The organism is Streptomyces sp. NPDC004126 (assembly GCF_050275515.1).
GTDB lineage: Bacteria > Actinomycetota > Actinomycetes > Streptomycetales > Streptomycetaceae > Streptomyces.
Window position 1 is genome coordinate 60,128 of sequence record NZ_JBNNPF010000003.1, and the last position, 114,433, is coordinate 174,560.

92 protein-coding genes and 2 pseudogenes (2 of these 94 cut by a window edge) are annotated in these 114,433 nt (G+C 75.3%); 48 read left to right on the forward strand and 46 right to left on the reverse strand.

Going from position 1 to position 114,433, the window contains the following annotated elements; all coding sequences use genetic code 11:
- From ACQKM2_RS04310 to ACQKM2_RS04325, 4 genes are all read right to left on the reverse strand, one after another.
- A protein-coding gene (locus ACQKM2_RS04310) for a TOMM precursor leader peptide-binding protein (RefSeq protein WP_427706409.1) crosses the window boundary here: on the reverse strand, positions 1-1,673 show its 5' portion. The gene continues 238 nt to the left of window position 1, outside the view; 1,673 of the gene's 1,911 nt are visible here — the first part of the coding sequence; the start codon lies at positions 1,671-1,673; its stop codon lies beyond the left edge, outside the window.
- The gene (locus ACQKM2_RS04315; protein ID WP_427706412.1) at positions 1,663-3,855 is read right to left on the reverse strand and encodes a TOMM precursor leader peptide-binding protein; all 2,193 of its coding nucleotides are present in this window, start codon (positions 3,853-3,855) and stop codon (positions 1,663-1,665) included. Before ACQKM2_RS04315 ends, ACQKM2_RS04310 begins: the two co-directional genes overlap by 11 nt.
- Positions 3,856-3,930: 75 nt before the next feature.
- Positions 3,931-5,673, reverse strand: coding sequence for a BTAD domain-containing putative transcriptional regulator (locus tag ACQKM2_RS04320; protein WP_427706414.1), 1,743 nt, complete (start codon positions 5,671-5,673; stop codon positions 3,931-3,933).
- A 429-nt stretch (positions 5,674-6,102) separates the two neighbouring features.
- On the reverse strand, positions 6,103-6,723 hold the full coding sequence (locus ACQKM2_RS04325; RefSeq protein WP_427706416.1) for an L-threonylcarbamoyladenylate synthase: 621 nt from the start codon (positions 6,721-6,723) through the stop codon (positions 6,103-6,105).
- Between the two features lie 177 nt (positions 6,724-6,900).
- On the opposite strand from ACQKM2_RS04325, the gene ACQKM2_RS04330 reads away from it, so the two are divergent.
- The 3 genes from ACQKM2_RS04330 to ACQKM2_RS04340 are packed head-to-tail and all read left to right on the forward strand — an operon-like array spanning position 6,901 to position 10,841.
- Positions 6,901-8,316, forward strand: coding sequence for an Ig-like domain-containing protein (locus ACQKM2_RS04330; RefSeq protein WP_427706419.1), 1,416 nt, complete (start codon positions 6,901-6,903; stop codon positions 8,314-8,316).
- A gap of 3 nt (positions 8,317-8,319) precedes the next feature.
- Positions 8,320-9,660 carry an MFS transporter gene (locus tag ACQKM2_RS04335; RefSeq protein WP_427706421.1) on the forward strand — a complete coding sequence of 447 codons (1,341 nt, stop codon included), beginning with the start codon at positions 8,320-8,322 and terminating at the stop codon, positions 9,658-9,660.
- Positions 9,657-10,841 carry an anhydro-N-acetylmuramic acid kinase gene (locus ACQKM2_RS04340; protein WP_427706423.1) on the forward strand — a complete coding sequence of 395 codons (1,185 nt, stop codon included), beginning with the start codon at positions 9,657-9,659 and terminating at the stop codon, positions 10,839-10,841. The genes ACQKM2_RS04335 and ACQKM2_RS04340 overlap by 4 nt, the downstream gene beginning before the upstream one ends.
- On the opposite strand, the gene ACQKM2_RS04345 is transcribed toward ACQKM2_RS04340, so the two are convergent.
- Both ACQKM2_RS04345 and ACQKM2_RS04350 read right to left on the reverse strand, forming a co-directional pair.
- Positions 10,759-11,412, reverse strand: coding sequence for a hypothetical protein (locus tag ACQKM2_RS04345; protein WP_427706425.1), 654 nt, complete (start codon positions 11,410-11,412; stop codon positions 10,759-10,761). The genes ACQKM2_RS04340 and ACQKM2_RS04345 overlap by 83 nt on opposite strands.
- A gap of 5 nt (positions 11,413-11,417) precedes the next feature.
- A complete protein-coding gene (locus tag ACQKM2_RS04350; RefSeq protein WP_427706427.1) occupies positions 11,418-12,626 on the reverse strand; it encodes a hypothetical protein in 1,209 nt (402 codons plus the stop codon).
- Between the two features lie 173 nt (positions 12,627-12,799).
- On the opposite strand from ACQKM2_RS04350, the gene ACQKM2_RS04355 reads away from it, so the two are divergent.
- From ACQKM2_RS04355 to ACQKM2_RS04365, 3 genes are all read left to right on the forward strand, one after another.
- Positions 12,800-13,471: a response regulator gene (locus ACQKM2_RS04355; RefSeq protein WP_427706429.1), complete on the forward strand. Its 672-nt coding sequence runs from the start codon at positions 12,800-12,802 to the stop codon at positions 13,469-13,471.
- 113 nt (positions 13,472-13,584) lie between these two features.
- Positions 13,585-15,687 carry a sensor histidine kinase gene (locus tag ACQKM2_RS04360; RefSeq protein ID WP_427706431.1) on the forward strand — a complete coding sequence of 701 codons (2,103 nt, stop codon included), beginning with the start codon at positions 13,585-13,587 and terminating at the stop codon, positions 15,685-15,687.
- Positions 15,688-15,736: 49 nt separating this feature from the next.
- Positions 15,737-15,991 (forward strand): hypothetical protein, encoded by a 255-nt coding sequence (locus ACQKM2_RS04365; protein ID WP_427706433.1) that lies wholly within the window; start codon positions 15,737-15,739, stop codon positions 15,989-15,991.
- 77 nt (positions 15,992-16,068) lie between these two features.
- Here ACQKM2_RS04365 and ACQKM2_RS04370 read toward each other — a convergent pair whose 3' ends face one another.
- A complete protein-coding gene (locus ACQKM2_RS04370; protein WP_427706435.1) occupies positions 16,069-17,979 on the reverse strand; it encodes a hypothetical protein in 1,911 nt (636 codons plus the stop codon).
- A 333-nt stretch (positions 17,980-18,312) separates the two neighbouring features.
- On the opposite strand from ACQKM2_RS04370, the gene ACQKM2_RS04375 reads away from it, so the two are divergent.
- The 7 genes from ACQKM2_RS04375 (at position 18,313) to ACQKM2_RS04405 (ending at position 28,417) form a co-directional block, all read left to right on the forward strand.
- Positions 18,313-19,791, forward strand: a complete 1,479-nt coding sequence (locus ACQKM2_RS04375) for a multicopper oxidase family protein (RefSeq protein ID WP_427706437.1) — start codon at positions 18,313-18,315, stop codon at positions 19,789-19,791.
- Positions 19,792-19,931: 140 nt separating this feature from the next.
- Positions 19,932-23,129: an amidohydrolase family protein gene (locus ACQKM2_RS04380; protein ID WP_427706439.1), complete on the forward strand. Its 3,198-nt coding sequence runs from the start codon at positions 19,932-19,934 to the stop codon at positions 23,127-23,129.
- 73 nt (positions 23,130-23,202) lie between these two features.
- Positions 23,203-24,717, forward strand: a complete 1,515-nt coding sequence (locus ACQKM2_RS04385; protein ID WP_427706441.1) for an alpha/beta hydrolase — start codon at positions 23,203-23,205, stop codon at positions 24,715-24,717.
- A gap of 91 nt (positions 24,718-24,808) precedes the next feature.
- Entirely contained in the window at positions 24,809-25,615 is an 807-nt protein-coding gene (locus ACQKM2_RS04390) for an MBL fold metallo-hydrolase (protein ID WP_427706443.1), read from the forward strand.
- Between the two features lie 23 nt (positions 25,616-25,638).
- Positions 25,639-26,862, forward strand: a complete 1,224-nt coding sequence (locus ACQKM2_RS04395) for a threonine synthase (protein WP_427706445.1) — start codon at positions 25,639-25,641, stop codon at positions 26,860-26,862.
- Positions 26,863-26,942: 80 nt separating this feature from the next.
- On the forward strand, positions 26,943-27,602 hold the full coding sequence (locus ACQKM2_RS04400) for a DUF2278 family protein (RefSeq protein ID WP_427706447.1): 660 nt from the start codon (positions 26,943-26,945) through the stop codon (positions 27,600-27,602).
- Entirely contained in the window at positions 27,602-28,417 is an 816-nt protein-coding gene (locus tag ACQKM2_RS04405) for a class I SAM-dependent methyltransferase (RefSeq protein ID WP_427706449.1), read from the forward strand. Before ACQKM2_RS04400 ends, ACQKM2_RS04405 begins: the two co-directional genes overlap by 1 nt.
- Here the strand turns inward: ACQKM2_RS04405 and ACQKM2_RS04410 are convergent.
- Together ACQKM2_RS04410 and ACQKM2_RS04415 are read right to left on the reverse strand one after the other, a co-directional pair.
- On the reverse strand, positions 28,392-29,453 hold the full coding sequence (locus ACQKM2_RS04410) for an N-acetylmuramoyl-L-alanine amidase (RefSeq protein WP_427706451.1): 1,062 nt from the start codon (positions 29,451-29,453) through the stop codon (positions 28,392-28,394). The genes ACQKM2_RS04405 and ACQKM2_RS04410 overlap by 26 nt on opposite strands.
- 221 nt (positions 29,454-29,674) lie before the next feature.
- Entirely contained in the window at positions 29,675-30,109 is a 435-nt protein-coding gene (locus ACQKM2_RS04415) for a CBS domain-containing protein (protein ID WP_427706453.1), read from the reverse strand.
- Positions 30,110-30,238: 129 nt separating this feature from the next.
- Between ACQKM2_RS04415 and ACQKM2_RS04420 the strand changes: the two genes are divergently transcribed.
- On the forward strand, positions 30,239-30,823 hold the full coding sequence (locus ACQKM2_RS04420) for a TetR/AcrR family transcriptional regulator (protein WP_427706455.1): 585 nt from the start codon (positions 30,239-30,241) through the stop codon (positions 30,821-30,823).
- 102 nt (positions 30,824-30,925) lie between these two features.
- Complete coding sequence (locus ACQKM2_RS04425) at positions 30,926-31,684, forward strand: SDR family NAD(P)-dependent oxidoreductase (protein WP_427706457.1); 759 nt, start codon at positions 30,926-30,928, stop codon at positions 31,682-31,684.
- Here the strand turns inward: ACQKM2_RS04425 and ACQKM2_RS04430 are convergent.
- The 3 genes from ACQKM2_RS04430 to ACQKM2_RS04440 form a co-directional block, all read right to left on the reverse strand.
- The gene (locus tag ACQKM2_RS04430) at positions 31,612-33,231 is read right to left on the reverse strand and encodes an alpha/beta hydrolase (RefSeq protein ID WP_427706459.1); all 1,620 of its coding nucleotides are present in this window, start codon (positions 33,229-33,231) and stop codon (positions 31,612-31,614) included. The two genes, ACQKM2_RS04425 and ACQKM2_RS04430, sit on opposite strands and share 73 nt — an antisense overlap.
- Positions 33,232-33,347: 116 nt before the next feature.
- Positions 33,348-33,908, reverse strand: coding sequence for an FABP family protein (locus ACQKM2_RS04435; protein WP_427706785.1), 561 nt, complete (start codon positions 33,906-33,908; stop codon positions 33,348-33,350).
- Positions 33,909-34,010: 102 nt separating this feature from the next.
- On the reverse strand, positions 34,011-34,682 hold the full coding sequence (locus tag ACQKM2_RS04440) for a hypothetical protein (protein WP_427706461.1): 672 nt from the start codon (positions 34,680-34,682) through the stop codon (positions 34,011-34,013).
- A 193-nt stretch (positions 34,683-34,875) separates the two neighbouring features.
- Between ACQKM2_RS04440 and ACQKM2_RS04445 the strand changes: the two genes are divergently transcribed.
- From ACQKM2_RS04445 to ACQKM2_RS04455, 3 genes are all read left to right on the forward strand, one after another.
- Positions 34,876-35,427, forward strand: a complete 552-nt coding sequence (locus tag ACQKM2_RS04445; RefSeq protein ID WP_427706463.1) for a hypothetical protein — start codon at positions 34,876-34,878, stop codon at positions 35,425-35,427.
- Between the two features lie 83 nt (positions 35,428-35,510).
- Positions 35,511-36,125 (forward strand): TetR/AcrR family transcriptional regulator, encoded by a 615-nt coding sequence (locus ACQKM2_RS04450; protein ID WP_427706465.1) that lies wholly within the window; start codon positions 35,511-35,513, stop codon positions 36,123-36,125.
- Positions 36,126-36,133: 8 nt separating this feature from the next.
- Positions 36,134-37,033, forward strand: coding sequence for an SDR family oxidoreductase (locus ACQKM2_RS04455; protein WP_427706787.1), 900 nt, complete (start codon positions 36,134-36,136; stop codon positions 37,031-37,033).
- 13 nt (positions 37,034-37,046) lie between these two features.
- Here ACQKM2_RS04455 and ACQKM2_RS04460 read toward each other — a convergent pair whose 3' ends face one another.
- Positions 37,047-37,613, reverse strand: a complete 567-nt coding sequence (locus tag ACQKM2_RS04460) for a YbaK/EbsC family protein (RefSeq protein ID WP_427706467.1) — start codon at positions 37,611-37,613, stop codon at positions 37,047-37,049.
- A 103-nt stretch (positions 37,614-37,716) separates the two neighbouring features.
- Here ACQKM2_RS04460 and ACQKM2_RS04465 point away from each other — a divergent pair, with 103 nt between their 5' ends.
- Complete coding sequence (locus ACQKM2_RS04465) at positions 37,717-38,769, forward strand: cation diffusion facilitator family transporter (RefSeq protein WP_427706469.1); 1,053 nt, start codon at positions 37,717-37,719, stop codon at positions 38,767-38,769.
- On the opposite strand, the gene ACQKM2_RS04470 is transcribed toward ACQKM2_RS04465, so the two are convergent.
- Positions 38,766-39,662, reverse strand: coding sequence for an alpha/beta fold hydrolase (locus ACQKM2_RS04470; RefSeq protein ID WP_427706471.1), 897 nt, complete (start codon positions 39,660-39,662; stop codon positions 38,766-38,768). The genes ACQKM2_RS04465 and ACQKM2_RS04470 overlap by 4 nt on opposite strands.
- Positions 39,663-39,775: 113 nt before the next feature.
- Between ACQKM2_RS04470 and ACQKM2_RS04475 the strand changes: the two genes are divergently transcribed.
- Both ACQKM2_RS04475 and ACQKM2_RS04480 read left to right on the forward strand, forming a co-directional pair.
- Positions 39,776-41,134: an L-lactate MFS transporter gene (locus tag ACQKM2_RS04475; RefSeq protein WP_427706473.1), complete on the forward strand. Its 1,359-nt coding sequence runs from the start codon at positions 39,776-39,778 to the stop codon at positions 41,132-41,134.
- Positions 41,131-41,244: an MFS transporter small subunit gene (locus tag ACQKM2_RS04480; protein ID WP_427706475.1), complete on the forward strand. Its 114-nt coding sequence runs from the start codon at positions 41,131-41,133 to the stop codon at positions 41,242-41,244. Before ACQKM2_RS04475 ends, ACQKM2_RS04480 begins: the two co-directional genes overlap by 4 nt.
- 43 nt (positions 41,245-41,287) lie before the next feature.
- Here the strand turns inward: ACQKM2_RS04480 and ACQKM2_RS04485 are convergent, their stop codons facing one another.
- The gene (locus tag ACQKM2_RS04485) at positions 41,288-42,154 is read right to left on the reverse strand and encodes an ArsR family transcriptional regulator (RefSeq protein ID WP_427706477.1); all 867 of its coding nucleotides are present in this window, start codon (positions 42,152-42,154) and stop codon (positions 41,288-41,290) included.
- Positions 42,155-42,236: 82 nt separating this feature from the next.
- On the opposite strand from ACQKM2_RS04485, the gene ACQKM2_RS04490 reads away from it, so the two are divergent.
- Both ACQKM2_RS04490 and ACQKM2_RS04495 read left to right on the forward strand, forming a co-directional pair.
- On the forward strand, positions 42,237-43,502 hold the full coding sequence (locus ACQKM2_RS04490; protein WP_427706479.1) for an MFS transporter: 1,266 nt from the start codon (positions 42,237-42,239) through the stop codon (positions 43,500-43,502).
- A 10-nt stretch (positions 43,503-43,512) separates the two neighbouring features.
- A complete protein-coding gene (locus ACQKM2_RS04495) occupies positions 43,513-44,385 on the forward strand; it encodes a PhzF family phenazine biosynthesis protein (RefSeq protein WP_427706481.1) in 873 nt (290 codons plus the stop codon).
- A 41-nt stretch (positions 44,386-44,426) separates the two neighbouring features.
- Here ACQKM2_RS04495 and ACQKM2_RS04500 read toward each other — a convergent pair whose 3' ends face one another.
- Positions 44,427-44,879: a MarR family winged helix-turn-helix transcriptional regulator gene (locus ACQKM2_RS04500; protein ID WP_427706483.1), complete on the reverse strand. Its 453-nt coding sequence runs from the start codon at positions 44,877-44,879 to the stop codon at positions 44,427-44,429.
- A gap of 89 nt (positions 44,880-44,968) precedes the next feature.
- On the opposite strand from ACQKM2_RS04500, the gene ACQKM2_RS04505 reads away from it, so the two are divergent.
- Positions 44,969-45,823 (forward strand): SDR family NAD(P)-dependent oxidoreductase, encoded by an 855-nt coding sequence (locus ACQKM2_RS04505; protein WP_427706485.1) that lies wholly within the window; start codon positions 44,969-44,971, stop codon positions 45,821-45,823.
- A gap of 18 nt (positions 45,824-45,841) precedes the next feature.
- On the opposite strand, the gene ACQKM2_RS04510 is transcribed toward ACQKM2_RS04505, so the two are convergent.
- Positions 45,842-46,951 carry a mechanosensitive ion channel family protein gene (locus tag ACQKM2_RS04510; RefSeq protein WP_427706487.1) on the reverse strand — a complete coding sequence of 370 codons (1,110 nt, stop codon included), beginning with the start codon at positions 46,949-46,951 and terminating at the stop codon, positions 45,842-45,844.
- 434 nt (positions 46,952-47,385) lie between these two features.
- Between ACQKM2_RS04510 and ACQKM2_RS04515 the strand changes: the two genes are divergently transcribed.
- Positions 47,386-48,306, forward strand: a complete 921-nt coding sequence (locus ACQKM2_RS04515) for a hypothetical protein (RefSeq protein WP_427706489.1) — start codon at positions 47,386-47,388, stop codon at positions 48,304-48,306.
- Positions 48,307-48,390: 84 nt separating this feature from the next.
- Here the strand turns inward: ACQKM2_RS04515 and ACQKM2_RS04520 are convergent, their stop codons facing one another.
- Positions 48,391-49,131: a polysaccharide deacetylase family protein gene (locus ACQKM2_RS04520; RefSeq protein ID WP_427706491.1), complete on the reverse strand. Its 741-nt coding sequence runs from the start codon at positions 49,129-49,131 to the stop codon at positions 48,391-48,393.
- Between the two features lie 292 nt (positions 49,132-49,423).
- Between ACQKM2_RS04520 and ACQKM2_RS04525 the strand changes: the two genes are divergently transcribed.
- From ACQKM2_RS04525 to ACQKM2_RS04535, 3 genes and pseudogenes are all read left to right on the forward strand, one after another.
- Positions 49,424-50,056: an NADPH-dependent FMN reductase gene (locus ACQKM2_RS04525; RefSeq protein ID WP_427706789.1), complete on the forward strand. Its 633-nt coding sequence runs from the start codon at positions 49,424-49,426 to the stop codon at positions 50,054-50,056.
- A 391-nt stretch (positions 50,057-50,447) separates the two neighbouring features.
- Entirely contained in the window at positions 50,448-51,026 is a 579-nt protein-coding gene (locus ACQKM2_RS04530) for an RNA polymerase sigma factor (protein WP_241253482.1), read from the forward strand.
- An 869-nt stretch (positions 51,027-51,895) separates the two neighbouring features.
- A pseudogene (locus ACQKM2_RS04535) lies at positions 51,896-52,663 on the forward strand (IclR family transcriptional regulator); the annotation flags it as partial.
- A gap of 187 nt (positions 52,664-52,850) precedes the next feature.
- On the opposite strand, the gene ACQKM2_RS04540 reads toward ACQKM2_RS04535, so the two are convergent.
- On the reverse strand, positions 52,851-54,269 hold the full coding sequence (locus tag ACQKM2_RS04540; protein ID WP_427706493.1) for an MFS transporter: 1,419 nt from the start codon (positions 54,267-54,269) through the stop codon (positions 52,851-52,853).
- A 141-nt stretch (positions 54,270-54,410) separates the two neighbouring features.
- Here ACQKM2_RS04540 and ACQKM2_RS04545 point away from each other — a divergent pair, with 141 nt between their 5' ends.
- Entirely contained in the window at positions 54,411-55,232 is an 822-nt protein-coding gene (locus tag ACQKM2_RS04545; protein ID WP_427706791.1) for a helix-turn-helix transcriptional regulator, read from the forward strand.
- A 5-nt stretch (positions 55,233-55,237) separates the two neighbouring features.
- On the opposite strand, the gene ACQKM2_RS04550 is transcribed toward ACQKM2_RS04545, so the two are convergent.
- Positions 55,238-56,200 (reverse strand): nucleoside hydrolase, encoded by a 963-nt coding sequence (locus ACQKM2_RS04550; protein ID WP_427706495.1) that lies wholly within the window; start codon positions 56,198-56,200, stop codon positions 55,238-55,240.
- Between the two features lie 258 nt (positions 56,201-56,458).
- Between ACQKM2_RS04550 and ACQKM2_RS04555 the strand changes: the two genes are divergently transcribed.
- The 3 genes from ACQKM2_RS04555 to ACQKM2_RS04565 all read left to right on the forward strand — a co-directional run bounded on the left by ACQKM2_RS04555 (position 56,459) and on the right by ACQKM2_RS04565 (position 59,202).
- Entirely contained in the window at positions 56,459-57,121 is a 663-nt protein-coding gene (locus ACQKM2_RS04555) for a DUF4360 domain-containing protein (RefSeq protein ID WP_427706497.1), read from the forward strand.
- A gap of 183 nt (positions 57,122-57,304) precedes the next feature.
- Positions 57,305-57,475 (forward strand): hypothetical protein, encoded by a 171-nt coding sequence (locus ACQKM2_RS04560; protein WP_427706499.1) that lies wholly within the window; start codon positions 57,305-57,307, stop codon positions 57,473-57,475.
- A gap of 284 nt (positions 57,476-57,759) precedes the next feature.
- Positions 57,760-59,202 carry a nucleobase:cation symporter-2 family protein gene (locus ACQKM2_RS04565; RefSeq protein ID WP_427706501.1) on the forward strand — a complete coding sequence of 481 codons (1,443 nt, stop codon included), beginning with the start codon at positions 57,760-57,762 and terminating at the stop codon, positions 59,200-59,202.
- A 67-nt stretch (positions 59,203-59,269) separates the two neighbouring features.
- On the opposite strand, the gene ACQKM2_RS04570 is transcribed toward ACQKM2_RS04565, so the two are convergent.
- The 4 genes from ACQKM2_RS04570 to ACQKM2_RS04585 all read right to left on the reverse strand — a co-directional run bounded on the left by ACQKM2_RS04570 (position 59,270) and on the right by ACQKM2_RS04585 (position 63,546).
- Complete coding sequence (locus ACQKM2_RS04570) at positions 59,270-59,941, reverse strand: transcriptional regulator (protein WP_427706503.1); 672 nt, start codon at positions 59,939-59,941, stop codon at positions 59,270-59,272.
- Between the two features lie 187 nt (positions 59,942-60,128).
- On the reverse strand, positions 60,129-61,379 hold the full coding sequence (locus ACQKM2_RS04575) for an MFS transporter (RefSeq protein ID WP_427706505.1): 1,251 nt from the start codon (positions 61,377-61,379) through the stop codon (positions 60,129-60,131).
- Positions 61,376-62,131, reverse strand: a complete 756-nt coding sequence (locus tag ACQKM2_RS04580) for a PIG-L deacetylase family protein (RefSeq protein WP_427706507.1) — start codon at positions 62,129-62,131, stop codon at positions 61,376-61,378. Before ACQKM2_RS04580 ends, ACQKM2_RS04575 begins: the two co-directional genes overlap by 4 nt.
- A gap of 11 nt (positions 62,132-62,142) precedes the next feature.
- Complete coding sequence (locus ACQKM2_RS04585; RefSeq protein WP_427706509.1) at positions 62,143-63,546, reverse strand: glycosyltransferase; 1,404 nt, start codon at positions 63,544-63,546, stop codon at positions 62,143-62,145.
- 787 nt (positions 63,547-64,333) lie between these two features.
- Here ACQKM2_RS04585 and ACQKM2_RS04590 point away from each other — a divergent pair.
- From ACQKM2_RS04590 to ACQKM2_RS04600, 3 genes are read left to right on the forward strand one after another with little or no spacing between them, the layout of a single operon-like run.
- Positions 64,334-65,128 carry an ABC transporter substrate-binding protein gene (locus tag ACQKM2_RS04590; protein WP_427706793.1) on the forward strand — a complete coding sequence of 265 codons (795 nt, stop codon included), beginning with the start codon at positions 64,334-64,336 and terminating at the stop codon, positions 65,126-65,128.
- Positions 65,125-65,925 carry an amino acid ABC transporter permease gene (locus ACQKM2_RS04595; protein ID WP_427706511.1) on the forward strand — a complete coding sequence of 267 codons (801 nt, stop codon included), beginning with the start codon at positions 65,125-65,127 and terminating at the stop codon, positions 65,923-65,925. The genes ACQKM2_RS04590 and ACQKM2_RS04595 overlap by 4 nt, the downstream gene beginning before the upstream one ends.
- A gap of 37 nt (positions 65,926-65,962) precedes the next feature.
- On the forward strand, positions 65,963-66,766 hold the full coding sequence (locus tag ACQKM2_RS04600; protein WP_427706795.1) for an amino acid ABC transporter ATP-binding protein: 804 nt from the start codon (positions 65,963-65,965) through the stop codon (positions 66,764-66,766).
- Positions 66,767-66,774: 8 nt separating this feature from the next.
- On the opposite strand, the pseudogene ACQKM2_RS04605 reads toward ACQKM2_RS04600, so the two are convergent.
- The 6 genes and pseudogenes from ACQKM2_RS04605 to ACQKM2_RS04630 all read right to left on the reverse strand — a co-directional run.
- A pseudogene (locus ACQKM2_RS04605) lies at positions 66,775-66,894 on the reverse strand (IS5/IS1182 family transposase); the annotation flags it as partial.
- Positions 66,895-67,137: 243 nt separating this feature from the next.
- Positions 67,138-67,731 carry a hypothetical protein gene (locus tag ACQKM2_RS04610; protein WP_427706513.1) on the reverse strand — a complete coding sequence of 198 codons (594 nt, stop codon included), beginning with the start codon at positions 67,729-67,731 and terminating at the stop codon, positions 67,138-67,140.
- 155 nt (positions 67,732-67,886) lie between these two features.
- Positions 67,887-69,068 (reverse strand): MFS transporter, encoded by a 1,182-nt coding sequence (locus ACQKM2_RS04615; protein WP_427706515.1) that lies wholly within the window; start codon positions 69,066-69,068, stop codon positions 67,887-67,889.
- 157 nt (positions 69,069-69,225) lie between these two features.
- Complete coding sequence (locus ACQKM2_RS04620) at positions 69,226-69,954, reverse strand: response regulator (protein ID WP_427706517.1); 729 nt, start codon at positions 69,952-69,954, stop codon at positions 69,226-69,228.
- A gap of 90 nt (positions 69,955-70,044) precedes the next feature.
- Entirely contained in the window at positions 70,045-71,028 is a 984-nt protein-coding gene (locus ACQKM2_RS04625; RefSeq protein WP_427706519.1) for a CU044_5270 family protein, read from the reverse strand.
- Positions 71,025-71,591 (reverse strand): RNA polymerase sigma factor, encoded by a 567-nt coding sequence (locus tag ACQKM2_RS04630; RefSeq protein ID WP_427706522.1) that lies wholly within the window; start codon positions 71,589-71,591, stop codon positions 71,025-71,027. Before ACQKM2_RS04630 ends, ACQKM2_RS04625 begins: the two co-directional genes overlap by 4 nt.
- Before the next feature lie 340 nt (positions 71,592-71,931).
- On the opposite strand from ACQKM2_RS04630, the gene ACQKM2_RS04635 reads away from it, so the two are divergent.
- Both ACQKM2_RS04635 and ACQKM2_RS04640 read left to right on the forward strand, forming a co-directional pair.
- Positions 71,932-72,642, forward strand: a complete 711-nt coding sequence (locus ACQKM2_RS04635; protein WP_401238606.1) for a tRNA-dependent cyclodipeptide synthase — start codon at positions 71,932-71,934, stop codon at positions 72,640-72,642.
- Positions 72,639-73,820 (forward strand): cytochrome P450, encoded by a 1,182-nt coding sequence (locus ACQKM2_RS04640; protein ID WP_427706524.1) that lies wholly within the window; start codon positions 72,639-72,641, stop codon positions 73,818-73,820. Before ACQKM2_RS04635 ends, ACQKM2_RS04640 begins: the two co-directional genes overlap by 4 nt.
- Positions 73,821-73,863: 43 nt before the next feature.
- Here ACQKM2_RS04640 and ACQKM2_RS04645 read toward each other — a convergent pair whose 3' ends face one another.
- From ACQKM2_RS04645 to ACQKM2_RS04655, 3 genes are all read right to left on the reverse strand, one after another.
- Entirely contained in the window at positions 73,864-74,610 is a 747-nt protein-coding gene (locus ACQKM2_RS04645; protein ID WP_427706526.1) for an MOSC domain-containing protein, read from the reverse strand.
- A 9-nt stretch (positions 74,611-74,619) separates the two neighbouring features.
- Positions 74,620-75,180, reverse strand: coding sequence for a hypothetical protein (locus ACQKM2_RS04650; protein WP_427706528.1), 561 nt, complete (start codon positions 75,178-75,180; stop codon positions 74,620-74,622).
- Positions 75,181-75,311: 131 nt separating this feature from the next.
- Positions 75,312-77,495 (reverse strand): FUSC family protein, encoded by a 2,184-nt coding sequence (locus ACQKM2_RS04655; protein WP_427706530.1) that lies wholly within the window; start codon positions 77,493-77,495, stop codon positions 75,312-75,314.
- Positions 77,496-77,783: 288 nt separating this feature from the next.
- Between ACQKM2_RS04655 and ACQKM2_RS04660 the strand changes: the two genes are divergently transcribed.
- From ACQKM2_RS04660 to ACQKM2_RS04690, 7 genes are all read left to right on the forward strand, one after another.
- On the forward strand, positions 77,784-78,383 hold the full coding sequence (locus ACQKM2_RS04660) for an NADPH-dependent FMN reductase (RefSeq protein WP_427706533.1): 600 nt from the start codon (positions 77,784-77,786) through the stop codon (positions 78,381-78,383).
- Positions 78,383-78,994 carry a serine O-acetyltransferase EpsC gene (gene epsC / locus ACQKM2_RS04665; protein WP_427706535.1) on the forward strand — a complete coding sequence of 204 codons (612 nt, stop codon included), beginning with the start codon at positions 78,383-78,385 and terminating at the stop codon, positions 78,992-78,994. Before ACQKM2_RS04660 ends, epsC begins: the two co-directional genes overlap by 1 nt.
- A 163-nt stretch (positions 78,995-79,157) precedes the next feature.
- Positions 79,158-80,177 (forward strand): PLP-dependent cysteine synthase family protein, encoded by a 1,020-nt coding sequence (locus tag ACQKM2_RS04670; protein WP_427706537.1) that lies wholly within the window; start codon positions 79,158-79,160, stop codon positions 80,175-80,177.
- Between the two features lie 40 nt (positions 80,178-80,217).
- A complete protein-coding gene (locus ACQKM2_RS04675; protein ID WP_427706540.1) occupies positions 80,218-81,537 on the forward strand; it encodes an MFS transporter in 1,320 nt (439 codons plus the stop codon).
- Positions 81,534-82,772, forward strand: a complete 1,239-nt coding sequence (locus tag ACQKM2_RS04680) for an ATP-grasp domain-containing protein (RefSeq protein ID WP_427706542.1) — start codon at positions 81,534-81,536, stop codon at positions 82,770-82,772. The genes ACQKM2_RS04675 and ACQKM2_RS04680 overlap by 4 nt, the downstream gene beginning before the upstream one ends.
- Positions 82,769-84,061, forward strand: coding sequence for an ATP-grasp domain-containing protein (locus ACQKM2_RS04685; protein ID WP_427706544.1), 1,293 nt, complete (start codon positions 82,769-82,771; stop codon positions 84,059-84,061). Before ACQKM2_RS04680 ends, ACQKM2_RS04685 begins: the two co-directional genes overlap by 4 nt.
- Positions 84,058-85,311, forward strand: a complete 1,254-nt coding sequence (locus ACQKM2_RS04690) for an ATP-grasp domain-containing protein (protein ID WP_427706546.1) — start codon at positions 84,058-84,060, stop codon at positions 85,309-85,311. Before ACQKM2_RS04685 ends, ACQKM2_RS04690 begins: the two co-directional genes overlap by 4 nt.
- 636 nt (positions 85,312-85,947) lie before the next feature.
- Here the strand turns inward: ACQKM2_RS04690 and ACQKM2_RS04695 are convergent.
- A complete protein-coding gene (locus ACQKM2_RS04695; protein WP_427706549.1) occupies positions 85,948-86,358 on the reverse strand; it encodes a rodlin in 411 nt (136 codons plus the stop codon).
- Positions 86,359-86,636: 278 nt separating this feature from the next.
- Between ACQKM2_RS04695 and ACQKM2_RS04700 the strand changes: the two genes are divergently transcribed.
- Together ACQKM2_RS04700 and ACQKM2_RS04705 are read left to right on the forward strand one after the other, a co-directional pair.
- Positions 86,637-88,262 (forward strand): hypothetical protein, encoded by a 1,626-nt coding sequence (locus tag ACQKM2_RS04700; RefSeq protein WP_427706551.1) that lies wholly within the window; start codon positions 86,637-86,639, stop codon positions 88,260-88,262.
- Entirely contained in the window at positions 88,250-90,394 is a 2,145-nt protein-coding gene (locus ACQKM2_RS04705; protein WP_427706553.1) for an MMPL family transporter, read from the forward strand. Before ACQKM2_RS04700 ends, ACQKM2_RS04705 begins: the two co-directional genes overlap by 13 nt.
- Here ACQKM2_RS04705 and ACQKM2_RS04710 read toward each other — a convergent pair.
- The 8 genes from ACQKM2_RS04710 to ACQKM2_RS04745 are packed head-to-tail and all read right to left on the reverse strand — an operon-like array spanning position 90,381 to position 108,370.
- Positions 90,381-91,679, reverse strand: a complete 1,299-nt coding sequence (locus ACQKM2_RS04710; RefSeq protein ID WP_427706555.1) for an alkaline phosphatase family protein — start codon at positions 91,677-91,679, stop codon at positions 90,381-90,383. The genes ACQKM2_RS04705 and ACQKM2_RS04710 overlap by 14 nt on opposite strands.
- 41 nt (positions 91,680-91,720) lie before the next feature.
- Positions 91,721-92,623, reverse strand: a complete 903-nt coding sequence (locus ACQKM2_RS04715; RefSeq protein ID WP_427706557.1) for a galactokinase — start codon at positions 92,621-92,623, stop codon at positions 91,721-91,723.
- Positions 92,620-94,497 carry a methyltransferase domain-containing protein gene (locus ACQKM2_RS04720; protein WP_427706559.1) on the reverse strand — a complete coding sequence of 626 codons (1,878 nt, stop codon included), beginning with the start codon at positions 94,495-94,497 and terminating at the stop codon, positions 92,620-92,622. The genes ACQKM2_RS04715 and ACQKM2_RS04720 overlap by 4 nt, the downstream gene beginning before the upstream one ends.
- Positions 94,494-95,669: a glycosyltransferase gene (locus tag ACQKM2_RS04725; protein ID WP_427706561.1), complete on the reverse strand. Its 1,176-nt coding sequence runs from the start codon at positions 95,667-95,669 to the stop codon at positions 94,494-94,496. Before ACQKM2_RS04725 ends, ACQKM2_RS04720 begins: the two co-directional genes overlap by 4 nt.
- Positions 95,666-96,520, reverse strand: coding sequence for an alpha/beta fold hydrolase (locus ACQKM2_RS04730; RefSeq protein ID WP_427706563.1), 855 nt, complete (start codon positions 96,518-96,520; stop codon positions 95,666-95,668). Before ACQKM2_RS04730 ends, ACQKM2_RS04725 begins: the two co-directional genes overlap by 4 nt.
- Positions 96,521-96,527: 7 nt before the next feature.
- On the reverse strand, positions 96,528-96,857 hold the full coding sequence (locus ACQKM2_RS04735) for an acyl carrier protein (protein WP_427706565.1): 330 nt from the start codon (positions 96,855-96,857) through the stop codon (positions 96,528-96,530).
- The gene (locus tag ACQKM2_RS04740) at positions 96,847-101,571 is read right to left on the reverse strand and encodes a beta-ketoacyl synthase N-terminal-like domain-containing protein (protein ID WP_427706567.1); all 4,725 of its coding nucleotides are present in this window, start codon (positions 101,569-101,571) and stop codon (positions 96,847-96,849) included. The genes ACQKM2_RS04735 and ACQKM2_RS04740 overlap by 11 nt, the downstream gene beginning before the upstream one ends.
- Positions 101,564-108,370, reverse strand: a complete 6,807-nt coding sequence (locus ACQKM2_RS04745; protein ID WP_427706569.1) for an SDR family NAD(P)-dependent oxidoreductase — start codon at positions 108,368-108,370, stop codon at positions 101,564-101,566. The genes ACQKM2_RS04740 and ACQKM2_RS04745 overlap by 8 nt, the downstream gene beginning before the upstream one ends.
- 461 nt (positions 108,371-108,831) lie before the next feature.
- Here ACQKM2_RS04745 and ACQKM2_RS04750 point away from each other — a divergent pair, with 461 nt between their 5' ends.
- Together ACQKM2_RS04750 and ACQKM2_RS04755 are read left to right on the forward strand one after the other, a co-directional pair.
- Complete coding sequence (locus tag ACQKM2_RS04750; protein ID WP_427706571.1) at positions 108,832-109,725, forward strand: LysR family transcriptional regulator; 894 nt, start codon at positions 108,832-108,834, stop codon at positions 109,723-109,725.
- Between the two features lie 94 nt (positions 109,726-109,819).
- Positions 109,820-111,070, forward strand: a complete 1,251-nt coding sequence (locus tag ACQKM2_RS04755) for a putative Ig domain-containing protein (RefSeq protein ID WP_427706574.1) — start codon at positions 109,820-109,822, stop codon at positions 111,068-111,070.
- Between the two features lie 7 nt (positions 111,071-111,077).
- Here the strand turns inward: ACQKM2_RS04755 and ACQKM2_RS04760 are convergent, their stop codons facing one another.
- The 4 genes from ACQKM2_RS04760 to dacB all read right to left on the reverse strand — a co-directional run.
- Positions 111,078-111,839 carry a hypothetical protein gene (locus ACQKM2_RS04760; RefSeq protein WP_427706576.1) on the reverse strand — a complete coding sequence of 254 codons (762 nt, stop codon included), beginning with the start codon at positions 111,837-111,839 and terminating at the stop codon, positions 111,078-111,080.
- A gap of 329 nt (positions 111,840-112,168) precedes the next feature.
- The gene (locus ACQKM2_RS04765; RefSeq protein WP_427706578.1) at positions 112,169-112,903 is read right to left on the reverse strand and encodes a class I SAM-dependent methyltransferase; all 735 of its coding nucleotides are present in this window, start codon (positions 112,901-112,903) and stop codon (positions 112,169-112,171) included.
- Positions 112,904-112,950: 47 nt separating this feature from the next.
- Positions 112,951-113,274: a putative quinol monooxygenase gene (locus ACQKM2_RS04770; protein WP_427706580.1), complete on the reverse strand. Its 324-nt coding sequence runs from the start codon at positions 113,272-113,274 to the stop codon at positions 112,951-112,953.
- A gap of 37 nt (positions 113,275-113,311) precedes the next feature.
- A protein-coding gene (gene dacB, locus ACQKM2_RS04775) for a D-alanyl-D-alanine carboxypeptidase/D-alanyl-D-alanine endopeptidase (RefSeq protein WP_427706582.1) crosses the window boundary here: on the reverse strand, positions 113,312-114,433 show its 3' portion. 495 nt of this gene lie beyond the right edge of the window; the window shows 1,122 of its 1,617 coding nt (coding positions 496-1,617); its start codon lies beyond the right edge, outside the window — the gene reads right to left on this strand; the stop codon is at positions 113,312-113,314.

The following is a 114,433-nucleotide window of genomic DNA, read 5'->3' on the forward strand; positions in this document are numbered from 1 at the left end:
GCCTCCACGCACCGCGCCAGGTCCACGGCCACGTCGTCCGACACCCCCTCGGGGCCCAGCAGCGAGGACACCGCCCGCAGCGGGCCCCGCGAGGGCCCGCGCAGCAGGAAGTCCGCGTGGCGGCCCATCTCCGGCACCCCGTACACCAGCGGGTGGTCGTGCAGCGCGGTGACCAGGTCGAAGTCGGCGGCCATCGCGCGCAGCCGCTCCTCGTCCCGCTCGGTGCGCCCGGGCAGGTTCACCGCGTCCGTGGCGATCTCGCACAGCGCCGAGTCCAGCGCCGACTCCGGGTCCAGCCCGGCCCCCGCACCGAAGCACATCCGGCCCGGGCCGCCGTCGAACCGCTCGGCGACCGCCGTCACCACCGGGATCGGGAAGCCGATCCGGGTGTCGAAGAACCGCGCCCGGTACCCGTACAGGGCCAGCCGGTCGACCATCGCCCGCGTCGAGGCCCGGTCGCTCGTGCCCGGGTCGATCTCGGGCAGCGGCTGCCGCCCGTACCAGGTGAGCAGGAACGCGTCCCGCTCGACCACCTCCATCAGCCCGAAGTAGGCGGCCTCGGCCAGACTCCCGCCCGAGGCACAGCCGTTGGAGCTCTCCTGCACGAACCGGTTCTCCAGGCCCGGCGCGTGGTAGTACGTCAGCACCTCCGGCACCAGCCGCGGCTGCCGGTCGCGCAGCGACCAGCCCCACACCCACGGGATCTCCCGGTCCGGGTCGAAGGGCCGCACCCGGGGGTTGTCCCGGTGGAACGCCCCGCTGTACAGGCCCACGACCCGAGGGTCGACGGCCTCGGCGCCGAAGCCGTTCAGCGAGCCGGTGACGCTGGTCGTGCGCGCACGCGAGCGCATCCCCGCGTACCGCTCCAGCCCCTCCAGCACCCCGACGCGGGCGCTGCGGTCGAAGGAGTCGGTGTGCCCGCCCCAGAACGTCTCGCGCAGGTACTCGCCCGACCGCATCGAGAAGCAGCCGATGGTCGCCGAGGTGGACGTCGAGGAGACGTCCTGCACCAGGGAGGGCCCCAGCGCCCCGCACAGCGGGTTCGCGAACGCCGCCACGTCGATGGCGTACGCCTCCACGGGCCGGGTACGGAACGCCCCCGGCCGGTACTTGGGCGCCGGCTCCGGATCCAGCGCCCGGGCCGTGTCCGCCTCGGGCGCCCCGCACACCGGGCACTCCGGATCGGGCACCAGCGGGTAGCGCCGCACGGAGCCGCCGCGCAGGTCCAGCACCCACACCCCGGGGAACACCCCGCCCGCCGCCCCGGCGGCGCCGGAGCCCGCCGAGACCACCAGCGCGGCCAGCGCGTCGGCGGCGAAGGCGTGCGCGTACGGCCAGCCGCCCGCCGCCCGGGTCCCGCCGCCCAGCTCCAGGGCGTCCCGCAGCGCGACCGACCGCACCGCCTGCCAGCGCCGCTCCAGGCACAGCGCGCACCCCGGCCCGTCCCCGGGGAGGGGGCCCACCACGGCCTGGTGCCCGTAGAGGGCGACCGGCACCGCGCCCGCCGGCGCCTCCCGGTCCGCGACGCGGAACGCGTCCCGCAGCCCCAGCGCCCGCACCGCCACCGGCGGCCCGCCCAGCGCGGCCACCGCCCGCTCCAGCAGCCCCGTGAACCGCCCGGCGGCCTCCGGGCCCAGCCCGTCCGCCACCGCGGCGGAGCCGCTACGCGTCATCGCCGGACTCCCGGACCGCCGCCTGGGCGAGCAGCACCCGCACGGTGTGGATCCCCACCCCGGCCAGGTCCGCCGACCCGGTCGGGACCGCGTACGCGTCGAGCCCCGCCCCGGCGAGCCGCTCCAGCACCCGCTCCCAGGACGTGCCGGGCTCCGCCGCCAGGTGCGCGGCCGGCTCCGCGGACACCGCCAGCGCGCGCGGGTCCAGGTCCCGCAGCAGGGGATCGCGGCCCGCGTCGGCGCCGTCCGCCCCGTACTGCGCGGCGCCCAGCAGCTCCCGCAGGGCCGCCACCGCCGCCGTGCGCCGGTCCAGGCCCTCGCCCAGCGCCCACCGCTCCCCGGCGCGCGCCAGCAGCACCTGCACCCCGGAGCGCGGGCCCTCCCCGAGGTCCAGCAGCTCCGGCACCAGCTCCAGCCGGTCCGCCGACCGCAGCAGGAAGGCGAGTTCGGCGTCCTCCCCGTCGCGCTCCGGCAGCGGCACCCGGGCCGCCCGCTCCCCGCGCACCGCCCGCAGCAGCGCGGCGTGCCCGAGCGCCGACAGCAGCCCGGCCGCGGCGGCGTCGGCGGGGGAGGGGCCGGCGCCGGCCCCGGCGCGGGTGCGCTCGAAGAGCCGCTCGGCGTTGTGCGGCCCGAACGGCCGTACCGCGCCCGCCGGGACCAGCGCGGGCTCCTTCGTCAGCAGGGACACCGCGGGCTGGTACCCGGACGCCCCGCCCGGTATCCCGGAGGCCGTCGCCAGCGCCGCCGCGGGGACGGTGCCCGGGGTCCCGTCGCCGCCGGTCACCTCGCGGGCCGGCACCACGTGCTCCGCGTACACCAGCGCCGCCGCGTCCAGGGCCCGCATCCGGGCCCCCGCCACGTGGTGGACGTCGAACGCGGCCACGGTGCGGGTCTCCCCGTGCCCGAGGCCCAGCTCCACCACGCCCGCCTTCAGCGGGATCTGGGTGAGCTCCTCGTCCGCGTACCGGGTGAACACCCCCGCGTACGGGCGCACCACGGCCGAGCGCCGGTTCAGCTCCTCCACCAGCGCGTCGGCCTCCCGGGCGGTCTCCAGCGTCGGCAGTGCGGGCGTGCCCGAGGTGCCGGCGGCGGTGAGGTCCAGGGGGGCGTCCCTGGTCCCGCCGGGCGCGCAGAACGGGCAGCGCGGGTGCGGCAGGAGCGGCTCCGCGGTGACGTCCAGCGAGGCCGTGTCCTGGACGAGGAGCCGTCCGGCGGTCTCGGCGGGCAGCGAACCGGAGGCCGCGCGGAACACCTCGTACCCCAGCAGGTTGCCGATCATCGCGGACAGCGGCCGCCCCGGCACCGGGCCCTCGGCGAGGGGCGCCTCCGGCAGTGCGAGGGCGCTCCACAGCGCGGCCGCCGCCGGGCCGCCGCGCGCCGAGCCCAGCCGCAGGGCCGCGCAGGACCAGCAGCCGGCGGTGCCGTGCGCCATGAGCGGGCCGACCACCGCGTCGTTCCCGTACGACCAGGCGGGCAGCAGGGTGCGCCCCTCGGGGACCCCGGCGCGCAGCAGCGGCAGCAGCCGGGCCGGGGCCGCCGCCCCTCCGGTCACCACGACGAAGTCGTACCCGGCCAGCTCCGGCCAGCCGAGCGGCTGTCCGGGCAGCGTGCGGACCTCCACCGGACAGCCGTCGGCGGCGGCCTCGGCGGCCTCGGCCCGCACTTCCCGCGCGTCGGCGCCCGGCAGCACGCCGACGGTGGCGCAGCCGTTGCGCACCAGGCTCAGCGCGCACCAGCGGGCCACCGCGTCCTCGCCGAGGACGGCGACCCGGGTGCCGCGGAAGCGCAGGAAGCGGGCTTCGGCGTCATCGGCGTAGTGGTCGGCGTAGGCGATCTGCGGCGCGAATCTGCGGGCCACGTCCGGCGGCGGCGCGGCGGCCCGGCCTGCTTCGGCGGGCTCGGCGACGGAACGGGCGAAGTCCCGTTCGTACAGGGTCTTGACGAGTTCGCCGACCATGGCGCGCCGGCTGTCGCCCAGGCCCTGGCACAGCTCGGTGACGGTGTGCTCGCCGGTCAGGTGCGGGACGATCAGGGTGGCGAACCGGTAGGCGGTGCGCGCGGTGAGGCGGAAGCCCCCGTCGGAATTGTGGAACAGCACGCCGTCGGGCGTCTCGGTGAAGAGCACGTCCCGCCGGATCCGGGGGCGTGTCGCGGCGACGTACTGATAGCTGTCCAGGGACATGGAACACCTCTGATTGCGGTCTGGTGGGGACGAAGACGTGAGGTGGGAAATGTCGGGGAGGCGGGAGGGGCCGCCTCAGCGGGGCAGGAGGGCCGCGGCGCCGGACCGGTCCCGGCCCAGCCAGCGCGCGTACCCGCGGAGGAAGGCGTGGATCCGGTAGGGCTCACCGGGTGGTCCGTCCTCCAGCATCCCGGCCTCCACGAGCTGTTCGAGCACGCTCTCTTCCACGGCTGTGGCGGGACCGGAGCCGGGCTCGAGCGAGCCCAGCAGCAGGAACCCCCCGCGCAGTTCGGGCGGGAGCGCGCCGACGGCCCGCCCGAGGACCTCCGGCACGGACAGCCGGGGGTCCTCGGCGAGGGCCAGCCGGCCCGGCGGGTCCGCCGCCAGCCAGGCCGCGCAGTCGGCGACGGACAGCCCCGGCCGGGTCAGCAGCCGCCCGGCGGCGATCCGCAGGGCGAGCGGGAACCACCCGCACACGGCGGCCAGTTCACGCGCGGCCGGCTCCTCGGCGGCGATCCGCTCGGCTCCGACGAGGCCGGCGAGCAGGGCGAGCGCCTCGGCCGGGGAGAGCACGTCGAGCCGGTGCACGAAGCCGCCGTGCGTGGCGACCGCCGCGGCCAGGGCCCGCCGGCTGGTCACCAGTACCGTGGCGCCGCCGGTCTCCGGCAGCAGCGGCAGCACCTGCCCGGCTCCGGCCGCGTTGTCGAGGACCAGCAGCCGCCGGCCGCCGCCGCCCGGTCCGGGCAGCAGCCCGCGGGCCTCCCCGGCGTCCAGGGGGCTCCCGTCGGGCCGGGTCAGGTCGATGGCGGAGACCCCGCCCGGGAAGGCCGCCCGGATCTCGTACGCGCTCTGCCGAGCGAGCGCCGACTTGCCGATCCCGGGCGCTCCCGAGACGACCAGCAGCCGGGGGCCGCGGGGGTCGGTGAGGCGGTCCGCCAGGGCCCGCAGGTCCGCGGCGCGTCCGGCGAATCCGGGCACCGGCGGCGGTCCGGCGGGCCCGGGGGCACGGTCGCGGACGGCGAGGGCGGGGCCGGCCTGCGGCGGGGCCGGCTCGGGGTCCAGGGGGCGGGCGGCCGGGCCGAGTTCCTCGGCCCGCAGGATCGCCAGCTCCAGGCGGCGCAGGCCCGGCCCGGGGTCGACGCCGAGTTCGTCGCGCAGCCGCTCGCGCACGGTGCGGTACTCGGCCAGCGCCTCCGCCTGCCGGCCGGTGCGGTAGAGGGCCTCGACGAGCTGCTCGGTGAAGCGCTCGCGGACGGGCCGGTGGCGGGCCCCCTCGTACAGGTCGACGAGCACCTGATGGCAGTTCCCGGCGGCCAGTTCGAGGTCGCAGACCCGCTCCAGGACCCGCAGCCGCTCCTGTTCGAGGGCCGGCACCGCGTCCCGCTGGAGCATGCCCGAGGCCACGTTCGACAGGGGCTGCCCCTGCCAGAGGGAGAGGGCTTCGCGCAGCCGGTACAGCTCCCCGGGGGTCCCGGCGGCGGCTCGCGCCTCGGCGGTCAGGAACCGGAACAGCGCGAGGTCGAGCGTTTCGGTGTCGTTGTGCATCCGGTAACCGCCCGGCACGGCCTCGATGGTGGTCGCGGATATGCCGTATTTCTCGAATAACCTGCGCAGCCGCAGCACGCAGGTCTGCAGTGCGGCCCGGGCGGTCGCGGGAGGTTCCTCGTCCCATACGGCCCGCAGCAGATAGCCGGTGGAAACCACGGTGCCGGGATGCAGCAGGAGGGCGGCGAGGAGGCTGGTCGGTTTGGATGGTTTGAGAACTACTGTCTCGGGGCCGTGGGCAATACTCAAGGGCCCCAAAAGCTGGAACCGCATTGATGGTCCCCCGTGTCGGGTCACGTGTCGCACATGAGCGTGACGGGGGCGTCATTCCCGCGAGCCGCCGAGAAGGACACGCCTCCGGAAAAGTCCGGACCAGTGCCCGCGGCCGCTCGCCGCCCCCCGTTGGGCGGTGAATAACTGGAACCCTACAGAACGGATCTTGTGAAAGTCGAGTTGGGATGCGGATCAATTCCGGCGAACGCGGCCTTCTTCTCCTCTCCGTCACCCCGGGAATCCGTGGAGTTACCGCCGGTTCGTCAATTCTGTTCACAGCTAAACGAGTTCCGATAAAGGATCGCTTGAGCGCGCGGGGAGGGGGCTTTCCCGGCCGGCTCCCGCATGGCCGGATCGGATGGCGGACTGGCGGATTCCGGATAGTGGTCCGGAACCGGAATCCGCCGTCGCAGGAGGACCGCGGGAGTTCTACTCGAAGCGCGCGGTGTCGCCCGCGCCGCGGCGCAGGATCTCCGCCCCGCCGCCGGAGAAGTCGATGACGGTGGTCGGCCGGGTGCCGCAGTCCCCGCAGTCGACGACGGCGTCCACCACGTGGTCGAGCCGCTCCTTGATCTCCCAGCCCTGGGTGAGCGGCTCGTCCTCGTCCGGCAGCAGCAGCGTGCTGGAGACCAGCGGCTCGCCCAGCTCGGCGAGCAGCGCCTGCGCGACGAGGTGGTCCGGGATCCGGACCCCGACCGTCTTCTTCTTCGGGTGCATCAGCTGGCGCGGCACCTCCGAGGTGGCCTTCAGGATGAAGGTGTAGGCGCCCGGCGTCGCCGCCTTGACGGCCCGGAACACGTCGTTGTCCACGTACACGAACTGCCCCAGCTGGGCGAAGTTCTGGCACACGAGGGTGAAGTGGTGCTTGTCGTCGAGGTTGCGGATCGACCGGATCCGCGCGAGGCCGTCGCGGTTGCCCAGCTGACAGCCCAGCGCGAAACAGGAGTCCGTGGGGTACGCGATGAGCGCGCCGGAGCGGAGGGAGTCCGCCACGCCGGCGAGGGTGCGCCGCTGGGGATTCTCGGGGTGAACGTCGAAGTACTTCGCCATCCGCCGAGCGTACGGCACCGGACTGCCGCACTCCGCAGCTCGCAGGCGGTACTCCGTCCGGGTTCACTTGGGACGCCCGTTCGGACGCAGCGCCGAGTTTATGATCATAGATTCGGCTTCCCGTCCTCTTTGATGCTGCCATCCGGCCGGAGGACAAAGGTGGAGGGCTGTGTGGCGATGTCACGGACGAAGGCGTGGACCGCGGTCACCGCGGTGACGGGGGCCGCCGCCCTGGCCCTGACCCACGCACCCGGCGGCACGGCCGAGGCCGCGCCCCCCGGAGGCGCCCCGGAGGCCGCGGTCACCCTCCTGGTCGGCCACGCCCTGGACGGCGGGGTCCGCGCGGACGACGCCGTGTGGTGCGCCGCCGGAGCCTTCCGCGGCGGCCGCTGCGGCACCTGGCAGGAGCAGCGGGTGCTCGCCACCGCCCGGGGCGGCGCCGTCCTGCGGGACCCGGCCCTCGGCGAAGCGGGCGAACTCCCCACCGACTCCGGCTCCCCGCTGGAGATCGGCCTCGCCCGGGCGGAGGCGGGCCGCCTCACCGACGTCACCGTCACCGACGGGCACGGCCGCCACCTCGCCGGTGAACTCGGCCCGGACGGCGGGCACTGGCGCAACACCGAACCCCTGCGCGCGGGCGAGGGCTACACCGTCCGCGTGGGCGCCCAGGACGGCCGCGGCGCCCCCGTCGGCGTCAGCATGGCCTTCCGCACCGCGCCCCCCGACGCGCCCGCCGACGGGGACAGGATCACCGCCGAGTTCGGCCCCCGCCCCGGTACCTACGGCGCCGGCGAGATCGTCACCGCCGAACTCAGCCACCCCGTCCCCGCCGACGACCCCGAAGCCCGCGCCCGCGTCGAACAGGCCCTCCAGGTCACCTCCCGCCCCCAGGTGGAGGGGGCCTGGCACTGGGTCGACGGCTCGACCCTGCACTTCCGGCCCCGCACCTACTGGCCCGCCCACACCGTCGTCCGCGTCCGCAGCGGCCTCGACGGGGTCGAACTCGGCGAGCACGGCTACGGCGGCCCGTCCGAGCCCCTGGAGTTCACCGTCGCGGACCGCATCGAGGCCGTCACCGACTCCGCCGCCCACGAGATGACCGTACGCCGCAACGGACGCGTCATCAGGACCATCCCCGTCACCACCGGGAAGGCCGGCTTCCTGACCCGCAGCGGCATCAAGGTCGTCCTCGGCAAGGAGGCCAAGGTCCGCATGCGCGGCGACAGCGTCGGCATCAAGAAGGGCACCAAGGAGTTCTACGACCTCCCCGTCCAATACGCGACCCGGGTCACCTGGAGCGGCGAGTACGTCCACGCCGCGCCCTGGTCCGTCGAGTCGCAGGGCGAGGAGAACGTCAGCCACGGCTGCACCGGCATGTCCACCGAGGACGCCGCCTGGTTCTACGAGACCGTCCGCGAGGGCGACATCGTCGAGGTGGTCAACAGCGGCGGCGAGCGGATGGACCCCTTCGGCAACGGCATCGGCGACTGGAACCTGGACTGGCGCACCTGGCTCGCGGGCAGCGCCCTGACCCCGGCCGCCGCCGCGCACCGCACGCCGGACGCCCCCACCCGCCTCGACCCGACGACCTGAGCGGTGTCCCGCCTCGCGCCGCCCCGCCCGGCACGGTCCGCCGCCGGACCGCGCCGGGTGCTGCTCGCGGGCTCCGCCGGCAACTTCACCGAGTGGTACGAGTTCGGCGTCTACGGAGCCTTCGCCACGGTCATCGCCGACCGGTTCTTCACCCCCGCGCAGGCGGCCGGGCAGGGCGGCGCCGGCCCGCTGGTCGCCGCCTACGCCTCCTTCGCGGTGTCCTTCTTCTTCCGGCCCGCCGGAGCCGTCCTCTTCGGCCGCATCGGCGACCGCGCCGGCCGCCGCGCCGCCCTGGTCCTCGTCATCGCCCTGATGACCCTCGCCACCACCCTGATCGGGCTGCTCCCCGACCGGGACGCCATCGGCGTCGCCGCGCCCTGGCTGCTCACCCTGCTCCGCGTACTGCAAGGGCTCTGCCTGGGCGGCGAGTTCGGCGGGGCCGTGGCCCTGATGACGGAATCGGCGCCGCCGGGCCGGCGGGGCCGGCACGGAGCCTGGCAGTCCTTCACCGTCGCCCTGGGCCTGCTCGCCGGCGCGGCCGTCGCCGCCCTCCTGGCCACGCTGCTCACCCCGGCGGCCCTGCACGCCTGGGGCTGGCGCATCCCCTTCCTGCTGGCCCTCCCGCTCGGCCTGGCCGCGTACCGACTGCGCGCGAACCTCCCCGACGACCCGCCACGCCCCCGTCCGGCGCCGCCGCCCGGGCCCCCGCTCACGCCGCCGCCCGCCGACGGGGGACGCGGCCGGAAGGCGAGCGGAACCGCACGGGCCGTCGGGCTCGGGGTCGCGCGGCTCATGGGCTGGTCCGCGGCCGGGTACACCTTCCTCGTGGTGCTGCCCTCCTACCTCCAGGCCACCCTCGGCGCCTCCTTCCGGCAGGCCCTGACCGCGACCGCCCTCGCCAACCTCGGCTTCGCCGCCGCCATCCTGCCCGCCGGGATCCTCAGCGACCGGGTCGGCCGCCGCCCCGTCATGCTCGCCGGCGCCCTCGGCGTCACCCTCCTCGCGCTCCCGCTCCTCCACCTCCTCCAGGACCCCGCGGCCGCCGCCCCCGCCAAGGCCGCCGCCGTCCTCGCCGCGGGCGCCACCGTCGGGCTCCTCGCCGGCCCGGGGCCCGCCATGCTCGCCGAGATGTTCCCCGCCCGGGTGCGCTGCACCGGGCTCGGGCTGGCGTACGCGCTCACCGGCGCCGTGTTCTCCGGCTGCGCGGGCCTCGTCGTCACCGCCCTGACCGCCGCCACCGGCGACCACGACGTCCCCGCCTACTACGCCGCCGGCACCTGCGCCCTCAGCGCCCTCGCCCTGGCCGGGCTGCGCGGCGACGACCACCGCAGGCCCCTGCGATGAGGGTGATCGGCCTGATGTCGGGCACCTCGTACGACGCCGTCGACGCGGCCGCCGCCCGCCTCACCCCGGAGGACGGCGGCGAGACCCTGCGGCTGGTCCCGCTCGGACTGGTCAGCGCCCCCTACGAGGACCGGCTGCGCGACGCCCTCGCGGCGGCCCTGCCGCCCGCGCCCACCACCCTGGCCGACGTCTGCCTCCTCGACACCCGCATCGGACAGGCCTTCGCCGCCCTCGCGGCCCGCGCCGACCGCGAACTGTGCGCCGGCCGAGCCGAACTGATCGCCTCGCACGGCCAGACCGTCTACCACTGGACCGACGCCGGCCAGGTCCACGGCACCCTCCAGCTCGGCCGCCCCGCCTGGATCGCCGAAGCCACCGGCCGCCCCGTCGTCTCGGACTTCCGCCCCCGCGACATCGCCGCCGGCGGCCAGGGCGCCCCGCTCGTCGCCCTCGTCGACCTGATGCTGCTGCGCGGCCGCCCCGGCACCCCCGCCGCCCTCAACATCGGCGGCATCGCCAACCTCACCGCCCTGCCCCCGGCCGGCCGGCCCGTCGCCTTCGACACCGGCCCCGGCAACGCCCTGATGGACGCCGCCGTGCGCGAACTCACCGGCGGCCGCCTCGGATACGACGAGGACGGCGCCCTCGCCGCCGCCGGCCGGGTCCACGAACCGCTCCTGCTGCGCCTGCTGGCCGAGCCCTACTACCGGCTGCCCGCGCCCAAGACCACCGGCAAGGAGCTCTTCCACCACGGCCACCTGCGCGCCGCCCTCGACGGCTGCGCGCCCCTCCCGCCGCAGGACCTCCTCGCCACCCTCGCCCGGCTCACCGCCCGGACCGTCGCCGACGCCCTGCGCCCGCTGCGCGTCACCGAGGTCGTCGCCTCCGGCGGCGGCACCCGCAACCCGGCCCTCATGGCCGTGCTCCGCGAGGAACTGCCCCCGGGCACCGCCCTGCTGGACTCGGCCGCACTGGGACTGCCCGCCGCCGCCAAGGAGGCGTACGCCTTCGCCGTCCTCGGCTACCTCGCCCTGCACGGCCTGCCCGGCAACGCCCCCGGGTGCACCGGGGCCCGGGGGCCCCGGGTGCTCGGCTCCCTCACCCCGGGGCGCGCACCGCTGCGGCTGCCGCCCGTGCCCTCCCGGCCGCCGGTACGGATCGCCGTCGGGCCGCCGCCGTGAGCCCGGCCGCGTCCGCGCCGGGCGCCGGACGCGGGCGCGCGTACCGGGAGCAGACGGCGGTGGTGCCGGGCGGCAGCACCCGCACCCGCGGCCGCGGCCCGTCCGGCAGCAGCGCGAGCAGCGCCGGCAGGGCGGAGGCGAAGCACAACAGGCCCCCGTCCGGCTCCCAGTGGTAGTAGAGCGGGCCGCCGCCCGCCCCGGCGGCGGCCAGTACCAGCACCGGTTCGGTGCGGGCGTCGACCACGGCCGCCGCGTACGCGCCCGCGACGTGCGCCGCGAACCCCGCACCGTCCAGTGCGAACGCGGAGTGCGCCAGCGCCGCGTCGTTGCGGTCGGCGACCGGGAGCCCGCGCACCTCCAGCCGGGTGGCCAGCGCGAGCCGCCCCTCGATGCCGCCGTCGAGGGCCGCGGCGACCCCGCTCCGCTCGAAGACCCGGCCGGACGCCAGCGCCCACCCCTCGCCGCGGCTCAGGCGGATCCCGCCGGAAGGGCCGGTGCGCAGCCCTGCGGCGGCGGCGTGCAACCGGTGCGCCGGGAGGCCGGCGCCGTAGTGGCCGAGGAACGCGTACATGGTGATCACTTCCTTGAGACGGCCCCGCCCGGGGCGGGGAGCCGGCCGTCCCGGCCGCCCGGGACACGGACCCGGGCGCGGTCCGGGTCCCGGTCGGGCACCGGGACCCGCCGGCCGGCGGGCAGGAGTTCGGCGGGCACGGGTTCGGCAGGTACGGGTTCGGCAGGTACGGGTTCGACGGGCACGAGTTCGGCGAGCGCGGCTTCCAGCTCCTCGGCGCGGACCGGAGCGAGCAGGGAGCCGTGATGGGCGTACGGGTCGCCCAGCCCGCGCAGCAGCACCATGCGGGCCTCCTCCCGGCCCCCGGTCACGGCCGCCGCGACCGCGCGCGGGCACACGCCCCCGGGCAGGGTCCGGGCGATCCCGGCGGCGGCCAGCAGCTCGTCGTGGGCCGCCTCGTCGGCGGGGCCCAGCAGACCCCGGCGGCGGGAGACCGCGGCGGCCGCGCGCAGGCCCGGGCCGAGCGCGTCCCCGTACGGCAGGCCCGGCCCGGCGAGGCCCCGCACGGCCCGGGCGACGGGCTCGCCGTAGCGCAGGGCGGCGGCGGGGCCGCGGCCGAGCGGGTCGTGGGAGCAGAGCGCGGCCCTGGCCTCCAGGCAGAGCGAGACGTACGACGCCAGGGTCTGCGGGTCGTACCCGCCGCCGGGCCGCAGCCGGGAGGCCACGCGCCCGGCCGACGCCGGTACGACGGCCAGCACGGTCCGCAGCAGCGGCGCCAGCCCGGCGCGGAGCCGGTGCGGCGGCAGCGTCGCGAGGTGGTCCAGGTCGATCCGGACCAGGGCCGGCGACGCGACGGGGCCGGCGGGTCCCGCCACCGACAGGGCCGTGTCCGTCATGGCCCGCAGCGTCGTGGGCAGCCGGACCAGGGCCGGCCGGGTGCCGTCGGCGCACCGGGCCCGGTCGGCCGCCTCGATCACGCGGCTGCCGCCGAGCGCGACGGCGAGGGCGCCGTCCGGCACCACCAGGGGGCCGTCGCCGTCGGGCCACAGCACCGCGGTGGGCGCGGCCGTGCCCAGCAGGCGCAGCACGCGCGCCGCGTGCTCCCGCGGCAGCCCGGGGTCGGTGACCAGGACGATCCGGCCCGGGGCGAGGTCCCGCAGGAGGTGGGGGAGTCCGTCCGACGGGCCGTCCCCGCAGCGGATCTGCACGGGGACGTGCACCGGGCCGGCGAGCAGGGACCGGTCGATGCCGACGGGGGAGAGGTGTGCGGACATGCCGCCCACGATCCGGGCGCCCGCACCCCGGCGGCATGAGGCCCAGACCCCGTCCCGGTCCCTCCCGTCCGGTCCCACCCCGCCCGGTCAGGTCCCATCCCCGCAGGGCCCGGTCCCATCCCCGCACGGCCCGGTCACCCAGAGCGACCGATGGTGACTGGTAGTGTCGATCCGTGGACGAAGAAGACCGCACCATTCCCCGGGTCTTGATCGTCGACGACCACCCCCTGTTCCGCGAGGGGCTCCGGGCCGCCCTGGAGAGCACCCGGGGCGCGGTCGTCGTCGCCGAGGCCGAGACCGGCGGCGAGGTCCCGGACGCGGTGGACCGGCACCGGCCGGACGTGGTCGTGATGGACCTCTCCCTGCCCGACGTCTCCGGGATCGAGGCCACGCGCCGCCTCGCCGGCACCCACCCCGGCCTGCCCGTCCTGATGCTCACCATGTCCGACGACGACGGCAGCCTGCTCGCCGCCCTCCAGGCGGGCGCCCGCGGCTACGTCGTCAAGGGCGCGGGCTCCGAGGAGGTGCTGCACGCCCTGCGCACGGTCGCGGCCGGCGGCGCCGTCATCGGCTCCGAGATCGCTGCCCGGCTCTCCGAACTCCTGGCCGGCGGCCGCCGCCGCGATGCCGGACAGCTCTTCCCCTCCCTCACCTCCCGAGAGGTGGAGGTGCTCGAACTCATCGCGCGGGGCCACGACAACCGGCGCATCGCCCGCGAACTGGTCCTGTCCGAGAAGACCGTCCGCAACCACATCACCCACGTCTTCGAGAAGCTCCAGGTCACCTCCCGCGCCGAGGCCGTGGCCCGGGCCCGGGACGCGGGCCTGGGCAACGACGCCGGCTGACCCCCGGCGCCCGCAACCGGGCCGCCCGGAAACCGGGACACCCGCCCCATGCGCCCGGGACCGGGCACGCACCAGGCTGGAAACCAACGCACCGAGCGGCCGGGGAGGCCGACATGCGCACAGCGAACCGGACCACCGCGAGCACGCCCCGCTCGGGGCCGGAGATGCTGCCCGCCTACGCCGTCTGCGTCCTCACCATGCTCGCCGCCATCACCTGGGGCATCGTCACCCTCACCCACATCGGCAACCCGGCGCTGCGCACCGTACGCCTCCACCTCGCCGCCGACCACGTGCTCGTCGGCCTCGGCATCGCCCTCACCGGCATGGTCTTCGCCGCCCGCCGCACCGCCCGGGTCCTCGGGTGGCTCATGCTCTGCTCCGGCTGCGCGCTCACCCTCGCCCAGGTGGTGCCGCAGACTGCCGTGGTGCACGGAGCCGGACCGCGCGTGCTCACCGCCGTGTTCGTCCTGGTCATGGTCGCCTTCACCCTGATCAACGTCATCATCTACCCGATGCCGCTGTGGCTGCCCACCGGCCGCTTCCCCCGGTGGGGCGCGCCCTACGTGGCGTTCACCGCCCTCTTCAGCGCCGCCCAGCAGTACTACGTCTTCACCCGCCCCGGCTTCGTCTACTACGGCGTCGAGACCCCCATCTCCGGCCCCGGATGGGCCGGCCTGGAACGCCTGCTGACGCCGTGGATGGAGACGGCTTCGCGCTGGGTACCGCCCTTCATCGCGGGCGTCGGCATCCTCCTGATGGCCGTCCGCTGGCCGCGCACCGCCAAGTCCGACCGCCCCTACGCGATCCTGGCGGTGCCGTACCTGCTGTGGCTCACGGTGATCGCCGTCAACCAGTACGGCGACCCCCCGATGGGCTTCGAGGTCGTCATCGTCTACCTCGCCGCCGCGTCCTGGCCGGCGACCGTCGGCTACGTCCACATCCGGGAGCGGACCTGGGCCCTGGACCGGGCGGGACGCCGCATCCTGACGGCCTTCGTCCTCACCTTCGGCCTGTTCATGGCCTACGCGGGCGGCGCCTTCGTCCTCGACTACTTCGCGCCCGGCTCCCTGACCCCCGAGTCCGGGCTGATGGCCTGCCTCACCCTCCTGGTGGGCTTCCTGCTGCGGCCCACCGCCCGATGGGCCGCCCGGCTCGTCGACCGCTACTACTACGGCGAACGCGCCCAGCCCTACCAGGCGGTGCGCGCCCTCGCCGACCGGCTCAGCCACGCCCTCGACCCCGGAGACATGCCCCGCCTGCTGTGCGACACGGTCGTGCACACCCTGCGGCTGCCCGCCGCCCGCCTGGTGATCAGCACCCGGCACGGGGAACGCGAACTGGCCCGCCTGGGCAGCCCCGGCAGCGGCGACGAGGCCTTCCCCCTGGTCCACCGGGACAACGCCATCGGCCACCTCTACGTCCCGCCGCGCGCCGGCGAACTCGCCCTCGACCAGCAGGACCGCGAGGCCGTGCGGATCCTGGCCGACCACAGCGCACCCGCCATCGCCTCCCTCCAGCTCTACGAGGAACTCCAGACGAGCCGCGGACAGATCGTCCTGGCCCGCGAGGAGGAGCGGCGCCGGCTGCGCCACGACCTCCACGACGGCCTCGGCCCCGCCCTGTCCGGGCTGCGCCTCCAGGTCGACGCGGCCCGCGCCGCCATACCGCCCGGCACCCGGGCCACCGACTCGCTGGCCGCCGTGTCCGAGGGCATCGGGCAGGCCATCGACGAACTGCGCCACATCACCGGCGGACTGGCCCCCGCCGCCCTGGACGGCGCCGACCTGCCCCGCGCCCTGCGCCAGCTCGCCGAACACCTGGGCCGGAACCTCCCCATCACCGTCAGCCTGGCCCCCGAGCCGTTCCCGGGCCTGCCGGCCGCCGTGGAGGTGGCCCTGTACCGGATCGCGGCGGAGGCCCTGAACAACGTCGTCCGCCACGCGCGGGCCGGCCACGCCCACGCGGCGGTGGTGCTCACCCCCGAGGCGGTGACGGTGGAGGTCACCGACAACGGGTCCGGCGTCCCCGCCGGCGCGCCCCGCGACGCCGGGCTGGGGCTGCGCTCGATGGCCGAGCGCGCCGAGGAGCTGGGCGGCACCTTCGACCTTGTCAGCTCCGGGACCGGGACCGTGGTCAGGGCCGTGCTCCCGCGCACGGCCGGGACCGGCACGGGACCCGGGGACCATGTGCCCGGGACAGGGGGCTCCGTACGTTGATGGTCCGAAGCCCGAACGGGCCCGGAGAACCAGAGGAAGAGGAACCATCATGTACGCGAAGATCGTGAAGCTCGCTCCGGTGGCACTGGTCACCGCCGGCCTGATCCTGGCCGGTCCGTCCGCACTGGCCGCCCCCCAGCAGCAGTCCGACGCCGTGTCGGTGCTGGAGCACAAGACCAGCGGCAAGAAGGGGCCCTACCCCAGCAAGTCGTCCTGTGAGGCGGCCGGCAAGGCGGGCCACTACAAGAGCTACCACTGCAAGCAGCACGACCACAAGTGGTGGCTCTACTACACCACGAAGTGACCGGAGGACAGCTCCTCCAGCCGGGCCCGGGACGCACGTCCCGGGCCCGGCGCTCTGCCGTGCGCCCCCGCGCCGGATCAGGTGCGGGGCGCGGGCGGCGCCGCCAGGGGCGCGTCGCCCAGCTGTACGAGCGTCAGCAGGACCAGCGCGTCCGTCCAGCCGAGGGGCACGACCGCCTTCGGGAGGCCCTGCGCGTCCACCGTCTCGGGGAGTTCGCCGAGCACGTTGCGCTGCGCCAGCACCCAGTCGAGCACCGCGGACCCCTTCGCCCGCTCGCCCGTCGACGACCAGGCGAGCGCGAAGAACGAGGTGCTCGCCGTCCAGGTGATGTTCCCCCACCGGGTGTCCGGGTCACTGCCCGGCACCAGACCGCCGTTGGGCCGCAGCAGCTCCCGGTAGGTGGTGTCGAGCGCCCCCGCGAGACCGGCCGGCGCCTCGTTGAACGGCGGCGCCATGAACGCCGCCGCGCTGTCGTGGCCGTGCAGCCCGTCCACCGTGCGCTGGTAGCCCAGCGGCGCGAACCGCTTGGCGATGCCCCGCTCCAGCCGGCCCGCCGCCTCCGTCCAGCGCGCGGCCTCCTGCCCGCGCCCGAGCCCCGCGGCCAGGTCGGCGGCCGCCCGCAGCCCGGACAGCAGCGGCGCCGCCGTGCCGATGTTCGCGGTGTCCGTGGGCAGTTCCCAGTAGTCCGGGGAGGCCGGCGGCAGCCCCTCCCCGTCCAGGGACGCCGCCGCGAAGTCGGCCGCCTTCAGGATCGCCGGGTACAGCACGCGCAGCCGCTCCGCCCGGTCCGCCGCGGGCGCCGTCCGGTACCACTGCCAGGTGGCCCAGGGCACCCAGCCGTTCGCGTCCAGCTGCCACTGCCGGGTGTCCGGCGGCCCCGAGCCGTCCAGCTTGGTGCGGGCCTCCCAGGTGCCGTCCGGCCGTTGCGTCCGCGCGTTGTACAGCAGGATCCGGTACGCCTCCTCGTCGTGCCCCGTGTGCGCGAACGCCGCCGCCGCGAAGGCGGAGTCCCGGGGCCAGGAGAAGTCCCAGAACGGGTACCAGGCCGCCGCCAGCGCCCCGTTCGGCCGCAGCAGCGCCCGCATCGACAGCAGCGCCCGCTCCGCGCCCTCGCGCCTGGCCCCGGCCGCCCCCGGCACCAGGCCCCGGGCCAGCCAGCGCCGGGACTCGGCGATCTGGGCCAGCGCGCCCGCGTCGCCCGCCTCGACCACCCGGGACTTCTCCGCACCCTCCGGCAGGTAGCGCCAGCGGCCCGAGGGCAGCACCAGGACGTTGCTGCCCTCCACGTAGCGGGCCCCGACGGCGAAGGCCGGGTCCACGGCCTCCACCGCCCGCCCGTTGGAGAGCAGGCCCGCCGTCCGGGCCGGCTTCATCGAAGCCGGGACGTAGCAGGCCTCGGCCTCCCCGCACCGCTCGGACCCGGCCGGGTTCACGTAGAACGCCAGCCGGCCCGAGCCCGGCTGCCAGCCGCCCCGCGCCTGGTCGTACTGGGCGGCCGCGGGGGAGCCGGCCGCGGCCGCCCGCGTGCCGTGCCAGGTCACCGCCCCGGCCTCGGCGGTGGTGGCCTGCGCGAACAGGTAGTACCGGGCGCCGGGCCGCAGCGCCGCCGCCAGCGGCACCTCCACCCAGCCCGTGCCCTGCCCGCCCAGGGCGGCCAGGTCCACGGCGGCCGAGGCGACCGCGGAGCCCGCGTCGTCCCGGGCGGTGCGCACCTGCACGCTCAGCCTCCCGGTCGAGGCCGTGCTGCCGATGAACAGCGAGACCCTGGAGAGCCGGTCGTCGTCCGTGCTGAACTCCTGGGCCGCCGCCCGCCCGGCGCTCCCCGTGCCCTTGATCCCGTACAGGGCCGCTTCGTGTCCGGCCTGCCCGTCGTAGCCCGCCCGCCCGTCGGGCGAGAAGGGTGGCCCGCCCGCGGCGACCGCCCCGTCCGCCGTCTGCAGCAGCGTGGCCAGCAGGGCGGTGGCCAGCAGGACGGACCGTGTGCGCATCACGCATTGCCTCCACTGTGATGAAGCGTCAATAAGCCCGGCAGAGCGCGTAAGCGGCGCCATTCATCCAATATCCCCGGCCGGGGCGTGACCGGGGGACGTGACCGCCCCTGCCGCGCCGGACACCCCGCAGCACCGCCCGGACGGTCCAACGCCCCGTCACCGGGCGGGGTAACGGCCCGCACACCACCGCCGCCTCACCCGTGCTCCACAGCCGCACCAGCGGAACACCACCGCACTCGAACACGCTCTCCCTGTCCAGCCACGCGCACCCATCGCGCACACCCGATCCGACCGGCACACGAGGCGCCGGGCCACACCCACGGGGGAAATGTGATCACTCGACGGACCGCACTCCGGGCAGGCGTCGCCGCCACGAGCATCGCCGGCACCGGCGGCATGCTGCTGCCCGTCGTGAACGCCGCCGGGACCGGCACGGCCGCCGCCACCGCGGGCGCCGCCGAGCTCGACCCCGTCGGCATAGCCAAGTTCACGCAGAAGATGCCGCTGCCCCCGGTCCTCCAGCCCTACCTGGACACGGGCACCACCAGCTACTACCGCATGACCCTGAAGGAAGCCACCAAGGAGATCGTGCCGGGCATCAGAACCCCGCTGCGCACCTTCAACGGCTCCTTCCCCGGCCCCGTCATCAAGGCCGAGTCGGGCCGGCGCGTCGTGATCAAGCAGACCAACTCCCTCGCCGTCCCCACCTCGATCCACCTCCACGGCGCCCACGTCCCGCAGGACAGCGACGGCGCCCCGATGGACCTGATCCCGGCCGGCGGCGGCACGAAGACGTACACATACCCCAACACCCAGCCCCACGCGAACCTGTGGTTCCACGACCACGCCCACCACATGGAGTCGGAGAACGTCTACCGCGGGCTGACCGGCACCTACATCCTCACCGACGACATCGAGCGCCGACTGCGCCTGCCCTCCGGCCAGTACGACGTCCCGATCGCGCTGCGCGACGCCCGCTTCCTGGAGAGCGGCGAACTCATCTACCAGATGGGTGACTTCATGAAGCGCAACGTCCTCATGGCCAACGGCAAGGCCTGGCCGTACTTCGAGGTCGCGGCCCGCAAGTACCGCTTCCGCCTCACCAACACCTCCAACCAGCGCTTCTTCGACCTGCACCTCGCCGACAACTCCGAGCTCGTGCAGATCGGCACGGACGGCGGCCTGCTCCCCGCCCCGCACCGCACCGACGTGGTCCGGATCAGCCCCGGCGAGCGCGCCGACGTGGTCATCGACTTCTCCCGCTACCCCGTCGGCACCGTCATCGAGCTGAACAACAAGGACTTCCCGCCGTTCGAGCCCGCGGCCGCGGTCAGCAAGGTCCTGCAGTTCCGGGTCACCCGCAAGGCCGCCGACCACAGCGTCATCCCCGACCGGCTGCGCACCCTGCCCCCGCTCGGCCCGGCCAGCGTCAACCGCGAGTTCGACATGAAGATGGACGAGGAGCCCGGCGGCACCGGCGCGTACATCAACGGCAAGACGTACGACATGGACCGGATCGACACCGAGATCGCCTACGGTGCCACCGAGATCTGGACCGTGACGAACAGCAACAAGCTCGCCCCGCACAACTTCCACATGCACCTCGTGCAGTTCCGGGTGCTGGAACGCAACGGCAAGCCCGTCACCTCCGGCCCCGAGACCGGCCTGAAGGACACCGTGCCGCTCAAGCCGGGCGAGACCGTCAAGGTCCAGGCCACCTTCGACGGCTACCGCGGCACCTACGTCTACCACTGCCACCTGTTCGACCACGGCGCCATGGGCATGATGGCCAACATGCGCATCTCCTGACGCCCCGCACGCCTTCCCCTCCCCCCTCCGCCCCGGCGGCCTCGTCCGGCCGCCGGGGCGGACCCGTCCCCGTTGCCGAACCGGTGCCGTGATCGTTTGACCGTCCGACGGGCGGGAACCACACGAGGCGGGTCGGCGGCATGCGGATGGGGCGCAGGACGGTACTGCGGGCGGCTTCGGCCGGGGCACTGGCGGCACTGGCCGGGACCGGGGCCGGGGCCGGGGCTCCGCCGGCGGCCGCCGGCCCGGCCGCCCCGGGCACCGGCGGCCGGGCCGTGCTGCGCTTCACCCGGGCCACCAACGGCGCGGCCACCGCCACCGCCGACGGCCGGCGCGTCATCGCCGAGGTGCAGAACGTCCTCTGGTCGCTGCCCCCGGACGGCTCGCCCGCCACCCCGCTCACCCCGCCCGACCTGGAACCCGGCCGGCCCGTGTTCTCCCCGGACGGCCGCCGCGTCGCCATGAGCGCCTACCGCGGCGGCACCTTCCACATCTGGGTGATGCGCGCCGACGGCACCGGCCTGCGCCGCCTCACCGACGGCCCCTTCGACCACCGCGCCCCCGCCTGGTCCCCCGACGGCCGCACCCTCGCCTTCTGCTCCGAACGCGGCGGCGACCCCGTCGCCGGCAGCCCGTACCGGATCTGGACCGTCTCCCTCGCCGACGGCGGCCTGCGCCGCCTCACCGGGGTGCCGGGACAGGCCGGCCCCGGCCAGGACGGGGCCTGGGAGGACCTCGACCCGGTCTTCTCACCCGACGGCACACGCGTCCTGTTCCTGCGCGCCGTCCCCGTCGGCGAGGCACTGCCCGCCCGCACCCTCGCCTCCGTCGCCGCCGACGGCAGCGGCCCCGTACGGACCGAACACACCGTCGCCGACGGCAGCCTGCTGGCCCCCGCCCTCTCCCCGTCCGGCCGCACCGCCTGGCTGTCCGCCGCCCCCGGACCCCGCAGGGCCGAGAAGCTCACCCTCCACGCCGACGGCCGCCCCGTCCCCCTCGACGGCGACCTCGCCCCCGTACCGCCGCGCTGGATCGGCGACGACCGGCTCCTGATCACCCTCGACGGCCGGTTCCGGGTGATCCGCCCGCACCGCGACGGCCCCGCCCGGGACATCCCCCTCGACGCCACCCTCGAAGTGCCCCGCCCCCGCTACCGGGTCAAGGAGTACGACCTCGAAGCCGACCGCCCCCGCCCCGTACGCGGCATCCACCTGCCCGCCCTCTCACCCGACGCCCGCAGCATCGCCTTCGCCGCGCTCGGCGCCCTGTGGACCTCCCCCGTCACCGGCGGAGCCCCGCGCCGCATCCTCCAGGCCCCCGCCACCGCCTACGTCCAGGGCCCGGTGTGGACCCCCGACGGACGCGCCCTGCTCTACACCGACGACCGCGACGGGCTGAACACCGTACGCCGCCGCGGACTCGCCGACGGCCTCGACAGCGTGCTCTCCCCGCCCGGCCGGGTCTACGGATCCCTCTCCCCGGACGGCACCCGGCTCGCCGCCCTCGACCTCGCCGGCCGGCTGATCGTCCGCGACCTCGCCACCGCCACCGACACCCCGCTCGCCACCGCCCTCGGCGGCGGGGGCCTGCCCAGCCCGCCCAGCTGGTCGCCCGACGGCCGCCACCTCGCCCTCTGCGACCGCAACCGGCTCAGCCGCCGCTTCCGCGAGGGCTACAACCTGATCCGGATCGTCGACACCGCCACCGGCTCCGCCCGCCTCCACGCCCTCGCCCCCCACACCTCCCTCTCCGACCGCTACGCCTGCGGCCCCGTCTGGTCGCCCGACGGCCGCCACCTGGCCTGCGTCGCCGAATCCGCCCTCTGGCTGCTGCCCGTCACCCCCGACGGCACCCCCGCCGGCCCCGCCCGCCGCCTCACCGACGAGCCCGCCGACCACCCCTCCTGGTCCGCCGACTCCCGCACCCTGCTCTACCAGTCCAACGCCCGGCTGCGGCTGCTCGCCCTCCGCCCCGACGGCACCCCGGACGGCGCACCCCGCACCGTCCCCGTCTCCCTGTCCTACCGCCGCCCCGCACCCGTCGACACCGTCGTCCACGCCGGACTCCTGTGGGACGCCACCGGCACCCCGCCCCGCGCCGACGTCGACCTGCTCGTCAGCGGCGGCCGCATCACCGCCGTCGAACCGCACCGCCCGCGCCGCCGGGCCGCCCGCACCGTCGACGCCTCCCGCGGCACCGTCCTGCCGGGGCTGTGGGACGCGCACGTCCACCCGTACCCGTACACCTACGGAGCCCGCCAGGGCGCCCTGCACCTGGCCTACGGCATCACCACCGCCGTCTCCCTCGGCGGCTCCGCCTACGAACAGGCCCGGCTGCGCGAGGACATCCGCGCCGGCCGCCTCGCCGCCCCCCGGCTGCTGGCCGGCGGGGAACTCCTCGACGGGTCCCGCGTCGCCTACAGCATGGGCCGCGCCCACCGCACCCACGCCGGACTCGCCCGCTCCCTGGCCCGCGCCGAAGCCCTGGACTGGGACTTCGTCAAGACCTACGTCCGCGCCCCCTACGCCTTCATGGAGGAGGCCGCCCGCTTCGCCCGCGAGGCGCTCGGCGTCCGCTCCGGCTCCCACCTGTGCGCCCCCGGCATCCAGTCCGGCCAGGACCTGACCACCCATCTGGTCGCCACCGAACGCGCCGAGTACGGCCACGGCGCGACCCCCGCCGGCCACACCCACCAGGACACCCTGGAGGTCTACACCCGCGGCGGCTTCGACCTCGTCGCCACCCCCTTCACCGCCCTGCCCCTGATCGGCGCCGACCCCTCGCTCGCCGCCGACCGGCGGGTCACCGCCATGATGCCGCCCTGGGACGCGGCCACCGTCAAGGCGGCCGCCGCCCGACCGCCGACCGCCGAGCAGTACACCGCCCTCGAACGGGAGATCGCCGTCTACCGCGCCGTCCTCGCGGGCGGCGGCCGCGTGGCCCTCGGCACCGACGCCCCGCTCACCCCCGTAGGCCTCCACCTCCACCTCGCCCTGCGCGCCCTCCACCGCCACGGCCTCACGCCCGCCGAGGCCCTCACCACCGCCACCCGCACCCCCGCCCGCGTCTACGGCGCCGACGCCCACCTCGGCACCGCCGAACCCGGCAAGCTCGCCGACCTCACCCTCGTCGACGGCGACCCCTTCACCGACTTCGCCGACCTGGTCCGCGTACGGGCCGTCCTGCGCGCCGGCACCCCGTACGCACGGGCCGACCTGGAAGCCGCCTACCCCGACCCCGCGACCGAGGCCCCCGAGCAGGCCTGGCGGCCCGTACTGCGCCAGCTGCACCGCGATTCCTGCTGCACCGCCCACCGGGTCAACGGGCTTTTCCTGTAGGGGGGTTACCCCCACCTTCCGGAAGCAGGCCTGCCGGATGGGTCGCCGGGGCGGGCTGAACGAGGCTTGCCCCATGACGAACTCCCGGAACAAGGCCCTCCTCCTCGCCCTCTCCGCCGCGGCCGCCGCCACCGCGGTCACCGCCGCCACCCTCCCCGCCCAGGCGGCCGCAGCCCCCCGCGCCGAGGCGCCCGCCCTCGACTGGCACCCCTGCGCCAAGCCGGGCGGCCCCGCCACCCAGGAGTGCGCCGACCTCCCCGTCCCCCTCGACTACGCCGACCCCGACGGCCCGCAGATCAAGGTGGCCGTCTCCCGGATCCGCAGCGACCGCCCCCAGGCCCGGCGCGGCACCCTCGTCGTCATCCCCGGCGGCCCGGGCGGCTCCGGCGTACAGCGCCTCACCCAGAAGGGCGCAGCCCTCCAGCAGCAGCTCGGCGGCACGTACGACCTCGTCGCCTTCGACCCGCGCGGCGTCGGCGGCTCCACCACCGCGAGCTGCGGACTCGCCCCCGAGGACCGCTACCTCACCGCCCTGCGCTCCTGGCCCGCCCCGGACGGCGACATCACCGAGAACCTCGCCCGCTCCCGCCGCACCGCCGAGGCCTGCGCCCGCAACGGCGGACCCGTGCTGCGCAGCTTCACCACCGCCAACCAGGTCCGCGACATGGACCGCCTCCGCGCCGCCCTCGGCGAACGCAGGCTCTCCGCCTGGGGAGTCTCGTACGGCACCTACGTGGGCGCCGTCTACGCCCAGACCTACCCCGGCCGCACCGACCGCTGGGTCCTCGACAGCAGCGGCGACCCCGACCCCAAGCGAGTCGCCCGCGGGTGGCTGGCCAACATGGCCCAGGGCTCCGACGACCGCTTCCCCGACTTCGCCGCCTGGGCCGCCCACCCCGACCGCGACAAGGACGGCCTGCGCCTCGCACAGCGCCCCGAGGACGTCGAACCCCTCCTGCTCTCCCTCTTCGCCTCCCTGGACCGCACCCCCCGCCCCTCCACCACCCCCGGCGTGCCCCTGACCGGCAACGGCCTGCGCCAGGCCCTGCAGAACACCCTCTACAGCGACTCCGCCTTCCCCGCCTTCGCCCGGCTCGCCGCCGCCCTGCGCGACCCGGCCCACACCCCCGCCCTGCCGCCGGAACTCGCCCGCCCCCTGCGCGACGAGGACGCCGCCCAGCTCGTCGCGGTCCTGTGCAACGACGTCGCCTGGCCCGGCGGTTCCCGGAGCGACCGGCAGCGCGCCGTCGACGAGGACCGGGCCCGCCACCCGCTGACCGCCGGCATGCCGGTCAACGTGCTCCCGTGCTCCTTCTGGAAGGACGCCCCCGAGGACAAGCCCACCAAGATCACCAACCACGGTCCCTCCGGCATCCTGATGATCCAGAGCCGCCGCGACCCCTCCACCCCCCACTCCAAGAGCCTCAAGATGCGCGAGGCCCTCGGGGACCGGGCCGTGCTCGTCACCGTCGAGCAGGGCGGCCACGGCGTCTACCTCGGCAACGGCAACGCCTGCGGCGACCGCACCGTCACCCGCTTCCTCACCACCGGCGAGCGCCCCGCCCGCGACACGAGCTGCCCGAACTGAGCCCCGCCGCCGCGCAGCGCGCGGGCTCACCCGTACGGCGGCACGATGGAACGTACAGCCCCTTCGTCCCCCCAGGGCCGTGGAGACCATCATGAGCACGCACAAGGTGGGGCCCGACACCACCGTCCTCGCCGACTGCCTGGAAGTCCCCGGAATCGGCTTCGTCCCCGTCAACGCCTTCGTCCTGCACGCCGCGGAACCCGTCGTCGTCGACACCGGCCTGGGCCTGCCCGACCGGGACTTCCTCGCCACCCTCGCCGGCGTGATCGACCCGGCCGACGTGCGCTGGATCTGGCTGACCCACCCCGACCGCGACCACACCGGCGGCCTCTTCGCCCTCCTGGACGCGGCACCCCGGGCCCGGGTGATCACCACCTTCCTCGGCGTCGGCGAGATGTCCACCGAGTGCCCGCTGCCCCTGGACCGGGTGTACCTGCTCAACCCCGGCCAGAGCCTGTCCGTCGGCGACCGCACGCTGCACGCCTTCAGGCCGCCGCTCTTCGACAACCCCGCCACCGTCGGCTTCTTCGACGACCGCACCGGCACCTGCTACAGCTCCGACTGCTTCGGCGCCCCGCTGCCCACCGCGGACCTCGCCACCTGCCCCGACGCGGCCGAAATCGACGCCGAGGACCTCAAGGCCGCCCAGCTCCTGTGGGCCAGCGTGGACAGCCCCTGGGCCCAGACCGTGGACCCGGACCGCTTCCTCGCCACCGCCGACCCGCTGCGCTCCGCCGACCCCGGCACCGTCCTCTCCACCCACCTGCCCCCGGCGACCGGCCTCACCCCCCGCCTCCTGGACACCCTCACCGCCGTCCCGGGACTCACCCCCTTCACCGGCCCCGACCAGGCCGCCCTGGAACAGATGCTCGCCGCCTTCGCCCCGGGCCCCCACTAGGCCGTGCGGTCTAACATCGCCGCATGACGGCAGCCCCCGGCCCCTCGCTCGCCACCGCCCAGCGGTCCATGGGCGACCCCGCCCTGCGCTACCCGCTGTGGCCGCCGCTGCCGCGCGGCTGCCCGCGTACGAGCACCCCGGAGACGGACTTCCCGCTGGAGGTCGACTACGCCTACGAGGACACCCCCGCCGGCCTCTTCACCGCCTCGCCCGCGAACGCCACCGCCCCCGGCGCCGGCCTGGAACGCTGGGCCCCGCTCCTGCCGCCGCTCGACGCACCCGGACTGGGGGAGGGCGGCACCCCGCTGCTCCCCTTCGGAGAGGGCCTCTGGATCAAGGACGAGTCCCGCAACCCCACCTGGAGCCACAAGGACCGGCTGAACCGCGTCACCGTCAGCGCCGCCGTCCACGAAGGCGCCCCGGGCATCGCCGTCGCCTCCTCCGGCAACCACGGCGCCTCCGCCGCCGCCTACGCCGCCCGGGCCGGACTGCGCTGCGCGGTCCTGGCCTCCGCCGACGCCCCGCCCGCCGTGGCCTCCTTCCTGCGGGCCTACGGGGCCGATGTCCTGCCCGTCCCGGTGGAACACCGCTGGCCGCTGCTGAACGAGATCCACGACCGCCTCGGCTACCACCCGGTCAGCAACCTGACCCGCACCCACACCGGCCACCCCTTCGGGTCCGAGGGCTACAAGACCATCGCCTACGAGATCCACGCCGACCTCGGCGTCCCCGCCGCCGTGTTCACCCCCGTCGGCTACGGGGAGCTCCTCCACGGCATCTGGAAGGGCTTCGCGGAACTGCGCCGCCTCGGCGTCACGGACACCGTCCCCCGCATGTTCGGCTGCGAACCGGCCGCCGGCGGCCCCCTCGCCCACGCCGTGCGCACCGGCGTCCCGGCCGCCGTGGTACCGGTCGGCCCGACCGACGCGTACGCCATCGACTGCGCGGCCGGCAGCCACCGCGCGGTGCGCGCGGTCCTCGACAGCGGCGGGGCGGCGCTGCTGGTCACGGACGCCGAACTGGCCCGCGCACAGACCCGTCTCGCCTCCCAGGGCGTCTGGGCGGAGCTGTCCGCGGCGGCCGGACTCGCCGGACTGCAGCAGCGGACCGCCGCCGGGGAGCGCTTCGACGGCCCGGTGGTGTGCGTGTCCACCTCCAGCGGGTTCAAGGGGCTCGGCGTGGGCGCGGAGCCCCTGGCGCCCGTCGAGCCCACCTGGGAGGCGGTCTCCCGGATCCTGCGCCGCTGAACCGCCTCCGTACGGGGGCCGGGCCGGACGTCCCCCGCGCGTCACACCACCGCCCGCCGGGGCGGTGGTTGACTGGCCGCATGCCGCTCGACTCCTACGGGGTGCTGTCGGGAACGCTGCACCGCCACTTCCGTGACACGCCGGACACCCAGGGGCACTGGTTCCACGTCAACCTCGAGGTGGACGCGCCCGCCGGCCGCTACCGGTGCGCGGTCGACGTGGACAGCAAACAGTCCGCCACCGGCGTCCAGTGGAAGGTGTTCACCCTGGCCGCCTCCGTCCTCGACCCGGTGCCCTCCCTGGACCCCGGCTACCACGAGCTCTCCATGAGCCCGGGCTCCGGCGCCCTCGACTACCAGCGCCACCCGGCCCTCCAGCACCGGCCCGGCTGCTCCTTCCCCGTCCGCCCGCCCGCCTGGCTCCGGGACCTGACGAACCGGCTGAACCCGCCCCGCCCCTGGATCTCGGGCTCCAACCTCGACGCGGCGCAGGCACTGGAACCCATCCTGCTGCCCGGCCGGGAGATCATGGTCTTCGGGGAGCCCTTCGACCACGGCCTCGGCATGCACAACGTCCACCAGAACCAGGGCGATCCGTACGGCAGCCAGTGGTGGGACGACAACGGCACCTGGCAGGACGGCGCGACCCTCACCCGCCGGCCCGACGGCCTGTACGACGTCTTCCTCAACAGGTTCTCCAGCCAGGCCGAAGTCACCGGCCCCGACGGCCACCCCGTCTGATGGCCGGGGAGCGCTTCGACACCTGGGCCGCCGGGGACGGCTACGAGCGCTACATGGGCCGGTGGAGCCGGCCGGTGGCCGAGGCCTTCGCGGACTCCCTCGGGGTCGGCCCCGGCGCCCGGTGGATCGACGCCGGATGCGGTACGGGCGCACTCGCCGGGGCGGTGGCGGCCCGCTGCCGGCCGCAGCTGGTGCTGGGCGTGGACCGCTCCGCCGCCTTCGTGGCGGCCGCCCGGGCCGGCGCCGCACCGGACGGGGCCCCCGGCCCGCTCTTCGCGGTGGCCGACGCGCAGGCGCTGCCGGTGCGCGACGGGGCCTTCGACGCCGCGGTGAGCGCCCTCGCGCTGAACTTCCTGCCGGATCCCGGCGCGGCCGTCGCGGAGGCGGCCCGGGCGGTGCGGCCGGGCGGCCTGGTCGCCGCGTACGTCTGGGACTACGCCGACGGCATGGGGTTCCTGGGGCACTTCTGGGACGCCGCCGTCGGCCTGGACCCGTCGGCGGCCGCGCTGGACGAGCGCCGCCGCTTCCCGCTGTGCCGGCCGGAGCCGCTGCGCACGCTGTGGGCGGACGCCGGGCTGGACGGGGTGGAGGTCGTCCCGGTCGAGGTGCCGACCGTGTTCACCGGCTTCGCGGACCTGTGGGAGCCCTTCCTGGCCGGGCAGGGCCCCGCGCCCGGCTACGTCGCCTCCCTGGCCCCCGCCGCGCGCGGCGGGCTGCGCGAAGCGCTCGCCCGCGCCCTGCCCGTCCGGGCCGACGGGTCGATCGCGCTGACCGCCCGCGCCTGGGCGGTCAGCGGCCGCCGAACAGGTCGCTGAAGGGGTCCGAGGCCTCGGCCCGGACGGCCGGGAGCTGCCGGTACAGGGCGCTGCCCGGGCACTCGGTGGCGAAGACGTCGCGGTGGCCGGAGACCCGCTCCACCGTCACCCGCTCCCCGGCCCTGAAGCGCCCGTTGTCGACGGAGGCGGTCAGCTCGACGGTGCCCGAGGGGCCGTGCCCGAACCGGCCGAGGGCCCAGGCGGCGAGCCGCGCGACGGCCGCCGTGGCCTCCGGCGGGGCCTCCACGTCGGTGTACCGGCCGATCACCGCGACCCCGACGGTGTCGAGGTTGAAGCCGAGGGTGTGCGCCCCGGTGACCGGCCGGCCGGAGCCGCCGGCCCGGCCCTCGAAGACCGTGCCGCACTTGTCGACCACGTAGTTGTAGCCGAGGTCCTTCCAGCCGTTGACCCGCTGGTGGAGGGCCTGCAGGCCGCGGACGACGGCGGGGGAGTCGGCGCAGTCGTAGTCGTTGCTCTGGGCGGTGTGGTGGACGAACACGGCCTTGACGTCCCTGCCGTACACGGCGGCCTCGCCGGGGCCCTCGGTGGCGCCCCAGCCCTCGCGCGGGACGATCCGGGGCCGGGAGCCGGCGGCCGTCCCGTAGGCCGCGGGCACGGGGGCGGCGGCCGGGCGGGGGTCCGGCCCCGGATCGACCAGGTCGAGGCGCAGCCCGGCCGGCAGTTCCCCGCCGGCGCCCGCCGCCCGCACCTGCACGGCGTCGGACGGCCCGGCCCACCACGGCTCCCCGCCCTCCACGACCGTCCACGGCGACCAGTGCCCGGAGCCGCGCTGCCGGGCGCGGACCCGGTACGTGCCCGCGCCCGCCCCGCCGGGGAGGTCGGCGGGGGCGGTGACGGCCAGCATGCTGAAGGGGGTCCGGGCGTCCGCGAGGACGGGGGCGCCGGCCGAGGTGAGGGTCACGGCGTGCGGCGGCGGGGGAGCGGCGGCCGGTTCCGCGCCGACCGCGGCCACGGTGACGAGGAGACAGCTCAGGGCGGCGGTGAGGGGTGTCAGCGGGAATCCGCGGGTGCGCAAGTCGGCTCTCTCCAGGATCCCCGGGCGACGGTGGACGCGAACCGGAACAGCGGCTGCTCCGACACGCCCCCGAACCGGTCCCGGGCCCCGAGGACACAAGGCGCCGGCCGGGCTGGAAGTGCCCGGCCGGCGCTCTGCGCACTTCGCTGACCGCCCCCTTCAACGAGCCCGCGGCCCGGGGGTCACGGCCTCCGGCCCGCGGGTTCCTGCGCTCCCGCCGCTCAGTTGGCCGCGTACACCCGTACCGCGAACTCCGCGATGTCCGCGTCGGAGAGGTTCTTGGCCAGGTTGGCCTCGGTGATCATGCCGACGAGGCGGCGGCCGCCTTCCACGTCGATGACGGGCAGCCGCTTGATCTGGTGGACCTCCATGGTGTCCAGCGCCTCCATGGCGTTGCTGTCGGCGTCGATCCAGTGCAGGTTGCCGGCCAGGTCGCCGGCCCGCATGGCCGCCGGGTCCTTGCCGTCGGCGCAGCACTTGATGACGATGTCACGGTCCGTGATCATCCCTTGGAGGCGTCCGTCCTCCCCGCAGATCGGCAGGCAGCCGACGTTCAGTTCGCGCATCATCTTGGCCGCGTCCTGCAGGGACTGGTCCTCGCGTACGCACTGCACGCCCTTGGTCATGATGTCCCGGGCCCGCAGGTTCCTGTCCATGGTTCCTCCTTCCGTGCCCTCCCCTACGAGCACAGCACGGATGGACCGGCGCTGCCCGCCGGGGGCGTCAGGGCCCGGGCCCGGAAAGATTCTTGACCGTTCGTTCCAGATCGTTTTATGATCTTCGACGTGGCAAGGACCAAGGAATTCGATCCGGACGCCGTGCTCCAGTCGGCCCTCGAGCTGTTCTGGCGGCGCGGCTACGAAGCGACGTCGGTGGCCGACCTCGTCGAACACCTCGGCATCGGACGGGCCAGCATCTACGCGACCTTCGGCAGCAAGCACGAGCTCTACCTGAAGGCGCTCGACCGCTACGCCGAGACGTTCGACCCGCTGCTGCTGGACCAGCTCTCCGCGCCGGGGCCCGCCCTGCCCGGCGTACGGGCCGTCGTGCGCCGCTTCGCCGCCGAGGCCGCGTCCCCGGCGGACCGGCTCAGCGGCTGCTTCATCACCAATACGGCGGCCGAGCTGGGCTCCCACGACGCCGCGGCCGCCCGCCGGGTCGGGGTGAGCTGGGACCGCTTCGAGACCCTGCTCCACTCGGCGCTCGTCCGCGCCCAGGGGCAGGGGGAGCTGGCCGGCGACCGGGACCCGCGGGCGCTGGCCCGGATGCTGCTGGTCCTGCTCCAGGGCGTCCGCGTCGTCGGCAAGGCCTCGGACGACCCCGCCCGCGTCCGGGACGCGGCGGAGCAGGCGCTGGCCCTGCTGGACTGAGGGCCCGCCGCCCGTACACCGACGTCACGCGCTTTCGCATGCCCGAATTCTGAACCGATCGTTCAAATATGGGGCCACCGGCCCTCGAAGGAGTCACCCGAGATGAACCGCTTCACCGGCAAGACCGTCCTGGTGACCGGCGCGGGCTCCGGCCTCGGCCGCGCCATCGCCCTCGCCTTCGCCGCCGAGGGCGCCTCCGTCGTGGCCGCCGGACGCACCGCCGCCACCCTGGAGGAGACGGTCGCCCTCGTCGAGGCGGCCGGCGGAACCGCCGCCGCCGTCCCCGCCGACGTGACCGACTCGGGCCGGCTGGAGGACCTCGTCCGCGAGACCGTCGCCCGCTTCGGCGGACTCGACGTCGCCGTCAACAACGCGGGCGTACTCCGCGGAGTGGGCCCCGTCGGCGACGTCAGCGAGGAGGACTGGGACGCGGTCCAGCGCACCAACGTCACCGGCGTCTGGCTGGCGATGAAGCACGAGATCGCGCACATGAGGCAGAACGGCGGAGGCGCCATCGTCAACATCTCCTCCAACCTGGGCGCGTACCTGCGGATCCCGAACGCCGCCGCCTACATCGCCTCCAAGGCCGCCGTCTCCGCCCTCACCCGGGCCGCCGCCCTCGACCACATCCACGAGGGCGTCCGCATCAACGCGGTCAGCCCCGGCGCCGCCGCCGGCCCCATGTCGCTGCTGCCCGGCGAGACCGAGGCCGGCCGCGCCGAGCGGATGAAGGCGGAGAACCCCCTCGGCCGCCTCGCGGAGGCCGAGGAGGTGGCCGCCGCCGTGCTCTACCTCGCCTCGCCCGCGGCCGGCTCGGTCGTCGGCACCGACCTCGTCATCGACAGCGGCTCCTCCGCCTGAACCCCGCCGCGGGCGGCCGGATCCGGCAGCGGCCGCCCCGCGCACGCGGCGTCCGCGTCCGGCATCCGGCCGTCGAGCAGGAAGTCCTCGACGTAGCGGTCCACGCAGGCGTTCCGCGACTGGTAGGCGCCGTGGTCGCCGCCGCCGACCGTGATCAGGCGCGACCCCGCGAGCCGTCCGTGGGCCCGCACGGCCCCCTCGTAGTGGGTGGCGGGGTCGTGCTCCGAGTTGAGCATCAGGACCGGCGGCAGGCCCCGGCCGGTCACCTCCACGCGCGGGGCGCCGGAGCGCGGCCAGGCGGCGCAGACCGAGGTGAAGGCCAGCTCCCGCGCGCCCGCCATGGGGTGGGTGCGGCTGTCCGCCTCGCTCCTGCGCACCCAGTACTCCGTGTCGCGGTTCCAGGGGGTGTCCTGGCAGACCACGGAGAAGAAGTCCGCGGCGAACCGGGCGTCCATCGGGTGCTTGAGCTTCTGCGCGAGGGCCCGCCGGGTCGCGGCCGGGGCGCTCGCCGGGTCCTCCAGGACGGCCAGGAGCGCCGCCAGGTCCGGGAAGCGGTCACCGCTGTAGATCATGCCGGTCGCCGCGGCGTCCAGGTGGTCGGGCAGGACGCGGGTGCCCTCCAGGTCGAGCGGGTGCTCGCGCAGCGAGGCGCGCAGCCGCTCGTAGGAGGCCTTGGCCTCGGCCGGGGTGCTGCCCCGGTGGTAGGTCGCGTCGTTCGCCGCCAGCCACGGCAGGAAGTCCTGCTCGAACCGGCGCTGGAAGCTCAACGGCTGCCCCGTCAGGAAGTCCTGCCAGCTGCCGCTGAAGTCGATGTTGCTGTCGAGCACCACCCGCTCGACCCGGCGCGGGAAGCGGGTCGCGTAGACGGCGCCGAGGCGGGTGGCGTAGGACGGGCCGTAGTACGACACCTGCCGGACGCCGAGCAGGGAACGGTACAGGTCCATGTCGTGCACGGCCTGGTCGGTGGTGATGTGGGGCAGCAGGCCGCCGGAGTTGCGCCGGCAGTCGCGTACGAAGTCCCGTGCGCGCTCCACGGTGCCGCGGACGGCCTCCTCCGAGCGGTCGCGCAGGTCACCGGGCGCGAACAGGGCGTCCACCTCGTCCTGCCCGGAGCAGACCACGTTCGTGCTCGCCCCCACGCCCCGCTGGTCGAAGCTCACGATGTCGTACGCGGCCGCCAGCTTCGGCGCGTACGAGGCCAGCCCCGCCGGCCGCCCCAGCCCCGAGGCCCCCGGGCCGCCGGCGGCCATCATCAGCACGCCGCGCCGGGCGGCGGGGTCCGTGGCGCGGTGCCGGGACACGGCCACCGTGAGGTCCGGCCCCCGGCCCGGGTGGTACCAGTCGCGCGGTACCGCCATCGAGGCGCACTCCAGCGGCCCCGAGTCGCAGGGCCGCCAGTCCAGGCGCTGGTCCGCGTACCGGGCCGGTATCGCGCGGGCCTCGGCCCCCGGCGCGGCGTGCGCGGGGGCGGCGGGCAGGGCCGCCACGGCGAGCAGTCCGCAGGCGGCGGCCGCGGCCCGGCGCGCGGTCTTCTTCAACAGGTCCATCTGGGTGGTCTCTTCCCCGTCGCGTTGATCGGTCGTGACGATCTTCCGCGTTTCCGGGGACCGGGACGATCTCCCCACCACCCGTGTCCGGGGTGGTGCTGGTGCCACCCCCGCCGTCAGGCGCGGCGGACCAGACGCGTCGTCAAGTGGTGCTGGAGGGGCTGGCCCACGGCCGCCATGTCGTGCACGACCGTCAGGCCCTCGCCGTCGAGGACGTAGTGGCGCCGGGTGCCGGTGACCTCCTTGGCCAGCGGGGTCAGCGAAACGTCCTTGGTCTCGATCTCGACCTCGATCTCCGGCCCGGCCGCGGCCCGGGCCGACACCCGCCCGGTGTACGTCTCGACGATGCCGGTCGGGTGGGCGAGCACCACCTCCAGCGAGGCGTCGGGCGTCACCCGCCACCACCCGGCCTCCCGGCCCGCAGGCCGTACCGGGGCGCCGTCGGCGTCGACCAGCCAGGCGCGTGCCTCGTAGCGCAGGAAGGGCCGGCCGTCGTGGCTGAAGGTGATCTCCTGCTCGTACCGGAAGTCCTGCTCCAGGGTCGGGTACTGGCCGCGCCCCCGCCCGTGCCAGCGTCCCAGCAGGGGGAGCACCGGAGCGAGCTGCGGATGCGGCTCGGGCCCCTCCCCGAGGACGTGGCTGTCGGGGTAGGGATTCTCCTGCGCCGGCTCGAACATGTTCACCTTGCCCGTTCTGTGGTCGTCCCCCGTGCGCGTGCAGCGTAGCCCGCGGCGCCCGGCCGCTCCCGCGCGGTCCGCCGACCGGACACGGCGGGGGCACTACGCGACGAACTCCTCGTCCCCGTACCGGACCTCGGCGGACTTCCAGTCGACGCCGAGCCGGGCCGTGAACTCCCGGGCGAGCGGCAGGTCCGCGAGCGGCGCGACGAGGATCAGCCGCCCGCCGAGGGCGACCGAGCCGCCGCCGAGCCGCTCCCGTGCCACGGGGTCGGCGAGCAGCGCGTCGCGCAGCCGGGTGGCGCTGACGCCGTCGGCCTGGATCTCGACGGCGTCGGTGTCCGGCGAGGTGCGCGGCAGGCAGCGGAACGTCAGCACGGACTCCTGCCGGTACTGCTTGCGGATGACGTCGGCGATGTGGTGCAGCCCGTTGGCGTCGACGCGGGCCACGTCGAACTCGCGCGAGCGCTCGTAGGTGGCCTGCTGCTCGTCCTCGGACCAGAACACCCCGTCGAGCAGGGTCGAGGACTCGGTGCGCGCCCCGTGCGAGCGGATGATCTCCCGGACCTCGCGGTCGAAGCGGTGCAGGCGGGTGCGGAGCCGGGGGTCGGCCGGGTCCGTGATGACGGCGGTGTTGTCGGTGGCGAAGATCTCCGCGGCCGGGCAGCCGCCCGTGCCGGAGGCGGGGGACAGGGCGGCGGCCTGGGCTGTGCCGGCCCCCGCCGATGCCAGTGCCAGGACCCCGACCGCCACCAGTGCGCGCAACCGCTTCATTCGTCAACTCCCTGCCTGTGGACGCGTGCTGCGGCGCTCCCGGGCCGCAGCGGGCCTCATCCTAGGAGCCGGGCGGTACCCCGCGGGGGCGTCGGCACCCCATATGGCGGATAGCGGACGGTGGCTACTTGGGCACGTCCCGCGTTAGGCAGCCGCCGTCACGGGTATGGCCCAGCGGGGGAGGGGGTGTGTGGTGCGGGGTGGTGCAGGCGGGGCGGCCCGGGGCGCGGCGGCGCTCGGATCGGCGGCGACCCTCGCCCTCGCCGCGTGGCTGGTCTGGCTCCTGCCCGGCCCGCAACTGGCCGCCGTGCTCGGCTTCGGCCCCGTGGACGGGGTCGTGACGATCACCGAGTGCTACGAGGCCGCCGACGCGGAGGGCTACGCCGCCGGCACCCAGTGCAAGGGCCGCTACACCCCCGTGCGCGGGGCGGCGGGCCCGCAGGAGGAGATCCTGCTGGAGACGGCCGCGGAGGAGCACCGGCCGGGCTCCGAGGTGGAGGTGCGCACCGCGCGCGGGAAGGCGTACGAACTGTCGGGCTTCGCCGTCGGCAACCTGGGCGTGGCGACCGGATGGCTCCTCGTCCCCTTCCTCGCCCTGGCGGCCTGGCTGGCGGCGTGCGCCCGGCGGGGCGGGGCCGTGGACGGGGGCGGGTTCGTGCTCGCGGCGCTGGCCGCGATGGTGGCCGTGGTCGTGCTGGGCGTGGCGGCCGGCCTCGTCGTCGGGCTCCTCACGGCCCTTTTCTGAGCCGCCGTACTTGCCGGCGGCGGGGGCCGCACGCTTTAATAAATGAACAGGCATTTATTAACGAGCTGGACGGAGGTGCGGTGATGGCGCGTCCCCGAGGGGTCGAAGACGCCGTGATCCTGCGGGCGACGGCCCGGGTCATGGGCCGCGTGGGACCCGCCGGGCTCACGCTCGCCGCCGTGGCCCGCGAGGTCGGGCTGGTGCCGGGGACCCTGGTACAGCGGTTCGGGTCCAAGCGCGGGCTGCTGCTGGCCCTCGCCGACCGGTCCGCCCAGGAGGCCGGCGAGCTGGCCGGGCGGGTGCGGGGGGACCACGACTGCGCGCTCGGGGCGCTGACCGCGCTCCTGGTGGGGACGGTGTCCGAGATGGCCACCCCGGAGAGCTTCGCCCACCACCTGGCGTTCCTGTGCGCCGACCTCACCGATCCCGAGCTCTACGAGCGGGCCCTCGCCGTGCACCGCGCCCGGACGCGGGCCGTCGCGGAGCTGCTGGCGGAGGCGGCCGCCACCGGCGAACTCCGCGCCGGGACGGACACCGCGGCACTGGCCCGCACCGTCCAGGCGGTCACCGCCGGCGCCGGCCTGACCTGGGCCCTCGACCGCGAGGGCACCCTCGGCGAGCGGATGCGGCACGAGCTCGGCACCGCACTCTCCCCGCACGTCCCGTCCCACCCCACCCACGACCAGGAGGAAGCGTGACGAAGGACATGCGCCCGCTCACCGGCAAGGTGGCACTGGTCGCCGGCGGCACCCGCGGCGGCGGCCGGGGCATCGCGGTCGAACTCGGAGCCGCCGGCGCGACGGTCTACGTCACCGGTCGCAGCAGCACCGGCGGACGCTCCGCCCTGGACCGCCCGGAGACGATCGAGGAGACCGCCGAGCGGGTCACCGCGGCGGGCGGCCTCGGCATCCCCGTGCGCACCGACCACAGCAGCCCCGAGGAGGTCCGGGCGCTCGTCGACCGGATCGCCGCCGAACAGGACGGACGGCTGGACGTCCTGGTCAACTCCGTCTGGGGCGGGGACCCGCTGACCGACTGGGAACACCCCCTGTGGGAACAGGACCTCGACACCGGCCTGAGGCTGCTGCGGCAGGCGGTGGAGACCCACATCGTCACCAGCAGGTACGCCCTCCCCCTGATGGTCGCCCGGGGGAGCGGGCTGGTCGTCGAGGTCACCGACGGCAACACCGCCCGCTACCGCGGCACGTTCTTCTACGACCTCGCCAAGTCCGCCGTCATCCGCCTCGCCGTCGCCCAGGCCGCCGAACTGCGGCCCCACGGCGTCGCGGCCGTGGCCGTCACCCCCGGCTTCCTGCGCTCGGAGGCCCTGCTGGAACACTTCGGCGTCACCGAGGAGAACTGGCGCGACGCGGCCGCCAAGGACCCGAACTTCGCCCACTCCGAGACCCCGGCCTACCTCGGCCGGGCCGTCGCCGCACTGGCCGCCGACCCCGACGTCATGGCCAAGTCCGGCCGCGCCCTGGCCACCTGGGGCCTGTACCGGGAGTACGGCTTCACCGACGCCGACGGCTCACAGCCGGACTTCGCCGCGCACTGGGCCGCGAACCTGGAGGAGGAGTACGGGCCCCTCGGCGACCCGCTCTGACCGGTGGAGCCGGCTACGCCGTGACGGCGAGGCCCTCGATCAGCTCCGCGCCCGGGAGCCGGGCGAACAGGGCGCCCGGGGCGATCAGCTTGCCGCGCCGGCGACCGCTGCCGACCAGGACGTACGGCATCTCGCCGACCGCCGCGTCCACCAGCAGCGGCCAGCCGGCCGGCAGGCCCAGCGGGGTGATCCCGCCGTACTCCATGCCGGTCAGCTCCACGGCCGTGTCCATCGGCGCGAAGGACACCTTGCGGGCCCCCAGGTGCCGCCGGACGACCCCGTTCACATCGGCCCGCGCCGCCGACGGCACCAGGCAGGCGGCCAGGGTGGTCTCGCCGCCCCGCTTGGCGGCGACCACCACGCAGTTCGCGGACGCCTCCAGCAGCCCGTGCCCGTAGTGCTCGACGAAGGCGGCCGTGTCCGCGATCGCCGGGTCGGTGTCCACGTAGACGATCTGCCGGGCCGAGGCCGGGTCCTCGCGGTGCCGGCCGCGGACCGCCTCGGCGACCGGGGCGACCAGCTCGGCCAGGCAGTCGGGTGCGGGGCGGGCGTCTTCGAAGGGTCCGATGGGGGCGCGCATGCCCGCACGTTAACAGGGTGCGCAGGTGCGAGCGCGTCGCACCTGGTCACGGCCGGTACGACGGCCGTAGCCGCAACGGGTTCCGTGTGCCAACGTAGGCCCCATGGACGGCAATCGGAGCAGCGGCCGGAGCACCTCCGCGCACCGGCACGGTCACGACCACGACCACCACCACGACCACGGTCACCACCACCACGACCACGTGCGGCGGCGCGGGCTGCGGCACCTGCTCACCCCCCACCGCCACGACTCCGGCGACAAGGTCGACGCGGCCATGGAGGCCTCCCGCGAAGGCATGCGCACGCTGTGGACCTCCCTCGCGGTGCTCGGCGCGACCGCCGCCGCCCAAGCCGTGATCACCGCCCTGTCCGGGTCGGTCGCGCTGCTCGGCGACACGGTCCACAACACCGCCGACGCCCTGACCGCCGTACCGCTCGGCATCGCCTTCGTCCTCGGCCGGCGCGCCGCCGACCGCCGCTACACCTACGGCTACGGCCGCGCCGAGGACCTGGCGGGCGTGCTCATCGTGCTGGCCGTCGCCGCCTCCGCCGCCCTCGCCGCCTGGACGGCCGTCGACCGGCTGCTGCACCCCCGCGAGGTCACCCACCTGTGGGCCGTCTGCGCCGCCGCGCTGACCGGCTTCGCCGGCAACGAATGGGTGGCCCGGCTGCGCATCCGCACCGGCCGGCGGATCGGTTCCGCCGCCCTGGTCGCCGACGGCCTGCACGCCCGCACCGACGGGTTCACCTCACTGGCCGTCCTGCTGGGCGCCGCGGGCTCCGCGGCCGGCCTCCCGGCCGCCGACCCCGTCGTCGGACTGCTGATCACCCTCGCCATCCTGCTGGTGCTCAAGGACGCCGCCCGCGAGGTCTGCCGCCGGCTGATGGACTCCGTCGACCCCGCCCTCGTGGACACCGCCGAGCACGCCCTGCGGCACGTCCCCGGGGTGCTCGGCGTCGGACAGCTGCGCATGCGGTGGATCGGCCACAGCCTGCGCGCCGAGGCCGACATCGTGGTCGGCGGCCACCTGACCGTCGTCCAGGCGCACGAACTCGCCGTCGCCGCCGAGCGCGCCCTGATCCGGGCGATCCCCAGGATGGCGGCCGCGACCGTCCACACCGACCACCCGGCCGCTGCCACGCACCTGGCTGCCTAGCCGCCCGCCTCCGTGCGGTGGACCAGGTCCGTGATCAGCCCGGCGATCGCGGGCCACAGCGCCCGCGGCAGGTCGTGGCCCATGCCGGGGAAGACCGCCAGCTCGGCGCCCGGGACGGCCCCCGCGGTGGCCCGGCCGCCGCTGACGTCGCACATCGGGTCGTCGGCGCCGTGAACCACCAGCGTGGGCACCCGCAGCGACCGCAGCCGCTCCGTACGGTCGCCCGACGCCACCGAGGCCACGGCCTGGCGGCCGACGCCGAGCGGGTCGTACGACCGGTCGAAGGCGCGGGCGGCGCGCTCGCGGACCGCCGCCTCGTCGAACGGGAACCCCGGGGAGCCCAGCACCCGCACGGCGTTCACCGTCCGGTCCACCACCTCCTCGCGGCTCCTCGGCGGCGGCCCCGCCAGCGTGCTCAGGGCCTTCGGGTCGGGCTGCCCCACCGCCGGGTCGCCCGTCGTGGACATCAGGGAGGCCAACGAGCGCACCCGGCCCGGGTGTTCGATCGCCATCGTCTGGGCGATCGCCCCTCCCAGCGACAGGCCGACGACATGGGCGCTGTCCAGCCCCAGCGCGTCCAGCAGCCCCACCGCGTCCCCGGCCATGTCGGACAGGGAGTACGAGGCGGACGACAGGTCGCCGGCGAGCGCCGCCGGCACGTCGGGCAGCGGCGCGTCGGGGAAGTGGGTGGACAGGCCCGCGTCGCGGTTGTCGAACCGGATCAGCTGCACGCCCCGCGCCGTCAGCTCCGCGCAGAAGCCGTCGGGCCAGCCGTGCATCTGGAGGGCGATGCCCATGACCAGCAGCACCGGCGGAGCCCCACCGTCCCCCCACCGCTCGTAGGCCACCTCGATGCCCGCCGGTCCCACGCCCACGGCCTTTTCCTCGCTCACCGTCACGCCGTCTCCTCCTGTGCAGGGGCAGACGCCGAACATACCGGGGGAGAGGGGAGATTGGCGCGACAGGCCATCACGCGGCGGTGTCCGCCTGCTGTACGGTCCGCGGCATGTTCGCCGGACTGCGCACGCCCGCCCCACCGGGCTGGAGCCGCTGGCTCGTCCCGCCCGCCGCCCTCTCCGTCCACCTCGCCATCGGCCAGGCCTACGCCTGGAGCGTCTTCAAACCGCCGCTGGAGACCTCGCTCGGGCTCTCCGGAACGGCGTCCGCCGTGCCGTTCCAGCTCGCGATCGTGATGCTCGGGCTCTCCGCCGCCTTCGGCGGCACCCTCGTCGAGCGGCACGGCCCGCGCTGGGCCATGACCGTGTCGGCCGCCTGCTTCACGTCCGGGTTCCTCGTCGCCTCCCTCGGCGCCGCCACCCGCCAGTACTGGATCGTGGTGATCGGCTACGGCTGCGTCGGCGGCATCGGCCTCGGGATCGGCTACATCTCGCCGGTCTCCACCCTCATCAAATGGTTCCCCGACAGGCCCGGCATGGCCACCGGCATCGCCATCATGGGCTTCGGCGGCGGCGCCCTGATCGCCGCGCCCTGGACGGCGCGGCTGCTGGACGCTTTCGGCCGCGACTCCTCGGGGATCTCCAGGACCTTCCTCGCCATGGGGGCCGGATACGCCGTCTTCATGGCCTTCGGGGTGCTGCTCGTGCGGCTCCCCCCACCCGGCTGGGCGCCGCCCGGCGCCCCGCCCGCGAGCGGGGACCGGCCGGCGTCCGGTCCCCGGGTGTCCGCCCGCGACGCGCTGCGCACCCCGCAGTTCTGGTGCCTGTGGGTCGTCCTGTGCACGAACGTCAGCGCGGGCATCGGCATCCTGGAGAAGGCCGCCCCGATGATCACGGACTTCTTCGCCGGCACACCGGCGCCGGTGTCCGCGGGAGCCGCGGCCGGGTTCGTCGGGCTGCTCTCCCTCGCCAACATGCTCGGCCGTTTCGTGTGGTCGTCGGCCTCGGACCTCGTCGGCCGCAAACGGGTCTACCGCCTCTACCTCGGTGCCGGTGCGCTGATGTACCTCCTCATCGCGCTGAGCGGAAACTCCTCGAAGACCCTGTTCATCGCCTGCGCGGCCGTCATCCTCTCCTTCTACGGCGGCGGATTCGCCACGGTCCCCGCCTACTTGAAGGACCTCTTCGGGGTCCACCAGGTCGGCGCCATCCACGGCCGGCTGCTGACCGCGTGGTCCCTGGCCGGCATCGTGGGCCCGCTGATCGTCAACGCCGTCGCGGACGCGGGCAAGACGGCCGGGCGGACCGGTACCGCCCTCTACGGGACCTCGTTCCTCATCATGATCGGCCTCCTGGCCGTCGGCTTCGTCGCCAACGAACTCGTACGGCCCGTGCACCCCCGGCACCACGCACCACCGGCCGCCGCCCCGTCGGCCGTTCCCGCCGTCCGCAAGGGAGCCGCCCCGTGACCGGCCGCCGCCGCGCGCTGTTCGTCGTCGCCTGGCTCTGGGTCGGGCTCCCCTTCGGCTACGGCATGTACGAACTCGCCCTGAAGATGCGCCAGTTGTTCACGGGCTGAGCCGCCGGCGGCCGGCGGCGGGGTGCCGGCGCGCGGGGGCCGGTCAGGACCGCTCCAGCAGGGCGGTGCCGAGCTCGGTCGCCGTGTAGTGCACCTCGCGCCGGTAGCGGTGGCCCGTGACGAGACCGGCGTCGCGCAGCACCGACAGGTGCTGGGACACCGCGCCGAGGCTGAGCCCGCTCAGGGCCGCCAGCTGAGTGGTGGTGCCGGGCGAACAGGTGAGGGCGAGGAGCCGGGCCCGGCTGCGGCCCAGCAGCCGGGCCAGCCCGTCCGCGCGGGTGCCCCGCCGCTCCCACAGGCCGCCCACCGCCCGGGAGGGGTAGACCAGCGCCGGGGGAGCGGCCCCGGTCCCGGCCAGCAGGTGGCAGCGCGCGGCGAACGCGCTGGGGGCCAGGACGATGCCCGTGCCGCCGAGGTCCGGCCCGGCCGGGGGCAGCTCCGCGGACACCAGCCGGTCGCCGGTCCAGTGCAGCGACGGGTGCAGGCGGGCGAACACCTCCTGGATGCCGTCCTCGGCGAGCTGCCGCGTCCGGTACGCGATGTCCGCCTCCAGCACGGCCCGGATCCGCGGCCAGTACGGCCGGACCGCCGCCTCCCACCAGGCCCGCAGCGCCCCGGCGAGCTCCGGCGCGGCCCCCATCGGGCCGAGTTCCTCCTCGAACTCGGCCAGCGGGCAGCGCGGCGGCGGAGTGGTGAACCCCGGGGAGGCGGCCGCCGCGCGCAGCGGCGCGATCCGCCCGGCGAGCGGGGGGTCCTCGCGCAGCGGCAACGCCGACTTGATCCACGGCAGATGGACCGCGTGGCGCCCCGGATCGGAGGTGGCCCGGAAGGCGGCCACGGTCTCCCACAGCGGCGAGACGGCGAACCTGATGCCGGTGACGTCGTGCACCCCGAACCGCACTTCACCCACGTGCCCACCCCCACCAGCCGGACCTTTTCGCACAGCCTAAAACATTGGCCCCGCCACCCCCGCGGCCGACATCTTCGCGGACATGAAGAACCGCCTTCCCCTCCCTGCCGATTTCCGCCGGCTCTGGACCGCCGACACCGTCAGCCAGGCCGGCTCCGCCGTGACCCTCCTCGCGCTGCCGCTCGTGGCCATCGGCGCCCTGGACGCCACCGCGTTCGAGGCCGGGCTGCTCGTGACGTGCGAGTACCTGGCCTTCCTGCTGATCGGGCTGCCCGCCGGCGCCTGGGTGGACCGGCTGCGCCACCGCCCCGTGATGATCGCGGGCGACCTGGGCCGCGCCGCACTGCTGCTGTCCGTCCCCGCGGCCGCCTGGCTGGACGTGCTGTCGCTGCCCCAGCTGTACGCCGTGGCCTTCGGGATGTCGGTGTGCACGGTCTTCTTCGACGTGGCCGCCCAGAGCGCGCTGCCCCGCCTGGTCGACGCGGACCGCCTCGCGGAAGCCAACGTCCGCCTGGAAGCCACCCGCAACGTGACCCAGGTCGGCGGGCCGGGCCTGGCCGGAGTCCTGGTCGGCGCGCTGACCGCGCCCGCGGCCCTCGCCGCCGACGCCGTCAGCTACCTGTTCTCGGCGTTCTTCGTCTCGCGGATCCGCCGCCCCGAGCCGCGGCCCGCGGCACGGGCCGGCGCGGGGCTGCGCGTCGAGATCGCCGAGGGGCTGCGCTTCGTCCTCGGCGACCGGACCCTGAGGGCGATCACCGCCGCCTCCGCCGTGTCCAACCTGTTCGGCACCGTCGGCGCCGCCATGCTGATGGTGCTGCTCGCGGGGGAGCTCGGGCTGTCCCCGCTGCTGTGCGCGGCGGTGTTCACCGTCGAGGCCCTGGGCGGCCTCCTCGGCAGCCTGCTCACCCTGCGCGTCGCCGCCCGGCTGGGCCAGGGCCGGGCGATGTGCGCCTCCGTGGCCGTCAGCGGCGTGCTGTGGCTGTCGGCCGTGCCCCTCTACCGGGACGACTGGCGGTTCGCGGCGGCCGTCGCCCTCCAGGGGCTGGGCTGGACCGCCTTCATGACCTTCAAGATCACCTCGGTCGCGTACCGGCAGCGGGTGTGCCCCGAGCCCCTGCTCGGCCGCACCGCCGCCACGTTCCGCTTCGTGGTGTGGGGCGCCATGCCCGTCGGCGCCCTGGCCGGCGGACTGCTGGGGCAGTGGCTCGGCGCCCGGCCGGCGATGTGGATCGGCGCCCTGGGGGAGCTCCTCGCCGTCCTCCCCCTCCTCCTCTCGCCCCTGCGGACCGTCCGCGACCTGCCGCCCGCACCCGCCGGCCCCGCCGCCCGGCCCCTCGTCAGCCCGTAGGAGGACCCCGATGCGCTACCACCACGTGGACGTCTTCACGTCCCGCCCCTACAGCGGCAACAGCCTCGCGGTGTTCCCCGACGCCGGAGCGCTGACCGCCGCCCAGATGCTGGCCGTCACCCGAGAACTGCGCCACTTCGAATCGGTGTTCCTCGTACGCGACCCCGCGCACCCCCGGACCTGCCGGGCCCGGGTCTTCGACCTCACCGGGGAACTCGGCTTCGCCGGCCACCCCCTCATCGGGGCGGCGAGCGTGCTGCACGCCCTGGACGCCCCCGGCACCGGCGCCGCGGACTGGACCCTGCGCCTGAACGCGCGCACCGTGCGGGTGACCACCCGCCGGCAGGGGCCGCGCCGGTACGCGGCCGTACTCGACCAGGGCCCCGCGGAGTTCCTCGGCCGCCACGAGGGCGCGCCGGCCGCCGACATCGCCTCCCGCTTCTCCCTGCGGGCCCGCGACCTGGACCCCGCGCTGCCCCCGGAGACCGTGTCGACCGGCCTGCGCTACCTGGTCCTCCCCGTACGCGGGGACGCCCTGGCACGGGCCCGGATCACCGCCCCGCTCGACGACGCGCTCGCCCGCCTCGGCGCCGACTACGCCTACCTCCTCGACGCCGGGGCGCGGGAGGGGCGGCACTGGACCAACGACGGCCTCCTGGAGGACGTGGCCACCGGCAGCGGGGCCGGCTGCGCGGCCGCGTACCTGCGCCGCCACGGCCGCATCGGCGACGCGGAGCCCGTACCGCTGCGCCAGGGCCGGTTCACCGGCCGCGCCGGCGAGATGACCGTCGCCGCGTACGGGAGCGGCACGGACGTCCGCGCCGTCGAGGTGGGCGGCCCCGTCGTCCTGCTCGGCGAGGGGACCCTGGCGGAGCTGCCCTGAGCGCCACCGCGACGGCGGCCGGGGGGCCGGGGCCGGCCGGATCAGCGCCGCTTGAGCTTCGCCCACACGGTTTCGAGGGCCGCGATGTCCGCGTCGTCGAGGCGGTCGTCGAAGACCTCCCGCAGGGCCTCCCGGCGGGTCGCGTCCGCCTCGGCGAAGGCGCGGCGGCCCTCGGCCGTGAGGTGTACGCACACGGAGCGGGCGTCGGTGGGGGAGGGGACCCGGGCGACCAGGCCCCGGGCCTGCAGCTGGTCCACGACGCGGGAGACCTGGCTGCGGCTGAGGAGGGTCTTGGCGCCCAGCGCCGAGGCGGCGACCGGCTCGCTCTGGCCGTTCAGCCACAGCATCACCTCGAACCAGGACAGCGGCAGGCCGTGGGCCCGCGTCAGCTCCTGGTCGATGCGGGCGGAGAGGGTCGTGCCCGCCCAGATCAGCCCATAGAAGGCGTGGTCGCGGGCGGTGAGGTCACCCATGGTGAGGTCTGTGCGCGCCATACCGGCAGCCTAGCCGCTTGCGTGCGCGTACACGTAAATATATTGTGTGTGCACACACCTAATTCTCCCCTCATCCCCCGGAGCGCCCCGTGAGCACCACCGCCACCCCGAAGACCGTCCTGATCACCGGCACCTCCTCCGGCATCGGCCTCGCCGCCGCCGTCCTCGCCGCCCAGGCCGGCTGGCAGGTCGTCGCCACCATGCGCGACACCGCGAAGGCCGGCCCGCTGCGCCGGGCCGCGGCCGAGGCGGGGGTGGAGGACCTGGTCCAGGTCAAGCGGCTCGACGTGGTCGACCCCGCGTCCATCGACGCCTGCCTGGAGGAGCTGCTCGCCGAGCACGGGCGGCTCGACGCGGTGGTCAACAACGCCGGCGCCGGCCGGGTCGGGACGATCGAACAGGACACGGTCGAGGACGTCCGGGCCACCATGGAGGTCAACTTCTTCGGCGTCGTCCAGGTCACCCGCGCCGCGATGCCGCACCTGCGCGCCTCGCGCGGCCGCCTGATCACGGTCACCAGCGTCGGCGGTGTGATCGGCCAGCCCTTCAACGAGGCCTACTGCGCCGCCAAGTTCGCGGTCGAGGGCTTCATGGAGTCCCTCGCCCCGGTCGCCGCGACCGCCGGCGTCGCCGTCACCCTCGTCGAACCGGGCGCGGTGGCCAGCGAGTTCGTCAACTCCATCGGCGTGGACCTGCCCGCCATGCTCACCGCGGCCGGCCCCTACGCCCCGGCGCTGCGGACGTACGTCGAGCGCACGGTCAAGTCGTTCGCCGCGGCCCAGACCCCGGCCGAGGCGGCCGCGCCGATCACCGAGGCCCTGACCGCGGAGCGGCCCGCCTTCCGGGTCCAGACCTCCGACTGGGCCCGCGACTTCGCCGGCCTCAAGCTCGCCGACCTGGACGGCTCGGCCGTCCAGGCCATGACGGGGGCCTGGGTGGGCTGACACCCCGGCCCGGTCCGACTACCGCCGCCGGTCCGCCAGCACCTCGGACGACGCGTCCCGCTGGTGCGGGACCGGCGGGACGGCCGGCGGCTCCCCCGCCTCGTCCTGCCGGAGCGAGACCGTGCGCGCGGGCGCCGGGATCGAGATGCCCTCCGTCCGGTACCGCTGGTGCAGGCGCTTGATGAACTCGTGCTTGATCCGGTACTGGTCGCTGAACTCGCCCACGCCCAGGATCACCGTGAAATTGATCCTGGAGTCCCCGAAGGTGTGGAAGCGGACCGCGGCCTCGTGGTCCGGGACCCCGCCGGTGATGTCGGCCATCACGCTGTCGACGACGTCCAGGGTCACCCGCTCCACGTGCTCCAGGTCGCACTCGTAGCCGACCCCGACCTGCACCAGGATCGACAGCTTCTGCTCGGGCTGGCTGTAGTTGGTCATGTTCGTCCGCGCGAGCCGGCCGTTGGGGATGATCACCAGGTTGTTCGACAGGTTGCGCACCACGCTGTTGCGCCAGTTGATGTCGACGACGTACCCCTCCTCACCGCTGGTCAGACGGATGTAGTCACCCGGCTGGACGGTCTTCGAGGCGAGGATGTGCACCCCGGCGAAGAGGTTGGCGAGGGTGTCCTGCAGGGCCAGCGCGACCGCCAGACCGCCCACCCCCAGCGCGGTGACCAGCGGGGCGATGGACACCCCGAGGGTCTCCAGGGCCACCAGGACGCCCATCGTCAGCACCACGATCCTCGTGATGTTGACGAAGATCGTCGCCGACGCCGCGACGCCCGTACGGGACGCCGCCACCGACTGGACCAGACCCGCCACCACCCGCGCCGCGCTGAAGGTGGCGATGACGATGAGCACCGCCGTCAGCGACTGGTCGACCACGCCCCCGACCCGAGCGGTGAGCGGCAGCGCCGAGGCGGCCACCGCGGCGCCGGCGATCACGGCCGCCCAGGGGACGATCGTCCGCAGCGCGTCGACGATGATGTCGTCCCCGCTCCACCTGGTCCGGCTCGCGTGCTTGGCCAGCCACTTCATCAGCGCCCGCAGCACCAGGCCGGCCACGCCGCCGGTGGCCAGTGCGATGCCCGCCACCACCCAGTCGTGCAGGACGAGGTCCCGGGTCACCGCCCGGCCCCCGCGGCGTGGAGGGCGAGGGAACGGGCCGGACCCGGCCGCCGTATGTGCTGTGTCGTCACCTTGTCACCTGTCAGGTCGTGTTGTGCGCAGCCCCGTTGGAGCGGATGTACGCATTCCGAACGGAACTGTCATCCTGCCCCATGCCCCCGCCGCCCCCGCACCCGGACCCCGTCGTTCCGCCCGGCCTCCGGGGGAGCGGGCCGCGCCACCCCGTTCGGGCGACACGCGGTTGCTCCGCGTTGACGAACCGCTCACCTGACCGGCCCATGCCCCCGGCCTGTCGGAGCGGCCCGGGTGGCGGGGAGCGGTGGTATGTGCAGCGCGTGGAGAGGCGCCCGGCCCGGTCAACGGGCCACGGGGGCCCACGCAACCGTTCCCTCGCGCTCCCGCGGCGGTCCTCAGCGCCGGCGGGGAAGGAAGTCATGAACCTCAACGCTCAGAAGGTGTCACAACGGCCCCGGACCCGGTCCCGGATGCTGCTCGTCTCCATCGCCGCGGCCGCGGCCCTGTCCGGCCAGCTGGTGGCGACCGCCCCGGCGGCGTTCGCGGACGGGCCCAAGCCGTCGGCCCAGGACCAGCAGAGGAAGCCGGACAAGGGCAAGAAGGACGACCACAAGAAGAAGCCCGCGCAGTTCCCGCACGGGCTGCGGCAGTTCACCTACGACAACACCTTCACCGTGCCGGCGGGCGTCACGACCGTGTTCGTCCAGGCCTGGGGCGCCGGCGGTGGCGGCGGTGGCGGTGGCGGCGCGACCCTCGGCAGCAACGCCCGGCCCGGCGGCTCGGGCGGTGGCGGCGGTGCCGGCGGCTTCACCTGGTGCGTCCTCAACGTCCGCCCCCTGGCCGACTACGGTGTGGACGTCGGTTCCGCCGGTACTGCAGGCACCGCGGGTGCCGCCGCTCCCTCGACGACGACGAACGGCGGCGCGGGCGGTGCCGGCGGCACGGGTGCCAACACCACGGTGGTCGCCACGGCGACCAACACCACTCTGCTGACCGCGACCGGCGGTGTTGGCGGCGGTGGCGGCGGCGGCGCGACGGTCACCCCCACCGTTGCCGCGGGCGCCCCCGGCTCCGGCGGGGCGGGAGGCAACGGCGCGTGCTCCACGAGCAGCGTGAACCTCGCCGGCGGCGCCGGCACCACCGCCGGCGCCAGTGGCACCTCCCTGCCCGGTACCCCCGGCACGGGAGGTACCGCACCCGACGGGATCGTCGGCGTGCCCCCGGGCGCCGTCGACGGCGGTGACGGCGGCCCGGGCGGACGCGTCGCGGACAGCGCCGTCGCCCGGGGCGGCAGCGCCGGAGAGGCCGGCGGCGCCGGCTACGTCGTCATCTGGTGGTAGCGGCCGCACCCTGACCGCACGGACGGGAACACCCCGACCGCCCGCTCCCACGGCCCCCGCGGCCGAGGGGCGGGCGGTCGCCCGTCACGGCGCGGCCGTCAGGAACTCCCGCAGGTCGACGACCGCGTACTCCTCCTCCAGCACCGCGTCGACGATCCGCGGCAGGGCCTGCGCGTCGAGGACGACCCCGTCGCCCGCGCTGCTGCCCACGTGCATCTGCAGGATGGCCCCCGGGCCCAGGGCGCCCACCGCCCGGCGGACCACCTTGTCCACCGTCATCCCGCCGGCCGGCCCCAGGTAGCCGTTCGTGTCGTCGGTGAACTCGATCGCCGCGTACCCCAGGGCGTTGACGTCCGCCACCGCGTCCTCGGTCGTCGAGCTGTACGGGAACCGGAAGAACGGCAGCGGCTCGGCCCCGGACGCCGTACGGATCGCCGCGTCGGCGGTGCGCACCTCCCGCTCCCGCTCCGCCGTGCCGAGGTCGTCGAAGTACGGGTGGCTGTGCGAGTGGTTGCCGAGCCCGTGCCCGGCGGCGGCCATCGCCCGCACGGCCGCGGGACGGGCCTTCGCGAACAGGCCGGTGGGGAAGAAGGTGGCGGCCGCCTTCCGCCGCCGCAGCTCCGCCAGGACCGTGTCGAGACCGCTCTCGTCCCAGGCGGCGTTGAAGGTGAGCGCCACCACCCTCCGCGAGGTCGGCAGCCGCCGGACCTCCTGCCCCAGCAGCGACGCCGGCGGCCGCGGTCCCGCCGCCGCGGCGGCCACCGCACCCGCGGCGGGCACCAGACCCGCCGCCAGCAGCGCCGCCAGCGCGGCACGTCGTCCCACATCCACCACAGTCGCTCCCTCGGCCGGCGCACCGCACGGCGCGGCGCTGCCACGAGTGTGCGAGAGCGGCGGGCCGGGCACCGCGCAGCCGTGCCGGGCACCCGGGTGATCTCCGCCGGCCCCACCGCCGTGCCACGGTGCGCCCGGCCCCGGCAGCGGCGGGCGGCACCGTACAGTCCGCTTCGGGGGCCGCGTACCGGCAAGGGAGACAGCCGTGAACACCACCGACCAGGACCGCTTCCCGTCGGACCCGGCCCGCCCCCAGGACCGGGAACTCACCGGCCGGGCCTCGCTGCACGCCCTCGTGCTCTCCGGCTCCTCCCGGACCGGATCGGTCAACGCGCGCCTGGCCGCACTGGTCGCGAGCCTCGTGGTCCGGGCCGGCGCCACCGCCGAACCGGCCCTGCTCGGCGACTTCCCCATGCCGCTGTACGACGGCGACCTGGAGGCCGACGAGGGCGTACCGCCGGGGGCACTGGCCCTGCGCGAGCGGATCGAGGCCGCGCAGGCCCTGGTCATCGCCTCGCCCGAGTACAACGCCTCCGTCCCCGGCGTGGTCAAGAACGCCGTCGACTGGGTCTCCCGCGTCCGGCCGCAGCCCTTCAAGGACAAGCAGGTCCTGCTGGTGTCCGCCTCGCCCTCGATGGTCGGCGGCAACCGGGGCCTGTGGGCGCTGCGCGTCCCGCTGGAACACCTCGGGGCACGGGTCTACCCCGACATGTTCAGCCTGGCGGCGGCCCATCAGGAGTTCACCGAGGACGGCGCGCTGCGCGACCGGGGGCTCGGCGAGCGCCTCACCGCGACCGTCGAGTCCTTCCTCGACCTCGCCGAGGCCGACACCCGCTACCTGTGCCTCCAGCGCCGCTGGTACGAGTTCCTCGGCGACCGGACCGACGCGCCGGTCACCGCCCGCGCCCAGGACTGAGCCGCCGCACCGTCGCACACGCGCCCCACCCCGGCCGCCGGCACAGCCGCGGCCGGTGGGGCGCGTACCCGTGCGTGGGGGCGCGCGCTGGTGCCGAGGGGGCGCGCGGGGCGGCGGATGCCACTCTTCCGGAAGAAATCCGGGACCGGCTTGCACGATCGGGCGTGATTTCCGATGTGGTGGTGATGGGGGGCGCTTGCGCTCCACGGCTGTCGCACACGGGGGCAGGCAGCCGACCACCCCACACGCCACTTGGAAGGTTCCGCGCCGAAGTGAATGTTGCCGAGATTGTCGCCCTCGCGCTGATAGTCACCACCACGGTCCGTGTTTTCTCGAGCGATGTGACACCCACCGCCCCGGAGGGCGGCGACGAGCAACGGTGGGGGAGTGCATGAGCGAAGGCGAGTTCGACCCGGCGGGGGACCAGACGGTCTCCAGTGAACTGGCGGGCGTCCTGCCCGTGGAGTTCACCGCGTTCCACTCCCAGCAGCACCGAGCGTACCTGCGCTACGCCCACCTCCAGCTGGGCAACGCCAAGGACGCGCAGGAAGTCGTCGACGACGTGTTCACCTTCCTCCTGAAGGTGTGGCGCCAGGCCCTCAAGGAGGCGAGCCTGCACGGCTTCGCCTGGGCGGTCCTCCGCGAACACGTCGAACGCCGGCTGGCGGCCCTCGGCCGCCAGGTGGCCATGGTGGAGACGGCGTGGTTCTCGGCCCTGCGCCGCTCGTCACGAGAGCGCCTCGAACTGCTGGAGTCCAAACTCGGCCTGTACGCGGCCATCGCGGAGCTGTCCGAGCGGCAGTACGACGTGGTGCTGCTGGCGTTCCTGCTGGGCAACGACTCCGACACGGTCGCACGCATGATGGGGATCTCCCCCGCGACGGTCCGTTCGCACGTACGCGGCGCACGCCGAACCCTGTCCCGCAAGCTCGGGGTGGACTGGATCCCCGGAGAGGAGAAGGACCAGTGAGCGACATGCCCGCTGACCGTGACATGCCGCTGTGCGAACTGGACGCGGCCCTGCAGAACGCCGCGGTGCTCGCTGAGGAGTACGCGGGCTACGACGAGGGCGCGGCCCGGCGCCGCATCGCCCGCCGGATCGTGGCCGACCGGGCCCGATCCGCGATCGGCGGCGCCACCGGCCCGGACCAGCCCGCCCGCGGGCAGACCGGGCCCGCCGAACACGACGACCTGGTCCTCGACGCCGCCTGCCACGTGCGGGCGGCCCGCGTCCTGGACGACGTCACCTGGTCCCTCGTGGAGAGCCGGGACTTCGCGGAGCTGGCCCTGCACGCCGAATCCTGGCCGCACGGAGTGGACTCGGCCCTGCTGTTCGGCTGTCTGCTCCACCTGACGGACCGCACGGAGGGCGCCCGGTTCTGGTTCCAGTACGCGGCCGGGGCGGGCTCCCGCACCGCCGCGCAGTGCCTCTACCTCCACCACCTCTCCCGCGCGGAGGTCCGGACCGCGAGGCACTGGAAGCAGCAGGCCGGGACCCTGCCCGCCGAGGAGCACCTGCCCCACCTGCCGCAGATCCCCGAGGACCTCGAAGAGGCCCTGGCCGCCTCCGTGATCTGGACCTCCCCGCCCATCACCACCCAGGACCTCAGCTCGCTCACCAGCGGGCCCGGCCGGGCCGCGCGGCCGCCCTACCGGCTGCCCGCACGGCTGCGCCAGGCGGTCGCGGCGCGCCCCAACCACGAACACCCCGACCTGGGGGACGTGTTCACCCCCAGTCCACCGGTCGCCGTGGCCGTGGCCCACCACGCCCGCCTCAACCCCCTGCACCTGACCGGGGAGGCCAACGCGTGGGCGCTCGAAGCGCTCAAGCAGCCGCACCTGACGCACGCCGCCCGCAAGAGCCCCGAAGGCCGGCCGGCGTCCGTCGCCCTGGAATCCGTGCACCAGGCGCTGCGCGTCCTGGAGGTGGTCAACCGGTACTCGGGCGGAGTCAGCCTCACCCAGATCGCCCGGGAGACGAAACTGCCGCAACTGGTGATCGCCCGGGCCGTGGAACAGCTGGTCCGCGCCGGCCTGGCCGCCCCGACCGGGCCCGACGCCTACGTCGCCGGCAACGCCCTGACGCTCACCGACGCGGCGGGCGGCGACGGGCGCGGCCACCTCAGGGAAACCCTCGCCTGGGTGCGCGACGCCGTGGGCGCCGCCGTCTACGTGGCCCGCTACACCGACGGCGAGGTCTCCATCACCCAGTACGCCGACGGCCCCGGCACACCCGTCGTCGAGGAATGGGTCGACTTCAGGTCGGCCGCCCACGCCTCCGCCGTCGGCAAGGCCCTGCTCACCCAGCTCGACTACGACGACAGGAAGGACCACCTGGACCGCCACCGGATGTCCAAGTTCACCCCCCACACCATCGGCAGCGAGAAGGCCCTCTTCCACCAGCTCGACGCGCGCAGGCCGGGCGCCCCGCTGCTCGACCTCCAGGAGTACGCCCTCGGCACGGTGTGCGCGGCCGTCCCCATCACCTCGGGTCCGAACGCCGAATGCGTGGCCCTGTCCATCCCCGTCCCCGATCCAGGCCGGCTGAGGCAGGCCGCCCGGATCCTGCAGAGCGAGGCCGCCGCGGTCTTACTGGCCCTCATCGTGGCCGGCAGCGCCCAGCCCGCCCCGGCAGCGGTCCGCAGCGCACCCGCCGCCCCGGGACCCCAGTGGTTCCGGGACGCGGCGGCCGGCGCGGGGGCCCCGGCCGGACTGCACCGCCCCTTCCTCTCCACCACCGTCTAGCGACAACGGCCGGCCCCGACCCCGGGGCCGGCCTCCGCCACGGACGGCGTCACGCCTTCCGCCGGCCGAGACCGGCCGCGACCAGCAGGGCCGCCGCGATCACGAGGGCCGCGTCGATCCCCAGGACCAGCCGCACCCCGTCGAACAGGGCGTCCTGCGTGGTGGCCAGGACACCGAGCAGCGGGATGCCGACGGTCAGGCCGACCTGCTGGGTGGTGGTCACCAGACCGGTGGCGAGCCCCTGCTCCTCGTCCGGCACGCCGCTCGTCACGATCACCCCGTACGAGATGATCGCGCCGAGGTGTCCCATGCTGGCCACCGACACGGCCAGCGCCGCGAGCAGGGCCCCCGACTCCGCGCCCATGCCGAGCAGCACACCGGTGAAGGCGCCCTGGGCGAGCAAGGACCCGATCAGGACGCGGCGGGCGCCGAAGCGGCCGATGAACCGGGGGGCGTACGCGCCGGCGACGGCGGAGGTGACGCCCTGCACGCCGAAGACCAGCCCGGTCAGGAAGGAGGACAGCCGCAGCGTCTCCTGGAGGTAGAGGGTCAGCACGAAGACGACCGTCGACATCATCGAGAACGTCACCAGGCCGCCGATGTTGCCCCAGGCCACCGTGCGCCGCCCCAGCATCGGCAGCGAGACCAGCGGGGCGGGGGACTTCGACTCCACCACCACGAACGCGGCGAGCAGGACGAGCCCGGCAGCCAGGGCGGCGCGGACGTCGGTGCCGCCGAAGCCGCGCTCGGCGGCCGTCGACAGGGCGTAGATCAGGGCGAGGAGACCGCCGGTGACGGTGACGGCGCCCGGCACGTCGAGGCGCGGCCGCTCCGGGGTGCGCGACTCGGACAGCAGACCCGGCGCGAGGAAGAGGACGAGCAGCCCGGCGACCGCGAGCAGGCCCATCGTGGAACGCCAGCCGAGGGTGTCGGTCATGACACCGCCGAGCACCATGCCGACGGTGAAGCCCAGGGACAGCAGGGTGCCGGAGATGCCGAGCGCCTTGTCGCGCAGCGGGCCCTCGGGGAAGGTCGTGGTCAGCAGCGACATGCCGGTCGGCACGATGACGGCCGCCCCCAGGCCCTGCAGGGCGCGCCCGGCCAGGAAGGACGCCGGGTCCCAGGCGAAGGTGGCCAGCAGCGAAGCCGCGGTGAAGACCGCGAGGCCGGCCAGGAACAGCTTCTTGCGGCCGTACAGGTCGCCCATCCGGCTGAAGAGCAGCAGGAAGCCGCCGGAGGGCAGGGTGAACGCGGTCACCGCCCACTGGAGGCCGGACCGGCTCAGGCCCAGGTCCCTGCCGAGCGCGGGCAGCGCCACGTTCAGGACGGAGAAGTCGAGCGCCACCATGAACTGGGCGGCGCAGAGCACGAAGAGGACCAGCTTGGCCCGGCCGGTGAGCCGGGGCGTGTTCTCGGGCGCCGCCGTGTGCGGCCCGCTGACCGCGGGGGTCCGTGTGTCTGTCGTCATGGCCACCACCCTCGCGGCCCGGGAATGCCCGTGAAGAGTGGGAACTTATCCTGTTGGTGGCACCACCAGGGGGCCGAACAGGGGGAATTCGTGGCAACGCCGATCGACCAGCACCGCCGGACGGAGCTGCGGGAGTTCCTGATGAGCAGGCGCGCCCGGATCTCGCCGGGCGAGGCCGGGCTGCCGGACGGCGGGGCCCGCCGCCGTACGCCGGGGCTGCGCCGGGAGGAGGTCGCCGTGCTCGCGGGCGTCGGCGTGTCCTGGTACCAGTGGCTGGAACAGGGCCGCGATATCACCGTTTCCGGGCAGGTGCTGGACTCCGTGAGCCGGGTGCTGAAGCTGACCAGCGCCGAGCGGCGGCACCTGTACGTACTCGCCGGGCTCAACCCGCCCGTACTGCAGGTGGCCCCGGGGGACCGGGACAAGTGCGACGGCCTGCGGCGGCTGATCGACGCCTGGATGCCCTTCCCGGCACACATCATGGACACCTACTGGAACACCGTGATGTACAACGACGCGGCCGCGCTGGTCTTCGGGATGAGCCCGGAGGCCGTGCAGAACTGCCTGATCGCCTTCTTCACCGACCCGATCTACCGGGACCGTTCCCCGCAGTGGGACCGGGTCGCGTGCGATGTCGTGGCCCAGTTCCGGGCGGCCTGTTCGGAGCATCCCGGGGACGACGGGTTCCGGGCGGTGGTCGCGGAGGTGCTCGAACTCAGCCCGGAGTTCGCCGCGTTGTGGAACCGCCGCGACATCCGCCCCGGCGGCCAGCTGCAGAAGCAGATCCGGCACCCGGTCGTCGGCGTGCTGCACCTGGAGTCGACCCAGCTGCGGGTCCCCGCGCGGCCCGATCTGTCGATCGTGCTGCACACCCCGCTGCCGGGCAGGGACACCGCCGAGAAGCTGGAGTGGCTGGCCTCGCCCGAGGGGCGGCGCGGCCTGATGTACCCGGTGGCGGGCTGAGCGGCTCAAGCGCCGCCGGGGCCGAGGGAGCCGCGGGAGCCGAGGGCGGCCACCGCGCCGACCATGCGGTCCCAGAAGAGCTCCGTGTCCAGGGCCGTGCCGACCCGCGCGTTCACGGGCCGTCCCACGTACTGGTGGAGGTCCACGACCGTGGCGCCGCGGGTGTAGCGGCCCTGGAGCTCGACCACGACGTTGGCGTCGGCGCAGCCCACGATCGCCGGGTCGATCACCCGGGCCACCGCCACCGGGTCGTGCAGCGGCGGGTGGGGCATGCCCCACAGCCGGCGGTAGGCGGAGGCGAAGTAGGTCAGCAGCTCCACGCAGACCGAGCCGATCGGGGTGCCGAGGGCCTCGAAGCGGGCCAGCACCTCGGGGGTGGCCAGCGCCTGGTGGGTCACGTCGAGCCCGCACATGGTCACCGGTACGCCGCTGCCGAACACGACTGCGGCGGCCTCCGGGTCGGTGTAGACGTTGAACTCGGCCGCCGGCGTGCGGTTGCCCGGCCCCACCGAGCCTCCCATCAGCACGATCTCGCGGATGTGCGCGGCGCTCTCGGGATGGCGGGTCAGCAGCAGGGCGATGTTGGTCAGCGGGGCGGTGGGCACCAGGGTGACCGGCTCGGGGTGTCCGACGAGGATCCGGTGGATGAGGTCCACGGCGTGCTCGGGCACCACCTCCACCGTCGGCGGCGGGAAACTCGGTCCGTCCAGCCCCGATTCCCCGTGCACGTCGGCGGCGACGGCCAGCGGCTGGAGCAGCGGCCGGTCGCAGCCCGCGGCGACGGGCACGTCCGTGACGCCGGCGAGGGTCAGGACCCGGCGGGCGTTGAGGGTGGTCTTCTCCAGCGTCTGGTTCCCGGCGACGGTGGTGACGGCGAGGAGGTCGACGGCGGGATCCCCCGCCGCCAGCATGATCGCCAGGGCGTCGTCGTGTCCGGGGTCGCAGTCGATGATGATCGGAACGGGCACGCGCTGGACCTCCTCGTGGGCCTGGACGGCCCAGTCTGCCGCCGGAGGGCCGCGCGGGCCGCCCCTTACGAGCCAAAAGGCGGCCGGGTCGTGGCGGACTCCGCCCTCGGGCGCGCGGTGCGATGGTCGGACGAATGCCCCGGACGGGGGTCGTGTGCGGGGTGACGCGGCGGCGGCTGACGCGCCTGCGCCGATGGCCGCGGGGAGTGTGGAACGGTTCGTGCCGATCACGCACAGCAGCGATCGGAAGGACTCCCCATGCTCAGAACGGTGTTCACTGCCGGCGCGGCCGCCGCGCTCGCCGCTGCCGCCCTCACGCCCTCCGCGGGCGCCGCGCCCGCCCTGCCGTTCCCCGCGCCGCCGGGGCAGATCACCGTCGACGTGGTCCAGGTCAACGGCTCCGGCTGTCGCCCCGGCACCGCCAACGTCGCGGTCTCCCCGGACAACACCGCCTTCACGGTGACGTACAGCGAGTACCTCGCCCAGGTCGGCAAGGACGCCAAGGCGACCGACTTCCGCAAGAACTGCCAGCTCGGCCTCAGCGTGAACGTGCCCCAGGGCTACACCTACGCCATCGCCAAGGCGGACTACCGCGGCTTCGCCAGCCTCGCCCAGGGCGCGAGCGCCACCCAGAACGCCAGCTACTACTTCCAGGGCATGCAGCAGACGGCCTACCGGAGCCACACCCTGAACGGGCCGACCGAGGGCAACTGGCAGGTGTCGGACGCGGTGCCCGTCGAGGCCCTGGTCTTCCACCCCTGCGGGGCCAAGCGGAACCTGAACATCAACACCGAGCTGCGCGCCCAGGCCGGTTCCTCCGACACGGCGAACTCCACCAGCTTCGTCGCGATGGACTCCACCGACGGCAGCTTCAACACCGTGTACCACTTCTCCTGGAAGACGTGCCCGCAGCGGCGCTGACACCGGCGGGACGGCGCGGGGCCGCGCCCGGGATCCCCCCGGGCGCGGCCCCCGCGCATGTCCGGAGGCGGTGTGAAGAGATGCCATTGAGGGCGTTCGAGTGGGAATGCCCGCCCCCGGCAACCGAAAGCGGAGAGTGACGAGTCATGACGTTCAGTGATGACTCCACTACCGGGAGGTCCGATGAGCACCGTGAACACCGCACCGACGTACGGACTTTCCTCCGGGACGCCGCAGTGGGCGCTCGACCCGTACCGCTTCCCGGGCCTCCAGGACCTGGACGAGCCGGAGGCTCCCGCGGGGCCCGCCGAGGAGCGGTCCGAGGGCTTCCGCGCGGCCCCGCGCCGGCCCTGATCGGGAAGCGGAACCTCCGGTTACTCGCGAGGAAACCCACCCTTTGGCTATGGTGAGCGCCCTCCGGTCAACGGCCCCTTCGGATCCCATGCCCAGTCAGGGATCCGGATGGCGATCGAAGGATGTCCCGCCAATCCGGGACGCAATCTGCATCCAGAGCGACGTGCTGTCGGCAACACCGCCCGGCGTCGGCTCCGTGCGAGCCGGTCTGCGCTCGCCCCGCCACCCCGGGGCTGGAGCGCGGCGGTCCTCTCATTCACCTACCTCGCGAAGGCAAGGCAGAGATGGCAAGAGCCACCAGACAGTCCTCCCGGCAGTCCACCCGACAGGGCATACACCCCGTCGACGAACTCCTCCCGTTCCCCCAGCTCGCCCTGTACGGCTTCCAGCACGTGCTGGCGTTCTACGCGGCGGCGGTCATCGTCCCCGTCCTCCTCGGCAACGCGCTCGGACTCAGCCGCCAAGAGCTGGTCCACCTCGTCAACGCGGACCTCCTCACCTGCGGCATAGCCTCGATCGTCCAGGCCCTCGGCGTCTGGAAGGCCGGCGCCCGGCTCCCCCTCGTCCAGGGAGTCACCTTCACCGCGGTCTCACCCATGATCGCCATCGGCCTGGGCGCCGGCGGCGGCACCGCGGGCCTGCTCGTCGTCTACGGCGCGGTGATCACCGCCGGCATCGCCACCTTCGCCTTCGCCCCGCTCTTCAGCCGGCTGGTGAAGTACTTCCCGCCGGTCGTCATCGGCACGATCCTCACCATCATCGGCATCACCCTCATCCCCGTGGCCCTGCAGGACGCGGCGGGCGGCGCCCACCTCGTCGGCACGCCCGCATACGGGTCCGCGAAGAACCTCGCGTACGCGCTGGGCACCCTGCTCTTCATCCTCGCGCTGGTCCGTGTCGGCCGGCCCTTCCTCAGCAGCCTCGCCGTCCTCCTCGGACTCGTCGCCGGAACGGCCGTAGCCTGGCTCTTCGGGGACGTCGACTTCGGCGCCGTGGCCCAGGCCGACTGGATCGGGGTCACCACCCCCTTCCACTACGGCATGCCGCGCTTCGAACTGCTCCCGATCGCCGCGATGCTCGTCGTCATGCTGATCACGATGGTGGAGACCACCGGCGACGTCTACGCCATCGGGGAGATCACCCGCAAGAAGGTCGACGCCGACACGGTCGCGCGCGCCCTGCGCGCCGACGGCGTCGCGACGGTCCTCGGGGGGATCCTCAACTCCTTCCCCTACGTGGCCTTCGCGGAGAACATCGGCATCGTCCGGATGTCGAAGGTGATGAGCCGCTACGTCGTCGTCGCGGCCGGCGTGTTCATGGTCGTGCTCGGCCTGCTGCCGAAGGCGGGCAGCCTGGTCGCCTCCGTCCCGCACCCCGTGCTGGGCGGCGCGGCGGTGTCCATGTTCGGCATCGTCGCGGCCGTCGGCGTCCAGATCCTGGCCAAGGCCGACCTGCGGGAGGAGCGCAACACCCTGATCCTGGCGGTCAGTCTCGGCGCGGCGCTGCTGCCCACGACGGTCAGACCCTTCTTCGAGCGCATGCCCGACGACGTCCGGGCCGTACTCGACAGCGGGATCACGCTCGGCGCCCTCACCGCGATCCTGCTGAACCTGCTCTTCAACGTCTTCACGAGCCGCAGCACGATGGAGATCGACTGGGCCGACGTCGAACCCGACGCCGAGGACGACGGCCCGCCCGGGCCGCCCGCCTGGGCGCCGGCCCGCTGACGCGCGGGCGGGCCCGGAGAGGGGATCCGTTCCCCTCCCGGCCCGCCCGGGTGCCCCCGTTCCCGCGTCAGCCGCCCGCCGGGTGGCCGGGCGCTGCTTCGCCCTGGTCGCCGACCAGTTCCCAGAAGTGGTCGGTCAGGCGCCGCAGGTAGGCGGACCGCTCCGCGGCCGTCTCCTTCAGCCTGGCGTCGTCGTTGCGGGCGACCAGGTGCCCCATGTACCGCTCGGAGAAGGCGGCGAGCTCGCCGTGCATCGTCCGCAGCGCGTCGCCCACGCTCGTCGCGTCGACGGAGGCGATCTCCACCACGGGATCGACGTACGCCTTCCAGCGTCCGGCCACCGCCGACCGCAGGTGCCCCTCCAACTCCTCGGCGCGGCCCGTGACCGTGGTCAGCGCGCGCAGGGACAGCCCCAGTGCCTCCACCAGCACCCTGGTCTGCCGGGAGTCCCCGTGCCACTGCCCCGACGCCTCCGCGGCGCGGTACTCCGCGGGGTCCATGCCCAGCCGGTACGCCAGCCGCTCCACGCTCAGCCGGCGGGCCAGCCGGAACTCGGCGAGCGTCCTCGGCGCGGTCCCCATCAGGGTGGCGGCGTCGCACCACAGCACGTCGGCCAGGGCGAACAGGTGCTGGTCGGAAGGGACGTGGGAGCCCTGCTCCCACGCCGCGACCACGGCGGGATGGACCGGGCTCCCGCAGGCCGCCATGGCCTCGGCCACCTGAACCGTGCTCAGACCCATGCGGGCGCGGGCGGATCTGGCCCCGGCGGGGGAAAACGGAGTGCTGTACACGTACACGCCACCTCTGGGAAAGGGAAACGGAATGCTGAACGAACACCAGGAGCGGGCACAGTAACAGATGTACAGGTGGTTGTAACCGGCAATTCGCCTTTGTTTCAAAGGTATTGGCGGGCGATCTACCGAATGATCAACGACCGTGCGGAGTTTCTTCCAGTGGAACCGGAATCTTCTTTCCGGGATCCGTCGCAGGCAGTGCGGAGGCGAGGACGGCGGCCGCCAGGGCGAGCGCCGGCACCAGGAACAGCGCGGTGCGCAGGCTGCTGTGGGAGGCGAGGAGACCGATCAGCGGAGGTCCGGCGAGGAAGGCGAAGTAGCCGGTGGTGGACACCGTCGCCACGGCGGTCCCCGCCGAGGCCGCGGGGATCCGGCTCGCCCCGCCGACCACCAGCGGGAAGGACGCGGAGATCCCGAGTCCGACCGCGCAGAACGCCACCACCGAGGCCGCCGGATGCCCCGACAGCAGAGCCGCCAGCGCCCCCGCCGCGCTCAACAGGGCCCCCCAGCGCACGACGCGCACGGGACCGAACCGCCCGGCCGCCCGGTCACCGCCGAGCCGCCCGGCCGTCATGGCGAGCGCGAAGGCCGCGTACCCGGCACCCGCCGCACCGGGCCCCGCGCCCAGCGAGTCGGCCAGGTACACACTGCTCCAGTCGGTCATCACCCCCTCGACCAGCAGCACGCACAGGCCCAGCGCACTGAGCGGCAGCAACCGGCCGGCGCCCGGGCCGCCGTGCCCGCCGCCCCCGTCCCCGCGCGGAGGCGGCGGCGGGGGAGGGGCCGCCGGGTGCAGGGCGGCCACCGCCACCCCGGCAACGGCCACCCCCACGACCGCGGACACCGTGAACTGCGTACGCACCCCCACGCCACCGGCGGCCGCGGCGGTGCCGAGCAGCGCGCCCGCCAGCGCCCCGGCGCTGAACAGGCCGTGGAAGGAGGAGAGCCTCGCCCGCCCGGTGCGCCGCTCCAGGTCCACCGCGTGGGCGTTCATGGCCACGTCCAGCGCCCCGACCGACGCCCCCAGCACGGCCAGGCCCAGCACCAGTTCCGGCAGCGAGCCGGCCAGCCCGGGGAGCGCGATGGCGGGGGCGTACACGAGGGCGGCACAGCGGGCCACCGGCCGGCTGCCGAAGCGGTCCACCAGCAGACCGGCCGCGGGCATCGCCGGCACGGACCCCAGCGCCACCCCGAGCAGGGCCGTGCCGAGCCGGCCGTCGGACAGCCCGAGCTGCTCCTTCACCTGCGGGATGCGCGGGGCCCAGCTCGCCAGGACGATCCCGTTCAGGAAGAAGACCGCGTACAGGGCGGCCGCGCCCCTGCCGTTCGCGTCCCCGCCGTTCGCGTCCCCGCCCTTCGCGCCCCTGCCCTTCGCGGCGCTCACCGCGGCACGGTCAGGACCGGGAGGCGGATGCCCGTACCCTCCGGGACCAGGTCGTGCACCGAGGCGGCGGGATGGGAGGGCGCGCAGGTGAAGGCCTCCGCGTACCGGACGCCCGCCTCCAGGCCGCGCCGCGCCGCCTGCTGCCTGGTCAGGTCCAGGAAGTCGGCGCCCTTGCGCTCCTTGCGGGCGCTGTTCTGGCTGGCGTGCTCGGCCAGCATGGCCTCCTTCACCGCCATGGTCCCCGTGATGTCCACCCACAGGTCGGGGGTGCCCGCGCCGGTCCCCAGCAGGGTGTCCATGTGGAAGAGCGGAGGGACCCGGTCGGTGGCGGGGCTGCCGGTGGCGAGGCCGGGCTCGCGGGCCAGCAGCCGAGCCGCGCCGACGAGCCGGCTCACGGCGCGGTGGTCGGGGTGGTAGTCGTCGGGGTGGTGGGCGAGGACGACGTCCGGCCGGACCCGGCGCAGCACCTCGACGACCTGCCGGCGGGTGTCCGCCGTGTCGAAGAGGAAGCCGTCCGGCTGCCCCAGCCAGAGGAGTTCCGCGCCGAGCACGCCGACGGCCCGCCGCGCCTCCTCCTCGCGGACCGCGGCCGTCCGCGCGGGGGACAGGGTGCGCGAGCCCAGTTCGCCGTTGGTCGCGACGGCGACGGTGACCTCGGCCCCCTGCCGGGCGTAGTGGGCGAGCGTCCCCGCGCAGAACAGCTCGACGTCGTCGGGATGGGCCCCGAAGGCCAGGATGCGTACTGCTGTCACGCTCTGCTCCCCTACCGGTAGCGCCGGGCGGCGTCCGAGAGGACCCGCGCGAATCCGAGGACGCTGCTGTCGGTGAGGAAGCGCCGCAGCACGCGCTGGTGGCCGTTCCTGCCGAGCTCCTCCGCGTAACCGCGGTCCGACAGCAGCCGGTTGACCGCCTCCCCGAGGCCCCGCAGGTCGCGGGGGCCGGAGAGCAGCAGCCCCGTGGTGCCGTGCTCGACCTGTTGCCGGATGCCCCCGACGGGGGCGGCGACCACGGGCCGGCCCTTCCAGGCCGCCTCCGACACGGTCAGGCCGAATCCCTCGGCCAGGCTCTTCTGGATCACCACGGCCGAGCGGCGCTGGATGGCGTTGACGGTCAGCGCGTGCTCCGCCGGATTGGCCGTCGGCACCTGGACCAGGTGGACGCGCCGCCCCCGCGGACCCAGGCCCGCCCACACCTGGCGGCACTCGGCGAAGACCCGCTCGGCCTGCCGGTCGCCCGTGGTCTCCGGGCCGACCAGCAGCAGGTGGGCGTCGAAGGCCGGATCGACGTACTCGGCGAACCCCCGGATCACCCCGGGGATGTCCTTGACCCGGTCCCAGCGGCTGACCTGGGTGACCAGGGGCGCACCCGCCGGGGCCGGACCACCGCCGCGCACCACGCGCGCGGGCCGGCGCACCAGCAGGTCGGTCAGGTCGTACCGCCCGGGAGAGGCCCCGCGCTCCTCCTCGATCAGCCCGGCGGCGGCCAGCAGACGGGACGGATCGGTGCCCGGGTGCAGCGGGACGTTCTTGGGGGACAGCGGGTCGATCGACGGCGGGAGCAGGCGGTGGTCCACCGGCGGCAGTCCCGGGGGCAGGACTCCCGGGCAGGAGGTGATGTGGCAGTGCGCGCAGGAGATGTAGCGGTGCAGGAACTCCCATCCGCGGGCGGCGAGGTCCTCCCGCAGCGGCGTTCCGATGTGGGCCCGCCACAACACCGTGCAGCCCGCCGCGCGCAGATGGGGAATGAGCCCGGCCGTCTGGTGGTCGTGGACGACGACGATGGAACGCCGGTCCACCGCCGGGGCGAGCCGCGCCGCGTTCTCCGCGCAGACCCGCTCGTACATCCGGCGGCCCCGTTCCAGGTCCGCGGTGTCCGCCTCCGGGGGCACGCCGCACAACCGGTAGTACAGGGACTTGGTGAACGCACGGAACTCGGGCGGGCCGGCGAGGGTGGTCCAGCGGGTGGAAATGCCCCCGCCCGCCAGGTAGGGGAGATCGGCCCGCAGGAGTTCGGCGACGCCACCGCGGACCGGGTTGTCGCTGATGTGCCACACGGTGCGCCCGTCGAGGAGGTCGCGCACCCCGTGCAGGGTGTCCCGTACGGCCTCCGTGCGCTCGCTCCCCACGAACGGTTCGATCCACTCCAGCGGCGCGCCGGGCAGCTCCACCTCGGGCGCGGCCGCCGTCCGGGCGGGGGAGGGGTGCGTCCGGGGGCCCGGTAATCGCCTCCCGCGGGCCCCCGGGGCCCGTCCCGGCGGGCGCGACCCCAGCTGGACCGACAGTTTGTGCAACAGCGTGTTTCCATGGCGCAGACGTGTCACGGTATTCGCCTTCCCGGGAGTGTCGGGGCGGACGGTGGGGGGAAAGCCGCTCGACCCCTGGTGGAATTCCGGCCGCTCCGGCCTGTTGTGGCCGTGGGGAAATCGCCGCGTGGAGAAACGGCTGCGGGCGGCGGGGAAGTGATGATGTGTCGGCATATGGAGGAATCCGCAACGCCCCGTCCCGATCCTGGCACGAGGTCCACAGTCGCGACATGTGTTCCCGCACACGCGGTGAACGCGCGCACGCGCCCCCGGGGTCGCCCGTCCGGGGGACGGAAAGGCTCCCATCAGGGCGTTCTCCGCGAGCACGGCGGGCCGCCCGGCGGAAATCCCGGAAAACCGTTGACGAAGTATTGACGAGGACGCATCGGAAAAGCCGTGCGCCCTTCGTCTCCCGGACTCCTGCCGCACCCGGCGCGCCGCGGCAGGACGCTTCGCGCCGCATCGCGCACGGTCCCTTGCCGGTGCGCCCCCGGGGCTTACGATCTCGACGGACGGTCCCCTTCCGCGACCGCCGCTCCCCTCGCACCCCCCGCACCCCCCGTGGAGGTCAACCGTGTTCCGGACGGCCGAAGGACACCGCAGTCACCGTGACGGCGGTCACCACCACCCCTCCCGCCGGCGCACGCGCGCCCTGGCCGCCGCTGCCGCCGCCGCGGGCCTGTTCCTCGCCGTGGGCTGCTCCTCGGGCGACGAGGGGCCGGGGGAGGCGGCGGGGGGCGTGAAGGTCGTCGAGAAGGGCAAGCTGACCACCTGCACCCACCTGCCCTACCCGCCGTTCCAGTTCGAGCAGAACGGCAAGGTCGTCGGCTTCGACGTCGCCCTGATCGACCTCGTCGCGAAGAAGCTCGAAGTCGAACAGAAGGTCCTCGACACTCCGTTCGAGAACTTCAAGACGGGTGCCTTCCTCAACTCCGGCCAGTGCGACCTCGCCGCGGCCGGCATGACCATCACCGACGAGCGCAAGAAGAACGTCGACTTCTCCGTCCCCTACTTCGACGCGACCCAGGCCCTGCTGGCGACGAAGAAGAGCGGCATCACCTCCCTCGCCGACCTCAAGGCCAAGAACAAGAAGCTGGGCGCGCAGGCGGAGACCACCGGCGAGAGCTACGCCAAGGCCCAGGGCTTCAACCCGGTCGCCTTCGAGAGCTCGGACGCGGTGCTCAACGGACTGCGCACCGGCCAGGTCGACGCGGTCGTCATCGACTACCCGGTCGTCCAAGGCTGGCTCAAGGACCCGAAGAACTCCGCCGAGTTCGTCCTCGGACAGAACATCGAGACCGGCGAGAAGTACGGCTTCTCGGTGAAGAAGGGCAACACCGCCCTCCTCGCCGCGATCGACAAGGCGGTCACCGACGCCAAGGCCGACGGCACGTACAAGAAGATCTACGAACAGTGGATCGGCCCGCTGCCCCAGGCGACGTCGTGACCTCACGGCTCACCCGGCGGCAGCGGCGCCGCGTCTGGCAGGGCGTCCAGTACGCGGTCTTCGTCGCCGTCCTGGTCCTGGTCGGCGTACTCGCCGACTGGGGCCGGCTGCAGAACCAGTTCGCGCAGGCGGACCTGGCGGCCAGGCTCTTCCCCGAGATCATCACCGTCGCCCTGCGGAACACGGTGGTGTACACCCTCTCCGGCTTCCTGTTCGGGCTGGTGCTCGGCCTGGTCATCGCCCTGATGAGGCTGTCCTCGGTGGCCCCGTACCGCTGGGTCGCGAGCGTCTACATCGAGCTGTTCCGGGGCCTGCCCGCCCTGCTCATCTTCATCTTCGTCGGCGTGGCGGTCCCCCTGGCCTTCCCCGGCACGGCCATCCCCGGCGGCGTCTACGGGAAGGTCGCGCTCGGCCTCGGCCTGGTCGCCGCCGCCTACATGGCGGAGACCATCCGCGCCGGCATCCAGGCCGTCCCCAAGGGGCAGATGGAAGCGGCCCGCTCACTCGGCTTCTCGCACGGCCGGGCCATGGTGTCGGTGGTCATCCCCCAGGCGTTCCGCATCGTCATCCCCCCGCTCACCAACGAACTGGTCCTCCTCTTCAAGGACTCCTCACTGGTGCTCTTCCTCGGCGTGACGCTGGAGGAGCGGGAGCTGACCAAGTTCGGCCGGGACCTCGCCAGCGAGACCGCGAACTCCACCCCCATCCTCGTCGCGGGCCTGTGCTACCTCCTCGTGACCGTGCCGCTGAGCTTCGTGGTGCGCCGGCTAGAGGCCCGCGCCGACAAGGCCACGTGAGGAACCGATGCCACAGACGACGGGAACGGGGCACACGATGGGCGGCGACCGTCCGGAGATCGAGATCCGCGGACTGCACAAGTCCTTCGGCGACAACCACGTCCTGCGGGGCATCGACCTCGACATCGGCCGCGGCGAGGTGGTGTGCGTCATCGGCCCCTCCGGCTCGGGCAAGTCCACCCTGCTGCGCTGCGTGAACCTGCTGGAGGAGCCGACGAGGGGACGGGTCTTCGTCGGCGGTACGGAACTCACCGACCCCGACGTGGACATCGACGCCGCGCGCCGCCGCATCGGCATGGTCTTCCAGCAGTTCAACCTCTTCCCGCACATCAGCGTCACCGGCAACCTCACCCTCCCGCAGCGCAGGGTCCTGGGCACCGGCAAGGAGGAGGCCGCCGCCGTCGCCCGGGTCAACCTGGAGCGCGTCGGCCTCGCCGCGAAGGCCGACGCCTACCCGGCCCAGCTCTCCGGCGGCCAGCAGCAGCGCGTCGCCATCGCCCGCGCCCTGTCCATGGGCCCCGAGGTGATGCTCTTCGACGAGCCGACCTCGGCGCTCGACCCGGAACTCGTCGGCGAGGTCCTGTCGGTCATGCGCGTCCTGGCGGGGGAGGGGATGACCATGATGGTCGTCACCCACGAGATGAGCTTCGCCCGGGAGGTCGCCGACCGGGTCGTGTTCATGGACGGCGGCGTGATCGTCGAACAGGGGCCCGCGGAACAGGTCGTCACCCGCCCGCGGCACGAACGCACCCGCAACTTCCTCGACCGCGTCCTCGACCCGGCGGCGGTCGAGGCCCCGGCCGAGGCACCGGCCGACGGGGAAGCCCCGCCGGAGTCCTGAACCCCGGCCTGGTCGGCGGGCTGCGGGATCATCGCCCGGATGCCGTGTCGTCGCAGGTGGTGGCGGATCGCCCGGGACGAGTAGGCCTTGTCGGCCAGGACCACGTTCGGCGTGGTCCTGGGACGGCCGGTCCGCCGACGGACCCGTAAGGGGGCCATGACCTGCTCGAATGCGGCTCTTCCCGTTGCAACAAGGTGAGTTGGCCGGTGTCCGTGCTTGTGTGATTCAAACAGGTTTCCCGACCTGGCGCGCCCGTACCCCGATACTCGGCGTTTTGGATCACGTGCGGCTGCGCGACTGCGGTGGCGGGCCGCCGGGACGCGAAAGTGAGAAATCCGTGGACGGAAATGCGTCCAAGATGATCCGACTGCCTACATCGTTTCCCGCCAACCGCCGCCCGCAACGCCCCAGCCGGTGACTTCGGGCCTGACCGGGGGGAGCGCCCAGGGATCCAGGGTCCCGTCACAGAGCTCTGCCAGAAACTGGACCATCCCGCCCTGGTAGTGCCACCAGGGGCCGTTGCGGGAGCAGATGGTGACGGGCCAATGCTCCGGATCATCCCCAAGCACACTCCAGAAGAACTGGTCGCCCTCTTTGGAGGCCCCCCAGGACATCAAGCTCACCGAGACGAGCTCCGGCGGACGCAGCTCGGCGGGGTAATCGGAATCCCACCCCTTGTTTTCCTTGTCCGTCGCCCTGGCCCAGCCGTTCTCCTCTCCGGGCCAAGGAACGAAAACGCCCAGGAAGTCGTCCAGCTCGAAGGCCGGATACCACTCGGCGAGCGACTTGAAGTCGGACGGCAGCGCCGTTTCGAGGCCTTCCTCGACCGCACTCCAGTCGAAGGCAGCCGGTTGCTTCCGGCGGAGTTCCACGAGGTTGGGGACACTGCCTTCCAGTACGGCGATCGCCTCGTCCGGGCCGAGGATCCTGTGCAGGGGCTTCTGGGTTCCTATGAGCTCTTCCACGGACGCAGCCTGCCAGACGGCTCCGACAACCTCGTCGGCCGAGTGATCCGCTGGTTCGAGCCGTGCAGCAGCGACAAGACGCCACCGTCTACCGCGCCGGACTCCGCCGTGCTGCCATCCTCATCTGGTCAGCCAGCTGATCCGCAGGAAGAGGCCTAGGGGTCCGACCGCCGGAGCAGGTAGGCTCCGGCGGCCGAGACCAGGACCGCCATGCAGGCGATGAACACCAGCCCCGCGCCCTCCAGGCCGACCGGCTCGACCAGCACGCCCACCCCGATCACCGGCACCGAGATGCCCGCGTACGCCACCACGAACAGCATCGAGATCACCGCGGCGCGCCGGTCCGGCGGCGAGGCCGAAGCCACCACGGACAGTGCCCCGCGGAACGCCAGCCCCTGACCGGCCCCGCCCACCAGCGCGCTCAGCACCACCAGCGCCAGCAGGTCCCAGTACAGCGCGCCCGCCAGCAGCGCGAGCCCGGCCAGCAGCCCCGCACAGCCCAGCGGCAGCGACCGGCGCGCACCGACCCGGCCCACCGCCAGCTGCCCCGCCGTCGAGGCGAAGAAGGCCAGCGCGACGACCAGCCCGCTCACGGCCCGGTTGTGCACCCCCAGGGACTGCGCGAGGAACGCCGGGCTGACCGAGGTGAACACGCCGAACAGCGCGAACCCCACGAACGCGGCCATCGCCGCCGGCCCGAACACCGGCCGCACCGGCGGCGGCAGCCCGGGCCGCTGCGGCCGTACGGTGGCCAGGGACCGCCGCTGCCGGACGGTCTCCCCGAGCCCCAGCAGGACGGCGGCCGAGACCGCCACCAGGACGAGGTGCACCTCGAACGGCAGGTACAGCGGCCGGGGCGCGTACTGCGCGAGCAGTCCGGCCAGCAGCGGACCGCAGCCCAGCCCGCCCATGTTGGCGGCCGTCGCCACGAACGTGGCCCGGCCACCGCCGCCCGGCGGGGCCGACTCGATGACGTAGGCCGTGGCCGCCCCGGTGAACAGCCCGGCCGACAGCCCCGACAACAGCCGCCCCGCGTACAGCCACCCCACCCCGGTGGCGAGCAGGAAGCACCCGGCGCTCGCCGCCGCGAACCCCAGCCCCGCCAGCAGCACCGGCCGCCTGCCCACGGCGTCGGAGGCGTTGCCGGCCAGCAGCAGCACGCCGATGACCCCGAAGGCGTACACGGCGTACACCACGGTGACGGTCAGCTCGGAGAAGCCGAACTTCTCCTGGTAGAGGCCGTAGAGCGGGGTCGGCAGCGTGGTACCCGCCATGCACACGGCGAACACCGCCCCGCCGAGCACACACTGCCGCCAGCCCCGGCGCATCCGGTCCATGCCGCCGACGGTATCCCCGCGCCCCACCCCGGCCCCGCCCCGCGCGGCCGAATCGCCGGGACGTCGCCCACCCGCCACGCCACCGGAACGGGGTACGGGGTACGGGACATGATGGTCATGGACAAGCAGCGGCTCGCCGGGCCCTGGCCGGCCGGTCTCAGTCCCGGTCCGGTGCGTCACCCGCGCCGAGCCCCGCGTCCCGGGCGCGGACGACCGCCTCGGCCCGGGTGGTGACGCCGAGCTTCTCGAAGATGCGGGTCACGTGGTTGCGTACGGTCTTCTCCGCCAGGAACAGCTCGCGGGAGACGCGCCGGTTGTCGTAGCCGCGGGCGACCAGGTCGAGCACCTCGACCTCGCGCGCCGTCAGCGCGGGGAAGAGCCGTTCGGCGTCGCGCCGGCCGCCCCCGGTGGCGAGCACGGCGATCCGCGCGGCCACGTCCGGCCCGAACACCGCGCCCCCGGCGGCCACCGTGCGCACCGCGTGCAGCACCTCCTGCCGTCCGGCCCCCTTGAGCAGGTAGCCGCGGGCCCCGGCGTGCAGGGCCGCGAGGAGGGTGCCGTCGTCGTCCGCCATCGTCAGCACCAGCACCGACACGCCGGGGTGCTCCTCGGCGAGCCGGCGGGTGGCCTCCAGGCCCGAACCGTCGGGCAGCGACAGGTCCATCACCACCACCTGCGGCCGCCCCTCCTCGACCGCGCCCGCCAGCCCGGCGAGCGTCTCGGCCTCGCCCACCACCACGACGTCCTCGGCGCTCTCCAGCGCCGAGCGCAGCCCCGTGCGGAACAGCGGATGGTCCTCCACGAGCACCACGCGGACCGGGGTCGACCCGGACCCGGACCCGGACCCGGACCCGGACCCGGGCCCGGACTCGGACTTGGACTCCATGGCCCCACTATGGGCGAGGGACGGGCACGGGCGTCGGCAACCCGGACCGCTCGGCGCGGCTCCGGCCCGCCCCCGCCCGTCAGCCGTGCCTCACCAGGGCCGCACCAGGGCGGGCGTCTCCCCGGCCCGGTCGCTGACGCCCCGGCCGACGACGGCCACCGAGGTCACCGCCGTGCCGGCCTTCCCCCAGGCGCTGTCCTCCAGGAGCACGGTCCGCTCGCCCAGCAGGCGCAGGCTGCTCCTGTCGAAGATCCACTCCGTCCGCTCGCCGTCGTGGACCCGGGCGACGGCCACCCCCGTGCGCCCCGCCGCGTCGGTGGCCTCGGGCACCAGCACCACCCCCGGGATACGGGCCGCCGCGCGGTACAGGGCGGCGCTCACCCCGGGCGGGGCCTCCATCCGGCGCAGCAGGTCGCCGATGGCGACGAACGCCTCCTGGTCGGGGCCGGTGGTGGAGCCCGAACCCGGCCCGTGGTTCAGGCGGGTGTCGGCGTAGATCACCTCCAGGAGCCTTCCGGGGTCGGTGGGGAGGGATTCGAGGAAGCGGTAGGTGGGGCCGTTGAGGGTGGCCCTGCGCTCGCCGTCCGAGCGCAGCGTCCTCGTGCCGCGGGCGGTCCGCTCGACGGGGTCGGCCGAGCCGTCGACCGACAGCCAGCGTTCCGCGGACCCGTCCGTGCGCGAGGCCTCCATCGCCCCGCCCGGCACCTCGGAGAGCGCCGTGCTGTGCCCGGTCGTGCGCGTGTACAGGAACTGGCCGTCCCGGACGGCCGGTGCGGGCGCCTCCTGGGCGGTCAGCGCCACCCGGTCCAGCAGCCGCACGGCCGCCGGATCGGGCGGCGCGGCGGCGGGCGGCCCGGCGGGGCCGGTGGCGCCGAGGGCGACGGCCAGGGTGACGGCGCAGGTCGCGGCCCCCGCCGCGAGGAGGAGCGCGGTGCGCCGCCGGGTCCGCGCGGGGGCGGGCGAGGCGTGCGCCTCCCGGAGGAGGTGCTCCCGGAGCCGGGCCCGTCCGGGGAAGGGCAGTTCGGCGTCGGAGAGGCCGGGCAGCTGTCCGAGAGGTTCGTCGGCGGGGTTCACAGGTTTCCCTCCCGGGCGGTTCGGGGCGCGGGGAGGTGCCCGCGGGACGGGGACTGGGCGAGGTGGGCGGCGATGAGGACGCGCAGCCGCGCGCGGGCGCGCGAGAGGCGCGAGCGGACGGTGCCCGCGGGCACCCCGCACGCCCGGGCCACCTCCTCGTGGCTCAGGCCGGACCACACGTGCAGCAGCAGCACCTCCCGGTCGGCGCGCCGCAGCCGGCCGAGGACGGCGAGCGCGGCGGCGGCCTCCGCCGAGTCGGCGAGGCGGGAGACGACGGCCTCCGCCACGTCGGGCGCCGCCTCGGGAGGCGGCAGCCGGGTCGTCGCCTCGCGGTGGCGGCGGGCCGCCCGGCGGGTGTTGCGGATGACGTTCGTGGCGACGCCGAAGAGCCAGGCCCGCCGGCTGGTGACGCCGTCGAGCGTGTCGCGCAGCCGCCAGGCCTCCAGGAAGGTCAGGGAGACGATGTCCTCGGCTCCGGCGGGGTCGCCGGTCATGCGGACGGCGTGCGCGAACACCGCGTGGGCGTGTTCGTCGTAGATGTCCGCGAACAGTTGGGGGTTCACGCTGGGAAGTGTCCGCGCAGGGCGCCCCGTTGCATGTGACTCCGGTCACGCGACGCGCCCGCGGGCGCAACGGAACCGCGGATACCGCTCAAAACGGAAGCTTGCCTTCGAAAGGGCCGACCCGCCAGCGGATATGGCGGAACGTCACTTTACCGACCGGATCCACGCGCTTACAGGCCGTGGCAGTTGACTCGGGCAACATACGGTTTCAGTAACCGAGACGAACTGCACGGTAATCGTCCGGGGACTCAAGTGTTCGTATAGCTTCAGCACGTCGCCGCCGCACCCGGGACACGGGGTCCGCGCGGGGAATCGCGGCGACAGGGATGCGACCACTCCCATGACAACAGCCACTCGAACCAGTGCCTTCCGTGTCGACGCGTACACACCGCACTGCCAGGTCATCGCCGACGAGGGCGGCCACGCCGTCATCGGCATCTCTCCCGGCAACTCCTACTTCTCCGCCCAGCGTGTGCACGCCCTCGCCGAATGGGCGCTCGACAACTTCGAGCAGGCCGACCTGATCTACACCGACCTGCACGTGGCCGAGATGTACGAGGCGATGGGCTATCCCCCCGACGAGGCCCGCCGCAAGACCGTCAAGAACCTGCGCGGCGTGCGCGCCAAGGTGACCAACGCCGTCGCCGACATCGACCCCTCGGGCACCCGCCTGCGAGGCAGGCCGATGTCCTCGCTGCGCGGGATACCCGCCTACGACGCCATGCACGCCGACCTGCTGGAGCGGCTGCACACCGACCCGGCGTTCGCCGAGACCTGCAACGAACTCGTCGACATCTTCCTGTCGTCGAAGGTCCTCGGCGGCCAGCAGCCCACCGCGCACCAGCGGGCGGTCTGCCTGGACTACGTGTGCGCCGAGGCGCCGCTCTTCCTCGACACCCCCGCGATACTCGGCGTCCCCTCTTCGCTGAACTGCTACCACCAGGCGCTGCCGATGGCGGACCTGCTCTACTCGCGCGGCGCCGGACTGCGGGCCTCCCGCAACCAGGGCCACGCCATCGTCACCCCCGCCACCGAAGGAGACCAGCTGTGACCACCCACGCGGAGCCGATCCTCGAATTCCCCTTCACGTGGGACGGAACGCACCTGCCCACCCAGGTCGACGAACTGCCCCCGGTGGTGAAGGTCCGCACCATCGCGGGCGCCGAGGCCTGGCTCGTCTCCTCGTACGAGCTCGTCAAGCAGGTCCTGGAGGACGACCGGTTCAGCCTCAAGAACACCTCCGACCCGGGTGTGCCCCGCCAGTACGCGCTGACGATCCCCCCGGAGGTCGTCAACAACATGGGCAACATCACCGGCGCGGGCCTGCGCAAGGCCGTCATGAAGGCCATCAACCCCAAGTCCCCGGGCCTGCAGCAGTGGATGGACGAGTACGCCGCCGAACTCGTCGAGCGGATGCTCCAGCACGGCGCCCCCGTCGACGTCCGCACCATGTTCACCGACCCGTTCTCCGAGGCGATGCACTGCCAGATCCTCGGCATCCCGCACGAAGCGGCCCCGCTCCTCGCCGAGTCGCTGCCGATCGCCTTCATGAACAGCGCCACCGAGATCCCCGCCGCGCGCCTGAACTGGGACCGCGACATCGCCTACATGAAGGCGCGCCTCGACGACACCGAGCAGGGCCTCGTGGGCGACCTCGCCAAGCTGCGCGGCACCGAGGGCTACGAGCACGTCAGCGACGAGATGTTCGCGACCGTCGGCGTCACCCTCTTCGGCGCGGGCGTCATCTCCACCGCCGGCTTCCTCGCCATGGCCCTGGTCACCCTCCTCACCCACCCGGAGGAGGCCGACTACCTGGCCGACCACCCGGAGCTCATGCCCCAGGCCGTGGACGAGCTGCTGCGCATCAACCTGTCCATCGGCGACGGCCTGCCGCGCCTGGTCATGGAGGACATGACCCTGGGCGACGTCCAGGTCAAGGCGGGCGAGCTGGTCCTCGTCCTGCCCGAGGGCGCGAACTTCGACCCCTCCGTCTTCCCGGACCCGCACCGCCTCGACTTCACCCGCGCCAACTCCTCCGCCCACTTCTCCTTCGGCGGCGGCTCCCACTACTGCCCCGCCACCGCCCTCGGCAAGAAGCACGCCGAGACCGCGCTGCTCGCCCTGCTCAAGGCCATGCCCCGCATCCGGCTGGCCGTGCCCGTCGAGCAGCTCGTGTGGCGCACGGGCTTCATGAAGCGCCTGCCCGAGCGCCTGCCGGTGATGTGGTGACCACCGTCTGACCTGCCCCGCCCGCCGGCCGTGCCCCCGCCCCTCACGGGGCCGGGGGCACGGCCCGTTCCACCCGGACCGGGTCCCCGACCCGGACCCGGCCCGGGCCGGCGACCGTGGCCAGCGCGTCCAGCCGCATGTCGTGCCCCCGTGCCACGGCGCGCAGCACCAGCGGCGAGTGCGGCAGCTCCTGCTGGGCCTCGTTCACCATCGCGCACCGCTCGCTGGAGCGCTCGAACCGTACGCGCAGCGAGCCCCCGCCGATCCGGGCCGTGGAGCCGAACCACAGGTCCTCCACGAACGGCAGAGTGCCCGGCGGCGTACGCACCAGCAGGTTCGGCCGGAACCGGCGCTCGTCCACCGGCACCCCGGGCACCGCCGCACGGACCCAGTCCAGGGTGGCGGTGGTCAGCACGCTCAGCGGCAGCTGGTCGAAGTGCGAGACCGCTTCCTCACGGGCCACCTCCACGTCGTCACGGCCCAGATGGCGCCGCACGCAGGCGGTCGCGTCCGGTGCCGGCACCCCGTCCGCGTCCAGCAGCTCGGGCACTCCCGCCACCACCCCGTCCGGATAGCGGGACCGCAGCCGCAGCAGGCCCGGCATGCGCCGGAACCGCCGCGTGTTCTTCCCCGAGCCCAGCTTCCCGTCGGCGTCCCGGACCGCGTAGAGGCGGTCCCCGACGAGCCCCCGCGCGTCCGCCTCGGCCTCGAAGAGCAGCTCCCCGCCGGTGGACTTGACGGGGTAGCGCCATATCCGCTCGACCGTGCCGAGCACCGTACCGTCGTCCATGCGCCATGATCACACGGGGCAGGGACGGTACTCCAGGGCGAGTTCGCGGTCGACCGCGTAACTGGTGCGCATGGACGCCTCGGTGACCTTCTGCCAGGACCCGTACTTGGCGTAGAGCTGGTCGGCGGTCGGGCCCAGCGGGTTGCCGTACTTGGCCTGGTTGCGCTCCTCCAGGACCCGGACCTCCTCCGGCGTCATGCCCGCCCGGGTGATCTCCTTGGCCTGGTTGCGCATGTCGACCATCTCCCGGGCGATCTCCTCGTCGGAGGCGCCGGCTTCGCGCATGTCCGCCTCGGTGCGGTGCATGTCCTCCAGCAGGCCGTGGTAGCGCATCCGGGTCCGCTGCGCCTCGACCTTCTCGTCCATCGGCATGACGCGGATCCGGCACACCACCGGATCGGTGCTGGGACACGGGTCGTCGGCCGCCACCGGCCGGGCCAGGGGAGCGGTGATGACCGAGCCGCACGCCTCCGCGGCGGTGGCGGCGGAGGCGGCCGCCGGGGCGAGCAGGGCGACCGAGGCGAGCAACGGCACGAGGGCGCGGCGCATGAACGCGGTGGAGGGAAGCATGCCCGCCATCCTGGGCGGGCGCACCGCACCGGTTCACGCAGGCGCACCGCCCGACGCTGCCGATCACCCCTACGGGGACGGGGACCGGCCGGCCCCCGGAACGGGGCGGGTCGCACCGCCGCACGCCCTCCTCACCGCCCCGGCGGCGCCTCCTCGGCCTCCCCGGCCTCCTCCGCCTCCCCGGTGATCCGCTCCAGGTCGGTCATCAGCGAGTCCAGCCACAACACCGCCGCCCAGTACCGCCTCGGCGCGCCCGGAGGCTCCGCCGCGAACCCGTCGAAGGCCGGGTCCCGCAGCGCGACCGGCGTCCGCGGGGTGTCGCCGCCGGGGTCCAGCCACGCCGACACCAGCAGCATCCGCCCGGCCACCCGGTCCCCGAGCCGCGTCACCGCCTCGGCCGGCTCCCGCTCCAGCGGCGGTACGAGGACCCGCGCGGGCACCGCCAGCAGCCGGTCCGCGCCCCACAGCGTGTGGTGGCCGGCCAGCAGCGCGGCCTGCCAGTCCTGCCCGCCCGCCGCCGACGCCGGCCAGGCCCCCGCCGGCCCGTGCGGCCGCGGCTCGCTCTGGTACTGCGCGTACGCCGACTCGGCCAGGATCAGCGAGTGCAGCAGCGACCGGTGCCCCGGCACGCCGGCCACCGGCTCCCGCACCCCGCCCGCCGCGAGCCGGGCCGCCGTCGCCACCACGATCTCCGCGGCACCCCGCAACAGCACCGCCGCCGACCGCCGCAGCTCGTCCTGCGCCCCCCGGGGCCAGGCCAGCAGCCCGAACACCGCGCCGATCGCGCTGCCGGTCAGCACGTCCAGCAGCCGGAACTCGGCGAGCTGCCAGGTCGCGGGCGCCAGCTGGGCGAACGCCAGCGCGACGACCAGCGTGAACAGCGCCTGCGCCCACCCCACCCCCTTGACCGGCCCCAGCGTGAACGCGGCCAGCATCAACGGCGGCAGCGCCACCGCGTACACGACGGTGTCCGACCCCGCGAGCGCCAGCAGCCCCGCCGCCGCCAGTGCCCCGACCAGGGTCCCCGTCAGCGCGATCCGTACCGTCGTACGGGTCTCGCGGACCGTCGTACGGGTCAGCGTCAGCGTCGCCAGCAGCACCCAGAACCCGTGCGGCAGGCTGTCCTCGCCCGCGATCACCCGCGCTGCCGCCAGCGCCAGACTCAGCCGCACCGCGTTCTGGAAGAACACCGACCGGCGCACCGCGTGCCCCGCCAGCCGGTGCCACCACAGCCGTACCGCGCCCATCCGCGCGTACCAGAAACGGCCCGGCGCCGCCCGCTCCGCACCCGCCCGCCCCCGTACCGCGATCCCGGCCGCCGTCGACATCGCCAGCGCGGCGTCCGCCACCTCCAGCACCGCCGCGTGCCGACGCAGCACCGCCGGCCCGTCCCCGCCGTCCGGGACCGCAGCCAGGGCAGCACGGGCCCGCAGCAGCTCCGCGTGCGCGTCACCGCCCGGCTCCGCGCCCCGGCCCCGCCCCCGCAGCAGGAAGGCCGTCTCCCGCGCGCTCTCCCGTACCGCGCCCAGCACCTCCCGATCCGCCGCCGACGGCGCCCCCGCCACCGGCGGCAGCCCCGCCAGCCGGACCAGCAGGGTGCGGGCCGCCAGCCCGGTGTGGGCCAGCGCCCGGTCCCGCAGCCCCGGCCCGGCCGGCCGCTCCGCCTCCGGCACCCGCACGGGCCGCAGCGCCGGCCCGGCCTCCGCCGCCCGCAGCTCCGCCGCCGCGGACAGCGCGTACGGCGGCCCCGCCAGCTCCGCCGCGCACCCCCGCGCGCACTCGGCGGCCCGCGCGGCCAGCTCCCGGTACGGAACGGTCGGCGGATCCGGCAGCACGAACGCCTCCGCCAGCACCAGCAGCGCGAGCCCCACCGTCGCACCGGCCAGCCGCTCCCCGAGCGAGCCCGGATCATAGGGCGGGAACGACGGCAGGATGTACATCAGCTGCAGCCCGGGCCCCGCCCCCGCCGCCCGCGGCCCGCCCACCGCGACGAACGCCAGCACGAAGCCCGCCACCAGCATCCCCAGCACCGCGCTCCAGGTCCGCACCGACAGGAACGTGCCGATCGTGATCAGCACCCAGCAGGCCGGCACCAGCCGCAGCACCACCGCCGCACGCTGCCGGCCGGTACCGGGGATGTGCGACAGGCCCGCCAGCGACACCGCCGCGAACAGCGCGTACGTCGCCGCGACGGTCGAGCCGAAGCCGTACAGGAACAGGTAGAACCCGGCGCCGGCGGCCAGCGTGACCCGCACCGAGCGCCGTCCCGCCGCCGCCCAGCCGGCCGGCAGCCGCACCCCGGGAACGCCTCCCATGCCACCAGCATCGCCCGCCGCCGCCCGCCCGGCACGCCACGGCCTGGAGCCGGCCTCAGCCGGGGCACGAGTCGCGGTCCAGCACCGCATCGGTTCGAGCTGACACGGTTACGACCAGGACGCGGGCCGGACCGTACCGCCGGAGCATCCCGGGGCCCGGCCACGCGCCGACGCGCCCGGAGCACCGCACGGCGCAGCGGCAGGGGCCGGGAGCCCCGGAACGCAGGAGCGGCTCCCGACCGGTCGAAGGCCTGCCGACCGGAAGGCCGAGGAGAAGGAGTTCCACCCATGAAGATCGTTCTGATATCCGGCAGCACCCGCGCCGACTCGGTGAACACCGCCGTGCTCGCCACCGTGCGCCACATCCTCGACGACCTGCCCGGCGAGCACGAGAGCGTGCTGCTCCCCGTCGGCGAACTGCCCCACTACGAGGCCGAACTGGAGCGCACCGACGGCTCGCCCGCCGTCCGCGCGGCCAAGGAGCTGGTCACCGGCGCCGACGCGCTGTTCATCAGCACCCCCGCCTACAACAGCGAGATGCCCGGCGTGCTGAAGAACGCCCTGGACTGGCTGTCCCGGGCCCAGGGCGAGAACCCGAGCCCGCTCTCCGGCAAGGTGGCCGCCGTCACCAGCGCCTCTCCCGGAGCGCGCGGCGGCGTCGACGCCCAGCCCGGCCTGACCGGCCTCCTCGCCCGCTGCGGAGTGCGGGTCGTCGAGCACGAGCCCGTCGCCATCGGCTCCACGGGAACGCTCGCCACCGAGGACGGCCGCTACACCGGCGCCGAGGTCGTGGCCCCGCTGGAAAGCCTGACCCGCGCCCTGATCGCCGAGTTCGCCGAGTTCGCCGAGTCCGCCGCGGCCGCCGACCGTGTGGAGGTGCTCGTCTGATGGCGTCCTCCGCACCCGGCCTGTTCCAGATCATGAAGGAGGACCTGGAGGTGGTCGTCGCCCGCGACCCCTCCATGCGCAACCGCCGGGAGGCGCTGCTGCACGCGGCCCTGCCCGCGCTGTGGGCCCACCGGATCGCCCACCGGCTGCACCGGCGCGGACACCGGATGATCGCGCGGATCATCTCCTGGAACGCCCGCCGCAGCACCTCCGTGGAGATCCACCCCGGCGCCGTGCTCGGCCGCAGGGTCTTCATCGACCACGGCGCCGCCGTGGTGATCGGCGAGACCGCCGTCGTCGGGGACGACGTGACCATCTACCACCAGGTGACGCTGGGAGCGGTCGGCTGGTGGAGCGACAACAACCGGCCCGAAGGCGACCGCAGGCACCCGGTGGTCGGCGCCCACGTCGTCCTCGGCACCAACGCGACCGTACTGGGGCCGGTCACCATCGGCTCGCACGCCGTCATCGGCGCCCAGGCACTGGTGAACAAGGACGTGCCCGCGGGCGCCCGGGTGCTCGCCGCCACCGCGGTGATCAAGCCCGTCGGCCAGCGGCCGCAGCCCATGGAGGACCTGTACGCCATGACGGCCTCGGCCGGCTCCTGGTAGCCCGGCCGCGCGGCACCGCACCGGCACCCGCCCCGGCCCCGCCCGCCGCGCACCCGCTCCACCCCGAAGGACGTCCCCCCACACCAGGCCGCCCCGGGCCCCGCCGGACCAGCTCCGCCCGCCCGGCCCGCAGCCGTACGAACCGACTTGTGAGGAACCACACGTGCAAAGCCGTGAGACGCGCCGCATCGCAGACAGCATCGCCGACCTGGTCGGCTCGACCCCGCTGATCCGCCTCCGCTTCGACGACTCGGCCCCGGGCGGCGAGGTGCTCGCCAAGCTGGAGGCCGCCAACCCGATGTCCACCAGCAAGGACCGGGCGGCCCTCTACATGCTGCGCGCCGCCGAGGACCGCGGCGACCTGATGCGCGGCAACGGAACCGTCATCGAGGCCACCTCGGGCAACACCGGCATCTCCCTGGCCGCCCTCTCCGCGGCCCGCGGATACCGCTGCGTCATCGTGCTGCCCGACAGCGCCACCGCCGAACGGGTCTCCCTGCTCAAGGCGCTGGGCGCCGAGGTCGTGCAGACCCCCCGCGACGCCGGCTACCCCGGCGCGATCGCCAAGGCCCAGGAACTGCACGCGGCGACCCCCGGGTCCTGGTTCGCCTGCCAGCACGAGAACGCCGACAACGTCCGCGCCCACTACGAGACCACCGGCCCCGAGATCTGGGCCGACACGGCGGGCCGGATCGACGTACTGGTCTGCGGCGTCGGCACCGGCGGCACCCTCAGCGGCACGGCCAAGTACCTCAAGGAGCAGGACCCGCGGATCCGCGTCGTCGCGGTCGAGCCGGAGAACTCCCCGGTGCTCACCCAGGGCGAGGGCGGCCTGCACCGGATCCCCGGCCTCAACGGCGGCTTCGTCGCCCCCACCACCGACGTCGCGCTGATCGACAACGTGGTGACCGTCTCGGACGAGGACGCCATGGCCGCCGCCCGCTCCCTCGCCCGCCGGCAGGGCGTCTTCGTCGGCGTCTCCTCCGGCGCCGTCGCCCACGCCTGCGCCCGGCTGGCCGCCCACCCCGACTACATCGGCGCCACCATCGTCACGATCCTGCCCGACACCGGCGAGCGCTACCTCAGCCTGTGGAACGAGACCCCCGCGCCCGCCGCCCGGCAGTCGGCCCCCGCCCCCGCACCGGCGGCCTCCCCCGTACAGGTACTGGCCGTGAAGTCCTGACGCCTCCCGCCCGTCCCCCCACTCCTCGAAGGAACCCGGCGTGAATTTCCGTCAGCTCCATCCGAACATCAAGCTGCGGCTCGGCATCGGATTCGTCCAGCGGATGCTCGGCATCATGCTGATGCCGCTGATGGTCATCCACCTCGCCACGCTGTACGGCGCGGCCGCGGCCGGCGCGCTGACCATGGTCGTGGCCGCCGCGGGCATCGCCGCCAACTTCGTCGGGGGCCACCTCGCCGACGTCCACGGGCGCAAGCCGCTGATGGTCGCCGGCGAGGTGGGGGCCACGGTCACCTTCGCACTGCTCGCCCTGGCCAACTCGCCCTGGTGGCAGTCCGGAGCGGCCACCTTCGTGCTCTTCCTCCTCAACACCGCCCTTGCCGGCGCGGCCACCCCCGCCGCCGAGGCGATGATGATCGACGTCTCCACCCCCGAGAACCGGCAGCTCGTCTACACGGTCAACTACTGGTCGATCAACATGGCGTTCACCGCCGGCGCCCTGATCGGCGGCTTCTTCTACGGGGACCACTTCGCCCTCCTGCTGGCCGGCGCGGCCGTACTGTCCCTGGCCACCGCCCTGGTCACCTGGTGGCGGATCGCCGAGAGCGCCCCGGCGACCGCCAAGGACCGGGCCTCCGGCGTCCCCGCCATGCTCCGCGGCTACCTCGCCGTCTCCCGGGACCGGGTGTTCCTCCGGCTCGTGGGCGCCGCGATCCTCACCCGCGCCATCGAGGTCCAGATCGGCTACTACATCGCCGTCCGCCTCGCCGACGGCTTCCCCGAGCAGGCACTGGCCGGCCTGGAACGCTGGTTCCCCTCCGTGGACGGCGTCGCCATGCTCGGCATCCTGCGGGCCGTCAACACCGTCCTCGTCGTCGGCTTCGCCCTCTTCGCCGGCAGCATGTTCCGCCGGCTGTCCGACCGGACCCGGCTCTACGCGGGCATCGCCGTCTTCACCGCCGGCCACATGGTCCTGGCCGTCAGCAACAGCGGCTGGGTCCTGATCGCCGCCGCCGTCGTCTTCACCCTCGGGGAGATCGCGAACGTCCCGGTCAAGCAGGCCATCCTCGCCGACCTGGTCGACCCGGCCGCCCGCACCAAGTACCTCGCCGCCTACGGCCTGGTACCGCGCGTCGGCCTGCTCATCGGCTCGGTGTGCGTGACCGTCGGAGCCTTCCTCTCCCCGGTCGGCATGAGCCTCCTCTACGGCGCCTTCGGCCTCGGCGCCATCCTCGTCTACCGCTCCCTGCTGCCGCTGCGCGCCTCCCGCCGCACCGCCGCGGAGCACGAACCCCAGGCCGCGCAGCCGGCCGCCGCCCCGCCGGCGCCCGTGCCGGCCCAGAACGGAGCCACGTCATGACCCCGCCCCGCGAGCCCGGCCGCCTCCTGATGGTGATGCCGTACGAGCAGCTCGTACGCAAGGCCGTCGAAGCCGGCTTCGAGGTCTGGTCGATCTGGGACCCCGCGCTGCGCACGCCCGCATACCTCGACAAGGTCGCCGCCCACTCCCGGGAACTGGCCCTGGTCGACTTCGGGGACGAGGCGGCCCTGCGCGCCCTCGTCGCAAGGCTGGCCCGCGAGCACGACGTCCGGCACGTCCTGCACCTCGGCAGCGAGGCCACCATGGCCCCCGTGCTCGCCGAGGCCGAAGCCCTCGGCCTGTCACCCAACACCGCCGAATCCGTACGCCTGCTCAACGACAAGCACGCGATGCGCGGCCTGCTCAACGCCCACGGCGTCTCCGCCGTCCGCGCCTGCCGGGCCGAAACCCTCGGCGAGGTCGAGCCGCTGCTCACCGAGTTCGGACTGCCGGCCGTGGTCAAGCCCACCAACACGGCCGGCAGCCGCGGCGTCGCCCTCGTCCGCACCGCCGCCGACCTCGCCGAATGGACCGAGCGGGTCAAGGCGGGCGGCTTCGAGGGCCCCTTCATCATCGAGGACTACCTCGAAGGCCCCGAGTTCAGCGTCGAGACCCTCACCGCCGGCGGCACCCACCACGTCGTCGGCATCACCGCCAAGCAGACCACCGGAGCCCCCGGCTTCGTCGAGACCGGGCACATCCACCCCGCCCCCCTCGACCCCGCCGACGCCGCCGCCGTCCGCGACACCGTCACCGCCCTCCTCGACCTCGCCGGCTACGCCTTCGGCCCCGCCCACACCGAGGTCATCCTCACCCCCGCCGGGCCGCGCGTCGTCGAGTCCCAGGCCCGCCTCGGCGGCGACCGGATCCCCCTGCTCGTCGAGGTCGCCACCGGCTACGACATCGAGGCCGCCATCTTCCAGGGGCTGGCCGGCGAGGACGTCACCGCCCCCGCACCCCACCGGTACGCCGCCATCGGCTTCTTCCAGCTCCCCGCCGGACGCCTGGAGTCCGTCGAAGGCCTCGACGACCTGCGCGCCCGGGACCACGTGCACGGCGTGCACTTCCCGTACGGCCCGGGCGACGTACTGCCCCGCACCACCGACTCCGGCAGCCGCCACGGCTACGCCGTCGTCGACGCACCGACCCCCGCGGAGGCCGCCGACCGGATCGCCGCGGCCCGCACCGCCCTGCGCACCACGACCACCCAGACCCCGAAGGAAGCACTGCGATGACCGCCCCGACCGCGCGCGCCGCGGACAGAACCCTGCTGCTCGTCGGCGCCACGGACCAACACCTCCAACGGGCCAAGGCGCTGGGCGTCCGTGTGGTGCTCCTCCAGCACCCCGACAAGATCACCACGTACCAGACCGGGCTGGCCGACGTCCTCCTGATGGTCGACTACACCGACTGGGACACCGTACGGCCGCTCGCCGAGGCCTCCCGCGAGGTGTGGGGCTTCGACACCGTCGCCTCCCTCACCGAGGCCGGACTGGACATGGCCGCCCGCCTGAACGCCCACTTCGGGTTCCCGGGCACCTCCCCCGAGGCCAGCCGCCGCATGCGCAACAAGTTCCTGATGCGGCAGCACCTCACGGAACGGGGCAAGCTGTCGATCCACTGGGACCGGGTCAGCGACCGCGCCTCCCTCGACGCCTTCGCCGACCGCGCCGGCTACCCCTTCATCATCAAGCCCACCGACGCCACCGCGAGCTTCGGCCTGATCCGCGTCAGCGCCCCCGGGGAACTGGACGCCACCTGGGAGCGGATCGAGGAGCTGCGCGGCCGCCGCAGCGACCGCGGCTCGACCCTCTACACCGTCAGCGAGTTCCTGATGGAGTCCTACCTCGACGGGCCCGAGTTCAGCGTGGAGGCCTTCAGCTTCGCCGGCCGCCACGTGGTGATCGCCGTGACGGAGAAGCTCGTCGACGACACCCACTTCGCGGAACTCGGCCACGCCCTGCCCGCCCGCCTGGCACCGGACGAGCACGCCCGCGTCACGGCCGCCGTCGAGGACTTCCTCGACACCATGGGCGTCACCGACGGACCCAGCCACACCGAGCTGCGCCTGGGCTCCCGCGGCCCCGTCGTCATCGAGTCCCACAACCGGGTCGGCGGCGGCCACATCAACGAACTGGTCGAGGCGGCCTACGGGATCGACCTCCTCGGCTACGGCGTCGCCTGGCCGCTCGGCCTCGTCGAGGCGCTCCCGGAGCCCCCGAAGGCCCGCGCCGGCGCCTGCACCCGCTTCGTGCTCCGCGACCCGGGCACGGTCACGGCCGTCTCCGGAGTGGCGGAGGTCGCCGCCCGCCCCGACGTGCTCGCCGTGGAGGTGTCCGTGGAGCCCGGCGACCCGGTGCGCCCGCTGCGGGACAACTGGGACCGGCTCGGCTTCGCCGCCGTCACGGCCGCCGACACCGACGCCGCCATCGCCCTGTGCGAGCGGCTGACCGGGCAGATCCGCATCGACGTGACCCCGGCCGGGGCGCCGGCGGACGCCCTGGGCCTGGAGGTCGCCGCGTGACCGCGCTCGTACTGCACCGGTTCCCGCTCGGCCCGTTCCCCTACGACCGCTGGCTCGCGGACCTCGACGGCGGCGTGGTGCTGATCGCCGCCCGCGACCGGATCGAGGGCGCCCGCGAGCAGGTCCCCGCCGGCGACGGCGGCTACCGCCGGCTGGTGGTGCTCGACGACTTCGAGGACGAGGAACTCCTCGACCGGACCGCCCTCGAACTGGCCGAGGAGTACCGGGTCGGCCATGTCATCGCCCCCCACGAGGCGGACCTGATGCGGGCGGCCCGGCTGCGCGAGAAGCTCGGCCTGCCCGGGCAGCTCCCCGACGAGGTCCTGCCCTTCCGGGACAAGGCCCTGATGAAGCGGCGGCTGGAGGCGGCCGGCATCGAGGTCGCCCCGCACACCCTGCCCGCCACGGCCGACGACGCGCGGGACTTCGCGGACGAGCACGGACTGCCGCTGGTCTTCAAGGCCCGCGACGGCTTCGGCTCGATCGGGCTGCGGATCGTACGGACCCCCGAGGAGCTGGAGGGGTACCTGGCCGGGGCCTTCGCGCCGGGCGCGGCCCCCCGCGAGGACCTGCTGGCCGAGGCGTACGTCCCGGGCCGGATGTGCCACGTGGACGGGGTCGTCGTCGGCGGCCGGACGGTGATGGCCTGGCCGTCCCAGTACCAGTACGAGCTGTCCTCCTTCCAGGCCGACCCCGGCGCCCGTGTGGACCTCACCCTGGACCCCTCGGACCCGCTGACCCCGCGTCTGCTGGAGCTGGCGGACAGCGCGCTCGCGGCCCTCGGCGGCCCGGCGGACTACGCCTTCCACGCCGAGGTCTTCCACACCCCCGACGACCGCCTCGTCGTCTGCGAGGTCGCCTCCCGCCCGGCCGGCGCCCGGATCCGCGAGGTGCTGGACGCCGTGTTCGAGGTGCACCCGGTGGAGCTGGCGACGCGGGCCCAGACGGGACTGCGGCTGCCCGTCCCGGCCCGGCTCGCGGACGGCGCCCGGCTGGAGCCCCTGCGCATGGCCGGCCAGGTCCTGATGATGAAGCGGCCCGGCACCGTGCGCGGCATCCCGGTCACCCCGGAGGAGCCCTGGGTGCGGTACTACGGCGTCTACGCGGAGCCGGGCGAGGTCCTCGCCGAAGCGGCCCTCTCCTCGGACTTCCTCGCGGCGGCGGTGCTGTCGGCGCCGACCCGGCAGCAGTGCGAGCGCCGGCTGCGGGCGCTGGGCGCCCGGTTCGAGGCGGAGATCGTGATCGACTGACCGATCCGGTTCCGGGCCGCCGGCCACTACGCCGACCTGCGGGGATGGGCTATAGTTGATCTCGAGCCCGCCGCCGCGGAACACGGCGGACAAGGCGATGCGTTGGTGGTCCAAGGAAAGACACCCCACTTCCCGTGGGGGAATGCAGGTGCAAGGCCTGCCCAGCGCTCGAACGAAGGCCCCGGCCTCCTCACGGAGACCGGGGCCTTCTGTCATACGCCCGCCGCGCGGTGCGTCGGCCGCCCGTCCAGGACCGTGAGCAGTACCGGGAGTCCGGGCAGGTCCACGGCGGCCGCAGCCGTCCCGGTGCCTCCGCGTCGGCCGGCGGGACCTCCACGGGGATCCCGCCGCGCCTCGGGTACAGGTTCCGCTTCCAGGCCTCGGGCAGGACGAAGAGGTCCTCACCCCCTGGTACGGCGGCCGCCCCGGGCCCGTCCACGTGCTCCCCGCGCCCCATGACGCCCTCCCCTTTTTTCCAGGTCACCGCTCGGTCCCAACAGTAGGGACCGGCACTGACAACCGGCCGGGGGGAGGGGGACGGGAGCGGGCCGGCCGGGGACGCGGACGCCGATGGGCCGGCCGGGGACGCTCGTGCGTACGTCCCCGGCCGGCCCGCTCAGCGGCGGCTGCCGGTGATCAGCTGCCGGAGGAGATGTTGCCGGAGAGGACCGGGATGTTGCTCAGGATGTGGGAGAGCGGCTCGTCGCCCTTGGCCTGCGTGGAGTTCTCGGTGCACTGCTGGTTCTGCGGGTTGGACAGGACGTTGATGTCCTGGACGCCGATGTTGAGCAGGGCGGCGATCGACTGGGCGTTGACCTTGACCGGCAGGCCGATGCAGGGCTTGTTCAGGGTGCCCTGGACGACGCTGAGCTGCGGGCTCATGTCGCCGGTGGTCTTCTGGTTGCCGTAGATCTGCTGGGCGCCGTTGCCGTTGACGGTGTTGATCCCGTTGTCGTTGCCGATGGCCATGGCCGGGGCGGCGACGGCGGCACCCGCGCCGACGGCGGCGGCGGTGGCTGCTGCGGTGACCATCATCTTCTTCAGCATTCGAGAACGTTCCTTCGCTGTAGCCGAAACGAGCCCCCGATCGGGGCGTTCGTGCTGGTAACGGGGATGTGGCCGCGGACGTGGCGGTGGGTCACCCGAATGGCAGAACGCCGGCGCGCCGGCCCCGACGGCCAGGACGCCGACCGGGTGCCGGCTGCCCGGAACACCGCCACACCGGCCGCCGCCCGTCGTTGGAAGGTGCGGCCCCCGCCCGGGCCCCTCCCCACCCGCCCCCGACGCCACCCGCCCCCGACGCACAGCCCCGACCGGAGCCGCCCATGACCTCCGTCGCCCTCACCCGGCGGGCACCGGCAGCCGTACCCCTCACCCTCCGGGTCCCGCTGGCCGCCACCGGCTGCGCGCTGCCGCTGTACGCCCTGTGGGCGGCCGTCCTCGCCACCGGCGGAGGAGACCTCGCGGCCCAGACGGCCTGGGCGGACTTCGCCTCCCGCCACCCCGGCTCCGCCTACGACCTCGCCTGGCACGGCGGGCTGCACACCGCCTCCTACAGCCTCGTGTCCCCCTACGCCATGGCCGTCTTCGGCGTGGTCCCCGTGACCGTGGCGGCCGGCCTGGCCGCCACCTGGCTCGCCGCGCTGCTGTGCGTACGCAGCGGGGTCCGGGCACCCGACCGGCCCGCGCTGGCCGCGGCACTCGCCCTGTGGTGCCAAGCCGCCTCCGGGCGCACGACCTTCGTCCTGGGCGTGGCGTTCGGCCTCGCGGCACTGCCGGCCGCGCTGCCCCGGGCGGCCGGTGCCGGGGCCGGGCGGCTCGCCGCCGCCGCGTGCTGCGCGGCCCTGTCCGCCATGGCCAGCCCCGTCGCGGGCCTCTTCCTCGCCCTGACCGGCACGGCACTGCTGCCCGCGCCCCGGCGCAGGGCCGCCGTGGCCGCCGCCCTGCTCGTACCGCCCTGCGCCGTCCTCGCCCTGACGGCCCGCCTCTTCCCCTTCCAGGGCGAGCAGCCCATGCCCCCCGAGCGGATCTGGCCCCCGCTGCTGACGGCGCTGGCCGTCCTCGCGGCGGCGCCCCCCGCCTGGCGGTGGGCCAGACGCGCCGCCGGCCTGTACGCGGCGGCCGTCCTGCTCAGCTACGCCGTCCCCTCCCCGATGGGCACCAACGTCGAGCGGCTCGCCGGCCTCGCCGCACCCGCCCTCCTGCTCGCCGCCGCCGCGACGGCGACCGGCCCCGCACGCCGCGCCGCGGCCGCCGCCGGGCTCGCCCTCTGCCTGCTCTGGGTGGGCGGGAACACGGCCGCCCACCTGGGCGACACCGTCCGGGTCCCGGCCTGGGCCGCCGAGACGGACGGGGTCCTCGCGGAACTCGGCCGCCTCGGGGCCGACCGCACCCGGGTGGAGGCCGTCATGGCCCGCAGCCACCGCGAGGCCGCCGTCCTCGCCCCCCACGTCACCCTGGCGCGCGGCTGGAACCGGCAGGCGGACGTGGAACGCGGCCGCCTCTTCTACCGGGACGCCGGCCTCACCCCCGCCGCCTACCGGGCCTGGCTCGACCGGTGGGCCGTCGGCCTCGTCGTCGTCCACGACGGCCCGCCGGACGCCGCCTCCGAGGCCGAACGCGCCCTCGTCGCCGACCGGCCCGGCTACCTGGAGCCGGTGTGGCAGGACCGGAGCTGGCGGATCTACCGCGTCCGCGACGCCGTCCCCCTCGTCGACCCGCCGGCCCGCGTACGGACCTCCGACGCGGCCTCGGTCACCGTCCGGGTGCCCCGCCCCGGCACGGTGACCGTGCGCATCGTCGACTCGCCCTGGCTGACGGCGGACGCCGGATGCCTCGAACCGATGCGCGCCGGCCGCGGCGACGGCTTCGTCCGGCTGACCGTACGGCGGCCGGGCGACGTCACCATCGGCTCCGCCTACCTCTCCGAAGGCCGCCGATGCGCACCCTGAAGGCGATCCCCGCCCGCCTCGCCCTGCTCTGCGTACGCCGCCACCTCCTCGTGCTGCTGCTGTGGCTGCTGCTCCTCGCCGCCGGAGCCGCCGCCGCCGGACCGGTCATGGACGGCCTGGACCGGCGGCCCTGGAGCGTGGCCGCGCACGAGTCGGTGCGGGGCAACCGGCTGCTGGACGGCGTCCGCGCGTACGGGGGCCAGATCGACGCCGTGGTGTCCGGCGTGCCGGTGACCGACCCCGCCCTGACGGGGGAGACGGCCGCCGCCCGCCGGGACCTGGCCGCCGTCCCCGGCGTACACGGCGTCACCCCCCTCACCGGAGCGGCGTACGCCGCCGACCACCGGGCCGTCCTGCTCTCCGTACGGCTGGACCGCACCCTGGCCGGGGAGGACCGGCGGCGCTGCGAGCGGGCCGTGGAAGCCCGGCTGCGCGCCGTCCACCGGGCCCTGCCCGGCGCCGCGGTGACCCTCGGCGGCAGCGACCGGGCCCGCGCCGAGGTGGCGGAGCGGACCCTGGCCGACACCCGGCGCGCCGAGCTGATCACCCTGCCCGTCACCCTGCTCGTGGTGTACCTCCTCTTCGGCGGCCTCGTCGCGGCCGCCGTACCGCTCGTCGCGGCCGTCAGCACCGTCGGCACCGGGATGCTCTGGCTCCTGCTGCTGTCGCGCTGGTACGACCTCACCTCCCCGGTGCTGTCCACGACCACGATGCTCGGCCTGGGCCTGGCCGTCGACTACTCCCTGCTCACGGTCGGCCGGTTCCGGGAGGAACGCGCCGCGGGCCACGACGTCCCGGAGGCGGTGGTGCGGACCATGGGCAGCGCGGGCCGCTCGGTCCTGTTCGCCGCACTGGTCGTCGCCGCCGCCCTCAGCGGGCTGGCCGCCTTCCCCAGCGACTTCTACGCCTCCCTCGGCCTGGCCGCCGCGGGCACCGTCCTGCTGTCGCTCGTCGCCGCGGTCACCCTCACCCCGGCGCTGCTCGTGGCGTGCGGCGGGCGGATCGGGGCCCGCGCCTGCCGGGAGGCCGACGAGGGCGCGTTCGCCGCCCTGGCCCGCTGGACCCGCCGCCGGGCCCCGGCCGTCGCGGTGGGGGTCGGGGTCCTGCTGCTGGCCGCCGCCGCGCCCTTCCTGCGCGTCCACCTCGTCAGCCCCGTCGGCGAACTGCAACTGCCGCCGGGCACCGAGGCCCGGCGCTTCGCCGACCTGGTCGGCGACCGGTTCCCCCAGCACCGGCCCGACGCCGTGGTGGTCGTGGCCCGCACCGACCCGGCCCGGCTCACGGCGTGGGCGGAGCGCTTCGCGGACGCCCCGCAGGTGCAGCGGCTCGAACCCGCCACCGCGGCGGGCCCGCACGTCGCCGTCGTCCGTCTCGTACCGGTGCCCGACGAGGACGCGGCCACCGCCACCCGCCTCGTGGAACGGCTCCGCGCCGACCGCCCGGCCGGCTTCCCCGTGTGGGTGACCGGACGGGCCGCGCTCGACGCCGACTTCCGGGCCGAGGTCGTCGGGCACGCGCCCCGCGCCGCCGCCCTGATCGCCCTGACCAGCTACGTCCTGCTGCTGGCGATGACCGGCTCGGTGCTGCTGCCGCTCAAGGCGATCGTGATGAACACCCTGTCCCTCGGAGCCTCGTTCGGCGCGCTCGTCCTGGTCTTCCAGGACGGCTGGTGGGCCGGGCCGCTGGGCGTCCACACCCTGGGCGGGCTGGGCTACTGGCTGCCGGTGGTCGTGTTCGCCCTGGCCTTCGGGCTGTCCATGGACTACGAGGTGTTCCTCCTCTCCCGCATCCAGGAGGCGTACCGCGCCGGAGCCTGCAACGACCTCGCCGTCGAGGCGGGCGTGCAGCGCTCCGCCCGGATCATCAGCTCCTCGGCGCTGCTGATGTGCATCGTCTTCACGGGCTTCGCGACGGGGGAGGTGCTGGTGATGAAGCAGCTGGCGACCGCGCTGACCCTGGTCGTCCTGGTCGACGCCACCCTCGTGCGCTGCCTCCTGGTGCCCGCGACCATGACCCTGCTCGGCCGCGCCAACTGGTGGGGCCCCCGCCCCCTGCGCCGCCCCCGCCCGGCCCCGCGGGAGGCCGGTCCGCCGGCCGGCCGCCCCGCGGAGGCCGCCGTCAGAACCAGTTGACGGTCAGCGGGAACGCGGCGGTGACGGTCGCGCCCGTGGCGTCGGTCGCGGTCGCGGTGACCTGGACCGTGCCGTTGCCCCACGGCTTCCCGCTGATCCGCCCGGTGCCCGCGTCGACGCCGAGCCCCCACGGCAGGCCGGTCGCCGCGTACCGGATGGGGGGCCTGCCGCCGGTGGCGGTGAGCTGGATCGTGCAGGACTGGTTGAACCTGCAGGTCTGCGGGCCCGGGTTGGCCAGCTTCAGGTCACCCTGTGTGGGAGTGGGAGTGGGGGTGGGCGTCGGCGTCGGGGTCGGTGTGGGCGTGGGCGTGGGCGTCGGGGTCGGCGTGGGGGTCGGTGTCGGTGTCGGGGTGGTGGAGGCGGTGAACACCTCCGTGACGGGCTGGACGTTGGCGGCGTTGCCCGCGTGCGTGGCCGTGCCGAAGAGGTCCTCGAAGGTCCGCAGCAGGTGGTGGTGGTTGAACGCCGTCGCGTACGTACCCGTCTTCACGTTCGCCCCGTAGAAGACCGTGGCGATCTGGTTCGACCCCAGGTAGTTGTCCTCGTCCCAGGTCAGCACCAGCAGACTGTTGTTGGCCTTCGCCCACTGCGCGTACGCGTCGATGTTGTTCTTCGTCCAGGTGTCGCCCGTCCCGACCGGGCACGAGTGCATGTCGTTGCACTGGTTGGGGACCACGAAGGACAGGTCCGGCAGGGCCGAGAAGTTGTTCTGCGGGAACTGCGCCCAGGTCTTCCCCGTGTTCAGCGGGACGTTCTTGAAGGCGAACCACGGGTTGTGCTTCTGCGCGTACTGGCCGTTGGTGCAGGCCGTGGACCCCTCCGACGGCAGGTCCTCGTTGTACGTGGCGAAGGTCCTGCCGGCGGCGATCAGCTCCTGGCCGAGGTTCGCGGCCGTCATCGACTGCGGCGTGTAGCAGCCGTCCCCGGTGATGCCCTGGGTCGAGCCGGAGAAGAGGTTGAAGTAGTTGGGCTGGCTCGGGTGGGTCAGCGCCTTCATCCCGGTCAGGCTCGCGCCGCCGGCGGCCAGCTGGTTGATGTACGGGGCGTTGCCGCTGCCGATGATCTCCCCGTACTGCTTGTTCTCGTACACGACCACCACCACGTGGTCGTACGACGGCAGCCCGGCGGCGGCCGCCGCGGCCCGCGGCACGGGACCGCCCTCGGCGGCCTGGGAGCTCGCCACCGCGAAGGCGCCGAGCAGGCCGAGCGCGCTGAACGCGGCCAGCGCGGCCGCGGCGACGGGACGCCGGGATCTCGCCGGGCGAAGGGACATGGATGTCGGCACGGGTGTTCCTCCTCGATACGGGTCGGACGGGGCCCGACGGGTCAGTGCTCGCGCCGGGCGGCCCCGGCCACGGAGATGTTCAGGAACGGGGGTACGGGACGCCCCGGGTCGCGGAAGTCCTCCGCGACCGCCGCCCGCACCGCCGCCACCCGGGCCTCGGGCAGCAGGAGCAGCACGCTCCGCTCCGGCCGCCCGCCGGGCGGCCAGGCGCTCAGGGCCCCCGCCCGGCGGGCGAGGGCGACGGTCCGGGCCAGCTCCGCGGGCCGTTCCGCCGGCTCCCCGCGTACGGCGGCCAGCACCAGGCGCGCCCGCGAGGCGGCCGGGTCGAAGCCGACGTACCGCGGGCGCCCGGCCCGCGCGCCGAGCAGCAGGGCCTCGCCCGGCCGGGCGAAGAACACCGCCCGGCGCAGGGCGTCGTCCCCGTCCGGCAGCGCCCCGGCCAGCAGCCGGGCCAGCCCCTCCCGGTCCGGCTCCGCGCCCGGCGGGCCGTGTACGCCGGCCACGGCGAGCGCCACCGCGCAGTCCGCCGGATCCGCCGTCGACAGCCCGGCGGCGGCCGTCAGCGAGCCCTGCACGTGCAGGTCCGTCCCGCCGCGGCCGTGGCCCGCCCGGGCCAGCGCCCGCAGCACGGCGTACGGCCGCACCGCCCACGCGGGCGCGGCCGGCGGCGGCCCGGACCGTGTCAGCGGCAGGTCGCAGCCGTCGGCGGGGTGCGCGAGGGAGCTGAGCCGGACCAGGCCGTCGTCACGCGGCGCCGCGGCCGCCGCGGCGGGCCAGCCGGCCGCCGCCACCAGCCCGGGGGAGCCCAGGTGGAAGGCGTGGGGCGCGCTCCACACCGCCGCCGGGGGCCGGCCGTGCGCGGCCTCCAGGGCGTAGGCGACGAGCCGGAACAGCGGATCGGCGGTCGCCCGGCGGGCCAGGCCGCCGCCGGCCGGGGCCGTCACGGCACGTCCTTGCGGGCCAGCATCCGGTACGCGTTCCCGCCGTCGGTGTACCGGGCCGCCGCGGTGCGCAGCGCGTCGAGCACCGCCGCCGCCGCGAAACACGGTACGGACGCCACCCGTACGGCACCCGCCCGCGCCCGCGCGCCCGCCGTCGGCGGCGGCCCCCACGGCCGGTCCGGGTCAGGGGCAAGCCGCGCCGCGGTCAGCGCCACCGCCCCGAAGAAGTCGTTGCCCTGGTGGGCCGGGCCGTGCTCCTCCGCGAGGACCGTGAACCCCCGGTCGGCCAGCGCCTCCCGCAGGTTCGCGGCGGGGATCAGGTGCTGGTGCTGCGGCTGGAACCACGGCAGCCACGCCGGACCGAGCAGCCGGGCCATCCGCGACTCCGGATCGGGCAGCTCGACCGTCAGGTACCCGCCGCACGGCAGGACGGCCGCCGCCGCGTCCAGCTCGGCCAGCGGATCCCGGGTGTGCTCCAGGTAGTGGTACATGCTGACCACCTCGTACCGGCCGGCCAGCTTCGGGGCGAACTCCGGGAACTGGCCCCGGTACCCCGTCTCCACCCAGCCGCGCCGCTCCGCCCCGCAGACCCCGTCGCCCATGTCCAGCCCGTCGAACCGGGTCCGGGGCCACACCTCGCGCGCCGCGTTGCAGAAGTGGCCGTGCCCGGTGCCGACGTCGAGCCAGGACGCGGGGACCGTGTGCGGCAGCAGCATCTCCGCCCGGCGCCGGTAGGACGGGCCGAGCCGGCCGAAGACCGTGCCGGCGCCCTCGCCGCCGCGCCCGTCGTAGAAGTCGCGGTAGTAGAACTCCAGCCCCTCCGGGGTGAGCCGCGGATTCTGGAAGACGTGCCCGCAGGCCCGGCACGCCTCCAGCGTGAACCGGCCCGGCTTCCCCTGGAGCAGGTCGGGCACCCGCACCCGGACCGACAGCGGCCCGGAGCCGCACCACGGGCAGTCGGGGCGCCGCTCCTCGAAGAACCGGCCCGTCCCCGCGTCCAGTTCGGCCCGGTACGCCGCGGCCGCCCCCGGACCCCGGCCTCCGTCCGCGTCCCGGGAGCCGCCCGCCGCCACGGCGGTACGCAGGGCCGCGCCGAGGGAGCGCACCGGCCGGCCGGCGGTGGCCCCGGCCAGATCGGCGGGGCGCAGCGGGGAGCCCGGCCCGCCGAGGACCAGGTACGGCTGGAGCCAGTACAGCCCGGCCGCCGCCGCCCCCCACCGGCCCTGGCGCAGGGCGACGGCGGCGAGCAGCGCCAGCCCGGACAGCTGGGCGGCGGCCAGCGCCCCGGCCGGCAGGCCCTGCGCCCGCAGCTCGGCGGCCCGCCCGGCACCGCCGGCACCGCCCGCGCCGGGGCCGCAGCTCAGACCCGGGGCGACGGCCAGCCCCGTCGCCCCGGCGGCGTACTCCTTCAAACGCCGGGTGAGCGCCAGGAGTTCCGCCGGGCCCGCGTCCGGCCCCGGCCCGCCCCCGCCGGCCGCCCCGGCCCGTTCCAGCACCTCCTCGGCGACCAGCACCGCGAAGCCGGCCCCCCGCCCCTCCCCGAGCCGGTCCCCCCGGTACCGGGCCGGGTCCACCAGCCGCAGCAGCCCGAGGGCCCGTTCGGCCGGCAGGTCCCCGGGCAGCAGGTCCAGCACCCGCAGCCCCTCCCGGTCGGCGTACGCGCACGCGGCGAGGAAGACGGCCGCGTCCGGTTCCACCCCGCGGGCGGTGAGCAGCCGCCACCCGGCGGCCCCCGGCACCCCGGCCGACGCGGGCGGGGCGGCCGGCAGCACCGGGACCGCCCGCAGCCGGCGGCCGGCCCGTACGGTGCCCGCACCGAGGGCGGCCAGCAGCACCGCGGAGGTCCAGCGGACGCGGGGGAGTACGAGCGGTGTCATGTGAGCTTCTCCAACCGGTCGGCAGCGGCGGACGCCCCGCCCGCCGCGGCGAACGATGCCTGGATCCGCCGGGCGGCCCGGCGGGGGCCGGGATCGTCCAGCACGGCCGTGATCGCGTCCCGCAGTTCCTCGGCCCCGGTCCGCCCGAACCGCACCCGGACCCCGGCCCCGGCGTCGGTGACCTGCCGGGCCACGATCGGCTGGTCGTCGCGGATCGGGGCGACCACCAGCGGCAGCCCGTACGCGAGGGCCTCGCAGACCGTGTTGTGGCCGCCGTGGCAGACCACCGCGTCCAGGTGCGGCAGCAGCTCCAGCTGCGGGACGCTCGGCCGCAGCAGTACGTGCCCGGGCACCTCCCCGACCAGCGCGGCTGGCGCCGCCAGCACCAGCTGCACCTGCGGCGCGAGCCGTTCGGCCGCGCCCAGCACCGCCCGGTAGAACCGGGCGCCCGCCTCCTGGTTGAGGGTGCCCAGGGACACCAGCACCCGCCGCCGGCCCGGGTCCAGCCGCCGCCAGGGGAACCCGGGCACGGCCGGCCGCGCCCCGAAGGCCGGGCCCACGTACGCGTGGTGCGGGGCGCAGACGGCGCCCGGCCCCAGCAGCTCGGGCGTGGAGAACACCAGCACCAGCAGCTCGGAGAAGCGCGGGTCCCACCCGCCGCCGTCCCCGCCGCCCTCCCCGAACTCCGCCAGCAGCCCCGCGACCTGACCGGCCACCCACTCCCCGACCCTGGGGAAACCGGCGAAGGGGCCGGTCAGTTCGGCCGAGGTGCTGGCCGATGTCACCCACGGCACCCCGAGCCGGCGGGCGGCCAGCGGCCCGGCCAGGGCCTGCTGGTCGCAGACCACCACGTCCGGTGCGAAGCCCCGCACCGCCCGGGTCACCCCCGGCACCATCGCCCGGGCCAGCGGGATCAGCGCCTCCTCCCACAGGAACCGCAGCGCGCCCACCCCGCGCAGGTCCCGCCACCGCTCGTGCAGCGCGGCGTACCCGCCGCCGCCGGCGTCGTCCCCGGCGGGCAGGACCCGCGCCGACGGGGGCAGCAGCCGGGCCAGCGCGGAGGCCGGCCCGGTCCAGGCGACCTCGTGGCCCCGCGCGGCCAGTTCGGCCCCGACGGCCACGGTCGGGTTGACGTGCCCCGCCAGCGGCGGCACCGCGAACAGCGCCCTCACGGGACCAGAGCTCCCGCCCGCGGGCGGACCGCCGCCGCCCGGGACACCGGGGCCTGCGCCGTCGCGTCGAGGTGCGCCAGGACGGAGTCCCGCAGCACCCCGCTGCTCTCCTTGAGGACGTCGTGCCCCAGGCCCGGCAGGATCCGCAGCTCCGCCGCCGGCGCGTGCCGGACCAGCTCCCGGGCCCCCGGCACCAGTTCGGAGTGCTCGCCGCAGACGACCAGCGCCGGGCAGCGCAGCCGCGCGTAGTCGGCCGGGGTGAAGGCGCGGCTCCCGGCGATGTCGTCGATCAGGGAGGTCCGGTTGAGCAGGTCGTCGGCGATGGCGGTCAGGTGCGCCGCCTTGCGCAGCCGCAGGGCCAGCAGCTCCGCCGGCACCGGACTGTCCTCCAGGCTCAGCGCGGCCGCCGACAGGGTGTCCACCATGTTCTCCACCCACGGCCCGCCGAGCGGCGGTTCGAGGAGGGTGAGCCCGGTGACCAGGTCGGGCCGGGCCAGCGCCGCGTGCAGGGCCAGGGTGGCGCCGTAGCTGTTGCCGACCAGGTGCACGGGCCGCCGGCCCAGCCCCAGCGAGCCGAGCAGACCGAACAGGTCCCGCACGGCGGTCCGGCTGTCGTAGCCGTCGGCCGGGCGCTCGGTGCGGCCGTGGCCGCGCAGGTCGTAGAGCAGCACCTCGTGCCCGGCCCGGGCGGCCGGCAGCGCCACCGGACAGTAGAAGGAGGACAGGTTGTCGACGACCAGGCCGTGCAGGAACACCGCCAGGGGCCGGCCGGGACCGGCCGCCACGGCCGCCGGGGCGGCGGGGAGCCGCTGGACGTGGAAGCGCAGGGAACCCGCGCGGACGAAGGCCACGGCGGGCTCAGCCGGCCACGGCGGCGGAGGAGGCCCCGCTCCCCGCCGTGCCGCGGGAGAGGGAGGCGTGCGTGATCCGCCCGATGTGGGTGACGAGTTCACCCACGGACATGGCGAGGATCGCGTCCATGTCCTTCTCCGCGAGGAAGCCCATCAGGTCCACCGCGGCGCCGTAGCGGTGGTGCAGAGCCTCGGCGAGGGCGACGAACTCGATGCTCTCCAGGGCGAGGTCCTCGTTGAACGTCGTCTTCATCGTGACCTCGTCCGCGAGCAGGTACTCGTCGCCGACGATCTCCACCAGCATGCCGGTGATCTCGGCGAGGATGTCATTTCCCATGGCGTGTCTCCGTGAGGTGGAAGGGGACGTCGGACGGTGTGCCGTCGCAGGTCCACGCGACGACGTGGCCGGGCGGCGAGGATCCGAGCAGGGTGGTGCGCACCGGGTACGGGCGGCCGTCCGGGGACCGCACCAGGAGGCAGCCGTCCCCGGAGAACGGGTCGCCGTCCGGGTCGGCGGACACCCGCCACTCGCGCGGCCGGCCGCCGAGGCCGCTGCCGTGCGCCTTGGCGGCGGCCTCCTTGGCGCACCACAGGGCGGTCAGCGCGGCGGGCAGGCCGCCGGCGCCCCGGGTGCCCGCCGGGGCACCGGCGAGCGCCTCGGCGAGGGCGAGTTCCCCCGGCCCGAGGGCGACGCGGACCAGCGCGTCCGGGTCGGCGGCCACCGGCTCCAGGTCGATCCCCGCCGCCCGGCCGGGACGGGCGAGGGCGACGGCGATCCGGTCCTTGTGGGCGATCGTCAGCCCGAACCCGGCGGCGAGCGGCCCCAGCGCCAGCGGCCGGCCCGCCGGGTCGTTGCCGACCGGCACCTCCGCCGGGAAGACCGGTCCGGCACCGCCGTCCCACAGCAGCTGCCGCAGCGCGTCCTTGGCCGCGATCCGGCCGAGCAGCCAGGGCCCGCGCGCCCGCGGCGACAGCCGCTCGTACGCCGCCCGCTCGGCGGCGCCCAGGTAGCGGCGCATCACCAGCTCCTGCGAGGCGGGATCGCTCCAGCGCCTGCGGGCCAGGCACCAGCCGCCGGGCTGCGGTTCGCCGATGCCGCACACCTCCGGGGTGAACTTCATCGGCCAGACGCGCTCGTCGGCCCCGAACCGGCGGTACGTCCACCCCTCGATCCGGGCCCACACCCCGCCGTCCGGCAGGCGCAGCTCGACGTCCCCGCGCACGGTCACGTCCTGGACGTCCCGGACCCGGGCCGCGGCCCGGACGAGCCCGCCCGCGGCGGGCGGCGGCCCGAAGAAGCGGACGCGGTCCACGGTGGCGGGGAACACCAGCCGGTCCACGGGCAGGCTGAGCTGCATCCAGTGCCCGAACAGCTGTCCCGCCGCGTCGAGCAGGGCCCCCGGGTCGGGGAGCGCCCTCAGCACCCCCTCGATGCCGTCCGCGCCGACCGTACGCACCTCGTGCACGCCGGCGAAGCGGGGGCCGTGGAACATCCACCGGTCCCGGTAGAGGGCGGCCGCGCTGACCGGGGCGGGCCCGGGGTCGCGCAGGGGCGTCGTGTCGGGGGCGGGCGGCGCCCCGAACCGCTCGCCGAGCAGGACGACCACCGAGGCGTACTCCCCGAGCGCGACCCGGAACCGGCCGGGGCCCTCGCGGTGGACCAGGACCTCGACGTCCAGGGCCGGTTCGACGGGCAGCCAGCGCAGGGCGCGCACGTCCTCGTAGCCGGTCACCGCCAGGCCGGGGGGCGCGTGGCGCCGGGCGGCGTCCGCCGCGAGCTCCAGCATGGTGGTCATGGGCACGACCGGGAACCGGTCGGAGTCCTCGGGCCAGCCGTCGGGCTGGAGGTACACGCAGTGGTCCCGCACGCCGGGCAGCACATCGAGCGACACCCGCATCCTGTGCCTCCCCGCAACCCTCCCCCCACCACCGGGGGTACCCCCGGCGGCGGACCCTGCGTCAGGCTCCGCACCCGGCCCCGCGCCGGGTACCGGGCCCGGGCCCGCACCGGTGGCGGACCGGGGGTCCGCCCCGGCCGGTCGCGGCGGGCGGGCCGCCGTCCAGGCCTCCGCGACGCTGCGGGCGGCGGAACGGGTGTCGTCGAGGACCGCGTCGAGGGCGGACAGCAGCACCGGCCGCACCTGCGGTGCGGCGTGAGCCGGACCGGGGTCGGTGGCCGCGGCCGCGCCGAGCAGCCCGCCCAGGGAGGCCCGGGCCGCCTCGCCGAGCCGGACCAGCGGCGACCCCAGGTCCAGGCTCATCCCGCGCACCCCCGGCCCGGCCCCGGGCTCCGCCGCGGGCGTGTCGGCTCCGGACCGCCCTGTCCGCGTGCCGCCCCCGCCCCGTGCCGCCGGTGCCGCGGAGGCACCCCGCGCAGCGGTGGCGTCGGCGGGAGGGGTCCGCGTCAGGAGGTCCCAGTGGGGGGTGTGGCCCTCCGTCCAGAGCGCGGCGCAGGCGCGGGTCAGGGAGGGCAGGCCCGGCAGGCGGGGGGAGGAGGTGGAGACCGCCAGGTGGGGGCGGTCGCGGAGGGTGTCCTCGACGAAGCCCGGCAGGCTGCCGGGGCCGAGGGTCACGAAGCTGCGGACGCCCTGCTCCTCGTACAGCCGCAGCGTCAGCTCGCGGAAGCGCACCGGCTCCAGCAAGTGGCGTACCACCAGCCGCCGTACGTCCTGCGGGGCGTCCGGGAAGGGCGCGCAGGTGGTGGCCGACCACACCGGCACCGAGCCCGGTTCCAGCGGCAGCCGGGCGAACGCTGCCCGGACCTGCCCGAGGTAGGGCTCCCACATCGGGGTGTGGAAGCCCGAACGGAACGGCAGCTCCTGCCCGAGGACCCCTTCGCCGCGCAGCCGCGCGACCGCGGCCGCGACCTGTTCCGGGTCGCCGCAGACCACCGACTGGTGCGGGCAGTTGTCGTGGCTGACCACCACCCCCTCCAGCCCGTGCAGCGCCGCCCGCGCCCGCCCGGCACCGCAGCCCAGCGCCGCGTACACCAGGTCCGGGACCTTGAGGGAGCCGGGCCGCAGCGAGTCGAGGAAGGCGTCGGCCGCGTCCTCGGGGTACATGCCGGCGGCGACCATCGCCGCCCACTCGCCCAGGCTGTGGCCCGCGAGCACGTCGGCCCGGATCCCGAGCGCGGGCAGCACCCGGGCGTGGAAGCGGCCCGTCACGATGGCGTCCAGGGCCCGCTCGATCAGCGAGCCGCCGCGGGTCAGGCGCGGCCGCTCCATGCCCAGCCGGTCCGCGACGTCGTCCAGGACCGGGGCGAACTCCGGCTCCAGGCCCGGGAACAGGAACGCCACCCGGCCGCCCAGCGGTTCCGGGCTGAACCACACGTCCCCCCGCCCCCGCCAGGGCCGGCCCCGGGCCACCGCCTTCGCGGCCAGCGCGAGCCGCTGCGGCGTCGGCCCGGCCACCGCGACCCGGCAGGGACCGTCCCCGCCGGACACCGGCGACGGCGCGGCCAGCAGGGCCACCAGCTCCGCCGGGGTGCCCGCCGCCAGCAGGAGCACGCCGCCCCCCGCGCCCGCCCCCACGGGCGTGCCCGACCCCACGGGCGCGGCGGCCCCGGTGCCCAGCGGCATGAACCGGCGCACCGGGGGAGCCGCCCGCCCGGTGGCCGGCGCCTCCTCCAGCACCACGTGCGCGTTGATCCCGCCGAAGCCGAACGCGTTGACCCCGGCCCGGCGCGGCGCGGGCCCGCGCTCCCACGGCTCGGGCGCCGTCACCGGCCGCATCCGGGTCCGCGCCAGGTCCGGGTGGGGGTCCTCCAGGTGCAGGGTCGGCGGCAGCACCCCCTCGTGCACCGCCAGCGCGGCCTTGATCAGCCCGGCCATGCCGGAGGCCTGCATGGTGTGCCCGAGCGCCGACTTCACCGACCCGAAGCCGATCGAGCCGGCCCCCGGCCCCGCCGGCCCGAACACCCGCGCCAGGGTGTCCAGTTCCGCGGCGTCCCCCACCGGGGTCCCGGTGCCGTGCGCCTCCAGCAGCCCCAGCGCCCCCGGCGCCCGCGGGTCCAGCCCGGCCTCCCGCCAGGCCCGCTCCAGCGCCCGTACCTGGCCGGCGACCAGGGGGCTCATCAGGCTCGCCGCCCGGCCGTCCCCGGCCACCCCCGTCCCGCGGACCACCGCGTACACCCGGTCCCCGTCCCGCTGCGCGTCCGCGAGCCGCTTCAGCAGCACCACCCCGGTGCCCTCGGACAGCAGCGTCCCGTCGGCCGCCCGGTCGAAGGGCCGGATCCGCTCGCTCGGGCTCAGCGCCCGCAGCTGCGTGAACACGCTCCACAGCGTGGCGATGTGGCAGTGGTGCACCGCCCCCGCGACGACCGCGTCGCAGCGTCCGGACGCCAGCAGCCCGACCGCCTGGTCCACGGCCAGCAGCGAGGAGGCGCAGGCCGCGTCCAGGGTGTAGGCGGGGCCCCGGAAGTCCAGCCGGTTCGCGGTCCGGGCGGCGGTGAAGCTCGGCACCAGGCCGATCGAGGCCTCCGGCCGCTCCGGCCCCAGCGCCTCCTGGAACGCCGACCGCACCCGGGCGATCCGCCGCTCGCCCAGCTCGGGCGCCAGCTCCCGCAGGGTCTGCGCCAACTGGTGCGCCGTGCGCACCCGCTGGTCCAGCCGGGCCGTGGCCACCCCCATGAACCCGCCGCGCCCCAGCACCACCCCGATCCGGGACCGGTCGGCCGGCAGCCGCTCCTCGCCGCCCGCGTCCGCGACCGCCTCGGCCGTCGCCCGCAGGGCCAGCAGCTGGTCCGGCTCGGCCCCCTCCACGGCCGCCGGCATGATCCCGAACCGGGTGGGGTCGAAGCCGGCCAGGCCGTCGACGAAGCCGCCCCGCCGGCAGTAGAACCGGTCGCCGGCCGCCGGGCCGGAGGCCGCGTCCGGGTCGTAGTACACCTGCGGGTCCCACCGCTCCGGCGGCACCTCGCCGATGCAGTCCGTACCGGCGAACACGTTGCGCCGGTACGCCGCCAGATCCCCGGCGCCGGGGAACACCGCGCCCATCCCGACGACCGCCGCGTCGGTCGGACGCGGACCGCGCCCCGCCCGCTCACTCATCGCCCCGCCCCTCCGGCCCGGCGGCCGCCAGGACCACCTGTACGTCGTCCCCGTGCGCGAGTTCGGCGAGGAACGCGGCGGCCCCCGCCTCCGGCGCGATCAGCGGGATCCCGCGCCGGGCGTACTCCCGCTCCAGCTCCGGGGTGACCATCCCGCCCGCCTCCGCCGCCCACGGCCCCCAGTCCACCGACAGCACCCGGCCCGGGAAGGACTCCGCCCAGGTGCGCGCCAGCGTGTCGAGGGCGTCGTTGGCGGCGGCGTAGTCGCACTGGCCCCGGTTGCCGTACACCCCGGCGACGCTGCCGAACAGCGCCAGGAACCGGGGCGCGGGCCCCGTCCCGTGCTCGGCGGCCGCCGCCGCCAGGTGCCGGGCGCCGGCCACCTTCACGGCGAACACCTCCGCGAAGTCCGCCGCCCGCTTCTCGCGCAGCAGCCCGTCCCGCAGCACTCCGGCCCCGTGCACGATCCCGTCGAGCCGGCCGTGCCGGGCCCGTACGTCCGCCACGACGGCCCGGACCGCCGCCCCGTCCGTGACGTCGGCGCGGTGGTAGCGGACGGAGGCCGCCGCGCCGGCGAGGCCGTCCAGGGCGGCCCGCACCTCCCGCTCGGAGAGGATCCGCGAGGCGGCCGCCTCGATCTCGGCCGGGGTGCGCAGCCCCGAGGCGATCAGCGCCGCCCGCAGCGCCACCCGGTCCCGGGCCTGCCCGAACGCGTCCTCCCCGGGCGGTGGTTCGGGCGTCCGGCCGATCAGCTCGACGTGGCACCCGGTGGCGCGGGCCAGCGCGAGCGCGGTGCGGGCGGTGATCCCGCGGGCCCCGCCGGTGAGGAGGACCACCGAGTCCGGGCCGAGCGGCAGGGCCCGCCCGGCGGCGGCCGGTGCGGCGGGCACCGCCCGGCGGGCGAACCGGGCCCCGTCCGGGGCGTACCCGACGCAGGCGCCGTCCCCGTCGGCGGCCCCGCAGGCCAGCTCGGCCAGGAGCAGCCGGGCGGTCCGCTCGGGGTCCTCCTTGGGGTGGACCTCCACCGCGCGGACCAGCGTGCCGGGGAACTCCAGCGCCGCGCTGCGGGCGAACCCGGGCAGACCGGCCCCGGCCGTCCCGGGCGCGGTGACCAGCAGCAGCCGCCCGGCCCCGCCGGCGAGGGCCTGCCGCAGCCCCTCGAAGGCCCCGGGCAGCACCGGGTCGGCCCCGGCCCGCAGCGCGGTCAGGTCGACGATCCCGTCCAGCCCGGCCTCCGCCCCGGCGAGGAGCCGTACCCCGGCACCCCGCTCGCGCAGCGCCCCGGCGAGAGCGGGCGCGAGCCCCTGTCCGTCCTCGACGATCCCGATGCGCAGGCCCCGCAGCGCCTCCGGGTCCCCGGCGGCCGGGGCCAGGGGCACCGCCGCCACCCGCAGCCGAGCGAGCGGGGCCGGTGCCGTTCCGGGCCCAGGCTCCCGCTCCTGTTCATGCTCCTGCTCAGGCTCCCGCTCCGGGCCGGTGGCGGGGCCGGGCACGGCGCGGGCGACGATCCAGTCCACGATCCCGCGCAGGGTCTTGATGCGGGACAGCTCCTCGACGGCCGACCCGGTGGAGCCGCCCGGCTCCCGCGGGAGGCCGATGCGGTCGGCCAGGGCGCCGATGATCTCCACCCGCTTGATGGAGTCGATCGACAGGTCGGCCTCCAGGTCGAGCTGCGGGTCGAGCATGTCCCGGGGGTAGCCGGTCCGGATGTGGACGACCTCCAGGACCGCGTCCATCACCTCCTCGGCCGTACGCGGAGCCGCGCTCCCCCCGGCAGCGGCAGCGGCAGCCGCTGCGGGCGCCGGCACGGGCGCGGGCGCGGTACCGGCGCCGGCGAGCAGCTCGCGCGGCAGGGCCTCCGCCGGACCCGCCGCCTCCGCCCCGGGACGCGCGGGGGCCGGCACGCCCAGGTACCCCAGCAGCACGGCCCGCTGCGCCTCGACCAGTTCGCGCGTCCCGCGCAGGTACTCCAGCACCGCCTCCTCGCGCCGGTCCCCGCCCGCCGGCGCGGCGGCCTCCGCCCGCGCCGGGAGTTCCACCCGCCGGGCCGGCCGCAGCCCCCCGGCGACCGGCTCCCCGTCGGCCGTACGCACCAGGTGCCCGTCCACCAGCCAGCCCGGCCGGCCCGGCGCCCGCTCCGGCAGCCGCCGGGTCCGTCCCCGGAACAGCGCCTCCGGCTCCACCGGGACCCCGGCCGCGACCAGTTCGGCCAGCGCCGCCACCAGCCGGGCCAGGCCGTGCTCGCCCGGCACGTCCAGCGGGACCACCGTGTGCGGGCGCTCCCCGAGGATCCGGCCGACCAGCCCCGACAGCACCCGGCCCGGCCCGGCCTCCACGAAGGTCCGCACCCCGGCCGCGTACATGGCCTCCACCTGCTCCGTGAACCGCACCGGCTCCGCCACCTGCCGGGCCAGGAGCCCCCGTACCGCGTCGGGGTCCGCCGGGTACGGCCCGGCCGTGGTGTTCGACCAGACCGGTACCGAGGCCCCGGCCACCTCCGTCGCGGCCAGCTCGGCGGCGAGCGCCCCCGCCGCCCCCGCGACCACCCCGCTGTGGAACGCGCAGGCCACCGGGATCGGCTCCGCCGTCAGCCCCGACGCCCGCAGCGCCTCCACCGCCGCGGCGACCGCCGCCGTCGGACCCGAGACGACGCACTGCCGGGGCGCGTTGTGGTTCGCCACGACGCACCCGGCCCGCTCCACGGTCTCCCGTACCTCCTCCGGGGCCGCCGACACCGCCGCCATCGACCCGGGATCGGCCCCGGCGGCGGCCAGGATCGCCTCGGCGCGCCGCGCGCTCAGCCGCAGCAGGCCCGGAGTGTCGTACACCCCGGCCGCCCACAGCGCGGTGAGCTCCCCGTACGAATGCCCGGCCACGCAGTCCGGCCGTACGCCGAGCCGTCCGAGCAGCAGGTGCGCCGCCGCCCCGGCCAGCCCCAGGGCGGGCTGCGCCACCCGGGTGTCGGTGACGGCGGCCCGCTGCGCCGACCGCCCCCCGGCGCCGAAGGCCGCGGGCGGGAACATGGCCGACACCACCGGGCCGGGCGCCCCGTCCAGCAGCCCGCGCAGTGCGGGGAACGCCGTGAACAGCTCGCCCAGCATGCCCGGGCGCTGGCTGCCCTGCCCGGGGAACAGGAACGCCACCCCACCCGGATCCGCCGCCTCCTCCCGTACGTGGACCCCCGCGCCCGGCTCGAACGCCCGGGCCCGCTCCAGCCGGACGGCCAGCTCGTCCGCGTCGGCGGCCACCACCGCGACCCGTACCGGGCCCGACCCCGACGCCGCGGCCTCCGCCGCCAGGTCCCGCAGGCTCCACGGCCGCCCGGCCGCGTCGTTCTCCTCCAGCCGGGCCGCGAGCCGCGCCATCGCCCGGCCCGCCGCCCGCCGGTCCCCGCCCCGGAAGCAGAACAGCTCGGCCGGCCACTCCTCCAGCCCGTGCCCCGGCTCGTCCGCCCCGGCGTAACCGGCCAGCACGGCGTGGTAGTTGGTGCCGCCGAAGCCGAAGGCGCTGACCCCCGCGATCCGCCGCCCGGCCGGCACCGCCCAGGGCCGGGCGTGCTCGTCGAAGAAGAACGGGCTGGTCGCCTCCTCCCAGGCCGGGTTGGGCGTCTCGACGTGCAGGGTGGGCGGCCGTACACCCGTGTGCACGGCCCGGGCCGCCTTGATCAGCCCGGCCAGTCCGGCCGCGCACTTGGTGTGCCCCAGCTGCGACTTGACCGACCCCAGGGCGCAGGACCCCGGCCCCGCCCCGGACGCGGCGAACAGCTCGGTCAGCACCGCCAGTTCCGTGCTGTCGCCGACCACCGTGCCGGTGCCGTGCGCCTCGACCAGGCCCACCTCGGCCGGGGAGATCCCGGCCCGGGCGTAGGCCCGCTCCAGTGCCCGGCGCTGCCCTTCGGGCCGGGGTGCGGTCAGGCCGAGGGAGCGGCCGTCGCTGGCGGCGCCGACCGCCTTGACGACCGCGTACACCCGGTCGCCGTCCCGCTCCGCGTCCGCGAGCCGCTTGAGCACCAGCACGCCCACGCCCTCACCGAGCGCGATCCCGTCGGCGGCCGCGTCGAAGGGCCGGCAGCGGCCGCCGGGGGACAGGGCGCGGACCGAGGAGAACAGCAGGTAGTCGTTGATCCCGTTGTGCAGGTCCGCGCCGCCGCACAGCACCATGTCGCTGTCCCCGTCGCGCAGTTGGCGGCAGGCCAGGTCCAGGGCGGCGAGGGAGGAGGCGCAGGCGGCGTCGACGGTGCAGTTCGCGCCGCCCAGGTCGAGCCGGTTGGCGACCCGGCCCGCGATGACGTTGGCGAGCACCCCGGGGAAGGAGTCCTCGGTCAGCCGCGGCAGCTGCTCGTCCAGGCCCTCGGGGACCGAGCCCAGGTAGCCGGGCAGCAGCGCCCGCAGCCCGTACGCGCCGGCCAGCTCGGTGCCGGCCTCCGCCCCGAACACCACCGAGGTCCGCGAGCGGTCGAACTCCCGCTCCCGGCCGTACCCGGCGTCCCCGAGGGCCCGCGCGGAGATCTCCAGGGCGAGCAGCTGGACCGGTTCGATCCCGGCGAGCGACGCGGGCGGGATCCCGTGGGCGAGGGCGTCGAAGGGCACCGGGCCGAGGAACCCGCCCCAGCGGGAGGGGGTGCGCTCGCCGGCGCGGGCCGGGTCGGCGTCGTAGTGGAGCGCCGGGTCCCAGCGCTCGGCCGGCACCTCCGTCACCGCGTCCGTCCCGTCGAGGACCCGCGCCCAGTAGCCGGCCAGGTCGGGGGAGCCGGGGTAGGCGCAGGCCATGCCCACGATGGCGACGTCCAGCGGGTCCGGCGCCGCGTCCGCCTCCGCGGGCGGGGCCGGGAGTTCGGCGGCCCGCCGCTCCAGGAGCCGGGTCGCCCCCTCGGTCACCTGCGCGTGCAGGGCCGCCACCGTCGTGGTCCCGGAGCGCAGGGTGGCGGCCTGCCCGAGCATGAACAGCCCCTCGGCGTACTGCTGTTCCTCGCCGACCGGCTCCAGGGCGGGGGTGTCCGGGGCGCGCCGCAGCCCCTTGCTCGCGATCCGCAGCCGGCCCAGGTTGAGCCGCTCCAGCTGCTCCCACACCTCGCGCTGCGGGACGCCGTCCCGCTCCAGCCGCCGCCGGGCCGCTTCGAAGGCCTCGGCGTACGGGGTCGCCGCGCAGCGGGTGGCGTGCCCGGGCGCGGTGTGCAGCAGCACGGTGTCCGCGCAGTCCACCGCCGTCCGCTGGAAGACCGGCAGCACGGCCCCGCAGGCCACGGCCTCCTCGGTGAACAGGTAGGCGGTGCCCATCAGTACGCCGGTCCGCGCGCCCCGCGCGGCCAGCGGCGCGGCGGCCGCGACCGCCATGGCGGCGGAGCGCCCGTCGTGGATGCCGCCCGCGAACAGGACGTCGAGGGCCTGCGGTTCGGGACACGACAGCAGCCGCTCGATCTGCTCCTCCCAGAGCGGGAAGGAGGCCCGCGGTCCGACGTGCCCGCCGCACTCCAGCCCCTCGAACACGAACCGCCGCGCACCCTCGGCGAGGTACCGCTCCAGCAGGCCGGGCGAGGGCACGTGCAGGTGGGTACGGATCCCGGCCGCCTCCAGCGGGGCCGCCTGCGCGGGGGTGCCGCCGGCGATGACCGCCCACGGCGGGCGGGCCCCGGCCACGGCCGCCAGCTGCTCCCGCCGCAGCTCTTCCGGGGCGAAGCCCAGCAGGCCCACGCCCCAGGGGCGGTCGCCGAGCCGTTCGGCGGTCTCGGCCAGGAGCCGGCGTACGTCCGGGCCCTCCATCACCGCCAGCGCGAGGTACGGCACCCCGCCCCCGGCGGCCACCGCCTCCGCGAAGCGGGCCTGATCGCTCACCCGGGTCATCGGCCCCTGCGCGACGGACAGCGCGCGCTCCAGCGGCCGGGCCCGTACGGCGGCCTCCAGGTGCCCGGTGACGGCCGCGCGCACGGCCCGGACCACCCCGCCGGTGGTGCGGTGGCGGGCGGCCAGGCGGGCCGCCGAAGCCCCGTCCTGGCCGACGGGCAGCAGCTGCGCCCGCAGGCCGCGGGCGCCGAGCAGGGCGGACACCGGCCCGGCGGGGGGTTCGGGCAGGTCGGGGCGGGTGAACACGCGGTGCCCGTCCAGCAGTCGGGTCTCCGAGCCGTCCATGGCGCGCAGGGCGGAGGCCACTTCGGCGGGCAGCGCCCCCTCTCCCTCCGCCGTCAGGGCGAGCTGGACGTCGAGCACGACCCCGGCGGCCCCGCCCGCCACGGCCGCGGCTGCCGTGTGCGGCCCGATCCCGCCGAGGGCCAGTACGGGCACGCCGGGACCGGAGTCCGCCAGGAGCTGCTGGAGCAGCACGAAGGTGGTGGCCCCGCCCACCCGGCCCCCGGCCTCGTGGCCCTTGGCGACCAGGGCGGACACCCCGGCGGAGACGGCCGCCGCGGCCTCGGCCCGCCCGGTGGCCTCCGCCCAGACCCGGGGCCGGCCGGGCGCCGCGGCCCAGGCGGCCACCTGCTCCGGGGTGTGGGCGGCCGGGTCGGCCAGCAGCACGGTGTCCACCGCGGGCGGCAGCTCGCCGGGTCCCGTCGCACACCCCGGGGGAACCCGCACCCCGTACCGGCCGGCCCCGCCGCCCCCGGCCCCGCCGCCCCCGCCTTCCAGCCGGCGGGCCAGCTCGGCGAAGGCGCGCCGCGCGGCGTCCGGGTCCCGGCCGAGGTCGAGCAGGCCGAGGGAGCCGGCGCGTTCGGCCGCGGTCACGATCGCCGGGTTCGGCTCCTCGAACGGACTGACCGCGACGACCAGTTCACGGGCGGCGGCGGACTGCGGGTGCGGGTGGGTCACGAGCGCTCCTCTTCCAGTGCTGTGTGACATGGCGCGATACAGGGCGGAAGAACGGGGGAGAGCGATGCAGTGAGGTGCGGCGCCGGGCGTCATTCCGGTGCGGGCGGCGCGACCGGCTTGAACCGTGGTCAAACGCCCGACGCCGCGATGCATCGTGCGGGGGGCGTCCAGCACTGTCAACAGCCTTACGGAATACGCCGCTTCGCCCCGCCCGGCCCGCCGGCGCGCCCGCCCGCCGCCCCCGCGGGGCCCGCCGCGCGCCCCCGTCCCGCCGCTGGCCTGCGCCTTTCCCGGCCGGACCGACCGCCCCCGCGCACGGGGCCGCGTACGGCGTCCGGCCGGGCTCATGCCGCCCGGGCATGTCTTGCCGCCGAGCCGGTATGGGGCGCTCCCCGGACCCCACGTCAGTTGTTCACCCACCAGCCCTTACGGGTCCATGCCCACGCCGTTACCGTCCGCTCATGACCCCCACCCTCGCGCAACTCCGCTACCTCGTCGCCGTCGCCGACTGCCGGTCCATCACCGGCGCGGCCGCCTCGGTGTTCGTCGCGCAGTCGGCCCTCTCCAGAGCGGTCCAGGCCATGGAACGCGACCTGGGAGTCGAACTGCTGGCACGCCGGGGAAGGGGGGTGGACCTCACGCCGGAGGGGGCCCGGGTCGTCCGGCTGGCCCGTACCGTGCTCAACGCCGTCGAGGCCATCGACGACATCGGCACCCCGCACGGCAAGGACTCGCGCGCGGCCTTCACCCTCGCCACCACCCCCACCCTCGCCCTCGACCTGGCCACGGACCTGATGACGGGCTTCAGCGAGCGCCACCCCGGAGTGGACGTCCGGCTCCAGAAGTACGACAGCCGCGAAGCACTCGTCGAGGAACTCACCCGCGGGCGGGCCGAACTGGCCCTGGTCGACCTCCCCGTCGACAAGGAGCTCTCCACGCACTTCATCCAGGAGCGCGAAGTGGTCCTGATCTCGCCGATCGGCACCCGGCTGCCCAACCCCGTCCCCCTGCGCATGCTCGACGGCCTCCCCATGGTGCTGCCCACCCCCGGAACCGGCCGGCGCACCGAGATGGAAGCCATGTTCAGCTGCATGGGCGTCCGCCCCGTACCCTCCCTGGAAGTCGACGAACGCCTCGCCTGGGTCACGGGCGTCACCGACGGACGCGGATCCCTCATCTGGTACCGGGACGTGGTGGCCAGGGCCTTCGGCAGCAGGGCCGAGATCCGCTCCTTCACCCCGGCGCTGCTGCGCCCCGTGGGCATCGCGCACGCCCGCCGCCAGCTCAGCCGGGCGGCCCGCGCCTTCATCGCCCATGCCGGCCGCAAGGCGCCCGTACGGGAACCGGAGCGCTGAGCCCCGGGCCCATGCCGGGGCGGCATTGAACGATGCTCGAACGGGGGTTCCCGGGGGGTGGTGTTGCCCGGCGCCGCCGCCTCACATGGTCCGCATGCCCAGACTCCTGACACCCCCCGGGGCCGCCGCCCTCGCGACCGCCGCCCTCGCCGCGCTCCTGCCCGCACTGGCCTGGATGGCGGACGCCACCGCCGCCCCGGCACCTTCCGCCACCCGGACCGCCGCCTCCGCCCCCGCCCCCGCCCCCGAGAAGAAGTGCACCCTGCCCGGCGGCATGACCGAGATCAGCGGCCTCGCGATGAGCCGCAGGCACCCGGGCGTCTTCTACGCCGTCAACGACAGCGGCAACACCAACCAGGTCTTCGCCGTCGACTGCACCGGACCCACCGGAGTGCTCAAGGCCACCCTCACCGTCTCGGGCGTCGGCAACACCGACTGGGAGGGCCTGGCGATCGGCAAGGACGCCGCGGGCGGCCCGGCCGTCCTGGTCGGCGACATCGGGGACAACTTCGGCAGCCGCGCGGAGATCACCGTGCACGGCTTCCCCGAGCCGGAGCGGCTCGCCGACGCCACCGTCACCCCGGTGACCCACCGCTTCGCCTACGCCGACGGCAAGCACGACGCCGAATCCCTGCTCGCCGACCCGGCCACCGGCCGCATCCTCGTCGCCAGCAAGCTGATCGGCGCCGCCGGGCAGCTCTACCAGGCCCCGCTCCCGCCGGTCACCGGCCAGGTCAACACCCTCACCGCCGTCCGCCCCGGCCCGGTCTTCGCCACGGACGGCGCCTTCTCCCCGACGGGCGCCTCCTACACCCTGCGCAGCGGAGGCCCGCTGGGCGCCAACACGGCCACGGTCTACGACGCCTCGGGCACCAAGCTCGCCGACGTGGCCCTCCCCGTCCAGTCCCAGGGCGAGACCGTGACGTACGCGGACTGCGCGCACCTCCTGGTCGGCTCGGAGAACGACCCCCAGATCTGGCAGGTCCCCCTCCCCCCGGAGGCCACCCCCGGCTGCGGCACCACCCCGACGCCCACCCCCACGCCTACGCCCACCCCGACCCCGACCCCGACACCCACCCCCGGTGACCTGAAGCTGGCCAACCCGGGCCCCCAGACGTGCCGGTTCAACCAGCCCTGCACCGTCCAGCTCACCGCCACCGGCGGAAAGCAGCCCCTGCGCTTCGCAGCCTCCGGCCTGCCCTGGGGCCTGACCCTGGACAGCACCTCCGGCCGCATCACCGGCAAGCCCTGGAGCACCGGCACGGCCCAGGTCACCGTCACCGCGACCGACTCCGCCGGCGCGAGCGCGGGTACGTCCTTCGCCCTCACCGTCAACTGGTTCTGACCCGGGGTCAGCAGTACTCCTTCCAGGGCGACGGCCCGTCACCGTGGTAGTGCCCGTACCCGAGCTCGTCCATCGGGCAGGGCCGGAACCCGTCCACCGACCGGGGATCCCCCGCCAGGAAGGCCCGTACGATCCGGTCGGCCTGGCGGGCGGGGTCCTCGTCCGTCACCGCCGTCGCCAGACCGAACTCCTCGGCGCGCCCGTACGAGCCGTCCGGATCCTGCTCGTCACGGAAGAAGTAGACCAGCACCTGCCCGGGGTGCTTCGGGTCCGTCCACACATGGCCGAGTTCGCACGACCAGCGCTCCAGCCACCCGGTCTCGCCGCGCAGCCCGTCGAGCACCAGCCGCGAGACCGTCTGGGCCGGCCACTCCCAGCCGCCGTCCGATCGGGCACGCTCCAGCTCGGCGTCGTACTGGGCGGCGTCGAAGCGGTACTCGGGGAGCGTGGGAGCCCCCTCCCCGGCGTGCCTGGACGTCTTCCAGCTCCACACGACGGTGTCGCCGTCGCGCCGCAGCGTGAGGTACAGGAGGTCGTGGCAGCCGCACCCCCGCTCGGCGAAGTCCACCCTGTGCGGCCGGTCGCCCACCCACAAGGGTCCGTCGGGCAGCAGCCAGTCCCTGGGGTCGCCCGTCACGGCGCAGTAGTCCTCGTCCTCGAAGGCCTCTTCGATCACGTCCACCCCGTCGACGAGCGCGCGGACCTCGTGCGGGCCGTACGGCGGGTCGTACCTGACGATCAGGCGCAGAACGTTCAATTCCTTGGTCATCACGCCAGGCTGACCCGTCGGCGCCCCCGGTGTCACACGGTTTTGGCGGCCGCCGGAGTGCCGTATAGTTGATCTCGAGCCCGCAGCCGGGAAACACGGCGGACGGGACGATGCGTTGGTGGTCCAAGGAAAGACACCCCACTTCCCGTGGGGGAATGCAGGTGCAAGGCCTGCCCAGCGCTCGAACGAAGGCCCCGGCCTCCTCACGGAGACCGGGGCCTTCCGCGTGTGGCGGGCCGGTCCGGTGCCACGGCTCCTGGAGCACCGTGAAGCCCGCCGGGGCGCGGTCGGACTTCGGGGCCGGGGCAGCGGGGCCGGGGCAGCGGGGCCTACCGGCGGACGGCCACGTCCAGGACCACCGTGTAGTGCTCCTGGAGCATGCCGTCCGGGAAGAGGGCCAGCAGGCGGGCGCGTTCGGCGGTGAGGAAGGCGTCCGTGCCCGGCTCGCCCACCAGGAAGAGCGAGTGCGTCGACAGCTTGCCGAGGTGGGCCCCCACGGAGATCCGGCGCGACCACTTCAGCCGCCGCGTGGTGAAGTGCAGACCGGGCAGTGAACGGGCCGGCTCGTTGATGTACCAGCCCGGGCCGAACCGCTTCTCGATGCGCGCCTGCTGGTCGGCGATCCACTCCACGTCCGTGTCGGGGTCGTTGGAGAAGACGGCCAGCGCGCCCCCGGGCCGCAGGACGCGCAGGGCCTCGGGGCCGGCGAGGGCGGGGTCCGTCCAGTGCCAGGACTGCGCGTACGTCAGCAGGTCGAGGCCCGCCGTGGCCAGCGGCAGCCGGTCGCCGTCGCCCCGGACCAGCGCGATCCCCGGGTTGCGGCGGCGGAACTCCGCCGCCATGCCCTCCCCGGGCTCCACCGCCACCACCCGGGCCCCGCGGGCGTGCAGGAGGGCGCTCGCGATCCCGGTGCCCGCCCCGACGTCCGCCACGCGGGCGCCGGCCAGCGGGAACCCGGCCAGCTCCTCGACGCCGTCGAACAGCGCGGCCGGATAGGAGGGCCGGTGCGCGGCGTAGCGGGCCGCCGCCGAACCGAACGAACGCGCACGGGATCCGGTCGTCATACCGTCCATCATGGACCGCCGGTCAAGAGGGCCCGGCCGGGTCCGTCTCAGTCGACCTGGAGCTCGCCCATCCGGCTCCAGCCCGTGGCGCCCGCGATGGTGGTGCTGACGATGTCGGGCGTGCGGGTGACCAGCGGACGCATGGTCTCCAGGGCCTTGGCGAAGTGCTCGGAGGTGACGTGGGCTTCGGCCGCGTCGTCCTGGAACGCCTCCACCAGGACGTACGTGTCCGGCTCCTCCAGGCTGCGGGACCACTCGAACCACAGGTTGCCCGCTTCGGCGCGGGTGGCGCGGGTGAACTCCGCGACCTTCTCCGGCCACTGGTCCACGTATTCGGGCTTGACGGCGAATTTCACCACAATGAAGATCATTCAGCCATTGTAGGCACGGGCCCGGCCGCCCCGGCCGTCAGGACCCCTCCTGGAGGTAGGCGGCGATCAGGGCCAGGTCGTTGGCGATGCCCACCACGTCCTCCGGGTCGGCGGTCGGCGTCATCGCGCCCGTGACGCCCGCGTAGAAGGTGTCGAAGCGTCCGCCGCCCTTGTCCAGGTAGCCGGCGATGGTGATGGCCCCCACCGACAGCCGGTCGTTGAGGAGGTCGCCGCCGACGGCCGCGCCGGTCTTCGCGAACACCTTGCCGCGCGCGGGACAGTCGCGGCAGTTCTGCGCGAGCAGCCCGTCGACCCCGAGGATCGGCAGCGCCTCCCGGAACCGCCGCGCGTCCGGCGTGCCCTGCCAGTACGCCAGCATCTGCACCAGCGCCCGGGGTGTGACCCGGTCGGCGGGATTGCCGCCCCGGCCGTCCATCAGGGCCACCTGCTCGCGGTCGACGCCCGCCCGGTCCAGGAACGCGGCGAGCACCGGGAAGCCGTCGGCGCACTGCCGGCTGCCGGTGGTGACGGCCAGCAGGCAGACGTCCAGGTTGGCGCCGAGGTTGTGGCTGACCTTCAGGATCAGCTTCGCGTACTGCTCGTACGGGGGCGAGGTGTACGCGGCCACCCGCGGCCGGCCCGCGTAGTCGCGCGGCAGCCGGGCGACCGGATTGGGGCCCGTCGCGGCGGCGGTGACCTCCACCCCGGCCCGGCCGAGCGCCTGGATCAGCGCCGTCCGGCCGAACGCGGCCGGGTCCGTGACCGGCGAGGTCCGCAGCAGCGGCCGGGCGTCCGCGGCGATGGTGCCGGACAGCCGGATGCGGGTGCCGCCGTCGGTGGCCGCCACCGTGATGTCCGTCGGCTTCCCCGCGGCGACGGTCCTCACCGTCGAGGTGACCTCGTACGGGGCGACCTTGGGCCGCCACTCCAGCCGGGCGGCGGCGCCCGCCCGGTCGCCCGGGGTGGTCAGCAGGTCGACGAGGTTGTCGTTGACGATCAGCGGGGTCGGTACCGGGTCGAGCCCCGGGTCGGGCGCGAAGAGCCGGCTGTCGACGATCACGTCGCCCTCCACGCGGGTGATGCCGGCCGCGCGGACCTGCCGGGCGAGCTCGTCGATCCCGGCGAGGGGGTTCTCCGGGGTGAGGGTGGCGCCGGGGAA

Bases quoted from the DNA above. Each gene is read 5' to 3' on its own strand.
- ACQKM2_RS04685 (WP_427706544.1), top strand. From the start codon at position 82,769: ATGACCGCCCCGACCGCGCGCGCCGCGGACAGAACCCTGCTGCTCGTC.
- ACQKM2_RS04565 (WP_427706501.1), top strand. From the start codon at position 57,760: ATGGCAAGAGCCACCAGACAGTCCTCCCGGCAGTCCACCCGACAGGGC.
- ACQKM2_RS04390 (WP_427706443.1), top strand. From the start codon at position 24,809: ATGAGCACGCACAAGGTGGGGCCCGACACCACCGTCCTCGCCGACTGC.
- epsC (WP_427706535.1), top strand. From the start codon at position 78,383: ATGGCGTCCTCCGCACCCGGCCTGTTCCAGATCATGAAGGAGGACCTG.
- ACQKM2_RS04570 (WP_427706503.1), bottom strand. From the start codon at position 59,941: ATGGGTCTGAGCACGGTTCAGGTGGCCGAGGCCATGGCGGCCTGCGGG.
- ACQKM2_RS04515 (WP_427706489.1), top strand. From the start codon at position 47,386: ATGAACCTCAACGCTCAGAAGGTGTCACAACGGCCCCGGACCCGGTCC.
- ACQKM2_RS04615 (WP_427706515.1), bottom strand. From the start codon at position 69,068: ATGGACCGGATGCGCCGGGGCTGGCGGCAGTGTGTGCTCGGCGGGGCG.
- ACQKM2_RS04370 (WP_427706435.1), bottom strand. From the start codon at position 17,979: ATGCGCACACGGTCCGTCCTGCTGGCCACCGCCCTGCTGGCCACGCTG.
- ACQKM2_RS04750 (WP_427706571.1), top strand. From the start codon at position 108,832: ATGACCCCCACCCTCGCGCAACTCCGCTACCTCGTCGCCGTCGCCGAC.
- ACQKM2_RS04440 (WP_427706461.1), bottom strand. From the start codon at position 34,682: ATGAAGCGGTTGCGCGCACTGGTGGCGGTCGGGGTCCTGGCACTGGCA.
- ACQKM2_RS04320 (WP_427706414.1), bottom strand. From the start codon at position 5,673: ATGCGGTTCCAGCTTTTGGGGCCCTTGAGTATTGCCCACGGCCCCGAG.
- ACQKM2_RS04315 (WP_427706412.1), bottom strand. From the start codon at position 3,855: ATGTCCCTGGACAGCTATCAGTACGTCGCCGCGACACGCCCCCGGATC.
- ACQKM2_RS04340 (WP_427706423.1), top strand. From the start codon at position 9,657: ATGAGGGTGATCGGCCTGATGTCGGGCACCTCGTACGACGCCGTCGAC.
- ACQKM2_RS04720 (WP_427706559.1), bottom strand. From the start codon at position 94,497: ATGACACCGCTCGTACTCCCCCGCGTCCGCTGGACCTCCGCGGTGCTG.
- ACQKM2_RS04735 (WP_427706565.1), bottom strand. From the start codon at position 96,857: ATGGGAAATGACATCCTCGCCGAGATCACCGGCATGCTGGTGGAGATC.
- ACQKM2_RS04425 (WP_427706457.1), top strand. From the start codon at position 30,926: ATGAACCGCTTCACCGGCAAGACCGTCCTGGTGACCGGCGCGGGCTCC.
- ACQKM2_RS04495 (WP_427706481.1), top strand. From the start codon at position 43,513: ATGCGCTACCACCACGTGGACGTCTTCACGTCCCGCCCCTACAGCGGC.
- ACQKM2_RS04400 (WP_427706447.1), top strand. From the start codon at position 26,943: ATGCCGCTCGACTCCTACGGGGTGCTGTCGGGAACGCTGCACCGCCAC.
- ACQKM2_RS04455 (WP_427706787.1), top strand. From the start codon at position 36,134: ATGCGCCCGCTCACCGGCAAGGTGGCACTGGTCGCCGGCGGCACCCGC.
- ACQKM2_RS04695 (WP_427706549.1), bottom strand. From the start codon at position 86,358: ATGCTGAAGAAGATGATGGTCACCGCAGCAGCCACCGCCGCCGCCGTC.
- ACQKM2_RS04385 (WP_427706441.1), top strand. From the start codon at position 23,203: ATGACGAACTCCCGGAACAAGGCCCTCCTCCTCGCCCTCTCCGCCGCG.
- ACQKM2_RS04500 (WP_427706483.1), bottom strand. From the start codon at position 44,879: ATGGCGCGCACAGACCTCACCATGGGTGACCTCACCGCCCGCGACCAC.
- ACQKM2_RS04430 (WP_427706459.1), bottom strand. From the start codon at position 33,231: ATGGACCTGTTGAAGAAGACCGCGCGCCGGGCCGCGGCCGCCGCCTGC.
- ACQKM2_RS04460 (WP_427706467.1), bottom strand. From the start codon at position 37,613: ATGCGCGCCCCCATCGGACCCTTCGAAGACGCCCGCCCCGCACCCGAC.
- ACQKM2_RS04465 (WP_427706469.1), top strand. From the start codon at position 37,717: ATGGACGGCAATCGGAGCAGCGGCCGGAGCACCTCCGCGCACCGGCAC.
- ACQKM2_RS04325 (WP_427706416.1), bottom strand. From the start codon at position 6,723: ATGGCGAAGTACTTCGACGTTCACCCCGAGAATCCCCAGCGGCGCACC.
- ACQKM2_RS04555 (WP_427706497.1), top strand. From the start codon at position 56,459: ATGCTCAGAACGGTGTTCACTGCCGGCGCGGCCGCCGCGCTCGCCGCT.
- ACQKM2_RS04660 (WP_427706533.1), top strand. From the start codon at position 77,784: ATGAAGATCGTTCTGATATCCGGCAGCACCCGCGCCGACTCGGTGAAC.
- ACQKM2_RS04475 (WP_427706473.1), top strand. From the start codon at position 39,776: ATGTTCGCCGGACTGCGCACGCCCGCCCCACCGGGCTGGAGCCGCTGG.
- ACQKM2_RS04705 (WP_427706553.1), top strand. From the start codon at position 88,250: ATGCGCACCCTGAAGGCGATCCCCGCCCGCCTCGCCCTGCTCTGCGTA.
- ACQKM2_RS04560 (WP_427706499.1), top strand. From the start codon at position 57,305: ATGAGCACCGTGAACACCGCACCGACGTACGGACTTTCCTCCGGGACG.
- ACQKM2_RS04540 (WP_427706493.1), bottom strand. From the start codon at position 54,269: ATGACGACAGACACACGGACCCCCGCGGTCAGCGGGCCGCACACGGCG.
- ACQKM2_RS04650 (WP_427706528.1), bottom strand. From the start codon at position 75,180: ATGCTTCCCTCCACCGCGTTCATGCGCCGCGCCCTCGTGCCGTTGCTC.
- ACQKM2_RS04600 (WP_427706795.1), top strand. From the start codon at position 65,963: ATGGGCGGCGACCGTCCGGAGATCGAGATCCGCGGACTGCACAAGTCC.
- ACQKM2_RS04765 (WP_427706578.1), bottom strand. From the start codon at position 112,903: ATGACGACCGGATCCCGTGCGCGTTCGTTCGGTTCGGCGGCGGCCCGC.
- ACQKM2_RS04350 (WP_427706427.1), bottom strand. From the start codon at position 12,626: ATGTCCGCACACCTCTCCCCCGTCGGCATCGACCGGTCCCTGCTCGCC.
- ACQKM2_RS04545 (WP_427706791.1), top strand. From the start codon at position 54,411: ATGAGCAGGCGCGCCCGGATCTCGCCGGGCGAGGCCGGGCTGCCGGAC.
- ACQKM2_RS04760 (WP_427706576.1), bottom strand. From the start codon at position 111,839: ATGACCAAGGAATTGAACGTTCTGCGCCTGATCGTCAGGTACGACCCG.
- ACQKM2_RS04330 (WP_427706419.1), top strand. From the start codon at position 6,901: ATGTCACGGACGAAGGCGTGGACCGCGGTCACCGCGGTGACGGGGGCC.
- ACQKM2_RS04755 (WP_427706574.1), top strand. From the start codon at position 109,820: ATGCCCAGACTCCTGACACCCCCCGGGGCCGCCGCCCTCGCGACCGCC.
- ACQKM2_RS04365 (WP_427706433.1), top strand. From the start codon at position 15,737: ATGTACGCGAAGATCGTGAAGCTCGCTCCGGTGGCACTGGTCACCGCC.
- ACQKM2_RS04620 (WP_427706517.1), bottom strand. From the start codon at position 69,954: ATGGAGTCCAAGTCCGAGTCCGGGCCCGGGTCCGGGTCCGGGTCCGGG.
- ACQKM2_RS04530 (WP_241253482.1), top strand. From the start codon at position 50,448: ATGAGCGAAGGCGAGTTCGACCCGGCGGGGGACCAGACGGTCTCCAGT.
- ACQKM2_RS04645 (WP_427706526.1), bottom strand. From the start codon at position 74,610: ATGGACGACGGTACGGTGCTCGGCACGGTCGAGCGGATATGGCGCTAC.
- ACQKM2_RS04740 (WP_427706567.1), bottom strand. From the start codon at position 101,571: ATGAGTGAGCGGGCGGGGCGCGGTCCGCGTCCGACCGACGCGGCGGTC.
- ACQKM2_RS04405 (WP_427706449.1), top strand. From the start codon at position 27,602: ATGGCCGGGGAGCGCTTCGACACCTGGGCCGCCGGGGACGGCTACGAG.
- ACQKM2_RS04655 (WP_427706530.1), bottom strand. From the start codon at position 77,495: ATGGGAGGCGTTCCCGGGGTGCGGCTGCCGGCCGGCTGGGCGGCGGCG.
- ACQKM2_RS04700 (WP_427706551.1), top strand. From the start codon at position 86,637: ATGACCTCCGTCGCCCTCACCCGGCGGGCACCGGCAGCCGTACCCCTC.
- ACQKM2_RS04380 (WP_427706439.1), top strand. From the start codon at position 19,932: ATGCGGATGGGGCGCAGGACGGTACTGCGGGCGGCTTCGGCCGGGGCA.
- ACQKM2_RS04770 (WP_427706580.1), bottom strand. From the start codon at position 113,274: ATGATCTTCATTGTGGTGAAATTCGCCGTCAAGCCCGAATACGTGGAC.
- ACQKM2_RS04680 (WP_427706542.1), top strand. From the start codon at position 81,534: ATGACCCCGCCCCGCGAGCCCGGCCGCCTCCTGATGGTGATGCCGTAC.
- ACQKM2_RS04490 (WP_427706479.1), top strand. From the start codon at position 42,237: ATGAAGAACCGCCTTCCCCTCCCTGCCGATTTCCGCCGGCTCTGGACC.
- ACQKM2_RS04395 (WP_427706445.1), top strand. From the start codon at position 25,639: ATGACGGCAGCCCCCGGCCCCTCGCTCGCCACCGCCCAGCGGTCCATG.
- ACQKM2_RS04435 (WP_427706785.1), bottom strand. From the start codon at position 33,908: ATGTTCGAGCCGGCGCAGGAGAATCCCTACCCCGACAGCCACGTCCTC.
- ACQKM2_RS04360 (WP_427706431.1), top strand. From the start codon at position 13,585: ATGCGCACAGCGAACCGGACCACCGCGAGCACGCCCCGCTCGGGGCCG.
- ACQKM2_RS04635 (WP_401238606.1), top strand. From the start codon at position 71,932: ATGACAACAGCCACTCGAACCAGTGCCTTCCGTGTCGACGCGTACACA.
- ACQKM2_RS04345 (WP_427706425.1), bottom strand. From the start codon at position 11,412: ATGTACGCGTTCCTCGGCCACTACGGCGCCGGCCTCCCGGCGCACCGG.
- ACQKM2_RS04415 (WP_427706453.1), bottom strand. From the start codon at position 30,109: ATGGACAGGAACCTGCGGGCCCGGGACATCATGACCAAGGGCGTGCAG.
- ACQKM2_RS04450 (WP_427706465.1), top strand. From the start codon at position 35,511: ATGGCGCGTCCCCGAGGGGTCGAAGACGCCGTGATCCTGCGGGCGACG.